Genomic DNA, 111,856 nt, shown 5'->3' with positions numbered 1-111,856 from the left:
AGCTCGCCCACGGGCTGTTCGGAGGGCCGCAACAGCACCGCCGAGGCGCGGGCGGCGATCGTGCCGTTCTGCATGACGTTCACATCGGCGACCCGGATGCGGTTGCCGTCGCGCACCCGCACGGTGGGCAGCACGGTGTGTTCGAAGCGGGCGGCGCTGAACATGTCCACCGTCAGGCGCACCGGGGTGAATCCGTCGGTGGCGTGTTCGAGTTCGAGCTGCCGGGCCATGAGCCCGCACAGCGCGGGGCCGACGATCTGCGCGGCGCTCCACTGACTGGCCGCGAACCGGGTCGGCTCGAAGCCGTCGCCCACCACATCGAAATACGCCGGGACGTCCACCACGGGTCCACCTGTCCTGTCCAGTACAGCTGATCGAATCACTGCTCCCAGACCTAACACACAGCTAGAACCCGTTTCAATACAAAGACCCGGCGCCGGCCGGTGGCATTTCCCACAGCGCGGACCAAACCGTCCGGAAGGTCCGGTGATTAGCGCTCGACGGGCCCGGGTAACCACATGCCATCGGCCCTGAGGTCCGGGGCGGAGAAGAGGTCAGTGATGATGCAGCCCGCACCCCTCGGCACTTCCCGCAGGCTGAATCGCACCGCGCAGGCCGGACACGGCGCCGCGCGGGCCGGACACCGATTCATCGAATCCGATCGCGGCGCCCGCACTTCCCCGGCGGTGCCCCTTGCCGAAGTGCGGACGCTGCCCGGCCTGGCCCTCACCGCCCTGGCCCTCATCGCCGCGGCGCTCACGGCGACCGCCGCGGGCCACGGCTGGTCCGACGGAGCGCTCGTGGGCGCGGTGGCGGCCGTGGTGTTCCTCGGGGCGGGAATCGTCCTGCTGGTGACCGAACACGGCAGGGCGGTCCGGCCGGAGCCCGGCGACGAGTAAGAAGGGGCGCCGGCGTCCCGCTTCAACCTCCGGAACCGGCTCGGGACAAACAATTTTCGAGCCGGGAAACATCTTCGCATCGATGTGCAATCCCATTGGCGGGGACCAGAATCCCTCCAGTTCATCGGCGTGCCGGATGTCGATCTCGAATCACCGGCGAAAAAGTCTGATCTGACCAGTATTTTCGTTCAGAAATACTCCTGACCGCACCATCCGGGCACTCCCGGCGGGCTCGCAGCGCAAACTCTTGGCATCCCGGAATCGTTGCCGGACCTGCGAATTCGAGGTTGCAGATGTACTTGCATCTGCGCGGAGCACGGTCATAGACTCGGGGTGTAAGGCACCGTAGGGGATAACCAGGGAGCCGAACGGTAAATCACCGGCGATTCCGCGCCACAGGTTTGCCGACGGCTTGGCATCAGGGGCGTTCTAATGAACCAGCCAATCAACCTCAGCCGACTCGGGTTCGCCGAAAGGAATCAGCCGGCGCACACCTATTCACGCGAGACGGCGACCGCATTCGTAATCGGGCAGGTCGAATCCACCGGAGCGGCCACTCGGTACGATTTCGATATCGACCGAATAGTCACCACCGCACACGCGATGGTGAACGACTGGGATCTGCATTCCTTGCAGCGCGACGCGTTCTGGCGCATCGCGTCCAGTTTCATCAGGCAGTGATCTGAACTGCACTGCACGGCCTGACCGGGGCCCCGCGAGGGGCCCCGCCAGCATGTGTACACCCGGTACACCCTCGGGCATACGCGCACCACGAAGCGGCGCCGACGCCGTTGCCGCGTCGTACGCTCACCCGCTATTCCACTATCTACCCCGGCCTCGCAGCGCCGCGGGATACCTCGATCCGCGTGCCGGCCGGCCGTTTTCGCGCACCACAACAGGCCCGTTCACAGAACGGGCCCATCAGACTCAGAGCGAGTCGGCGATCTCCCGCAGGAATTCGCGCGAACGCTCCGGCGGCTCGGCCTGCACACTCAGCTGGTCCATGACCTGCCGGTAGAGCTCGAGATCCTCCCGGCGATCCAGGTACAGCGCGCTCGTCAGCTGCTCCAGGTACACGATGTCGGGCAGTTCGGACTCGGCGAAGCGCAGCATGGTGAACGAACTGCCCGCCGCCGCATGGCCGCCCGCCGCGTACGGCAGGACCTGAATCGTCACGTTGGGCAGCAACGAGATCTCGTGGAGATACTCGAGCTGCCCACGCATGACAGTGGGGCCGCCCACCGGACGCCGCAGCACCGACTCGTCCAATACCGCCCAGAACGTCGGCGCGCCTTCGCGCGTCAGCAGTTCCTGGCGGTGCCTGCGCAGCGATACGCGTCGCTCGCCGTCCTCGTCGTGCCCGAGAGCGACGACGGAGCGCGCGTAATCGGCGGTCTGCAGCAGGCCCGGAATGAGCTGGCCTTCGTACGTCCGAATGGACTTGGCGGCATGTTCCAGACCCAGGTAGGTCTCGAACCAGGACGGCAGCAAATCGCTGTAGCGGTGCCACCAGCCCGGCTGGTTCGCCTTGCGTACGAGATCCAAGAACTGTTCGAGTTCACCGGGATCGCTGACGCCGTAGAGGCTCAGCAGATCCCGGATGTCCCGCTCCTTGAATCCGGTTCGCCCGAGTTCCAGGCGACTTATCTTGGCGTGGGAGCCGCGGATGTGTTCACCGGCGGCCTCCCGGGTGATCTTGTTCTCTTCCCTCAGTTTCCGTAGCTGCCCGCCCACCGCAATACGGAGTGCGGTCGGGCCGCGTTCGGCGACAGCGGAATTCACCCGACCGTGGGGAACGGGTTCAGCGATCATGAGGTCCACTCCGATGCTCGGGATTGCCGGCAGTGGACACAACAGCAGCGTCGCGAACCACCGCGCCGATTGCCAATGCTACCGCTCAGAACGCCAGATCGTCGAACTCTCCGCTCTTGGCGCCCAGGATGAAGCATTCGATCTCGGGGCGGGTGTAGACGAGCACCGAACCGTGGGGGTCCCGCGAGTTGCGCATGGCCACTCCACCGTCCGACAGCTGCGCCAGCTCCACGCAGTTACCGCTCGGATTACTGAAAGTGCTCTTGCGCCAAGACAGTTCCGCCGGGTCGAACGGGGCTGCGGATGTATCGGTCATCTCAGACTCCTATGCCGGTACCGCCCGTAGGCGGTGGTCCAGTAAGTGCAAATGTTCGAGCAAATGTTCTTACAGTTGCAACCGCAAGACGAACGATAGCACGCAGGTAGCCCCGCATCGATGGCTCTGCGCAGGCTGATCCTTTGCAACACAACAGCATTGATCTTGGTGTCGGTTTTGCCGCTGCGAAGTTGCGAAGATTTTCCGGCGTTACATACCGGTCGGTACCGTAACTCACCTTCCGCGCGGATAGCGCCAACCCTCAGGTCAACACTTGGCGAATCTTGTACTGTCACTGGGCATATCCCCCAGCGAACGTGCTGAGCACACCTGTCGAGGAGCCGCCATGTCCGACGTACAACATCCGGCTATCCGCACCGATGTCCCGCACTCCGCGCGGATCTGGAACTACTGGCTGGGTGGTAAGGACAACTACGAGATCGATCGCACGGTCGGGGACGCGAGCCTGGCCATCGACCCCGACATCCGCACCATGGCGATGGAATCGCGGCAGTTCCTGATTCGCGCCGTGCGTACGCTCGCGGGCGAACTGGGGGTGCGCCAGTTCCTCGACATCGGCAGCGGACTGCCGGTTACCCGGAACACCCACGAGATCGCGCAGGAGATGAATCCGCGGTCAAGGGTGGTCTACGTGGACAACGATCCGCTCGTGCTCGCGCACGGCCGGGCACTGCTCAGCAGCGGGGCCGAGGGCGCTATCACCTTCTCGGAGCACGATTTCCACGAACCTGACCAAATTGTCGCGGATGCCCGAAAAGTCCTGGATTTCGACGAGCCGATCGCCGTGATGTTCATGGGGGTGCTCGGTCACGCCCGCGGCGCGGGCGACCTCGAGCGCATCGTCGGAGCCCTCATGGCGCAGCTGCCGGCCGGCAGCTACCTCGCGCTGTGGGACGGCACCACCGACAGCGACGCGTACGTGAAGCTGTGGCAGGAATACGGCAAGTCCGGTGGCGTGCCGTACATCCCGAGACCCAAGGAACAGTTGCTGGCCGCGTTCGAGGGGCTGCGTCTGCTCGCGCCCGGCTTCGTCCCGATCTCCCGGTGGGGCATCGAACCGGCCGCGGTGGAGTTCGCTCCGGACATATCGGCCTACGGGGGCCTGGCGCGTAAACCCTGACGCCACAACAACACCGAATGGGACGGAAGACTCTCGACACGTCGTGTCGAACGTGCAGATGCACTTGCATCTGCACGATTCACGCCCCTACACTCGGTTAACCAATTCCACCCTCGGCCAGAGGCATCCCATGACACAGATGCTCGCCCCCAGCACCGAACTCTCCGGTGACGATTGCGACGTAGAACCGCGCGGCCTCAGTTATCGCCGGGCCCGCACCATATTGCACGCGCACGATCAGCACTTCGCCTGTCGGCAGTATCTAGCCGCCATCGCGTATCTCTCCGCGGACAACGACGTCGACTGAAACCCGGTCCCCGCGCGGGGGTTCGGCGCGCTCGCCCCGGTGAGCGTACACACCCCCGCGAGTCCGGTTTCGTGCGCCCCTGCGGTGCAGCGGCTCCCGTTCCACCCTTGCGTTCTCGCCTTGCAAGACACAGCATTAGGCGGGTACTCCGGATAGGGAACTGCCGTCACGTGGAAGAGCGCCGAGATGATTCTGACTGCCGCCCACGATTTGCTGGCCACTGGAGCGTCATTGGCCCAAGTCTTCGATCCGACCCCGGAAACCCCGCCGGCCGCCGACAAGCTGCTGCGCCTGGTCCGCTACTTCACCTGGTTCGTCCTGCTCTCGGGCACGATCGCCATCATCTACGCCGGCGGCCGCTTCGCCTGGGAGAAATGGAGCGGCGGCGCGCTGCAGTCACCCAAGCAGATCGCGGGGGCGCTTGTGGGCGGCGTGATCGCCACCAGTGCGGGCACCATCATGAATGCCGTTATCGGGCAATAGCGCCGCGCGTGCGGCCCGGCCGATCCCCCGGCCGGGCCCTCGACCACGAGTGGTGGCGCGTCGGCGTCGTCGTCTCAGACAAGCCCGGCGAACCGGGCCGTACCCGGATCAGGCCGTGGCGGCGTGCGCGGGCTCGGCGCCGATGCCGGTGACGCCCGCACCCGCGGAATCCGCGGATTCGTCCAGGGCACCGACCATTTCCTCGAATCGGGCCACCACCTTCTGGTGGTACAGCCCGAACAGGTCCTCGAACAGCGCGAGCTGCGCCTCGCTCGGTCCGCCCTCGGATTCCCAGACGGCGATGAGCGCGCGCCACACCAGCACGTGCAGGTCCGGGGAGACCGCGAAATAGGCCCGAACCGCCTCGGGCACCTCGAGAATCATCTCGCCGATGGAGTTGAGCACCGCGCGCTGCATGTTGTGCCCGAGCGCGGTGAGCAACCGCCGCAGCAGCCCGAGCTCGATGCGCAGCATCCGGTACGGGTCCGGATCGGCGCCGCGCGCAAGGGTTTCCAGCTCGTCGACCTCGGCCTTGAAGACCGCCGGATCGATGGCCCGATCACTGCCGGTGTAGGCGAGCAGCGCCTCCAGGGCGATGCCGCGCTCCTCCTCGACGATGTTGCCGAACATCTCGGCGGCGATCTCGGGGTTCGGCATCGAGAGCCGGAACAACCGCCGGTACACGTCCACGCCGCCCTCGGCGCGCACGTCCCGGATGACGAAACCCTTACCGCGATGGGCGTCCACGAATCCGTACGATTCCAGTCGCCCCAGAATCAATTGCGCCGTCGCACGATTCAGATCGAACTCGTCGGCGACCTGCCGAACGGACGGCATCAGACCACCGGGGGCGTACTCTCCCGCTGCGACCCGCCGCGCCAGTTCGTCGGCGACGTCAGCGACGACCGTCCGGTCTCCCATCGTGTCACCTCTCCAGAGCTCAGTACACGTCCCAGACAGTGTAGGTGTTTATTCGGACAACTGCACAAGTCTGGGAATTCACGTGATCTATTCGGCGAGCAACTGTGCGATGGTCACAAATTCATAGCCCCGCGCGCGCAGTTCCGCGGCGATCGGGCCGATGGCCGCGCGCGAGGCAGCGCCGGATTCGTACATGCCGTGCAGCAGGATGATCGAGCCCGGGCGCACCTGGGACACGGTCTCGGACACGATGTCCGCGGTGGTGGGGTGCTTCCCGGAATCGGGTTCCACGTCCCACATGACGGTGGTCCGGTCGTGATCCGAGAGATAGCGCGGTAGCCCGATGAGCTTCTTGCCGTAGGGCGGGCGGACCGTGACGACGCCGGGGTAGCCGGTCTTCGCGATCTCGGCGTCGGTGCGCTCGATCTCCTCGCGCACGGTATCGGCGCCGACCAGGATCATGCGGCGGTGGGTGTAGGTGTGATTGCCGATCTCGTGGCCCGCCCGGGCGATGGCCGCGCCCTGGCCGGGGTTGGCCGCCAGATCCCGGCCGACGAGATAGAAGGTCGCCGGAATTCCGGCGTCGGCAAGGGCCTTCAGGATCTCGGGCGTGTACTCGGTGGGACCGTCGTCCAGGGTCAGCGCGACCACCTTGCGCTCGGTGTCCACGCGCGGGACGATCCGGCCGGCGAGCTGGAAGCCGCGTGAGTTCATCAGCACGTACAGCCCGGCGGCCACCACCAGCGCCACGACCGCGGTCAGGGCCGCGCCGATCAGCAGCCTGCGTTTCGTCATCGCTACCCGTCCAGCTCCGCGTCCACCCGCGCCAGGTTCGCGCCCCAGCGGTCCGACCACTTCCACAGCGCCTCGAGCGCCAGCCCGAGTTCGATTCCCGCGGTGGTCAATTCATACGACTTGTCCGGCTTCTTGGCTACCACACCGGCTTCCTGCAGGCGCTGCATGCGCACCGAGAGCATGCTCGACGAGCAATTTCCCATGCGCCGGCGCAACGCGAGGAAGCCGAGCGGGCCCGGTTCGAGTTCCCAGATCACGCGCAACATCCACCGCTGACCGAGCAGGTCCATGGCGGCGAGTACGGGGCCGTCCGCGGACTCGGCGCGGCTGTTGGACGAGGCGGGGTGGCTTGCGCTTCTCATTTCGAACCACCATATTGGTTCTAAATCAGAAGCAATCATCGGGGCCGGAGGTCAGTGCGTGGAATCGACGGGGAATGCGGCGGGCGTGCCGGGCGGGCGACGGATCGTGCTGGTCACGGGCGCGTCGCGGGGAATCGGCGCGGAGACCGCCCGGGTGCTGGCGGCGCGCGGCGATCACGTGGTCGTCAACTACCGCGAGAAGCGCAAGCGCGCGGAGACCCTCGTGGCGGAGTTGCGCGCGGCGGGCGGCAGCGCGTCGGTGGCGGGCGCGGACATCACCGACCCGGACAGTGCCCGCGCGCTCATCGACAATGTGGTGGCGGAGTTCGGCCGGTTGGACGTGCTGGTGCTCAACGCCTCCGGCGGCCTCGAACGCGAGGCCGCGCCCGGCTACGCCATGCTGCTGAACCGGGACGCGCAGGCCCGCCTGGCCACCCTCGCGCTGGCGCACCTGCCCGCGGGCGGCCACCTGGTGTTCGTCACCAGTCATCAGGCCCACTTCTCCCCCACCCGTCCCGTCCCGGCGGGGTACGAGCCGATCGCGGCGAGCAAACGCGCGGGCGAGGACGCCCTGCGCGCGATGGTCCCCGAATTCGAGCGGCGCGCAGTGGGTTTCACCGTCGTCTCCGGCGACATGATCGACGGCACGATCATCGTCCGCCTGCTGGAACGCCGCGATCCCGAGGCCGTGACCGCCCGCCGCGACCACGGCGCCCTGCCTACCGTCGAGGAGTTCGCGACCGCCGTCGCCGACGCGACCGTGGCGACCGGCCCGGCGGGCCACACCCACTACGTGGGCGGTGCGGACTTCCACCACGCGGCGGTGTGAACGCACGCCGGGGTCCCTCAACACAGGACGCACCGGCGCAGATCCGAGGTTCGACTTCACACATGCGGGGCGTTTCCCCTCGCCGCGGGACGTTGGACCGTTAGGAGCTCCAGCCGCTGAGCGGGCGTGAGAGCGGGCATTCGTGCTGGTCGGCGGGGAAACGGGTTGGCCGCGAGCGGGTGGGCGTGCGAGCATCTCGGGATGCCGCACTGGGTCGAGGTTCTGCCTGCTTTCATGCTCGCCTGTCTGATGCTGGCCGCGCTGCCGGGGCCGGCGACCGCGCTGTTCCTGCAGCGGTCGGTGCGGGACGGGCGCAAGGCGGGGCTCGCGGCGGTCGTGGGCAACGAGATCGGCATGTTCGGCTGGACCCTCGCCGGGGGGCTCGGGTTGTCGGCGCTGCTGGTGGCCAACCGGATCATGAACCAGGCGGTGCACATCCTGGGCGCGGTGGTGCTGATCTGGCTCGGCGTGCAGGCCTGGCGCGGCGCCCGGGGTAGGGGCGACGGGGACGATGTCTTCGGTGCGGCGCTGACCGCGGCACTGCCCGGCGGGCGCACGCCCGGGGCGGCCTTCCGGGCCTCGTTGATCTCGATCGCCGCCAACCCGAAGGCGGCGGTGTTCGGCCTGACGATCCTGCCGCAGTTCCTCCCCGACGAGGGCCCGGTGCTGCCGACGGTGATCATCCTGGCGGTGATCCAGCTGGTCATCGACACCTCATGGTGCGTGGGCGTGGTGCTGGCCGCCGACCGCGCCGGAAACTGGCTGCGCCGCACCGGCATTCGCCAGCGGGTGGAACGCACCCTGGCCGCGGTGCTCGTCGGCCTCGGCATCGGTCTCGCCGCGGAGGCCCGCTGACCGAACCGCGCCGGTTCGCACGGATCGCCGCAGGCCCGGTCACATCAGAGGGAACTCGGCGACCGCGTCGGGCGGTGCACCAGGCCAAGCACGGTCTCATCGCCGCGGAGGCCGGTCGTGCTTGCAGAGCCGACCTGTCCCTTCGCTATCCGCGGCACGATCCCGCGCACAGTTGCCCAGGGGCGTGGCTTTCGGCACGATCCCGACCGCGTGGTCGACCACGCGCGCCCGGCGGGCCGGGATCCGCCGCGTCATCCGGCGGGTCGCTCCGGTACGTGCTGCTCGGTCGGCGCGCGAGAATCCGAACCGGTCCCGACCGTGACCGGGCGGCCGTGCGACGGCGTGCCCGCACCGTCCGGCCGGGGCTATGTTTGGGAGGGGGTGCGCTGGCAACTACCTGGCGAGGAGGTGTGGGGCGTGGTCAACGACGTGGAGAAGAAGTGGAACGACCCGGGGGCGCTGCGCAGGGCCGGCCGGTACGTGCTCGGGGTGCTGATCGTCGCGGCGGTGTCGGCCGCGATCGTGCTGGTGTGGGCGGCGGCGCGGAACCAGTGTCTCGACGCCGACACGATGCTGTGTGACACGACCTCGCGGGTCATCGTGGGACTGTTGCCGGGCGGGGTGTTGCTGGCCGGGGGCGTCGGGGCTTTCGTGATCACCATCCGGGAGTGGGCGGCGGGGCGGACCTGGCCCATCTGGCAGGGGGCCGGGTGGTTCCTGTTCGTCCTGATGACCGCTTACCTGACCATCGCGGGATCGGCGCGCTGAGCGGCCGCTCATCTCGGGCAGCGGACCGGATCGTCCGCCGAGGCGTCGTGGTGGTCGAACGGGGTGCCGCGGATTCCGGCGCGGGCGGCCAGGAAGCGGGCGAGGCGAATATTGCGCTGCCAGAACGGGTCGTACCCGGCGGTGCGGCGGCCGGCGCGGGCGCGAGCACCGGGGAGCCGGTCGTCGAGGGCGCGCAGGCGAACCGCCGTGGTCGCGGCGGTGGCGGTCAGGGCCGACCAGGGCCGGACCGGTACATCGCGTAACGGCGTGTCCGCCAGCAGGGTTCGCACCAGCGGTTCGCTGCTGTAGAAGGCGAAGGCCCCGAGCACCGGCGCGGTGCTCAGGCGGCGCAGGCGCGCGGCGGGGGTGGTACCGGCCAGGCGCCGAGTAGCCGCGCCCGCCATCCTCGCGGTCCAGTCCGGCGCGACACCGGCCGTCGCGACCATGTAGTCCACCATCTCCATTCCCTCGGCGGCCGAGCGCGGGATCAGCTCCTCCGCGACGCCGAACACGTAGGCGATGTACGCCCAGTAGTGCATGACGTCGTCGAGTTCTCCTGTCGTGCAGCGGCGTCCGTGCACGTGATCGAAGCAGATCGGGGTGAGCCCGAAGGTGACGGCCGCACCCATCGTGGTGGCGTTCGAGATGGGGCTCCCGTGCCCGGCGAAATGCGCGTCGCCCCACCGGCGCCGGAGCATGGCGCGGACCTGCGCGTGCATGAGGCGCACCCGGACGGTGTCGTGCAGGATCGGATTCCGGCGTTCGAGCGCGCCCGGCGCGGTGACGCTGCCGAACCAGACGGCGGATTCGAGATTGCGCCGGTAGGTGTCGTTCACGAACCGACCGGTGGCCCCGACGGCCGAGGCGACCTCCGCGCCGACGAAGGTGCCCATGAAATCCTGCACGCCCATGGCCATCTTCCCGGCGGTGGAGACGTTGATCCAGCGCCGGCGCCCGCGTTCCCAGCGATCGGGGTCGAACCACGCGGGTGGGTCGTCCAGCCGGGCGATCACGCGCACCAGTTCCGGCGCCGGGTCGTCGACGCTGTCGATCCCGTGTGCCAGGGCCTGATCGAGCTGCCGTCGGCCGGCGGCGGTACCCACGCGGCGGAATGCGGCGACCAGCGCGTCCATCGGTTCGTCGCCCTGCCACAGGTGATCGGCCATGAGCCGGGTGCGCGGGGTGTCGGCGGGTTCGAGCCGGACATCGAGCCACGGCGACAGCATTGCCCGGCGCGGTGCGAACCACAGGTCGGACGGCACGGCCCGGGGCGGCGCAGGCCGCAGGGGCAGACCCGGCCGGTAGTAGTAGTCGTAGGGATGCGCTCCGGTCACGGGCGGGGAGTCGCTGTGCGGCACCATCGTTCAGAATCCTGTCAGCTGACGGAATGCGGTGATCGCGTCGCCGCCCGGGGCGTGGACGGGACAGTAATGCTTGGGATCGTCCCGGTTCTCCGGTGCGGGCCAGAGCATTTCCGGCGCCTGCGGCGGGCCCAGGGTGGCGGGGCGTTTCCCGGCGACGCGGCGGCGCGCGGCCCGGATCCGCGGGAAGGAGTAGTTCACCGCGTCCGGAGTCACGCGGTGCAGGGCGGACAGGAGCCGGCACAGCCGATCGAAGACCCACTGATCGCGGGCGGTCCAGCCGAATCCCATGGTCCGGCGGATCGCCGGATCGCACAGGCCGATGGTCACGAACCGCACCAGGCGCGCACCCGGCGGACGAATCACACGCTCCCACAGCGGATCCGGCAGGTGCCGCAGCACCGGGAACGGCGGCACCGGCGCGGCGCCGATGAGGTCGAACACGTCCCGCGCGGCCCGGGTCGGTTCCAGGGTGTCCCGGCACATGTCCCGCCAATAGCGCTGGAACTCCGGCCAACTCGGCGGCACCACCCGCATGCTCATGCCGTAGTGCTCGTACCACCGGTAATGCTCACGCCAGAGTTGTTCGCGCTGTGCGCCACTGAGCCCGCCCATGAAGAGCTCGGCGGTGCGCAGGGTCTGCACGAAGAACACCGCGTGCGCCCAGTAGAAGGTCGTGGGATCGAGCGCGTGATACCTGCGGCCCCGGGCGTCCACGCCCCTGATGGCGCGGTGGTACCCGACGATCTCCCGCGCGGTCTCGCGCGCCCGCGGACCGTCGAACACCACCCCGACGATCGGGTACGCCGAGCGCAGCACCCGCTGATACGGTTCGCTCGCGATCTCGGAGTGGAACTCCACGCCCGCGCCCAGCCCGGGATGCATGTTCTGCACCATGCCCATGAAGAACCCGGTCGGGGCGTAATAGAGCGATCCGAAGATCTTCCAGGTCAACGATTCCGGGCCGAGGGCGATCGGTTCTCGCTCGCTGTCCGCGGCGGCATATGTCACCATGGCCACAGGCTGACACGAATATTTACTCGCGTTCAATTCGCGTTCCGAACCGCGACGGAAAAGACATGCCACCGAGACGACAGCTTCCGAAAACCCCTGCCGGCCAGCGCAGATCGCCGCGACAGGACCGCTCCCGGGCCATGGTCGCGCGCATCGTCGACGCCGCCGAGCGGGTGCTCATCGCCCACGGATACGACGGGGCCTCGACCAATCGCATCGCCGAGACCGCGGGCATCAGCCCGGGTTCGCTGTATCAGTACTTCCCGAACAAGGACGCGGTGGTCGCCGCGGTCATCGAGCGGTACACCGGCGCGGTCGCCGATCGGGTCCGGGCGCGGGTCATGGCGAATCTGACCGGCAGGCCGGAGATCGCTGTGCCGGAGACCATTTCCGAACTGCTCGACGCGCTCGGCACCGATCGCGAACTGCTGCGCGCGGTGGTCGAGCAGACCCCGCGCCTGTCCGGGGGCGCGAGGGTGCTCGCGTTCGAACAGCAGATCGGCGAACTCGCCCGCCTCGCCCTGACCATGCGGTCACGCGCCATCCCCCGGTCCGTCGACTTCGACGCCACCGCCTGGATGCTCGTGCGCACGGTGGAGCACCTCACCATCCGGTACATCCTCGACGCCCCGCCCATCCCCCGCGAGCGCTTCCTGGCCGACATCACCCGCCTGATACTCAACTACTTCCACGAGCCGCCGGGCGCGGATCGACCGCGAGCCGGACGCGAGTAGCCCGGGGCGCCCGGCGGATTCGTGATGTGGCCGGGCCGTGTCACCGCCCGGCCGGCACGGGATCGGGCAGCGCCAGCAGCAGGTCCACCGCGCGGGCCGCGCTCTGGGCCGCGCTCTCCATGGTCGCGGACCAGTCGGTGCGGGTCCAGTCGCCCGCCAGCACCAGGGTGGGCACCGAGGTGCGCTGCGCGGGCCGCAGGCCGTCGGTTCCCACCACCTGCGAGAACGTGGCGCGGGGCATCGGAACCACCTGCGCGTGCAGGACTTTCGCGTCCGCGGCGGCCGGGTAGTAGCGGCGCAGCAGCGCCATCTGCTCGTCCACCACCTCGTGGCTGGGTTTGTGGATCTGCGCGTAGGCCCCGCTCGTGGTCAGGCAGTACAGCCAGCCGTTCGCGGTGTCCCGGCCGTGCATGCGCTGGCGGTCGAAGACCTGATCGACGACCTCCGCGCCACCGATGAGCGCCTCCATCGCACCCTCGGTGCCCAGCGGCCGGTCCAGGTACAGGTTGGTGCTCACGATCGGGGTGAAGCCCAATTTGTCGGCGGCGGCGTAGATCTCGTCGTGCTCGGGCAGCTCGTCCAGCAGTCCCCCGAGGGTGGAGTTGGGCACCGCGCAGACGACGGCGTCGGCGGGCACGGTCTCGCCGTCGTCCAGGAGCACACCGGTCACGGCGCCGTCGCGCACCAGGATGCGCCGGGCCACCGCCCGGTAGCGCACCTGTACCCCGGTGCGTTCGAAGAGCCGTTGGGCGCCGGTGACGAACAGGGTGTCCAGGTCGGTGGTCGGATAGCCGATGCTGACCGCCCGCCGATGCTTGACGCCCAGGCGAATTCCGGTCGCGAGCACATCGGCGAAGACCTTGGCCGATTCCTGCCGGACGGGTTCGGCGGCGATGCCCAGGGCCAGCCAATCCCAGAGGGCCTCGCGGGCGGTCGCGGGCATGCCGACCCGCCGGAACCACTGGTCGGTGGTGAGTTCGGCGAGATCGGCGGGCTGGTTCAGGCACTGCCAGCCCAGGCGCGCGGTGGCGATCGCGGCGCGGGCCCGATCGGCGGCCGAGGCGTCGGGGTGTGCGCCCAGCAGCGAGCGCAGCGCGTGAAATCCCTTGGTGCCCATCATCGTGGCGCGCCCGCCGGGCCAGCGCAGGACGCCCTTGTGCGGGAACGCCACGTAGTCGCGGGTGCCGACGCTGTTCAGGTAGCGGAACAGGTGGTCGTATCCGCTGGCGATGACGTGCTGGCCGTTGTCCGGAACATCGTGCAGCTGAGCGACTTCCAGCGCGTGGGTGCGCCCGCCCAGCCTCCCCCGCCGCTCCAGCAGCGTCACCTGTTTGCCGGCCTCGGCCAGCCAGACGGCGGAGGCCAGGCCCGCGAGCCCGCCCCCGATCACCACGTACCGTCGCTGATCGTTCATGTGCGCTCCCGGAGGCAGAACCTACCAGGGCAACGTAGCCCCGCGACCGCGCGGCCGTCCGAGAATTCGGCGAAACATACTGGGTCGCGCGGAATCCCGGGTCGCGCGGGAAGACAACGGCGGCGGCCACCCGTCCGGGTGACCGCCGCCGCGCACGGACCGGCCTAGGTCTCGGCGTGCCGGCGCGCGAGGAGTGGATACGCCGCGCACACCAGCGCGCCCCACACCGCGCCGACGATGATCGCGGTGCGGCCGGCCTCGGTGAAGAACAGCAGCACCACCACCAGGACCAGGAACCCCAGTGCCAGCGCGGTGGTGACCGGCGCGCCCGGCAGGCGGTAGTCGCTCGCGGGCAGCAGCCCCCGCCGCACCCGGGCGCGGTACAGGAAGTGGCAGATCAGGATCATGCCCCAGACGAAGATGATGCCGATCGTGGACACCGAGGTGATGTACGCGAACGCCTTGTCCGGCGAGAAGTAGTTCACCCCGACGCCGATCACCATGACCGCCGCCGACAGCGCGATGCCCGCCGCGGGCACCGACCGCGAGCTGAGCGTGCCGAGCCGGGCCGGGGCCTCCTCGCGCTGGGCGAGGCTGCGCAGCATGCGCCCGGTGGAGTAGATGCCGGAGTTGCAGGACGAGAGCGCCGCGGTGAGCAGTACGAAGTTGATGATGGCGGCCGCGCCGGGAATGCCGATCTGCTCGAACACCTCCACGAAGGGACTGCGCCCGGAATGGAAGGTTCGCCAGCTCGAGACCGACATGATGACGATGAGCGCGCCGATGTAGAACAGGCCGATGCGGAACGGCAGGGTGTTGATGGCCTTGCGCAGGGTGCGCTTGGGGTCGCGGGCCTCGCCGGCGGTGACGCCGACCAGCTCCACGCCCACGTAGGCGAACAGCACGATCTGCAGCACCAGCAGCGCCTGGCCGAAGCCGTTCGGGAACACGCCGCCGTCGTTCCACAGGTTGGTGACCGTCGGGTTGCTCGCGTTCCCGAAGTGGAACACCAGCACGCCGATGCCGATGAGAATCATGGCCACGATGGCGGTGACCTTGATGGTCGAGAACCAGAACTCGCCCTCGCCGAACAGGCGCACCGAGACCAGATTCGCCAGGAACATGATGCCCAGGACCACGAGCGCGGTCACCCACTGCGGAATGTCGAACCAGTACTGCACGTACTTGCCGGCCACGGTGATCTCGGCCATGCAGGTCGCGACCCAGACCGCCCAGTAGGTCCACCCGGTGGCGTAGCCGGCGAAGCGGCCGAGGAACTCGTTGGCGTATTCGGCGAAGCTGCCCGCGACCGGGCGATAGGTCAGCAGTTCCCCGAGAGCCCGCATGATCACGAAGATGGCCAGGCCGGCCGCCAGATAGGCGAGGATGAGCGCCGGTCCCGCCTGTTCGATCGCTCCGCCCGCACCGTAGAACAGGCCGGTGCCGATGGCGCCGCCGATCGCGATCATCTGGATGGTGCGGGGCGAGAGGCCGCGCGCATACCCCTCGTCGGTGGTGGCCGAGCCGGGCTCGGCCGCCGGTCTTTCCGTGCTGTTCGAGGCTGTCAAGAACGTTCCTTCCACACGTGCGTGCGGCCGCACCGAGCCTCGCCGTCGTGCGCGCGGGACGCCGGGGACCGCGCCGAGCTTGCCGACGGGTTGCCGAGCTCGGTCCAAGGCGTGTCAGATTACCGGAGGCGACCGGCGCGTCCAGACCAGAGTTACCGGTCGGTATCCACCTCGACCAGCTCCAGGCCGGTGACCACCTCGGTCTCGATCCGGATGACGTGATCGGTCGGCATATTGACCCACGGATCGAGCAGGGTCACATAGCGCCGCACCTGTTCTCGGTCGGTGACCACCCGGGCCACACCGGTGACGATGACGCTCCAGCCGCTGCGGGTCTGCTCGTCGAAGTCGTCCGCCTCGTAGGCGACCACCTGCCCGTCACCCTGCAGCAGACCCGCGCCCAGGTGCGCGCGCACCAGGATGGCATCGAGCTCGACAATGTGGTTCACGGGCCGAATGATCGGAACACCGCGGCGGGAGAAGCATATTCGGCCGTATTGCGCACCGGCCAAGCGTTTCAGTGAATCGGCAGCCGAGAGCTCGCGCAGCTTTCGTTCACCATCGCCGACCATCCCTCCGATTGTGGTCGAAACTTCCGATTTATGCCAATTATGTTGCGACAACGCACGGTTCGGACTGCAATACTCAGCGCACCGGAGGCACGTCGACCTGGGCCGGAACCTTGTCGGTGCGCAGGCCCTTCCAGCTCGGCATGCGCAGTCGCCCGCCCCGGAATTCGCGGTACTGCACGTCCCCCACCAGGATCGTCTCGACCCAGTGCCAGCCGCCGGCCGCCGCCTCGGGCGGCGACTGCTCGAAAGGGCTTGCCGGGGCCGCGATCTGATCGAGCGTGTCGCGAATGGCGCGCCGCGCCGCCTGGGTGAAACCGGTGCCGACATTGCCGAGGAAGACCAATCGCCCGTTCTCGTCGTGCGCGCCGAGCACCAGCGAGCCGAAGGTCGATTGCATCGCGCCGGTGCCCGGCGTCCAGCCCGCGACCACCACTTCGGTGTTGTTCCGCAGGGGCGTTTTGATCCAGGCGGGCGAGCGCCGCCCCGGAAGATAGACGGAATCGACGCGTTTGGAGACGATTCCTTCCAGCCGATGCTCTTCCGCGGCGTAAAGCAACTTCCTGGCGTCCATGCCGACCCAGTGCGGCGGCGCGGAGAGCGGGGCGGGCAGTTCCAGTTCGGCGAGCCGCGCCCGGCGGTCCAGATAGGTCTCGCCCGTGGTGTCCAGATCGCCGATCGTCAGGACGTCGAAGACGAAGAAGCGCACGGGCACCTCGGCCAGCAGCTGCTCGCCGGGACGCTCCACATGCATGCGCCGCTGCAGCAGGCCGAAGGACGGCGCGCCGTCGCGTTCGGGGGCGACGATCTCACCGTCCAGCACGAGGGTTCCGTTGCCCGGCACGGCTTTCAACGCCGCCACCACCTCGGGATACGACGATCCCACCGCGTTGCCCGCCCGGCTGTAGAGCGCGCACTCACCGTCCCGGCGCACCGCGATGATGCGGACCCCGTCCCATTTCATCTCCACCGCCCAGTCCGGGCCGTTCGGCGGACGACCGGCGGTCGCCAGCATGGGCGCGGGAACGTGCGCGAGCGGCCAGACCACGGCGGCCGCTACCCGCGCCGGCAATCGGACATGGTGAACATGCCCGGGAGTTTGCCTCCGGATCGCGGGCGGCTCGCGGCGGCTCGCCGGGGCCGGTCCCGGTTGTTACCCCGGGGCCGACGGACCCCCTACTTGGCGGAGATGCCCTGCCTGCGCAGCACGTCCAGGACCTCGCCGTAGCTGAGCGAGGACGTGACGTCCAGGGTCTCGGACGCGGCGTCGGTGCTGACCGCGGTCACCGAGTCCATGCCGCGCAGGGCCTGCTCGGCGAGATTGGCTTCGCTGGCGAAATGCGGCAATTCGAACCTGTAGCCCATGACGGCCACCCTTTCGACGGGTTCCACTGACACCCCCGCAGTAGCCGGATCGGCGCGAGTCAAACGTGTGACGGCGACGACCGCCGCTTCTCCCCTGCGCCACAGCCGTTCTCGCCGCGTCCGTCTAGGGTCGAGCCATGATCGCGATTCCGGCGGCTTTCGACCGGCTCACCGTGGAGCGGGAGGGCGCGACCGGTCGCGCGTGGATCGCGACGCTGCCGGGCCTGCTCGACGAACTGCTGGACCGCTGGTCGTGCACCCCGGTGGGAGCGCCCCTGCACGGTCACGTCGGGGTCATCGTCCCGGTGCGGCACCCGGACCTGCCACCGGCGGTCCTGAAGGTCTCGTTCCCCCATCCGGGCAACGTCAACGAACCCGATGCCTTCCAGGTCTGGGACGGGCGCGGGGCCGCGCGGCTGTTCCGCCGGGACGACGACCGTTTCGCCATGCTGCTCGAGCGGGCGAGTTCGCGGACACTGGCCACCGTCACCGATCACGAACGGGCACTGCGGATTCAGGGCGCGCTCACGCGCCGGCTGGCGGTTCCGGCGCCGCCCGGGCTGCCGGCCCTGGCCGACGCGGCACTGCGCTGGGAGCGCGAGATGATGTCGAACGCGGCGGCTTTCGGCCATCCGCTGCCGGACGCGGTCTACGCTCCGGCGCTGGCCACGCTGCGCGAGCTCGGCCCGGACCAGCCCGCGACGCTGGTGCACGGCGATCTGCACGACGCCAACATCCTCGCCTCCGACCGCGAACCCTGGCTGGTCGTGGATCCCAAGGGACACACGGGCGACCCGGCCATCGACGCGCTCAACGTGATTCGCAGTCCGCGATACCTGGAGTTGCTGCACAGCGCGGAGCTGCGGTCGCGGGTGCGGCGGCTGCTGCACATCTATTGCGACGCGGCCGAACTCGACTTCGACCGCACGCGGCGGTGGACGCAGGCCGGGGCGGTTCGTGAGGCGCTGTGGGGCAGGGCGCACGGCGATCCCGACTGGCTGGTCGAGGCCACGGACAGGCTGGCGGAGGCGCTGACCTGATCGCCGTGGTCGGTGCGCACATGCCCGTTGAACGGCCGCGCGAACACCGATCGACACAGCGCACGCATGGCGGTCGATACGGCGAGTGGACGCCGGTCGACTCAGCGCGACCGGGGGCGGCGTAGAACGCCGATATGCACTGAACATCAACGGCATTCGTGGTCTGTCGCGGGGTGTCGAGGGCGGTGCCGACGGGGGCCGTCGACCGGCCCGTGGCGCGGCCGCTGCCGCGGGCTGTCATTGTGTTGGGCAACGACATGAGGATGGGCGCGCCGACACGCGTCCCGGTGAGGAACACGACATGAGCTTCGCGGACAAGTACGGACCCTGCGCGCTGGTGGTGGGCGCGGCCATCGGATTGGGGGCCGAGTTCAGCCGCCAACTCGCCGCGCAGGGCTTGGATTTGATCCTGGTGTCGCTCGAGGACGACGAACTCGCCGCGCTGGCCAAGGAACTCGAAGCCGCGCACGGGATTCGGGCGCAGACCGTCGCGGGCGACATCACGGCGCCGGAGACCCTCGACCGGATCGAGCTGTGCGCGGCAGGCGCCGAAATCGGGCTGGTCGTGTACAACGCGGGGCTGTCGATCTGCGGAGAATGGCTCGATACGCCGCTGGAGAGTCATCTGAAGGTGCTGGACGTCAACGTCACCGGCATGTACCGGGTCGTGCACCGCTACGCCGCGCCGATGCTCGAGCGCGGCCGCGGCGGCGTCATCCTGCTCAGCTCGATGTCCGGGTTGCTCGGCACCCCGATGTACGCGTCCTACGCGAGCACCAAGGCCCTCACCCTGCACCTGGCCGAAACCCTGTGGGAGGAATGGCGATCCAAGGGCGTGGACATCACCGCCGTCATCCCCGGCGCGACCGAGACCCCGGGGTATCGCAAGGACAACCCCCGCGACAACCGCTCCACCCCCGATGTCATGCCGGTGGGTCCGGTGGTGGCCGCGGGCCTGAACGCGCTCGGCCGGCGTCCGTCGGTGATTCCGGGACGGCTCAACAAATTCAGCGGCACGCTGCTGACCAGGCTGCTCCCCCGACGGACCGCCATCGCCATCATGGGACGCTCCATGCGCTCGACCTACGGCGGCCGGTGACCCGGCGGAACTCACGCCCGGGAATCCGTTCGCGGCCGATCTATCCGGGCGGCGAACGGATTCCGCGATCGCGATCGGCTAGACGACCTTCGCGTCGATGAGCAGGGTCCAGATCTCGGCCTGATCCACCACCCGCACACCGAGTTTCTCGGCCTTGGTGAGTTTGCTTTCGCCGACGCCCGCGCCGGTGATCAGCATGTCGGTGTTGGCCGAGACCGACGACGCGGCGGTGGCGCCGGCCTTCTCGCACAGGCGCTGGAAGGTCGGGCGGGCCACCTTCTCCCCCGAGCGGGGATCGGCCAGCGCGCCGGTGATGACGACCGTCTTACCCGCCAGCGGGGCGCCCGCGGCCACGACCGGGGGCAGGTCCTCGGCGCGAACGTCCAGGGAGACACCGTATTCGCGCAGGCGCTCGAGCTCCGGGCGCAGCCGGGCCAGGTGCGAGGTCAGCGAGGCGGCCACCTTGGCGCCGATGTCCTCGACCTCGACCAGGCGCTCCTCGCCCGCGTCGGCGACCTCCTCCAGCGAACCGAAGCCCGCGCGGGCCAGGCGGGCCGCGGTGCCCTCCGAGGCCATGGGAATCGACAGGCCGATCAGGGCGCGGCGCAGGCCGACCTGCCGGCTGGCGTCGATCGAGTCGATCATGCGCTGCGCGGAAACCTCACCGACGCGGTCGAATTCGAGGAGCTGGTCCTTGGTGAGGGTGTAGAAGTCCGAGGGGTTCTCCAGGATGCCGGCTTCGGCGAGCCGCTCGATCCACACCTGCCCGATGGCGTCGATGTCCGCCGCCGCGCGCGAGGCCCAGTGGATGAGCCTGCGCACCGACTGGGCGGGGCAGGAGGCGTTGGTGCAGAACAGTTCCCGGCTGTTGCCCTGTTCGGTGACCGGCTGCGCGCAGGACGGGCAGACGATCGGGGCGAGGATGTCGATCTCCTCGCCGGTGCGCTTGGCGGCGTCGAGAACGCCCGCCACGAACGGGATCACGTCGCCCGCGCGGCGCACCAGGACCGTGTCGCCGACCTTGATGTCGCGGGCGCGGATCACCTCCTGGTTGGCCAGGGTGGCCTTGGTGACGGTGGTGCCGCCCACGAAGACCGGCTCGAGCCAGGCCACGGGGACGATCTTGCCGGTCTTGCCGACGTCCCAGATGACCTCGCGCAGCAGGGTGGTCTTCTCCTCGGCGGCGAACTTGAACGCCAGGGCCCCGCGCGGGGAGTTGGAGCGGGTTCCGGCCGCCGCGTAGGCATCTCGATCCGCCAGCCGCAGCACCGCGCCGTCGAGGTCGTAGTCCAGGTCGTTGCGATCGGTTTCGATGACGCCGATCGCGGCCTGCGCCTGCTCGGCGTCGTCGCAGTGCCGCATCCGCGCACCCGCGATGCCGAGGGTGCGCAGGCCCTCCTCCAGATCGACGGCGGTGTCCTCGTCGGTGTCGAGGTCGAAGCCGAAGAACTGCAGGCGCCGCTCGGCGACCGTGGCCGGGTCCTTGGCGCGCAGCGTGCCCGCCGCGGCGTTGCGCGGGTTGATCAGCGGCTTGTCCGGGTGCGCGGTGTTGTAGGCGAGGAAGGTCGAGCGCAGCATGACCGCCTCACCGCGCACCTCCACCCGACCCGGGGTGTCGATGCGGTCGGGCACGCCGTCGACCAGCGCGCGCACCAGCGGGGTCACGTCGTCGCCGGTGGTGCCGTCGCCGCGGGTCGCCGCGTACTGCAGTCGCCCCTCCTCGTAGACCAGCGCCAGCGACAGGCCGTCCAGCTTGGGCATGACGACGACCGACTGGCCCGGGAAGCGGTCCAGGAACGCCGCGACCTGCTCGGGCTTGGTGGCCTTCTCCAGCGAGAGCATGGGCCGCGAATGCCGGATCGGGGCGTGCAGCACCCCGGGCGCGCCGACCTGCTCCAGCGGGTTCGGGTCGGGCGCGAGTTCAGGGTTGGCCTCGATCAGCGCGCGCAGCTCGTCCTCGACGGCGTCGTACTCGGCGTCCGCGACCAGCGGCGCGCCCTGATAGTAGGCCTCGCGCAGCTCCACGATGCGGTGCGCGAGCTCTCGGATGTTTTCCCCAATGTCCACGCACGGGACGCTACCCATAAGCACTGACAGGCGGGTGAACCGACCGGTATCGATGGGCGCGAATCACCGGCCCGTCCGGTCGGACTGCTGCGCTCGACGGTGCGTCCCCGGCGTGTCTCGGGCTGCGGTCGTGAGTTGGCGGTCAAACGACACGCGGGTGGTCGAATCTCGAGACAATCGGGTATGGCGAGCGACATGACCACCGCCACCCTGGGTGCGAGAGTGCGCTTATCCCGGCTGACAGGCGATCTCGGTATCGCCGAACTGAGCGCGCTGGGCGGTTGGCCCGAGGATTGGCTGCGTGCCGTCGAGCAGGATCGGATCACGCCGGACAGGTACGCCGTACTGGACAGACTGGCCAACCTGCTGCGTGTCGACGCCGCGTGGTTACTGGGGCAGCCGTATCAGGCAGGCGAATACGGCCGGTCCGAGGAACACCGGGCGGTCCCCGCGCTGCGGGCCGCGCTGCGCGGAACCAGTCTCATCCTGGCCGGGTATCCGGCGATCCGGGCGCCATCGCATGCACCGGACCCGCAGGCGCTGCGGGTCGAGATCGAGAACGTGGTCCGCAGGCGTCAGGCAGCGCGCTTACCCGAAGTGATGCTCGTGCTGCCCGCGCTGGTCGAGAAGGTGAACGGCTGCCTGCTCGACGCGGCGGACACGGGCGAGATCGCCGGCGCGTACCGGCTCTTGGTCAAGCTGAGCCAGGTCGCGCGCATGGCACTGAACAAGCTGGGATACCACGATTTGGCGTGGACGGTCGTCGACAACGCAGCCATCGCCGCCGGCCGTTCCGGGGACGCGGTGCTGCCCGCCTGCGCGGCGTGGGAACGATGCGGGGTGCTGCTGCACACCGGATCCGCGGCCCAGGTCATCGAGGTGGCCGCAGCCGCGATGGACGACATCGCCTGCCGCCCCGGCACTCCCGAGCCGCAGACCCTCTCGCTCTACGGTGCACTCGCCCTTCGATGTGCGGTCGCGGCGGCTCGGCGCGACGACTCCCGCTCGGCGTGGCGGTATCTCAGCGAGGCCGAAAACACTGCGGATCGAATCGGTGCTGATCGCAACGACTTTCAGACGGTCTTCGGGCACGGCAATGTGTCCATTCACGCGACGGAGATCGCGGTCGAACTGGAGCTGCCCGAGTGCGCCCTGCGCTATCACGCCAGAGTCGATGCGAGATCGGTGCCGAGCCGTGAACGCCGCACCCGGCACGGTATCGACGTCGCCCGGGCCCACGCGCAACTCGGCGATGACGTGACCGCGACCCGTGTGCTGCGCGCGGCGGCGAACCTCGCGCCGCACTACGTGTACGGCCATCCGCTGGCTCGCGGATTGGTCACGAACCTGCTCCGGCGGGCGCGGCCTGGTGCCGTCGACGCGGGACTGCGCGACCTCGGGCCGGCCATGGGGCTGGGTGGGTGAGGTCAGCTCGCTGATCGCCGGGCACCGTCGAAAAGTGCCGTGACGGAGACGAATACCATCACCGCCGTGCTCCAGTCGCTCAGTATTCCGGCGAGCGTGCCGAATCCGGCGCTCACCGCCAGTACGAACAGCGGGTAGACGATCGATTCCGGGGATGACGGAGGGGTCTGGTTCTCCCCGGAGGGAGTGGGCTGGGTGCTCATCTGCTCATTCCAAGATCGGTATTCGAGTTCTTCCGATTCGAAGAATGACCAATCTCGGTGTCGCACATCGTCAGATACTTGACGGTTTCGCCTGAAAATGGCGAACCGTCAAGTATCTGACGGTTTTACGACACCGGAGAAATACACTGAAAACGTGGCCCCGAGCACCCCCGCCGCGGTGACGATCGGCTCTCGGATACGACGATCACGGCGGACCAAGAAGATGAGTCAGGCTACTCTGGCCGGCCTGGTCGAGCGCTCCGAATCGTGGATGCGAGGCGTGGAGGCCGGTCGGATCAATCTGGACAAGTACTCGGTGATCGATCGCCTCGCGGACGTACTCGACGTCGATGTCACGTGGCTGCTAGGCCAGCCCTTCGGGATAAGTCAGGATCCGGGCCACCAGGCCGTCCCGGCACTGCGGATGGCATTGCGGCGCACCGGACTCGGCCTGTCCGGGCATCCGGGCCTGCGCACGGTGACGCCGATGCCGCTGCTGACCGACCTGCGTGCCGACGTGGATCGGATCACGCGACGCAGGCAGGCCGCCAACCTCTTCGAGGTCATGCGCGAGCTGCCCGGACTGGCCGAGTCCCTGAACACAGCCGCGTTCACCGTGTCCGGGACCGAGCGTGAGATGGTCGACGGACTGATCATCGAGACCTCGCACGTGGCCCGCACTGTTCTGAATCAACTCGGCTTCCACGATCTGGCGTGGACCGCGGTCGAGAACGCTACCGTCGCCGCCGCACGTCTCGGGGATCCGTTGCTGCGCGCGTGCTCGGCCTGGGAGCGCTGCGGGGTGCTGCTGCACACCGACGCCCCGGACGAGGTATTCCCGATCGCCGAAGCGGCACTGACGGACATGGAGGCGCTGATGGGAGCGCCCACGCCGCGAGCCCTCTCGCTGTGGGGTGCGCTGCACCTGCGGTGCGCTGTCGCCTCGGCGCGCCGGCACGACGCCGCATCGGCGTGGGCCCACCTCTCCGAAGCGGAAGCCGCGGCTGCACGAATCGGCGTGGACCGTAACGACTTTCAGACCGTGTTCGGCCCCACCAACTGCCACATCCACGCGGCGGAGATAGCGGTCGCACTTGATCAGCCCGATATCGCCCTCGAACGGCACTCGGCCATCAACCTTGCGCTCCTGCGGTCGAAGGAACGGCATACGCGGCACCGCATCGAGATCGCGCGCGCCTGCGGGCGGATGCGCCACGACAGCGCCGCAGTCGACCAGCTCAACCGGGCGATCCGGCTGGCTCCGCAGTACGTCTACAACCACCCGTCGGTCCGGGATCTGATCGACGAGCTGGGGCATCGCGCCCAGCCCAGCGCGGTCGACGCTGGGCTGGGCGCGATTCAGCGGGCACTGCGACGAGCGTGACGAAATGGCGCGCTACGCGGTGGTCTCCGCGAAGATCGGGACAGCGGGCGCACCGTAATCAGAGTCGGCGCACCGCTCGTCCTGGTCGGAGAAGGCGCGATGGTTGGCTTCGACGTAAGCGGTCACCTGGTCGAGTTGACGATTGTGCGCGTCGGTCAGCGGATCGACGATCAGGGCCCGCATGCCGACCTGCCTCGCGACGCCGTCGCGGTTTTCGCGGTCGCCGACCATCAAGGTCTCGGCGGCACTGGTTCCGAGCCGCTCCAGCATTTTTGTGAAGATCGCCGGATCGGGTTTCTGGATTCCGACGTCGTACGACAGGACGAAGGCTTGTTCATCGATCTTGTTGAACGGGTGTTCGCTAAAGAACCCTTTGATGTCGAAATGAATATTGCTCAGCACGCCGATCTGGCAGCCACTGTCGATCAATGTCTCGATAGTTTCGGCCGCATCGACGGCAAAGGTGTTGAACCTCGGATCCGAGTCGACATCCCAGAGCGCCTTGGCGAGATCGTCATCCAGCCCCGCGTCGCGGAACACACCGAAATAAGTTTGGTGGTGCCGATCTTTGCTGGTATTGCCGTTTGGATCCTGAAGCCGGCTAAGCAATTCTGGGGTGTGGATCTTGCCGAGCACGTCGTCGATGGCGACTTCTTCTATTCTCGCGTTCTTACCCCTACCGTCCAGTTTCCTCAGCGCCTCTCGCACCCATCCCCGCGAGTCGAGCTCTGTGACAAGTGTTCCGCGCCAATCGAAGACGACCGCGGTGATCCGGACCGTCGGAGAAGACGGCGGATCCGACATGAAATTTGGATTCGACATAGACCGACATCAGATCAAAAACTAAAGCAGGACACAAGAATAGGACGAAAGACACGCGGAGCGTACGTCAGTGGCGAGCACGCGATCATCCGATTCAGCACCCGCAGCGAACCGGCCGCAAGTTTCCCAAAAACCCTAATCCGCTAAGTAGCCGACAATCCTGGCAGCCAGCCCTAGGGGACGTCGTATACCCATCGACTTCCGGGAAAGGCGTATCGACGCCCCACCCGGGCACCAGCCCGCAGAATTCCTACGCCCGCAGCGGCGGGTGCGGGCGGCGGCGCGCCGCGAACAACGCTCCGATACCCAGGTTTGATGCCTCGAGCAGCGGGAATTGCAGCACCATGTTCACCATCATCGGGCTCATCGCCCTCCTCGGCGCGGTGGCCATCGGAGTCGCCGGCATCCAGGCCAACAGCGGCGAAAACCATATGCTTCCCAATGGTTTCACCGTATTCGACCACGCGTACGGCGGCTCGGCGGGGCTGCTGTTCGCCTACGGCATCCTCATCGGCGCCGTGGGCACCTGCGGGCTCATCATGATGCTCGCGGGGCTGTGGACCACCTCGCGGCGCGGCGCCGTCGCCCGCCGAGAGCTGAGACAGTCACGTCGCGAAATGGCCGCGGCGCGAACCGAACTCAGCAAGCCCGTACCGCCTGCGACGCCGAAACCCGCGGCCAAGCCCGCGCCGGCCGCACCCGCTCAGGAACCGACCTGGTCGTTCAACAAGTTCCTGAACCGCACCCAGAGCTCCAAACCGGTGGGCTCCGGCACGGCGGATTCGCTCTCGAAATAGGAAATGATCATGGTTATTTTAGGTCTTGTCCTGCTCATCGCCGGTTGGCTGCTCGGCTTCTCGCTGCTGACCACCATCGGCATCATTCTGCTGATCGCGGGCGTCGTCCTGTGGGCGCTCGGCTCGGCCGGGCGACCGGTCGGCGGGCGGCGCTGGTATTACTGACGTTCGGCTGTGACAGAGCGCCGCGGGGCCCATCCGCTAGCGTCGCACCCATGACGGTGACGGTGCTTGTTCCGGATGATTACGGCCTCGCGGCGCTCTCGCGCGTGGACGGGGTGCACGCGCTGCGGTTCACACCCGGCGAGCCGCTGCCCGAGGGCGCCGAGAAGACCGAGGTTCTGGTTCCCGGATTCCTGGTGGGTCCCGAGGCCGCGGCCATCGTGCACGCGCTGCCCGGACTGCGCCTGGTGCAGCTGCTCACCGCGGGCGCGGAATCCTGGGTCGGGAAAGTGCCGGAGGGCGTGCGCATCTCGATCGCGCGCGGCGCGCACGGGGCCAGCACCGCCGAATGGGTCATGACCGGACTGCTCACCGTGTACCGCGAGTTCACCGGCTTCGCGGCGGCGCAGCGCGAGCATCGCTGGACCCAGCACCAGACCGACACCCTGCACGGCAAACGCGTCCTGATCGTCGGCGCGGGCAATCTCGCAGAGGAGCTCGGGCGCATGCTCGCCCCGTTCGGCGCCACGGTCACGCTGGTTGGCACGACGGCGCGCGAGGGGGTGCACGGGGTCGACGAATTGCCTTCGCTGCTGGGCGATTTCGACGCCTTGGTGCTCATGGTTCCGGTGACGAGCCGGACGATCGGTCTGGTGGACGCGGCCTTCCTGTCCCGCATGGCCGACGGGGCGATCCTGGTGAACGCCGCGCGCGGCCCGGTGGTCCGCACCGACGATCTGCTCGCCGAGCTCCGGACCGGCCGCCTGCGCGCGATTCTCGACGTCACCGACCCCGAGCCCCTGCCCCCGGACCATCCGCTCTGGGACGCCCCGGGCCTGCTGCTCACCCCGCACGTGGGCGGCAGCAGCCGCGGCAGCCGGGAACGCGGCTGGGCGATCGCCACCGAGGAGATCGCGCGCTACGTGGCGGGCGAGGAACCCCGCAACCTGGTCCGCGGCGAGTACTGATCCCGCCAACCGTCCCTCACAAGGTCCCCAGCTCAACCCACAAGCCGCGTTCCCCACCCCCACTGCGCCGCCGAAAGCACCTCACCCACCGATACCCTCCTAGGGTATATAGTCGGAATCATGTCCGCTGATCATGCTTCGTCCGGTTCCGGCGCAGACCCGACCCCCACGGGCCACGAGCACGAGCGACACCCGGCCCACCCCGCCACCGACATGACCGCTGCCGCAGACCATTTCGGCCACGGCGCGGCGCCCGGCAACGGCGGACACACCGGTCCCGGCACTCACACCGAATCCGCCGAGCACGCCGCTCGCGGCTGGCACGACGGCCACCGCGACTCGGCCGGGCACGGCGACGACGAGCGCGAGAGTCGGGACTCGAACCACGACGGACATGACGCAGCCGTGCACGACGGTCCCGAGGGGCATGACGGCCAGAGCGATTCAACCGCGCACGGCGGCCACGACGGGCACGGCGAACATGCCGGGCACGACGCCCACTCCGGGCACGACGCCCACTCCGGGCACGACGCCCACTCCGGGCACGGCGGGCACTCCGGGCACGGGGACCACGTGGGCATGTTCCGGCGCCTGTTCTGGATCATGCTCGTGATCGCCATCCCGACCGTGGCGGCGGACATGATGTTCGCGGACCTGGTGGGGTACGACGTGCCGTCGGCGCTGCGGTGGGTCTCACCGGCGCTGGGCACGCTCATGTACATCTGGGGCGGGCGGCCGTTCCTGACCGGGGCGGTCAGCGAGATAAGGGCGCGGCAGCCGGGCATGATGCTGCTCATCGCGCTGGCCATCACGGTGGCGTTCGTCGCGTCCTGGGGCTCCACGCTCGGGGTGCTGTCGCACGAACTGGATTTCTGGTGGGAACTGGCGCTGCTCATCGTGATCATGCTGCTCGGGCACTGGATCGAGATGCGATCGCTCGGGCAGGCCTCCAACGCGCTGGAGTCCCTCGCCGCACTGCTGCCCGACGAGGCCGAGCGGGTCGGGGACGACGGGTCCGTCACCACGGTCACGCTGGATTCGCTGCGGACCGGCGACCTGGTCGTGGTGCGGCCGGGCGGCCGGGTCCCCGCGGACGGAACAGTGGAATCCGGCACCGCCGACGTCGACGAATCCATGGTGACCGGTGAATCGCGCCCGGTGCGGCGCACGGCCGGAGATCCGGTGATCGCCGGCACCGTCACCACCGATTCCGCACTGCGCGTACGTATTTCGGCGGTCGGCGCGGACACCGCGCTGGCCGGCATCCAGCGCCTGGTCGCCGAGGCGCAGAACTCGACCTCGCGCGCGCAGGTGCTCGCCGATCGCGCGGCGGGCTGGCTGTTCTGGTTCGCCTCGGGCGCGGCGGTGCTGACCGCGATCGTGTGGACCCTGCTCGGCGAGCCGGATTCGGCGGTGACGCGCACCATCACCGTGCTGGTCATCGCCTGCCCGCACGCGCTCGGCCTGGCCATTCCGCTGGTGGTGTCGATCGCCACCGAACGCGCGGCCAAGGCGGGCATCCTCATCACCGATCGCCGGGCGCTCGAGGCCATGCGGACCGTGGACGCGGTGCTGTTCGACAAGACCGGCACCCTGACCCGCGGCGAACCGGCCGTGGCGGGGGTGGCCGCCACGACGGCGGCGACGAGTGCGAACGAGGTCGTCGCCCTGGCCGCGGCCGCGGAATCGGACAGCGAGCATCCCCTCGGCCGCGCCATCGTGCAGGCCGCCGCCGACCGCGGGCTCACCGTGCCCGTGGCCGGAGACTTCGCCGCCCGCAACGGAATCGGGGTCACCGCGACCGTGGGCGGCGCGACGGTGAGCGTGGGCGGACCCGGCATGCTGGCCGAGCACGGCCTCGATCCCGCGCCCGAAGCGGCCGCGTGGGCCGACGAGGGTTCGACGGTGCTGCACGTGCTGCGCGACGGCGTGGTGGTCGGCGCACTGGCCCTGGCCGACGAGATCCGGCCCGAATCCGAGCGCGCGGTCGCCGATCTGCACGCCCGGGGCATTCACGTCGCCATGATCACCGGTGACGCCGAGCCGGTGGCCCGCACGGTGGCCGCCCGGCTCGGCATCGACGAGGTGTTCGCCGGCGTGCTGCCGCAGGACAAGGGCGCGAAGGTCCAGGCGCTGCAGGACGCGGGCCACCGGGTGGCCATGGTGGGCGACGGCGTCAACGACGCCCCGGCGCTCGCCCGCGCCGATGTCGGCATCGCCATCGGGGCCGGCACCGACGTCGCCATCGCCTCGGCGGGGGTCGTGCTCGCCAGCGACGACCCGCGGTCGGTGGTCTCGGTCATCACCCTCTCGAAAGCGACCTACCGCAAGATGATTCAGAATCTGGTCTGGGCGGCGGGGTACAACATCATCGCGGTCCCGCTGGCCGCGGGCGTGCTGGCGCCCTGGGGCATCACGTTGCCCATGGAGGTCGGCGCCCTGCTCATGTCGGCGTCCACGGTCGTCGTCGCGGTCAACGCGCAATTGCTGCGCCGCCTGGATCTGCGCCCGGCGCCGCTCGAGTAACCGGTCAGAGCGTGTCCTTGCCGATCGGCCGGTTCAGCTCCCGCCATTCGCGCTCCCAGCGCGCGTTGCGCCGTGACTCCAGCACCGTGCTCGCGATCCACACCGAAGCAGCTGCCGCGCACCAGGTCTCGACCAGCAGCGCGAGGCCGGTGCCGATCCCCTCGGCCGCCGCCGCACCCGCGCGGGTGGGCGCGGTGGCGGGTTTGCCGTCGCGATCGATCCACAGCGGCACCTGCTCGCCGACCTGAGCGAGGGTGTCGACCTCGACCTTCGCGGTCTGCTCGGTGCCCGCGAAGGTCCAGCGCACCCGTGCCTCGTAGCGATCGTGGTACGCCCCGTAGCGATCCGAGGTCCCGAGCCGCACCGCCTGTTCGGTCACCTGCGCTTCGACCCGGGACTTGCCCGCGTCCTGGGCCGCGATCCGCGCCGCCGCTCCCGTGTAACCGGCGGTGCCCGCGGCGCCCGCCACGGGCACCGCGACCACCACCGCGATCGCCGCGAAGAATCGCAGCACGATCTCGAATCGATCCGAACCTCGCATGAGCGGACTGGGATTCCAGGGCAGCATCCGCCACCACCGAATCGACCAGGACGGCGTCTCCGACACCCGGCCCACCTCCTCCCGGTGCCACACCACCGACTACCCGATAGCAATACCCACTTCGATACCCCGCAAAAAGTGGTTTGTGCAGGGAAAACGCAACGACACGCTTATGTGACACGCCGAAGCGACCGAAACGTGCCGATTCCGTTCCCGCTCCGCGCACTTCGCCGCCCCCCGGACTCGAATCCGCAGCGCGGGTATCGGATTCGGGTCCCGGGCGCCCGCGCCGGATCGGCCGCCCGGTTCCTCCGGTACGAAGTCCCCCGCCGAACGCCCCCCGCACGGGCCGCCCTCGGACTAGCCGTTGACCACACCCGAACGGATGCTGAAAGTTAGCCGGGTAAGGTCGGGGTTACCCGCACGTTCGACCCGGATCAGCCGTTCATCGACGAGGGAGGCTCGGATGGATCTCGCCGCCGACAATCCGCATCAGCTGGCATCGGCCCCCGTCGTGGTCGGGGTCGACGGGTCGCCCGCCGCCGCGGACGCGGTGCGCTGGGCCACCGACATCGCGGCGCGGCGGGGGCGTGAGCTGCTCGTCGTGACCGGAACCAACCTGGACGTGACCCGGGCGCTGCTGGGCTCGTACTCGCAGCTGCAACCCGACGTCACCGAGTCCATCCACCAGTACGGCGACGAGAAGGTCTCCGCCGCAGCCGAACTCGTGCGAGAGCTGGAGCCGGGCGCGGTCGTGCGCACCGAGGTGAGCAGCGCGCACCCGGCCTCGCTGCTGATCGAACTCTCCGCGAGCGCGCATCTGGTCGTGATCGGCGGCCCGGTCGATCGCACCGGCGCGGGCCGGCTGGGGTCGATCCTGCTGGCGGTCGTGAGCAAGAGCGACGGCGCGGTGGTCGTCGTGCGCGGCGCCGAGCGCCGCTGGAGCGACGGGCCGGTGGTCGTGGGTGTGGACGGCAGCGCCACCAGCGACGTGGCCACGGCCGTGGCCTTCGAGGAGGCGTCCCTGCGCGGCGTTCCCCTGGTGGCGGTCCACGCCTGGCAGGAGCCCTTCTACGAGAGCTACGCCCGGCTCCTGCAACCGCCGGCGGATCCCGAGGATGTGCTGCGCGCCGAGGAAGAGGTCCTGGGCGAGCGCCTGGCCGGGTGGCAGGAGCGATTCCCGGATGTGAACGTGCGGCGACAGGTGGTGCGGGGCGATGCCCGGGAACTGCTCGCCGAGATGTCCGAAACCGCGCAGTTGCTGGTCGTGGGCAGCCGCGGTCGCGGCGCGATCGTCGGCGGGCTGCTCGGCTCCACCAGCAACACCCTCGTGCAGCGCTCGCACTGCCCGGTCATGGTGGTGCACGAAGCACGGAACCGCGGGTGACCACCGCACCGGCCGAGGGCCAGACCGTACCCGATCGGCACACGGTCGAGGCGGCCCTGACACTGGCGTCCCGCGCGCCGTCGGTGCACAACTCGCAACCGTGGCGCTGGGAGTGGCAGGGCGGGGTGCTGCACCTGTTCAGCGATCGCACCCGCCAACTCCCCCTGGCGGATCCGCGCGGCCGGCAGATGATCATCAGCTGCGGGGCGATGCTCCAGCACGCCCGCACCGCCTTCCTCACGCTGGGCTGGGGCACCGAGATCACCCTGCTGCCCGAGCGCGACCGGCCGGATCACCTGGCGGCGTTGCGCTTTCGCGCGGGCCCGGAACTGCCCGACGCGGTGCGGATCCGGGCCGAGGCCATCACCGCGCGGTACTCCGAGCGCCGCCCCATGCACGCGCCGCGCGAGTGGGCCGAGGTCCCGGACGAACTCGCGCACCTGGCGGTGCGGTTCGAGATCCTGCTGGACGTCCTGGACGAGCGGGCACGTGCCGAATTGACCCGGGTGTCCGGGCAAACGGCCGCGCTGCAGCGGTATGACATGCCGTACCAGGCCGAATTGCGCTGGTGGGCAGGCCATTCCGGCCAGTCGACCGGGATTCCGGAGCGCGCGCTCAACCCGCACGCCGCCGCCGCGCTGGTCCCGATCGCCCGCGACTTCCCCCAGCCGGAGGGCGCCGCCACACCGCAGGACCGCACCCCCGACGCCGCCGCCCTACTCGTGCTGAGCTCCCCCGCCGACACCCCCGACGACTGGATCCGCACCGGCGGCGCGCTGTCCATCGTGCTGCTCGAGTGCGCGGCCGCCGGGATCGCCACCTGCACACTGACCCACATCACCGAGTTGGCCCAGGCCCGCAACCTCATCGCCGGTCTGCTCCCCGATCACACCGTGCCGCAGTTGATCATTCGTGCGGGCACGGCCCCGGACGACGGCCCGCGCACGGCGACCCCGCGCCTGCCGGTCTCGGATTTCCTCGTCGTGCGCTAGCGCCGGGACGGACACCGGTACCCATCTCGCCGCGGCGTCGCCATACGCGCGCTCCCGCCCCTGTGCCGTCGGTTCCACTCGGTTCGGGGAGAACACGCGGCCCACGGGATTCCGGATCCGGCCGGCTGTTTCATCGGCGAGTTCACCTACATGATTGTTGTAGCCCGGCTTGAAAGTCGCCGGTAGTCGCCCCTTTTAAATTTCGACGACCGTAAATGGTGATCGGCATCGGCCGCGAAACTACCTTTGCAGTCGCGGCACACGGTGGGCGCTTTCGCGACGCGACCCCGGTATCGCCGCTCCACAATCGTCCGTGTCGGGGGCCGAGCGCGCTCGGCCCCGGAGGGGAGTTCGCATGTCCAGCACCGGCGACGTGATCATCACCGCCGCGGCCCTGCGCGATCAGCTCGGGTCCGATCGTCCCGTGGTCCTGCTCGAGGTGCGGCGCGAGCCCGCCGACGACATCGCGGGCCGCATTCCTGGCGCGCGGCCGGTGGCTCTGAGCACCGATCTGGTCGCACCGCCGTCCGAGGGTTCGGGCGCTTTCCCGCTGCCGGACCCGACGCGGTTCCAGGATGCGTTGCGCCGCTGGGGAATCGACGCCGGCACCCTCGTGGTGGTCTACAGTCCCGAGGCCCCGGCACTGGCCGCGCGCGCCTGGTGGACCCTGCGCTGGGCCGGTGTCCCCGAGGTGCGCTACCTCGACGGCGGCCTCCTGGCCTGGACCGCGCTCGGCGGCGAACTGAGCGATGAGTTGCCGGAGGTGACACCCGGTTCGTTCACCGTGGTCCCCGGCTCGCTGCCGGTGCTCGACGCCGACCGGGCCGCCCGCCTGGCGCGATCGGGCGTACTGCTCGACGCCCGCGATCTCGCGGGCTACGCCGGAGATCCTGCGGGCGGCCATATTCCGGGCGCGGTGCATCTGCCGGGTGCGGACAACATCGACGCGAACGGCCTGCTGCGCGGCGCCGACGAGTTGATCGCGGCCTACACCCGGGTGGGGCTGGGCCGGACCGAGGGGTGGGGCGCGTACTGCGGCGGCGGCACCGGGGCCTCCCTCGACGTGCTGGCGCTGGCGACCATCGGCGTCACCGCCGCTCTGTATCCCGGTTCGTTCTCGGAGTGGATCACCGACCCCGCCCGCCCGGTGGTGGCGGGCACCCAGCCGGGCTGATCTGTACCACCCCACCGCAATACACCCGCGGAGGTCGATGCCCCATGTCCGAACGCACGCTGCATCTCAACGTCAATGTCACCGGGGCCGGTATCCACCCGGCGGCCTGGCGCACACCCGGGACCGATCCCCGGGCGTTCTTCGATCCCGCGCACTACGCGAGGATCGCCCGCATCGCCGAGGACGGGCTGTTCGACACCGTCTTCATGGCGGACAATTCCTACCTGCACCCGGAGGGATATCCCAACTCCGGGCTCGATCCGATCGTGACCCTGGCCGCCATGGCCGCCGCGACGTCGTGCATCGGCCTGATCGGCTCGTATTCGACCACGTTCCACCAGCCGTACGCCATCGCGCGGGCCTTCGCGTCCCTGGATCACCTCTCCGGCGGGCGGGTGGGCTGGAACGTGGTCACCAGCCGCAACCGGCCCGAAGGACACAACTACGGCTTCGCCGAACTGCCCGATCGCGCCGCGCGATACGAGCGTGCCGTCGAGACGGTGGAGGTCGTCACCGCGCTGTGGGACAGCTGGGCGCCGGGTGCGCTGGTGCTGGACACCGCGGCCGGGATCGCCGTCGATCGCGATCTGATCAAGCCGATCGACCATGCCGGACGGCATCATTCGGTGGCCGGGCCGCTGCAGCTGCCACCGTCCCCGCAGGGCCGCCCGCTACTGACCCAGGCCGGCGGCTCCGCGGGCGGTCAGGATCTGGCCGCCCGCTTCGCCGACGCGGTGTTCGTTTCCGCGCTGTTCATCGAGCCGGCTCGGGAGTACGCCACGCGGCTGCGGGCGGCCGCCGCGAAATACGGTCGCGCGCCCGGCAGTATCGCGGTCATGCCCGGCATCAATCCCGTGGTCGGCTCGACCGAGGCCGAGGCGCGGCGCCGGATCGCCGCGCACGACGAGATCACCGGGTGGACGGGCGATCCGATCGAACGGTTCGCTCGCTGGGCGAGCGTCGACCCGCGGGCCCTGGACCCGGACCGGCCCTTCCCGCTGGAGCTGCTGACAGCGACCGGAGACACCTACAGCTCGGTGGGTTTCGACACGTCGATCCGGCTCTACCTGGAACGCAATCGGCATCGAACCGTGCGCGAACTGGCCGCCGAGCCGAGGCAGGGCCACCGCACTGTCGTGGGCGGCCCGGAGCAGATCGCCGACGATCTCGAACACTGGTTCCGCACCGGGGCGGCCGACGGCTTCGTCATCCAATTCGACACACTACCGGGCGGTTTGGAGCTGTTCGTCGAGCATGTGATCCCATTGCTGCAGCGCAAGGGCATCTTTCGCCGCGAGTACGCGGAGCAGACCCTGCGCGAGCGCTTCGGAGTGCCGCACCCGCGCGCCTGACCCCCACGGGCCCGACCGGACCGGACAGCGCGCCGCTGAGCTCGAACTTCGGCGGCCGGTCCGGGCCGGGGCGTGAGTTTGTGCCGGGACCACTCGGCGTTATGTTTGTAGACGCCGAAGTGTTGGAACCGTAGTACAGGTGGGCGGATCGTTGGCGAGTCTCACACCGGGATCGGTGCTGGCGGGCTACACGATCGTGCGCGCGCTCGGCACCGGCGGCATGGGAACGGTGTACCTCGCCCGGCATCCGCGGCTGCCGAAACATGTCGCGCTCAAGGTGCTCGCGCCGGCGCTGGGGATGGACCCCTCCTTCCGGGTGCGGTTCGAGCGCGAAGCGCACCTGGCCGCCCAGCTCGACCACCCGAACGTCGTGTCGGTGCACGACTGCGGGAACGCGGACGGGCTCATGTGGCTGGCGATGCAGTTCGTCGACGGCTCCAACGCCGCGATGCTGTTGAGCGAGCGGGGAAACGGGCTCGAGCCCGCGCAGGCGCTGGACATCCTCACCCAGGCCGCGCGCGGACTCGACGCGGCGCATCGGCACGGCATTCTGCATCGCGACATCAAACCCGCGAACCTGATGGTGACCCCCGGGTGGGACGGCTCGCCCGATTCCGAGCGGGTCCTGGTGAGCGACTTCGGAATCGCGCGCACCCTGGACAGCGCGACGGTCCTCACCCAGACGGGGAGCTTCCTGGGGACGCTGGCCTACGCGGCCCCGGAGTTGATCGAGGGCGTGGAGGTCGATCATCGGGCGGACATCTATTCGCTGGGCTGCACCCTGCACGCCATGCTCACCGGTTCGGTGGCGTTCCCCCGGTCCAATCCGATGGCGATCATGCACGCCCACATGGCCGCCGCGCCCCCGCGCCCGAGTGAGACGCACCCGCACCTGCCGCCCGCGATCGACGCGGTGATCGCGACCGCCATGGCGAAGGATCCCGCGGATCGCTACCCGAGCTGCCGGGCACTGGCCGAGGCGGCGGCGTCCGCGCTGGCCACCGCGCATCTGGCCGTCACCGTCACCTCCCCGACGCCGTCGCCCGCGCCCACGACACCGACCCGGCCGGGGCCGCCCACGCCGCCGGAACCCGCGATGCCGGCCGCCGCCGGGCGCGCCCGCCGCGGGCTCGTGCTCAGCGCCGCCGTCTCGGCGGTGGTCGCGGTGGTCGTCGCGGCGGCCGTGCTCGCGATCCGTTCGGACGACACCGGCGGGTCACCGGGGCCGCAGTCGGCGATCTCCTCGACCGTCCCCGGCGCCTCCGGACCGGCCGCACCCGGCGCATCCCTCAGCGGCCGCTGGACCGGCACCGTCTCGGGAGATCAGTCCGGATTCGACGTGATAGCGGACATCTCGGACGGGCCGCCGCTGCGCGCGCTGGTGAACTATCCGCAGCTCAACTGCCGGGGCGTGTGGACCGAGACCGGGTACGCCGACGGCACGACACGGAAGCTGACCGAGTCGATCGATCAGGGCACCTGCGTGCAGTCCTCGATCACCCTCACCCCGAAGGACGATGGGACACTGGACTTCACGTCCACGTACTTCGCGGCGTCGAAGAATCGCAACCTCACCATCTACGCGACCCTGCGCCGCTGAGGGGGCGCGGCGCGCGGCCAACTCAACCCACCGGCACGTCGAGAATCGGGCGTTCGACGTAGGCGCCCGGCCCGTCGAAGTGCCACCACTCCCCCGGATACACGGCCAGCCCGCCCGCGAGCATCGCCGCGCGCAGCAGGGCGCGATCGGCCTGCGCCGCGGGGTCGACACCGGCGGTCGCGAACGCCTGTGCGGCGGGCGAGAACTCGTCGAAATCGGTGCCCATGTCCGCCAGACACCGGTCGCCCGAACGCCGTTCGGGCGGGCACGACCCGCCGTTCCGCGCGAACGTCACATCGACCGAGCGCCCCGCCTCGTGGCTGCGCGCGAAATCGCCCGGACGCGCCACCCAGCCCGGATCCGGCACCGCCTCGAACATGCGCACCTGCGTCTCGTGCGGCCGATAGCAGTCCCAGAAGACCAGCACCGCGTCCGCGTCGCGCAACCGCGCCGCGGCGGTCACCAGGCCCGGCCCCATCGACTCGTGCACCAGGCAGCGGGCGGAGGGTGGGTACAGCGCGACGCCGACGAAGTTGTCCGGCGTCGCGTACCGCAGGTCGAGGACGGCGTCGGGCACCACCGTCCGGACGTCGACGAACCCGGCCGCGCGGGCCTGCTCGGACACCGGCGGCACCGCCGGAACCGCTGTGGCGGTCGCGGATTCGCCCGTCGTGCGTTCGGCGGATGCTTCCGGCGCGTGCTGTCCGGGCGCCTCCGGGGCACAGCCGACGCCCAGGCCGAGCACCGTGAGTACCAGCAGCCACCGCCGCAGACCAGCCATGGCTGCAGGCTATCAATCGCCCGGAGGGCCGAGCCGCCCACTGCGGCCCCGCGCGTTCGCCCGCACCGCCGTCACCGGACACGCCGGTCGCGCACTTCGCCGTGGCCGGCGAACCCGCACGGTATACTGACGGCACGCGGATGATTGTGCGAGACGAACCCCGTTGCGGCGCAACCACAATGCGTCACGGGTGGAATTCCGGTCGGAGCCCAGCCGCAGAGCACCCTACGCCGAAGGTATCGGTGAAATCTGCTGCGAGCAGGGCGAAATCGCGCCCGCGAGGCGGCCTGCGCTCAGGCCGGGATGGCTGTCTGCGACGGGATCCGTTTCCGCACATGGCAGAACAGGAGTTGCCCATGCGGGAAACGGTCCAGCGAGATGTCGTGCGGGTTGTGTGGAACGAGTCGGCCAACCGGCCCCGGACCGGACATCGGGTCCGGATCGGTCGATCCAGTACGCGGCGCCAATCGATTTCGCGGATCGCGCACCCCGCGGGCCAGATCCCGGGCACCGTGCCGCTGCCGGGGCTCGAACCGCCGGGCTCCGCGCACAATCCCACCGTCCGCCATGTCCGGATGGGTCTGGGGTGGGGCCGGTCCGGCCCGAACGGCGGAACGCGTTCCGATGCGGCCGATCTCGACGCCGCGGCGCTGGTCTTCGCCGGTCGCACGCTGCTCGATGCGGTCTACTTCGATCGGCTCATCTCCGGCGACAACGCGATTCGCCATCACGGGAGCGCCCTGCGGAGCACGGGCGCCGGCGAGTGCGAGGTCATCACGGCCGATCTCTCGCGCGTGCATCCGGCAGCGACCGCGATCGTCTTCGCGGTCACCTCCTATCACCGGCACACCTTCGACACGGTTCCCAACGCCTACTGCCGCATCATGGACGGGATCAGCCGCGCCGAACTCAGCTTCCTCGATCTGACCACCACCCCGGCGACCGGCATGCTGGTGGCGGCGGTGCTGCGCACATCCGCGGGGTGGCGACTGCGCCCGATCGGGCATCCGGTCACCGCGACGCATCCGCTCGAGACGCTTCCGGCGCTGACGAAGCACCTGAGCTGACGGGAAGGCTCACCCGGCGCCACTGAGGTGCGAATCCCGGTCGCGCACCGGCGCGTCCGGCTCGGCGTCCGCCACCACCGGGCGCGGCTCGAGCCCCCGCTCCGCCGCGCTCGGTTCGACCCGCACCGGGCTCGAATCCGCCGTCGCGGCACTCGGTTCGAGCTCGGCCACATCCGGCGCGTCCCGGGGCGGCAGCACGGGGTCGTCCTCGGGTGAGCCGCCCTGTTCCCGCCGGCGGGCGCGCGCCAGGTCGGCGTCGAATTGCGCACCGAGTAGAACCGCGAGATTGGTGATCCACAACCAGATCAGAAATACCACCGCGCCGGCCAGCGAACCGTAGACCTTGTTATAGGTACCGAAATTCGCGGCATAGAAAGCGAATCCGGCCGACGCCACGATCCAGAGGAATACCGCGAGCACGCTTCCCGGTGTGAGCCAGCGGAATCCGAGCTGGCGCGCATTGGGCGCGATCCAATACAGCGTCGCCAGCGCGAAACTCACCAGCAGCGCGAGCACCGGCCATTTGGCGATATTCCAGATGGTGATACCCGCCGTGCCGAATCCCAGCCACCGGCCGAGTTTGTCGGCGATCGACCCGCTCGCGACGACCCCGAGTCCGCACAGGGCGACGAGCACCATCATGATCGCGGTGAGGCCCAGTTGCAGCGGCACCGTCTTCCAGATCGGGCGGCCCTCCTCGGTGCCGTAGATGGCGTTCACCGCGCGGATGAAGGCGCCGATGTAGCCCGAGGCGGTCCACATGGCGGTGACCAGGCCCGCGATGGCCAGCGGCCCGGCCAGGGAGCTCGAACCGTCGAGTTCGCGCAGCGCGTCCACCAGCAGCGCCGTACCGCTGCCCGGGCCGATCTCGCGGACGGTCTCGATCAGCGATCCGGTCGCGTTCGGGCCCAGCATGCTGAGCAGCGCGGAGAGCACGAGAATGCCGGGGAAGATCGACAGCACACTGTAATAGGTAAGTGTCGCAGCCGAATCGGTGAGTTTGTCCTTCAGCAGTTGCGCGGCGGTACGCCGCAGCACCCACAACCACGATTCGCCGCGCATATCCGTGGGCGCGGCCGGATGATCTTCGGCGACCGCTACCGAGTCCTGCATACCGAACCTCCCGCTCGAGGCTCGAATACCCGGCCCGCACCGGCACAAACGGGCGACCCCGGTCACGCGCGCGGATACATACAGCATCGGCATCCGAACCGCGAGTCCGACATTCAACTTCACCAAAATAATCCATCCTGTGCGGGCGTGTTAAAACCAGCCGACTCACACCCGGTTGTATCGTCGAAACATGACAGCAAAGAAACCAATCGGCCTACTGTTTGGCGCGCTGGTATCGGTTGCCGTTCTCATCCTCCCGCCCGCCAACGCCCTCGCCTCCGGTGACGTCCCACCCCCCGCCGGACCCGGAAAGGGAGCCATCGGCCCGGAACGTCCGGTCCCGGCCCCGGAGAAGATTTTGCCCGCCGCGCCCCCGGGCGGCGGCTGGTGCCCCGCCTTCCTCTCCGGACCGTCCCTCTGAATCGCCCCTAACACACATAATCCGGCGTCAGGGCCGACTCGAACCCGGCCCTGACCCAACCCTTGTTTGCGCTGTAATTGCGTGAAGTATTGTGCGGCACTACGGATCCGGATGTGGCGTGGCAGCGCCCGCCCGGAGACGAAGCCCGCGTCCGGGCCGTGTGTGCATCCGGCCGGACCATCGCGCCCGCAAGGGCGTATCTCGCACGTGCGCCCGCTCCCCCGGCGTGACCGCGATCGGTGACGTTCTCCCCTCACGCGGGATAGGTGTGTATCTCGGTGGCCTTGACCGCGGCCCAGAGCGGACGGCCCGGATGCAGGTCGAGTTCGGCCACGGCGGCCGGTGTGATGTCGGCCAGCACCGGCGGTGTCCCGCCGAGCCGCACCCGGGTGATGTTGGCGTGCTGTTCCAGGCCCGCGACGGTGACGGGCCAGCAGTTGCGCGGGCTCCCGGTCGGTCGGGTGGGGTACAGGCCGACCGCGGCGGGCGCGAAGGCCACGAAGACGGGACCGGACCCGGGATCGGCCGCGGTGAAGCGGGCGCCGGTGGGCAGGGTGACGGTGTTTCCCTCGGCCTCGCCCCGGAACAGGTTGAGGCCCACCAGGTTCGCCACGTAGTCGGTGCGGGGACGGCGCGCGACCTCGGTGGGCGGACCCTGCTGGACCACGCGGCCGTGCTCGAGGATGACGAGCCGGTCGGCCAGCACCATGGCGTCCAGCGGATCGTGGGTGACCACGACGGTGTGACCGCCGTACTCCCGCAGGTGCCGGGACAGGTCCGAGCGGACCTGCAGCCGGGTGCCCGCGTCCAGGGCGGCCAGCGGCTCGTCGAGCAGCAGCAGCCGGGGATCGGTGGCCAGGGCGCGGGCCAGGGCCACGCGCTGCGCCTGACCGCCGGACAGCGCCCGGGGCCGGGCGGCGGCCTGCGCACCCAGGCCGACCCGCTCCAGCCAGTCCGCGGCCGTGCGGCGCGCCTCGACGCGGCGCACGCCCCGTGCGCGCAGCCCGAACGCGACGTTCTCCAGGGCCGAAAGATGCTGGAACAGCAGATAATCCTGGAAGACGACGCCGACGCGGCGGCGATCGGCGGGCACGAAGACCCCCGGCGGGGCGTCCCAGACCTCGTCGTCGACGGTGATCTCGCCCGCCGACAGCGGGAGCAGTCCGGCCAGCGCGCGCAACGCCGTGGTCTTGCCCGCGCCGTTGGGGCCGAGGAGCGCGACCACCTCGCCGGGTTCGGCGGTCAGATCGAGGTCGAGGTCGAAGTTCTCGCGCTCGACCCGCATTCGAGCGTGCAGGGTCATACCGGTCCTCGAATCCAGCGCTCGCGCAACGAGACCAGTACGCCCACCGAGACGAACAGCAGCACCAGGCTCAGCACGATCGCCGCGTCCGGATCGGTCTCCAGGGCGAGGTAGACCGCCAGCGGCATGGTCGTGGTGGTGCCGGGGAAGTTTCCGGCGAAGGTGATGGTGGCGCCGAACTCACCGAGCGCGCGGGCCCAGCACAACACCCCGCCCGCGATCACGCCGGGCAGCACCGACGGCAGGGTGACCCGGCGGAAGGTGTACCAGGGCGAGGCGCCCAGGGTCGCGGCCGCCTCCTCGACGCGTGAATCCGCCGCCCGCAGCGCGCCTTCCACCGAGATGATCAGGAAGGGCATGGCCACGAAGGCCTCGGCGACGATCACCCCGGGCGTGGTGAAGGGCAGCGCCACCCCGAACCAGTCGTACAGGTACTGCCCGATCAGGCCCCGCCGCCCGAACACCAGCAGCAGCGCGACACCGCCCACCACCGGCGGCAGCACGAGGGGCACCGTGACCAGCGCGCGGATGAGCCCGCTGCCCGGTACCCGGGCGCGGGCGAGCAGCCACGCCAGCGGGATGCCGAGTACGAGGCAGATCACCGTCGCCGCGCTGGCGCAGATCAGCGAGAGCCGCAGGGCCTGGCCGACTTCCGAGCTGAACAACCGTTCGGGCAGCGTCGCCCACGGCGCGCGCACCAGCAGACCGAGCAGCGGCACGGCCAGGAACATCAGCGCCAGCAGGGCGGGCAGCACCAGGACGACAGGTCGTCGTCCCGCGGCCGCCCGCCTGCGAGTGGCGGAACGGGTCACCGCGAACCCGTCGCGATGTCACACGCTCGCGTCCCGGTCTGCGCACGAATCACGGCGTATCGAATCCCGCGTCCGCGAAGACCTTCTTGGCCTGGTCGGACTTGACGAAGTCGACGAACGCGGCGGCCGCGGCGGCATTGGGGGCCTTGGCCAGCGCGGCGATCGGGTAGGTGTTGACCGCCTTGGCCGACTCGGGGAAGTCGATGCCCTCGACCTTGTTCCCGGCGGCCTGCACATCCGTGCGGTACACCAGCGCCGCGTCGACCTCGTCGAGGGTGACCTTGGTGAGCACCGCCTTCACGTCCTGCTCGCGGGTATCGGGCTGCGGGGTGATGCCGGCGATCTCGAAGACCTTCTTGGCGGCGGCGCCGCACGGCACCTGCTCGGCGCACAGCGCGATGCGCGGTTCGGCCTTCCCGAAGTCGGCCAGACCGGTGATCTTGCCCGGATTGCCGTCCGGCACCGCGATTTCCAGGCGGTTGCTCACGAACGTGGCGGGCTGCCCGGTGACCTCACCGGCGTCGACGACCTGCTGCATGTTCGCGGGCGCGGCGGAGGCGAAGACATCGGCGGGCGCGCCCTGCTTGATCTGCTCGGCGAGCGCGGAGCTGGCGGCGAAGCTGTAGACGACCTTCGTGCCCGGATGCGCGGCCTCGAACTGCTTGCCCAGCTCGGTGAACGTGCCGGTCAGCGACGCGGCCGCGAACACCGTGACGGTGCCGGACACCTGATCCGAGCTCTGCTCGGAGCTGTCCGAGCCACATCCGGCGACGGCCGCGGTGACCGCGAGCACGGCGGCGACGGCGCCGAGTGTGCGAAATGCCTTCATCCTCATCAACTTTCTGGTATTTCGACCACGACATGGGTCGATTTGATCGAGGCCACGGCGATGCTGCCGACCTCGAGACCGAGTTCATCGACCGATTCCCGGCTCACCAGCGAGACCAGCCGGAAGGGTCCGGCCTGCATCTCCACCTGCGCCATGACGGTGTCCTTGACGATGCGGGTCACGATGCCGCGCATGCGATTTCGCGCCGACGCCGCGACGGTCGCGCCCAGCGCGGTCGCCTCGGCGTTCGTGGCGCGCAGCACCTCGGCCAGGTCCGCGCCGCGCACGCCCTTGCGGCCGTTCTCCAGCTTCACCTCGGGCAGCCGGCCCTGGTCGATCCAGCGCCGCACGGTGTCATCGCTGACCCCGAGCAGTGCCGCAGCCTCACTGATCCGCAAATTCGTCACAGGAGGAATGATATTGCCGCGTGTGCGGCTCGCAAATCCAACTCATCGCGGAATCGGCACGATTTCCACGAGCGCGCCGCGTCCGGTCCCGGCCGGGAGCAGGGCCAGGGCCTGGGCGCCGAGCAGATCGGCCAGGTGCGGGGTGCGCACCGCGCCGTGCGTGCGCCACACGCCGCCGTCGACCTGTCGCGCGGGCACGACGCGGGTCGGGCCGTCCGCGGGGGCGGCCGCGTCCGCTATCCGGCCCCACAGCGGCGGATCCGGGCGCCGTCCGGTGAGCACGTTCGCCAGCACCCTCCCGGTCACCAGCAGGGTGGTCACCGCGGCGAGCGGGTTGCCGGGCAGGGCCAGCAGGGTGCGGCCGTCGGGTAGGCGGGCCACGATCTGGGATCCGCCGGGCCGCACGCGCACCCCGTCGATCAGGATTCGCGCGCCGAGGTCGGCGAGCACCGCGCGCAACCGGTCCGCCGCGCCGCGCCCGGTGCCGCCGACCGAGACGACCAGTTCGGCATCGGTGTCGAGCGCGAACCAGGCGCGTAGGAGTTCCCGGTCGTCCGGCACCGGCCAGACCCGCCGGCACTCGATGTCGCAGCCGCGCAGATAGTGCGGCAGCACCGCGCCCAGCGCGTCGCGCACCTGCCCGGGCGCCAGCGCGCCGGCGGCGCGGATTTCGTCGCCGGTGATGAGCACGTCGGCGCGCAGCGGACCCCGGACCGCCGCGATCGGCGCCTCGGCGCTCAGTGCGACCGATATCAGCGCGGCGTCGACCCGGGCGCCCGCGGGCGCGAGTTCGGCTCCGGCGGACCAGTATTCGCCCCGGGTGCGGAGGTCGTTGCGGCGCGGGGCGTCCGGCAGCGCGAGCAGCGACCAGCGGCGCCCGGTGCGTTCGATGTGCACGTGCTCGCGGCGCAGCACCGCGGTTGTCCCGCCGGGCACCGGCGCGCCGTTCGAGATCCGGATGGCCTCACCCTCGGCGAGCGTGGCAGCCGCGGGCGGCCCGGCCACCTGGTTGCCCAGCAGCAGAGACCAGCGGGGCCCGCCGCCGCCGACGGCGAAGCCGTCCATCGCGGCGGTGTCGGCCGCGGGCGACTGGGCCCCGGTGACGAACGGTTCGGCCAGGGTCGCGCCGAGCGCGTCGACCACCGGCGCCGAGCGCGCGGGAATCGGTTCGAGCACATCGCGCAGGCGGGAATCGAGGTCCCGGACCGCCACCCCGCCGTCCAGCACTTCCAGGGATCGACTCCGCACCCCCGCACCCGCCCTTCCGCAGCGGCCGTTTCCACGACGAAACCGGCTCCGGGGTCAGATCCTCATCTGCGGAGATTTCGAGTCATTTTCTACGCAGTTGCATGTTCATTGCTGGTTACTCACCCGGGCGAGCGGCCGGCTGTGCGGCGGATTCCCCGGCCGCGCTCAGCTGGTCGAGCAGATCGTCGAGGCTGTCGAATTCGATGGCGTCGTCATCGTCCCGGGGATCGACCACGAGGTCCTGCAGCGCGAACTCCGCATCGAGCTGCACTCGAATCCAGCTGTCGGGGAACTGTTTCGGGGCCGCGAAGGACAGCAGGAAGGCATCGTGGAAGACGACGGTGGAGCGCAGCGTCAGATCCGCGCGCAGGTCGGTCTCCTCCTCGACGGGCTGATCGCCGACGGCCTCCTCGATCTCGAGCGCGATCTCGTCGCACAGGCGCGCCCACTGACCCGCCGGCAGGCCGACCAGCCGTTCGATACCGGACAGCAGCGCCTCGGCGTCCAGGTCGTCGCGATCATCGAGTTCGGGATCGACGTTGACGGTGACCACCAGCCCCAGGGCGGGCACCCGCGCGGTGCCGAAGATGATCCCGGCGCCCGATTCCGGCGCGGTCAGCAGTCCACGGCGCGAGATCTCCTCGCCCAGCCGATCGATCGGGTCCATCGAGTCTCGCCTCTCCCGTGGTGACAGTGGCCCCACCGTACCGAGACCGGCCCGGAACGTGCACCTGGCGACCGCGCACCCAGGCTCCGGGATCCTCGCGTCGACCGGGTCGGGCGGCGATGACATCGGCGCGGTCGCCGAGATCCCGGCACGCGGGTGCGATCGGACCCTGCGGCCGCGACATCGAGCGCAGGGCGGCGATGATCCAGCAAACCGCAAACACGGTTACATTCGACCGATACACCCTCATACGCGGACAAATGGGCGCACGATCCCCGCGAACTCGCCTACCCTGGTGACATGGACGCGCCCGAGCTGCCCACCGAACTGGTCGAGCTGATCGGCCGGTTCGACCTCGCCTTCCTGGTGAGCATCGGCGAGACCGGACCGCACACCACGCCGCTGGAACCGGCGCTGACCGGGGGCCGGTTCCGAATCCTCGCGCCGGGTCCGGCGACCTGCCGCAATATCGCCGCCAATCCGGCCGTGACGCTGCTGTGGCCGCCGCCGCGCCCGGACACCCACGCGCTCATCGTCGACGGGCACGCGGTGCTGGAAGACGGTGCGCTCGAGGTGTTCCCGAGTCGCGCCGTCCTGCACCACGTCTACAGTCCGGGCGCCGCGGAGCAGCGCTGTTCGGGCTGCCGCCGCTTCAACCTCGCACCGCCACATCGACTGAGCGAGGCAGCGCACCGGATCGGCTGAACCGCAGCAGCTTTCGGTAATGCTCCGGATCCGCTCGCGAAGTCCGGACACGCTCGATCGAGCCGCGCGCGACGCGATCGGAATCACGCACGACCCGGCAGATCCCCCGTATCCCTCAGATCGGGCGATCGCCGAGGATGGCGGCGCGTTCCATGACGCGGCGGTTCGGGAAGTAGTCGTTCACCGCGTAGTGCTGGGTGGCGCGGTTGTCCCAGAAGGCGATCGAGCCCGCGGCCCAATGGAATCGGACCTGGTACTCGGGAATCCGGGCCTGCTGGAACAGCTGCCGCAGCAGATCTTCGCCGTCGGCGGGGTCGAGGCCGACGATGTGGGTGGTGAAGACCGCGTTCACGAACAGGGTCTTGCGCCCGGTCCGAGGGTGCGTGCGAACCACCGGATGGGCGACCGGCGGGAACTCGGCCTGCCGGCGCGCGAGGTCCTCCGGCGACAGGAACTGCCCGAACGGCAGGGTGAAGTCGTGGATCGCCTCGAGACCGTCGATCCGCGCCTGCAGCTCGGCGGGCAGATTGTCGTACGCGGCGGCCATATCCGCGAACAGCGTGTCGCCCCCGGCCTGCGGCACCTCGAGCGCGCGCAGCACCGAACCGAGCGCGGGTCGCTCACGCCAGGTGACATCGGTGTGCCAGGCATTCTCGACGCCCGGGTTCTCCGCGTCCTTGGCGAATCGCACGATCTCGGGCACCTCGCCCTGCGGCAGGAAGGGGTGCACCTCGAGTTCGCCCCACAGCCGCGCGAAGTCGCGATGCTGGGTACCGGTGAGGTGCTGGTCGCGGAAGAACAGGACCTTCCATTCCAGCAGCGCGCGATCGAGTTCGGCGAACAACTCCGGGCCGATGGGCTCGCGCAGATCGATACCGGAGATCTCGGCGCCGATCAGCGCGGTCTGCGGCACGAGGGTGAACAGTTCGTAGGGCGCGCTCTCCGCGCCGCCGGGCAGGCGATGCAGGGTGCGCGGTCCGGCGGCCAGCGAACGGCCGGTCAGCATGTCGCCCAGGGTGGCGTAGGCAGCGGTCATGACGATCCTTGTTTCGTTGGGACACTGGGGCCTGGCGGCGCCCACGGGGCGGTGAGAATGGCGGTGGCGGCGTCGGCGAGCACCTCGAGACCGAGCCCGGCCAGATGATCCGGCGGATCCGGTTCCTGCAACCGGCGTTCGCGATCGGCGAGCGCGGTGACCACGAGCATGGCGACCAGGCGCATGCGCTCGCCGAAGACCGCGGCGGGCACCGCGTCCAACCGGCGCGCCAGCCCGTCGACCACGAGCCGGACGCTCTCGGCCTCGGGGCCGCGCAGGGTGTTGCCGACCGCCTCGAACGGTGGGCGCCACAGGGTTTCGGCGATGAATCGCAGATACCAGCTCGGCTCACCGTCGAGTTCGGGTGCGTGCAGGGTCGCCGCCAGCGGGTCGATCAGCGCGCGCACCAGTTCGGCGACCGAGCCCGTGTCACCGAGCTCGGCCAGCCGGGCCAGCCGCTGCGCGTTCACCGTGGTCATCCGCCACACGTAGACGGCCTCGACCAGCGCCTGTTTGCTGCCGTAGTGGTAGGCCACCGCCGAGGTGTTGCGCTGTCCGGCCGCGACGGCGATCTGCCGCAGCGACACCGACTCGATGCCGAACTCGGCGAACAACCGCTCCGCCGCGGCCAGGATCTGTTCCTTCGCCGCCATGTACGCAATTTAACGCACGTGCGTTAAACACGATCGGGATTAACTCGAGCCGATCCTTATTCGACGCGGGACCCCCTTCGCCCCTACTCCTCCCGGTCCGAGCCCGAGCGCCGGAAGGCGCGACCGACGGTGCGCCACAACGAGCCTCGCCGCGTGGGTTCCGGATCCGCGACCGCGCGCCGCGGCTCCGGCGGCTGCGCGTCGCGCCGGACGAACGCCGGCCGGATGTGCGGATCCGGTGCGTCGTAATACCGGTGGAAGGTGGGCGTGAGGCTGGCCGAGAGCGGCGGATTGATCCAGCTCCAGTCCGTCGGGCAGCTGCGCCCCGCCGCCTCCTCCCGATTGACGTGATCGAGGAACTGCCGCGCCACGGTGTGATGATCGACCAGATGCACGCGAGATCGCTTGTAGCTGTGCAGAATCGCGCGACTGAGCTCGATCAGCGCCCGGTCCCGCCACAGCGTGCGATCGCTGCTCAGGTCCAGGCCCATCCGGTCGGCGATGGTGGGCAGCATGTCGTAGCGGTCGGTGTCGCCGAGGTTGCGCCCGATCTCGGAGGAGACGTACCAGCCGTTGAACGGCGCGCAGGTGTAGCTGAGCCCGCCGATCTCCAGATCCATGTTCGAGACCGCCGGTACCGCATGCCATTTCAGGTCGAGATCGCCGAACCAGGCGAAATCCGGATGCCGCAGCGGCACCTCCAGCACCAGATCCGGCGGGACGTCGAAGCACCGCGTCGTGCCGTCGGGTTCCTGGATCAGCAGGGGCAGCACGTCGAAGCGCCCGCCCGCGCCGTGCCAGCCGTGCTCGCGGGCGAGGTCGGTCAGCTCCACATTGGCCGGATCGCCGAGAATATCTCCGCCCGTTCGGTATCCGGCATATCGAATGAGCTGGGAATTCACGATTCGGAACCCGCGCCCCTGCGCGTCCGCGGGTGGCGCGACGGTAATGATCGAACGCACCGCTCCCCTATTGGTGGCCAGGCGCAGATGCTCCCAGCAGGCCTCGGCGATCTCGGCGGCGGTGGTGGCCGTGCGCGCGTCGCGCAATTCCAGCGCCCGCCAGTGTTTGCGGCCGACGCATCGATCATGATTGCGCCACGCCAATTTCGTCCCCACGCTCAATTCTTCGAGCGTGTGGCGATAGGTGCCCGTTTTGCGCAGTCGCCGGACCACGGTGGCGCCGCGGCCGGGTGGCAGATGCGCCAATTCGGGCAGCGCGAAGTACTCCTCGCATTCGGCCACGCGGTCCGGAATCGAGACCGAGCGGTGTGCCAGCATCGGGTGCGCCGACGAGTTGCGGTGCGGACAAACGAGATCGGCCGCGGCGACGAGCTCGGGCTGCGCAGCCACGGTGTTGATCGACATTGAACCGGTGCCTCCATGGGTTGTGCCGGTGATCACCGGGTTCGCCCGGCAATCCGCTTCACATCCCCCCTCCCGCGAACCAATATCGCACGATCACGCCTGAGATTTGCCCGGAATGACCAAGAAGAACCGGAGTTACGGTCGGCAAATCACCAGCGACACAGCCGATGTGTCGTCGGCGATACAGAAAAGATCAACTGCATCCTCGAGACCCCGGTGTCGCACAGACACGGGAAAGCCCAGCGTGTCCTGTTCAACACTCCGCGTATGTGACTCGAGTTCTGCGTGGCGAAACTCGGCGCGCCGCGCCCGGAATGGGGCGCTCGGTGTGATCGGATGTGCCGCGACCTGTTCGTGCGTTGTCACCGTGGGGAGCGTTGAAGATGAATATCGCTGATGTTGTCGCCGAGCGTGTACACGAGACGCGAGCGGTGTTGGCGAATTTGAGCGGCTACTACGAAGCGCTGGTCGATCTGGAAGCCGACGTCGAACCGAACGCGGAATTGCGCTACGAATGTGCACGATTCCTCTCGGTCGCCCGGAAGCTCGACGACGCTCGCACGTACCGGAGACTGGCCGCGCAGGCCGATCCGGTCGGACCGGTCATGAGTTTGGTGCGCGAACTGCTGTCCGAGTGCGGTGCGAGCATCGATCCCCCGGCGATCGGGGCCGCGCTGGAGATCAACGGCTGGGAGCCGCCCGCCGGGCTGCCGGACCGGCTGGAACTGATCGAGGCGGCGTGCGCGCGCCTGGCCGAGCAGCCGAACAGCCCGGTACGCCGCACGCACACCGGCGAATACGTCTACAACCGCGTGGGCACGCCACTGCCCGAGCGCCCGGCGGAACGGGTGAAGGTGTCGGTGTCGGTCTAGCCGGTTCCGCTCAGTCGGCGGTGTTCGACTGCCGCCGAAGCCGATCGGCCAGCCACAGCAGTACCCCGTAGCCGAAGGCCGCGTCCGCGTTGGACACCAGCGCGGACGACGGGAAGATGATGGGGTGCCGCAGGCCCGCCTCGGCCAGCTCGCGTATCCGGGCCAGCACCTCGGCCGGGGTGCCCACGACGAGCCAGTCGCGCAGTACCTCGTCCGGCACCTCGGCGATGGCGTCCTGGATCTCGGTGCGGGTGAGCCGGTGCGGCATCAGGTCGATCAGGCCCCGATAGTCCTCTCCGAACGGGTGTTTCGCGCCGTACCGCGACCACACCGCGGGCGGCGCGAACAACCCGAGGTAGCGCACGGCGGGTGCGGCCAGCACGCGGCGCACCCCCGCCGGCGTGCGCGCGGTGACGACGCTGATCAACTGGGACGGCACGATCGCGTCGGGATCACGCCCCGCGGCCCGGGCGGCCGCCCGCACCACGTTCCAGCGCCGCTCGTATTCGTCCGGGGCCGCGGTCTCCCAGGGATACCAGCCGTCGGCGTAGCGACCGGTCAGCTCCAGCATGCGCGGACCGTGCGCGCCGATCCAGATCTGCGGCATGCGCCCCGGCGGCGCCGTCAAATCCATTGGCGCGCTGTCGAGCCGGTAGTACTTGCCCGCGAAGTCGATGGGCTCGGTCGCGCTCAGCGCGGTGCGCAGCAGCCCCAGCGCCTCCTCCAGCCGATCGACGGGCCGGTTCCAGGTGAATCCGTACGGATCGAGGTTCTCGTGCTCGCCGGAGCCGATACCCAGAATGGGCGGGGCCTTGGTCATGTGCGCGAGGGTCAGGAAGGTCTGGGCGAGCAGCACCGGATGCCTGCGGTGCGGGTCGGTGACGCCGACGCCCAACTGCACCCGCCCCGCGCTCGGGGCGAGATGCGCCAGCAGCGGCGCGAAATCGAACTGCTCGTCCGGGCTGGCCGCGCCCTTGGCCTGCGCGGTGAAGTCCGCGTCCCAGATCGCGCGGGGGAACACGCCGATCAGATGATCCGGCGCCAGAATCGAATCCAGCCGGCCGAGCCGGGCCATACGGGTGACGAAGCGGGCAGCGGCCAGGGGCGGATTGACCCCCACCATGGTGCCCACCGAGAACGACGTGGAGTTACGTGAGTCCGGCACGGTGGTCTCCTCCCGGCCGATCAACCCGGATCGGTCCAGCACCGATTATCCCGACGGGCCCCGGTCACGTCCGGTGAACGCGAGCATTGCCCGCGCCGAGCCCCTCGGGATACGCGGTGGCCGAAAACTCCGGCCGGTCAATCCATCCCGTGCCCCACGGGTGAATCGGGTCCGTCGGGATGCATCACTTCATCCCACCACGACGCCAGCGGACTCGGTTCGGGCCAGCAGACGTCTTCACGCCCACTCGCATTCTGGCCTTGATTGTTCGTCGGACGAGGAATCTTCGTTTTCCCGCTCACGCTGAGACAACTCCTGCGTTTATGCCCGCCGGACTCGCTGGGCGGGCGGTATGGGCAACTAAGCATTGCCCGATTTGTCGCGGTTGAAACAATTTTCGGCGCCACGGTGGATTCCGTGACCTGACCGATAGGCTATCACCGCACGTCCACCGTGTATCTGGCCGCGAGCGCCCGGAGTCGCTACTCTGCGGCGGTGAACACCGCAGAGTTCGTCGAGCGCGGCACCTCGATCATGGATCGGCTGACCACCACGCAGACCCCGCCGCCCTGGCAACTGGTGATCGGAACCGGCGTGCTCGCCCTGGTCCTGGTGGCGTTCCGCCCGAGCTGGCGGCTGCTGCGCAACGTGGTGACCCTCGCGCACGAGGCGGGGCACGCGTTCACCGCGCTGCTCACCGGGCGCCGGCTCGACAGTATCCGGTTGCATTCGGACACTTCCGGTCTCACCGTCTCGAGCGGGAAGCCGTACGGGTTCGGGATGATCCTGACCTCGGCCGCCGGCTATCCGGCCCCGGCGCTGGTCGGCCTGGCCTACGCCGGACTGCTCGGTGCCCATCGCATCACCCTCATGCTGTGGCTGACGATCGCGCTGCTGGTGGTGCTGCTGATCAAGGTGCGCAACGTGTTCGGCGTCCTCACCGTGCTGGTGATCGGCGGCATTCTGTTCGTGGTCTCCTGGTTCGGCACCGATCTGGCGCAGGCCGCGCTGGCCTACCTGGCCGCCTGGTTCCTGCTGCTGGCGGCCGTGCGGCCGGTGCTCGAGCTGCAGCGCAATCGCAAGCACGAGCCCAATTCCGACGCCGACCAATTGGCGCGCCTGACCCGTGTTCCCGGCATCATCTGGGTACTGCTGTTCGGCGCGATCGCGGTGTGTTCGCTGATCCTGGGCGCCCGGCTGCTGCTCGCCGACGCGCGCGGGGTGTGTGTGCCGCCGCTCACGCACAGCACCTGCGCGGCGTCAACCGCTCGGTGAGCATTCTCCCACCCGCGATCGGGAACCGTACGAGTGCAAGAATTCTCGAGAACGACGGCTAACATTCGCGGTGCACCGTCCGGGTGATCGCCGAACGCGGATCGCCGGGCGTTCGATCGTGATCGCAGGAGGGTTTGGGATGGACAGACCGGCGTGGGCCCCGGAGGGCGTGGACATGGCGCAGGCGAGCCCGGCTCGCATGTACGACGCGCTGCTCGGCGGCTCCCATAATTTCGAGATCGACCGCCGCGCAGCGGAAATGGGCAAGCAGCTGGTTCCGGATCTGCCCCGCGTCGCGCTCAGCAATCGCGCCTTCCTGCGCCGCGCCGTGCGCTATCTGATGGACCAGGGCGTGCGCCAGTTCCTCGACATCGGTTCCGGCATCCCGACCGCGGGCAACGTGCACGAGGTGGCCCAGCAGATCGATCCGTCCTGCCGCGTGCTGTACGCCGACATCGATCCGGTGGCGGTCGCGCACGCGCGGGCCATTCTCGACGGCAACGACCGGGCCATGGCGATCGAGGCCGACCTGCGCAAGCCCGCCGACGTGCTGGCCGCGGCGCGCGCGAGCGGACTCATCGACTTCGAGCAGCCGGTGGGCGTGCTGCTGATCGCGGTGCTGCACCTGCTCGGCGACGACGATCACCCGGCCGAGGTGGTAGCCGCCCTGCACGCCGCGGTTCCGGCGGGCAGCCACGTGGCCATCTCGCATCTGACCTCGGCCACCCGCCCGGAGGACGCGGCCAAGCTGGGCGCCGACGCGGCGGGACAGAAGGTCGGTATTCATTTCCGGTCCCGCGAGGCGATCACCGAATTGTTCGGCCCGTGGACTCCGGTGGAACCGGGTGTGGTGGAGTTGCCGGAGTGGCGGCCCGAATCCGAGCGTGACCTACACGAAACCCCGGGCCGCTCACTCGGTTTGGCGGGCGTCGGCCGCAAGGACTGAGCGCGGGTACGACTTCGGGCAAGGGGGTTTCCGGTGGGAGCACACGAGCTGGCGGTGCGCTGGGCGGGTGCGCTGGACGGCGCGGTCGCGCCGACGCTCACCCGGGCGCAGGTGGAAGACCTGCTCGACCCCTACGCCGCCGGCCTGATCGAGGCCGTGCGCGGCACCGGCGATCCGAAGGTCGCCCAGCGCGCGGCCGCGGCCCTGGTGGCCGCGAACTACCGCGATCCGCTCGCGGTGCAGCGCTCGGTGCTGGTGCTGTGCGGGGATCTGGTCGACCACGCGTGCGCGAATCCGCGCTGCCCCGACATCGATTCGGTGCGCGAACGCGCCATCGAGGCGGCGGCGGGCTTCGCCGCGGAGTTCAGCGCGGGCCTGCGCACCGCGGCGCTGGCCGAACAGGAGGCCACCATCACCGCGGCGTTCACCGCCGCCCGGGAGGCCGAGGCGCGCAGGCAGCTGTCCGAGGCGCGCTTCCAGGCCATCTTCGCGGGCGCCTCGGTGGGCATCGGCACCATCGACATCGACACCGGCCGCGTCCTGGACGTGAACAACGCCATGGCCGAAACCCTGGGCGTACCCGCGGAATCCATGCCCGGGCGCTCGGTCGCGGACATCCTGGGCCCGGCCAACATCGGCGCGGCCTTCGAGCGCTTCCAGCAGCTGCTGACCGGGGAGGTCGACAGTTTCCGCATGGAAACCGTGCACAACCGCGCGGACGGCGCGACGTGCGTGGTGGACCTGTCGATGTCGGTGGTGCGCGACAGCGCGGGCGCGCCGCGCTTTCTGGTCGGGGTCACCGTCGATGTCACCGAGCGCAAGCAGCTCGCCGACCAGCTCTGGTACGACGCGCACCACGATTCGCTGACCGGCCTGCCCAATCGGCTGCTGTTCTTCGACCGGCTGACCGCGGCCGACGGGCAGGTCGGGGTCTGCTATCTGGATCTGGACGGGTTCAAGGAGATCAACGACCGGCGCGGGCACACCGCCGGGGACCGGGTGCTGTGCGATGTCGCCGAACGGCTGCGCGCGGCGTTGCCCGGCAACGCGGTCGCCGCCCGGCTCGGCGGGGACGAGTTCATCGTGCTGGTCGAAGAGTGCACGGGCCGTGCCGAATTGGCGGACGTCTCCGCACGCATCCTGGCGGCGCTGCGGGATCCGTTCGACGTGGCGGGGCTGTCGGTGACGGTGGGCGCGAGCATCGGCACCGCCCTGGTGGACACCCACTCCACCGCCATCGACGAACTCATGCACGCCGTGGATACCGCCATGTACCGGGACAAGGCGACCCGGCAGGGGCGGTAGCACCTCAGATCACGTACGGCACCAGGGCCTTGCGCTCGGCCGGGTAGTCGGCGAACTTCTCGCGGTACCAGGCGTGGGTGGCGAACGCACGCGGGACGAGATTGCCGAAGGTGATGAGGAAGATGATCACGCCGGGCAGCGCCCAGGTGAGAATGGCGAAGCCCGCCCACGCCAGCAGTTCACCGAGATAGGTGGGGCTGGTGACGAACTTGAAGCCCAGGCCGTAGGGCACCTTGTACTCGGTGGCGCCGGGGTTGTTCTTGTCGCGCAGGTTGCGCACGATGCTCTCTGAGCTCACCAGCAGCGCGAATCCGCCCAGATAGATGATCAATCCGATGATGAAGCGCGGGTCGGTCAGCCACTCGCTGCCGTACTGCCCCAGGTAGTCGTGGCTGAACAGCGCGCCGTTGAGGTAGCCGTGCAGCGAGGTCACCAGCATGCCCATGGCGAGCACCGAGACGTTGAAACTGCTGGTCTTGCCGGGCACCTGGCGAATGGAGAGGGGGAAGAACCAGCCGCGATTGCCGTAGTGCAGAATCCAGATGGCCGCCAGCACCAGGGCAGTCGGCTCGAAACGGTTCGGACCGCTGAGGTACGCCACCGCGAAGACCACCGTCGCCGGAATCTCCATCAACCACCACCCGAGTTTCGGGTTCAGGTTGAAACCGAGGCTCGTGGTGGCGAAGCGGCCGTACGGGCTCTGCGCGAACAGTCCGCCCACCAGCACGAACACGGTGAAGCCGATCGCGATGGTGAGGACGGTGTCGTAAACGGTGTTGCCGGTATACCAATTCATTCGTGGTCCTTCGTCGAAAAACTAGAACACGTTCTATCACGGTGGCCGCTGTTCCGATACCCGTAGCCGGCGGGTGGCCCCGGAGCGCCCGGTAGGTTGGCGGGGACCCGCAGGGAGGCGTAGATGGGTGCAGAGGGATGGGATGTACTTCTGAAATGGATGCCGTTCTTCCTGGAGGAGGATGACGAGGAGACCGAGGGCGGCGGGCTGGAGTGGAATCCCCGCTTCATCCAGGTCCGCGACGAGACCACCGGGCGGCACGTGCATTTCGCGCAGCAGGGGTCCGACATCGAGGTCGTGATCGCGGTGCCGGTGGACACCGCCGACGCCGAACACCTGCTGGCGACCGTGCGCGCCCAGCCCGACGGACTGTGGGCGCCGTGCCCGCTGGCCCTGGAATCGGATGCGACAGCACCGGATCCGCACCAGCGCGCGGTACAGCGGGTGCGCCGCGAACCGCGCCTGGCGCGGGAGTGGAGTACGGGCTGGCGGCGCGGGGCGAGCCTGGATCAGCGCCGGCGGACCGCCGATTCGGTGGTCACGGTGCTGCGCGAGGGCCTGGACATGGAGCCCGGCGGCCTGCGATTCGCCGCCTGGAGCCTCGACTCACCGGACACCGTCGGCGATTACGGGCTCGTGGCCGATCGCCCCAGCGAGCGGGGCGCGCCCGCGCTGTGCACCGACTGGGACGATTTCGAGGCCAGGCTGTCCTGGGCGCTGACCACCCTGCCGTGGGACGGGGTCATCAACGTCAGCACCCCGCATCCGGGTCCGGATCCGTGCTTCGTGCAGTTCCTGCACGGCCGCCAGCTGTTCAACGAGGCCAGCGGCTGGGATGTGGCGGGGCTGGGCGCCGACGAATTCGACAGGCGCATGCGGGATCTGGGCTGGAGTTTCGCCCCGCACAGCGTGCCGGGCGGCGCGGCCCTCATCTGGGAGGGCCCGGCCGCGCGGACCGGGTACAACCCGAGCCTGCGCGGCGCGCCGCTGCGCACGGTGACCACCTTCCAGGAGGTGTTCGCGGTGCGCCATCCGCAGGACCTGGTGTTCCGGGCATTCCGCAACGGGCGCCGGCGGGACCCCGAACTCCGTTATCTGGACGTGGAATTGGGGGTGCCACGCGACGTGCGCTGAGGCGGCCGGATTCTCACAGCCGTTGCAGGCGGATGGGCAGCCCGTCAGCGGGTTTGGGACCGGTTCCGGCCACCAGGGGTACCCGATAGTCGGCGGGGACGCTCCAGCGGTAGTTCAGCAGCATCTGATGCAGCACCGCCTTGACCGTCATCCCGCCGAAGTACCGGCCGATGCACTTGTGCGCGCCCCCGCCGAACGGCGGCCAGGCGAAGCGATGCGATTTGTCCTCGGCCCGAGCGGGATCGAACCGCTCGGGATCGAAGACGTCCGGGTCCTTCCAGTACTCCTCGGAGCGCATCATCACGTAGGGCCCGATCATGACCAGGGTGCCGCGCGGGATGTAGTAGCCCTGGATGTCGGTGTCGGCGATGGCTTCTCGCACCTGCTGCCCCACCGGCGCGTACATGCGCAGCGCCTCCCGGAAGGCCAGTTCCATGGCGGGCAGGCGATCCAGGTCGCCGTATTCGAGCGCCGGTTTGCCCAGCGCCAGCGATTCCGCGCGCAGACGCTCCTGCCATTCGGGATTGCGCGCGAGTTCGTACACCAGCATCGCGATGGCGATGGTGCTGGTGTCGTGCGCGGCCATCATCGTGAAGATCATGTGATCGACGATGTCGGCGTCGGTGAAGGATTCGCCGTCCTCGGTGACCGCGTGGCAGAGCACGCTGAACAGATCCTCGCCGTCCCCGGCGCGCTTGACCGGCAGCTCGCGGCGGAAGTACTCCTCGAGCACCCGCCGTCCGCGCAGGCCGCGGTGCCAGACCCCGCCGGGCACGTTGGTGCGGATGACGGCGGTGCCGCCGACCACCGCGTCCTCGAAGGCCCGGATCAGCCGGCTGCCCTCGGCGCCGAGCTCGGCCCCGGCGAAAACCACCGTGGCCTGTTCCAGCAGCAATTGCTTGACCCGGTCGTACAGCGGGAAATCCGGTGCCGGACGCCAGCTCTCGACGCCGCGGGTGATGCGCGGGGTGCTCAGGTCCAGATAGCCGATGAGGCGGGGCCTGGTGAAGGCCTGCTGCAGGATCCGGCGGTGGTAGCGGTGATCGTCGAAGTCGCGCAGCAGCAGCCCGCCCCGGAAGAAGGGGCCGATGAGGAACTCCCAGCCGCGCTGGGCCGAGAAGGCGTGTTTGCGATCGAGCAGGAACTCCTCCACGCCCGCCGGGCTGTGCAGCCCGACGATCGGGCGGCCGAACGCGCCCATCCAGTGCACCGGTCCGTAGCGGCGCATGGTCTTGCGGGAGTAGCCGAGCGGATCGGCGAGCTGGCTCAGTACGTGGCCGACGCCCGGCGGACCGAAGTCACCCATGATCGGAGCGAGTCCACTGCCCGGCGGCGGGTCCGCCAGGGCGCGCGTGCGGGCCGGGTACCGCTGCAAAACCCCGGCGACATGACACTGAATTCGGTGATTCAGCACGGCTTTTCGAGGCGCCATGGATGCACGGTATCGGAAACATTTGTTTCCGTAAACGGTCGTTTCCCGACTTGTGTGCGAAGCTTGCGGAGTGACGCGCGCTTTCCAGGGGACCTACCGCGGAACCAGCACCGATGAGCGCCGCGAGCAGCGCAGGCGGCGGCTACTCGACGCCGCGCTGGAAATCGTGGGGACGCAAGGGCTTTCGGCGCTGACCGTGCGCGGGCTGTGCGAACAGGCCAAGGTCGGGCCGCGCTTCTTCTACGAATCCTTCCCGGATCTGGACACCCTGGCCGGCGCCCTGCTGTTCGAAGTGCAGCAGGAGGCCCTCGACAGGGCCATTGACACCATGCACGCGACGCCCGGATCACCCGAGGACAAGATCCGCGCCGGGGTGGCCACCCTCATCATCGCCGTCACCGACGATCCGCGCCGGGCCAACATCGCCTTCGCGCAGGCGCACGGCAGCGAACGGCTGACCCGGCTGCGCTTCGAGGGCATGCGCCGGGTGGCCACCGCCATCATGGGGCAGGCGCGGGTCATCCTCGACATCCCCGAGGGCGAGGACACCGCGCTCATCGCGCTCACCCAGCTCATCACCGGCGGCGCGGCCGAACTGATCCTGGTGTGGCTGGACGGCGGGCTGAAGGTCGAGCGGCCGGTGCTGATCCAGATCGTCGCGGACTACGTGGTGACGGTGGTCGATCAGCTGCCCGCCATGGTGGACAAACTGCGCTAGCGCCCCGCGGCGACGATCTCCTCCACCACGATCCTGGCGGTCTCCGCGCAGGCGGTGGTGCCGCCGTGCGCGTACTCCTTCACCGCGTCGCCCACGTTCCAGAGATTGGGGATCGGGGTGGTGTGCGGCAGATCGTAGCCGGGCACCGTGCGCTGCGGCGGCCAGTCGTCGCGGCTGACCGTGATCGACAGGATGCGGGCCGCGTCGAATCCGGGCAGCTGCCGGCGCAGGTCCTGCAGGACCAGCGCGGTCTCGGCGTCGGCGTCGAAGTCGCCGATGGACGGTTTGGGCACGCCGGTGCCGACGTACAGGTGCCAGCCGTCGGGCGCCAGCTCGGGGCAGGTGACGGTGAGGTCGGCGACGTAGCACAGCCGCCGGGTGCCCGCGAAGCTCAGCAGCCCGGGCGCGTCCACCAGGGCCTCGCGGCTCGCGAAGTTCACCGTGATCATCGCGGCGGGCAGGTCGCCCTGCAGGACGGTGCCGATGTAGCCGGCCGGAAAGCGTTCCGGGCCAACCAGATCGAGGGTCGCGGCGGGACCGATGTCGCTGACCGCCACCCCGCAGGTCACCTCCACCGGTTGCCCCGCGCGCACGATGGTGGCCCCGGTGACGCGGCCGTCGGCGACCTCGACGCGGCGCACCTCGCTGTCCAGCCAGATCTCGCCGCCGTTGCGTTCCACCACCTCGGCCAGCGCGGTCCAGAGCCCCAGGGTGCCCTCGGGGCAGAAACCGAAGCGCCGGAACACCGATTCGGTGGCGAAGTAGGTGAGAAAGACGCGGGCGGGCAGCTCCTCGGCCGCGACCGCGAAGGCCGAACCGCACAGCGTGCGGAAGATCCCCTGCACCACGTCGTTCCTGGTGTGCCTGCGCACCCACTCCGCGGTGGACAGTTCCCGCTCGGGCAGCCCGCCCGCCGGCGGGGGCGAAGCGTCCCGCAGCAGCGCCGCGCCCTGGCGGATCAGCTGCGCGAACAGCAGGGCCCAGCCGCCGGTGGTGATGTCTACCGTGCGCTCGCCGATGCGGTACAGCAGCGGCGGATCCGCCGGGCGCACTTCGAATTTCGCGCCGACATCGGCGAAGGTCTGTTCGGTGACACCGCCCAGTTCGACCGCGATGGCGCCGGTATTGACCTTGAATCCATCGATGTCAACGGTCGAGGCCCGGCCGCCGAGCCGATCCAGGCGTTCGGCGACCAAGGTTCTGTAGCCCAGGTGCGAGAGCCGGGCGGCGACGCACAGACCGCCCGCCCCGGCACCGACAACCAGTGCGTCCCAATCATTCCCGCTCATGGCGAGCTCCTGACAACATGCCCGGCCCACGGGTTCGCCGCGGGGCCGCGCGTCGGCCGTATCGGTGATGCGACTCCAATTCTCCCGCACCGCATCGATACTCGGGCCGTGTGCGACGAAGCCCGGATCGGCGACACCGATCGCCCGGGCCGCGCCGGACCCCGCCGACGGCGCGGCGCACCCCCGCCCCGCGGCCGCCGGGCGAAGGCCGGACCCGCCCTGATTCGCACTCATAGTCCAGGACGCGGTCGTGTGTGCCGCGCCACGCTCGTCATAGAACTGGACAGTCGATACGTTGGGGGTGTGACGCCGCACCTGCATCAGCTCTACCCCGAACTCGCGGACACGCTGCCGCACATCGCGCTGGGATCCGGGCCGACCCCCGTCCGGCAACTGTCCGCGATCGACTCCTGCGGCGCGGATCTGTGGGTCAAGGACGACGGGGAGTTCGGCAACGGCGGCTGGGGCGGCAACAAGGTCCGCAAACTCGAATGGCTCCTGCCCGAGGCGCGGCGGCGCGGGCGCGACACGATCGTCACCGTGGGCGCGCTCGGCACGAACTGGGGCCTCGCGACGGCGCTGTACGGCCGGGAGTACGGGCTGAAAACCGTTCTCGCGCTGATAGATCAGCCGGTGGACGAGCATGTGCGGGCCCAGCTGGACCGGCTGCGCGCCTCGGGGGCGGAACTGCATTTCACCCGGAGCAAGGCGCGCACCATCGCGAGCGCGCCGTTCCTGCTCGCCCGCAATTTCACCGGGTGGCGCCCGCCCTACTTCCTGCCCGCGGGCGGCTCCTCGCCCGTGGGCGCGCTCGGCTACGTCGAGGCGGCGCTCGAGCTCGCGGCGCAGATTCGGGACGGGGAGCTGCCCGAGCCGACGCATATCGTGGCCGCGGTCGGGTCCGGCGGTACGGTCGCCGGGCTCGCGCTCGGGTTGCGCCTGGCGGGTTTGCCGACCCGGGTGGTCGGCGTGGTCGTCAACGACTCGCTGCGACTGGATCAGGGCACGCTGGGCAGGCTGGCCGAGAAGTCGGCGCGGTTGCTGCGCGATCGGGGCGCACGACTGCCCGCCGATGTCTCCTGCACCGGCGCCATGGAGATCGTCACCGAGTGGCTCGGCCCGGGATACGGGGAGGTGACCCCGGAAGCCGCTACCGCACAGACACTGTCGGCGACGCTGGAGCAGCTGACGCTGGAACCGGTGTACACCGCCAAAGCCATGGCGGCCGTGCTGGACATGAACGCGCACGGGCACTTCGGCACGGGGCCGGTGGTGTACCTCAATACGAACGGGCCGCGCTGAGCCGATCGGGTCAGGGGCGCAGCTCGAGCCGGCGGACCATGGCCACCAGGGCGGCCCGCTGGTTCTCCGGCCGGTCCACGTCCGAGCCCAGGATCATTCGAACCACCTGCGGGGCGGCGAACCACCACGCGGCCAGGGCCGCGACCGCGTAGAGCAGGTACCCCGCGGGCACGTCGTCGGGGAGGGTGCCCGCGCGCTGGGCGGCGGCCAGCGCCCGGACCTTCTCGGCGTAGTGCGAGGCGCGCGCGGATTCGGCGGGGAGCGCACCGGCGTGTGACTGCAGGCCCTCCCAGTAGAGCAGGCGCAGGAACTGCGGGTGGGTGTGGTGGAAGTCGAAGACGTGGCCCGCGTACTCGGCCAGGTCACCGGCGGCGTCGGGGTGCAGCGGGCTGGCCGCCGCGAGTTGGGCGAGCTGATCGGTGAGCACGGCGTCGAACAGGCCCTGTTTGTCGCCGAAGTACTGGTAGATGCGCTCCTTGTTGATCCCGGCGCGGGTGGCGATGGCCGCGACGCGCGCGCCGTCCGGGCCGCGTTCGGCGAACTCGTGCACGGCGGCCTCGAGCAGCAGTCGTCTGGTCCTGTCGGTATCCCACGCCATGCGCCCATCCAACCATTTCCAACCGTGCGGTTGTAATTCGGCCCGCCGCTGTGGCAAACTCCAACCGCACGGTTGCAGTTTCAGTCGAGGAGGTGGCATCGTGCCCGAATTGCGTTCACGGACGGTCACGCACGGTCGGAATATGGCGGGGGCCCGCGCGCTCATGCGGGCTAGCGGGGTGCCGTCGGCGGATATCGGCCGCAAGCCGGTCATCGCGGTCGCCAACAGCTTCACCGAATTCGTGCCCGGGCACACGCACCTGCAGCCCGTCGGCCGGATCGTCTCCGAGGCCGTGCGCGCGGCCGGCGGTATCGCGCGCGAGTTCAACACCATCGCGGTCGACGACGGAATCGCCATGGGGCACAGCGGAATGCTGTATTCGCTGCCCTCGCGCGATCTCATCGCCGATTCGATCGAGTACATGGTGAACGCGCACTGCGCGGACGCGCTGGTGTGTATCTCCAACTGCGACAAGATCACTCCCGGCATGCTGATGGCGGCCCTGCGCCTGAACATCCCGACGGTGTTCGTCTCCGGCGGTCCGATGGAGGGCGGCACCGCGGTGCTCGTCGACGGCACCGTGCGCGGGCGGCTGGATCTGGTGGACACCATGGCCGCGGCCGTGTCCCCCGAGGTCTCCGACGCCGACATGGCGCTGATCGAGGAGAACGCCTGTCCCACCTGCGGTTCCTGCGCGGGCATGTTCACCGCGAACTCGATGAACTGCCTCACCGAGGCGCTCGGCCTGGCGCTGCCGGGCAACGGAACCGTGCTGGCCACCCACACCGCCCGCCGGGCGCTCTACGAGGCGGCCGGGCACACCGTGGTGGAGCTGACCAGGCGCTACTACGAGCAGGACGACGAGCGGGTGCTGCCGCGTAACATCGCCTCGCACAGGGCATTCGACAACGCGATGACGCTGGATCTGGCCATGGGCGGTTCGACCAACACGGTGCTGCACCTGCTGGCCGCCGCGCAGGAGGCGGGGCTGGACTACACGCTCACCGATATCGAGAAGATGTCGCCGCAGGTGCCGTGCCTGTGCAAGGTCGCGCCCAACGGGCACTACCTGATGGAGGACGTGCATCGCGCCGGCGGGATCCCGGCGCTGCTGGGCGAACTGGATCGCGGCGGGCTGCTGCACCGCGATGTCCATGCGGTGCACGCGGATTCGCTGCCGGAGTGGCTGCGCGACTGGGACGTGCGGGGCGGCTCCCCGACCGCCGCGGCCACCGAGCTGTTCCACGCCGCGCCCGGCGGAAAGCGTTCGGCCACCGCGTTCTCCCAGTCCGAGCGCTGGCACGACCTCGATACCGACGCGGCCGCGGGCTGCATTCGCGATCGCGCGCACGCCTACTCCCGCGACGGCGGCCTGGCGGTGCTGCGCGGCAACCTCGCCCCCGACGGCGCGATCCTGAAGTCCGCCGGCGTCGCCGACCACATGCACACCTTCACCGGGCCGGCCCTGGTCGTGGAATCCCAGGAAGCGGCGGTCGAGGCCATCCTCACCGGCCGCGTGCACCCCGGTGACGTCCTGGTCATCCGCTACGAGGGACCGCGCGGTGGTCCCGGCATGCAGGAAATGCTGTACCCCACCACGTATCTCAAGGCCCGCGGCCTGTCCGGCACCTGCGCCCTGGTCACCGACGGCCGGTTCTCCGGCGGCTCCTCGGGTCTGTCGGTCGGCCACATCTCCCCCGAGGCCGCCTCCGGTGGACCCCTCGCCCTGGTCCGCGACGGCGACTCGATCACGATCGACATCCCGACCCGTTCGCTGACCGTCCACGTCGAGGACAGCGAACTCGATTCCCGCCGAACCGCGCTGGAGTCGGCCACGGGCTACCGGCCCCGCGATCGCGACCGGGAGGTGTCCCTGGCGCTGCGCACCTACGCGCTGCTGACCACCTCCGCGGACAAGGGCGCGGTGCGGGACGCGACGAAACTGCCGGGCTGAGCGGGTTCCCGCGGCACGCTTCGGCGACATCCGCTGTGCGCCCGCGGCACCGGCTCGGCCGATCGGGTGACCGGCGCCCCCACCGGAATGGTCGTCGCACATCCGTCCGCACAGGTGTCGCGGCCATCGGCGCGGAGACCTACTCTCTACGGATGGTGAGACCGACGAGAGTGAGCCGCCGCCGGGCACTGGTGCTGGGGGCGGCCGGGGCGGCGGCGACCGTCGCGGCGGGCGCGGCCCACGCGGATCCGGCGGCGGCCGATCGCCGCTACCCCGGCTACGACGCCGAGGACCGGGCAAAGCCGTTCGCGCACTTCATGTCCGAACGCACCGCACCGGCACAGTCCGCGGTGACGGCGGCATACGAGTCCGGACCCGTTGCGGCCGAGCTGATTCCGGACCTCGCGGCGCTACCCGCCGATCTCGCTCCCGGCGGCTACTCCGCCGTCGAGACGGGCTACGGCCACACCGGCGCGGGTGCGGTGTGGGTGGCGGTCCGCACCGAGATGCCGAGGGTCACCGCCGCCATGTGGGATTGGTGGTTCGGCTGGCATTCCACCGATTCGGCCCGCTACAAGCTCTGGCATCCCGACGCGCACATGTACTCCGAGATCGCCACCGACACTCGCGGCCGGACGCTGCCGGACCGGGCGCGGTACGTCGGCAACATCTCGTACGTCGACGAGTACATCGGTTCCAAGCTGCAGCAGCTCGCCATCGCCTTCCACGATCCGGCGGCCCGCGGCTTCACCGTGCCCGAGGACCACACCGTGATCTGCGCCCGGGTGGGCAGCAGCGTGCTCCCCGTCGATCTGGGCTGGCTCGCCCACCAGGTCCGCCCGATTCCCGGCGGCAGCGAGATGCGCAGCCGCTTCTACCTGAAGGAGTACGGAATCCACGCTCCCGCACCGGAACACACCGTGCGCGCGATCCAGCGCGGGGCCGCCGCGGATCCGGCGGACCTGTTCCCGGATCTGACCATGGCCCGGGACCTGCTGCTGCACTGCGGCCAGGAGATGAACCACCTGGCAGGGTTCCTGCCCGAACTCTACGAGCGGTTCCGCGACACGCCCTGACGGTTCGTCATCGCGCGAACCGCACCACCGTGCGCTGGGTACCGAGGTCGACGACCCCGTCCGGGGTGGCGGCCGTCAGCTCCATCACGTCGCCCTCGCGCAGGAACTTCGGGTTGGCGGCCTGGCGCCGGAAGAAGCTCTTCCACTTGAGGTGCGCGGGCAACAGCGCGCCGAGCAGTTCGATCGGCTTGGGCGGGGCCACCAGCGCGGTTCCCGCGGGTGTCCCGGTCAGCAGCACGTCGCCGGGGTCCAGGGGCTGAAATCTGTTGAGCTCGCGCAGGGCTCGCAGCGGCGGGTAGATGATGTCACCGCGCACCGTGGCGTCCTGCCGGACGACGCCGTTGACGCGCAGGGTCAGGCGCAGGTCCTCGAAGCGCGCCGGCTCGCCGGCGTCGAGCAGCACCAGCCGCGGGCCGAGCGGGGTGAAGGTGGGATAGGACTTTCCCTCGTAGAACTGGGTTTTGGGAAGCTGTATGTCGCGGGCGGAGATGTCGTTGGCGAGGACGAGACCGGCGACGTAGGTACCGAGATCGCCGTCGCGCAGCTCGGTACCTACCGGAAGGGCAGCGCCCATGACCAGGCCGATCTCGATCTCGTAGTCCAGGAGCGTGACGTGTGCGGGGCGCACGACCTCGGCACGGGGACCGGCGATGGAGTGCGAGGACTTGCGGAAGAACGTCAGCGGCACCCGGGCCGGGTCCATTCCGGAATCACGTACGTGTGACACGTAATTGGTCATCTGCGCGACCACCCGGCAGGGCGCGGTCACCGGTGAGAGCAGCGCGAGATCGGCCGTGCGCACACCCGCCGCGGGGTCGGCCCGGTGGGCGGCATCGACGGCGGCGCGGTCGGCGAGCAGTTCGGCCGTGGTGGTCGCGGTGGTGTCGACGGGATACGCCGTCTCCCCGTCGGGAGCGCAGACCCACCAGCCGTCGGCGGTGCGGAGTACGGAAGTCGTCATGTGGAAGCCACTTTCAGCAGACCGCGCAGGCGGTGGAGATCGAATTCGTTGTGGGTGTCACGCAGTGCGGGCACGATCGAGAACAGTTCGCGCACGGCGGCGCGGCTCGGGCGCAGCCCGAGGAAGTCCGGGGTGGCGGGATCGCCCCACTGGTTGAGTCCGGAGGCGGTCATGGGCGCCCAGCCCGGGTCGAGGGTGTGGTCGAACAGATCGCCGTCGGTGAAGTGCTCTACCAGCAAGCCGTCGGGATCACGCCAGTAGTCGAAGATCTGGCTGCCCTGAATGTGCCGCCCGATCCCCCACGACCGGTCGTGCCCGCGCCGGCGCAGGTACTCCCCGCCCGCGGCCAGGGCGTCCAGATCGGCGACCTGAAATGCCGAGTGCACGTAGCGATTCGCCGGGCCCAGCGTCAGCGCGAGGGTGTGATGATCGGCGGGCTCGGGACCGCGATCACAGCGGATGAAGCTCATGACGGGGCCGCGGGCTCGCTGACCGGGATAGAACAGGAAGTCGCTGACGATCAGGCCGAGGTGCTCGAGATACCAGTCGAGTGTGCGGCGGTAGCGGGTGGTCTGGACGACGACATGACCGAGTCGTTCCACGCGCGCGGGTTCGACGGGCGGTCGCTGTGTGGCGTTCACGCGGGTGAGCGCACCCGCCATGTTGTAGTCGTGCCGGCCCTGACGCGGCTGTGCCGGGTACTCGACGGTGTCACCGACCAGCCGGACACGCAGGCCGCCGGGGTCGGTCAGGGTCACCGACCGGCCGCCGAGGACCTCGGGGAGTTCGGTGACGGTCGTTCCGGTCCACGCGGCCAGCCGGCGCAGGTCCGCGGTGTCGGCCGCGCGAAAAGCCATGCCGCGGAACGCCGATCGGCCTCCGCGCCGGACGATCACGCACGGCGGGCCCGCGAGGGCGCCGCGCAGATGCAGCTCGACGGCCGTATGCAGGGTGGGGGTGAAGCCGAAGTCGGCGGCGAACGCGGCGGTCCGGGCGAGATCGGGTTTCTCGAACTCCAGCCACGCGAGATCGGCCGCCTTGATGACCGGGTCACGGTGCCGCCCCGGGTGTTCGCCGGGCAGTGCGCCCTGTTCGGCGTGCAGCCCGCGGTGGGCGCTGGCCCCGGTATCGGGTGGGTGCGTCATGAAACTCCTTGTTTCCGAGCGTTTCCCGGGGCACGGGCTCAGATGATGGGGGTGATGTGCTCGTCGATACCCAGCAGCGCCTTGCCGTAGGTCTCCAGGGACACCTGCGGGAGAACTACGGCGTGGCGGGCGGCGACGTTCGAATCACGCCAGATGCGCTGCAGGCTATTGACTTCGGCGAAACTGCCGGCGCCGTTGGCGTCGAGCAGGGTGTTGAGCGCCGCGTTGACGGCGCGCAGCGCGACGGCGGCGTCACCGCGAATCCGGGCGCGGGCCGCGACATCGGGGTAGACGCCCAGATCGGCGTAGTGCGCCACATCGTCGGCGGCGCGGTAGACGTGCAGGTGCGCGGTGTCGATCGCGAGCGCCGCCTCGGCGACGAGCAGCTGGAAGGCCACCGAATCGCGGTTGCGCGCGAAGGTCGTATAGGCCGGGGCCTTGGTCGCGCCCTTGGTCAGCACCAGGTTCAGGGCCGCGCGGGCCAGGCCGAGCTGCGGGCCGACGAGCACCATGACCAGCATCGGGCCCAGCGCGCTGCGATAGAACGAGTCGTCCGGGTGATCGGAGAGATAGTCGCCGTCGATCGCCGGGAGCATCGACATGTAGCGGTGTTCGGGGACGAAAATGTCTTCCGCGACAATGGTATTGCTGCCCGAGGCACGCATGCCGGCCACGTACCAGGTGTCCTCGACGCGGAAGTCCGCGCGCGGGATGGTGATCATGCCCTGATCGAGAACGCCGTCGTTCTCGTCGAGCAGCAACACCCCGCCCGCCGTCCAGTCGGCGTGCAGGCTGGCCGACGAGTAGGCCCACGACCCGCTCACCCGATAGCCGCCCGGCACCCGGCGGGCGCTCCCACCGGGCGCGAGGACACCGGCCAGGATCGCATCGGGTCCCGAGGCCCACACCTCCTGCTGGGCCGCAGGGGTGTGCAGGCTCGTCGCCCAGGCGTTGACGTTGGACAGCGATGTCACCCACGCCGCGCCGCCGTCGGCCTCGGCGACGGCGGCCGAGATGTCCAGCATGTCGCGCAGGCTGGTCTGCAATCCGCCGAAGGCCGCGGGGACGGCGATGCGGAAGACGCCGGCGTCCCTGAGCGCGTCGATGGTTTCCGGCGAGACCCGGCGGGCCGCCTCGGATTCGGCGGCATTGCGCTCGATGAGCGGGGCCAGGTCGCGGACTCTCGCCAGGACCGCGGCGGCATCGGTCGGCGTAGCGGTGGTTGTCATCGCAATTCCTTCGTACGGATTCGGCTCGCGACGGGAGTCGTTCGGACCGTCCGGCCGGGTGACCCTCGCGATAGCGACGAAGGTAGTGATTGGCTGACTTCATGTCAATGACTTAGAATCAGTTGAGATCGGCGCAGGCGGGCAGCATGATCGGACAGCGACACAACACTTCGAAGGGTGCGAATTTGCCGAGCGAGAAGAGAGCGACCGTGCGCGCCGCACAGGCGGCCGAGACCAGACGCCGGCTGACCGACGTCGCCATCGGCATGTTCTCCGCGACCCACTACGACGAGGTCGCGGTCGCCGACATCGCCAAGGCGGCCGGGGTCGCGCACGGGCTGCTGTTCCATCACTTCGGGAACAAGCGCGGCATCTACCTGGCCGCCATGCACGAGGCCGCGACGCAGCTCAATGCCGCGTTCATCGTCGATCCGACCCTCACACCGGACGCGCAGCTGCGGCAGGCGTTCGCCGCGCACCTGCGATATCTCTCGGCCAATCGCGGGCTGGCGCTGCGGCTCGTACTGGGCGGCCGGGGCGCGGATCCCGAAGCCTGGGAGGTGTTCGAGCGGGCGCGTATGGAGGCGCTCTTCGGCGTCGCGAGCGTGCTCGGCCTGGATCGCACGAATCCGGCGCTGTTGATGACGGGCCGGGCCGCCATCGCCGCCATCGACTCGGCGACGGCCTACTGGCTGGAGAACGGCGAGCCGTTCCCCGTCGAGACGATGGTCGAAAGTCTCATGTCCATGGCGGTTTTCGCGCTCGACGGCGCGAAGGCGCTCGACCCGGCGCTGGACGTCGCCGACGCGATCGGCACCCTGCGCGGCACGGTCGCGACGTCGGGTTCCTGATCGGCCGGGCGGCATCCCCACCGCCCGGCCGATCGTTCACCCTCGGGGGCTAGGCGTCCGACGGTGCGGTCGCGGGCTTCGAACCGGGCTTCTTCACCGCGCCTTTCATCGCGAGACCCTTGGGTGCGACCGGCGGCTCGACCGTGGCCGGAGTCGCCGGCGCCGCAGCGGTTTCCGCCCTGGCACCCGGGGCCTTCGCGGCACCCTTCATCGCCAGGCCCTTGCCGGGGGTCTTCGCCGGACCCTTCATGGCCAGACCCTTGACGGGGTCGGCCGGAGGCGACGACACGTCGGGAGCCGTTGCCGCGGTATCCGTTCGGGCAGCGACCTTGGCACCCGGAGCCTTCGCGGGGCCCTTCATGGCCAGGCCCTTACCGCCCGGGGCCTTCAGACCGCCCTTCATACCCAGACCCTTCGCCGGGGCCGGGGCAGGAGGCTTCGGCGCATCGGGCGTGGGGTGCGCGGCGGGCTCGGGCTCCACGACCGGTTCGGGCTTCGAAACCGGTTCGGGTTCTTCGACCTTCGGGACCTGGATGACCTTCAGGTTCTCGGTCATCACGGCCGCGTCGATCCGGTCGATCGACTGCAGCATCAACTGCGCGACATCGACGACCTCGACACCCTGACCGACCTCGCCACCATCCTTACGCGCGGTGACACCATCGGTCAGCATCACCCGGCAGAACGGGCAACCGGTCGCGATCATCGACGGCTCGTTACCACCGTTCAACGCATCCAGAGCCTCGTCGACACGGTCGACGTTGATGCGCTTGCCGAGCTGCTCTTCCATCCACATCCGCGCACCACCGGCGCCACAGCACATCGAACGCTCACCATGGCGCGGCATCTCCAACAGCTTCGAACCCGACGCCTCCATCAACTCACGCGGGGCGTCGTAGATCTTGTTGTGCCGGCCCAGATAGCACGGGTCGTGGTAGGTGACGTTCTGCGCGACCGGGGACACCGGGATCAGTTTCTTGGCCCGCACCAGACGATTCAGCAACTGCGTGTGATGCACCACCTCGTAGGTGCCACCCACCTGCGGGTACTCGTTGTTCAACGCGTTGAAGCAATGCGCGCAGGTCACGACGATCTTCTTCTTCGCCTGCTCCACACCCTCGAACAACGAGTTCAACACCTCGATGTTCTGCATCGCCAACTGCTGGAACAAGAACTCGTTACCCGCACGACGCGCCGAGTCGCCGGTGCAGGTCTCCTCCTGACCCAACACCATGAACTTCACACCCGCCGTGGCCAGCAACTCGGCCACGGCCTTGGTGGTCTTCTTCGCCCGATCCTCGTACGCGCCCGCGCAACCCACCCAGAACAGGTACTCGTACCCGTCGAAGCTGTCGGCGTCCTTGCCGTAGACCGGGATCTCGAAATCGACCTCGTTGATCCAGTTCAACCGGTCCTTGGCGTTCTGACCCCACGGGTTGCCCTTGTTCTCCAGGTTCTTGAACAACCCCGCGAGCTCGGACGGGAACTCCGACTCGATCAGCACCTGATACCGGCGCATGTCGATGATGTGATCGACGTGCTCGATATCGACCGGGCACTGCTCCACACACGCACCACACGTCGTGCACGACCACAACACCTCGGGATCGATGATGCCGTTGACATCCTCGTGCCCGACCAGCGGACGCTCCGCCTCCGCCCGCGCCTCGGCGGACAACGTGTCCGTGTCCCCGCCCGCGAGCAGATACGGCGCCTTGGCATACGCGTGATCGCGCAACGACATGATCAAAAGCTTGGGCGACAACGGCTTTCCGGTGTTCCACGCCGGGCACTGGCTCTGGCACCGGCCGCACTCGGTGCAGGTGGTGAAGTCCAGCAACCCCTTCCAGGTGAAGTCCTCGATCTTCCCGGCCCCGAACGCGTCGGTGTCGGGGTCGGCGGTCTCCATGTCCAGCACCCTGCCGCCGGAGATCATGGGCTTGGCCGCGCCGAGCGCGACACCACCGTCGGCCTCCCGCTTGAAATAGATGTTCACGAACGCCGAGAGCCGGTGCCAGGCCACGCCCCAGGTGAGCTTGCGGCCGATCAGGTACAGGAACGCCGCTCCGGCAAGCATTTTCACGAAGGCGGCCGCGGAGATGAACAGCGGGCTCGCGGGCAGCACCTTCGCGACTTGCATGGTGAACAGATCACTGGCCGCGTGCCCGCCGCCGTAGGTCGCGATCTTGCCGCCCTTCACCAGCAGATCGCTGATCCCGTGCACGACCACGATCGTCTCGATGGCATAGGCCGCGACGAAATTCGACCCGCCGAACCGCGAGAGCCGCTCGGGCCGGCGCGGATGATTGCGCTGCCGGATCACGATGAGCACGACGATCCCGAGGATGGTCGTCACCGCGAGTATCTCCGCGAGCAGGTGATACCAGCGGCTGTCCCCGACCAGCGGCCAGTGGAACTCCGGATCGAAAGTCTGCCCGTAGGACTCGAAATAGAACACCATGCCGAGCAGGAACCCGACCATCACCAGCCAGTGCGCCCACCCGACCGTGCGGAACCTGTTCATTCGCGTGTGCGCGACGACCTCGATCGCGAGCGTCCGCAGCCGGGGCACGATCGGCCGCAGCCGCGAGAAGTCCGGCTGCCCCGCCCGCATGATGCGGACCATGCGCCCCAGCCCGAGCGCGAGCGAACCCCAGCTGAGCGCGGTGATGATCGCCCCGACAATGCCCAACGTGATCGTCGCCGAACTCACGATGCCAACCCCCGGTTTCGAGCACGACCGGCGGGCAACAGAATATGTTACCCGTCAGTAACTTTCGTATCTGTCGCCAAGTTATCACCGATTCCGCCGGCGCGGAAGCCCCGCCGGACCGTGGCCGGAAACACGTTGGCAACCGCCAGTTCCACTGCGAGAGTGCGTACTTGGCGGTTGCCGGGAGTGTGCGGTGCGGTCAGTCGGCCGCGGCGGCCACGACGAAACTCGCCGTGGTGGTCGTGCTGCCGCCGATGTTGAGGGTGGCGATGGTGCTCGCGCCCGGGATCTGATGCGGGCCGGCCTGGCCGGTCACCTGCCTCGTGGCGTCCAGGAGCATGCGAATGCCGGTGGCGCCCACGGGATGACCGATGCCGATGAGTCCGCCGCCGGGATTGACCGGGGTCGCGCCGTCGAGGGTGATGGCCCCGGAATCGACCGCCTTCCAGCTTTCCCCGGGCGCGGTCAGCCCCAGGTGGTCGATGGCCACATACTCGGACATGGTGAAACAGTCGTGGACCTCGAAGCCGTCCACCGCCGCGATGTCGGGGAGGCCCGCGCGCCCGAGGGCGTCCAGGACCGCCCGCCGGACGTGGGGGAAGACGTAGGGGTCGCCGGCCGCGGCGGCCAGCTTCTGATCGAGGGGCAGTCCGACGGTGCGATGACCCCACCCGGTGATGACCGCGCGGGGCCGGGCGCGAAACTCGGCGCGCGCGTTCAGGAATCGGTCGGAGACCAGGATCAGCGCGGCGCCGCCGTCGGTCATCTGACTGCAGTCCTGACGGCGCAGGACGCCCGCGACCGGCGGGTTGGCGGTGTCGTCGGCGGTGAAACTCTCGGGGGTGTAGGTCCAGTCACGGGTTTGGGCCAGGGGGTTGGCCCGGGCAGCGGCGATGTTCAGTTCGGCGATCGCGCGCAGGTAACCGGCGTCCAGGCCGTAGCGGCGGTCGTACTCGTCGGCGATCGCGGCGAACATGCTGGGCCACACCAGATCCGTGTCGACGGCCTCGTGTCCGGCCCAGGCCGCCGCACCCATGTGACGGGCCGCGGTGTCCCCCGGAACGGTCTTCTCCAGCTCCGCCCCGAGCACCAGGGCGCAGTCGTAGCGGCCGGACTCCAGATCGGACATGGCGGCCAGCACCGCCATGCTGCCCGAGGCGCAGGCGGCCTCGTGCCGGGTGGCCGGCGTCCCCCAGAACTCCGGCCAGACGGTGGCGGGCATGCCGCCGAGGTGGCCCTGACCGGTGAAGAGTTGCCCGAAGGCGTTGCCCACGTGGATGACCCCGATATCGGCCGGGTCGATCCGGGTGGCCTCCAGGGTGTGTTCGAGAACGGTGCTGACGAGGGCGTCGAAACCCAGACCGGCGCGCTGCCAGTTGACCGCGAAATCGGTCTGGGCGCCGCCGAGGATGTGCACGGACACGTGGTGCTCCTGAATAATGTTGTGCGAGATCAGAGTTGGGCGCGCAGGTCACGGCGCAGCAGTTTGCCGACCGGATTGCGCGGCAGTGACTCGACGACCTCGAGTCGTTCGGGGAGTTTGAAGGAGGCGACCTCGAGCGCGCGCAGATGCGCGACCAGGCTCTCCAGCGTCGGTGTGGTTCCCGGACTGGGAACCACGAAGGCACAGCACTTCTCGCCGAGCACCTCGTCCGGATAGCCGACGATCGCGATATCGGCGACGGCCGGATGGTCGGCGAGCAGGCCCTCGATTTCGGCGGGCGCGATGTTCATGCCGCCGCGAATGATGATCTCCTTCACCCGATCCACGAAACGCAGGTAGCGCCCGCCGTCGCCGCACAGTTCGAAGACATCCCCGCTGCACAGGTAGCCCTCGTCGTCGAACGGTTCCGCACTCGCGGTACCCGGTAGATACCCCGCGAAAACGGCCGGGCCGCGCATCCGCAGCTCCCCGCGCCCGCCGATCTCGGTGACCCGCGCGCCGGTGGTGACGTCGACCAGCTTGACCGCCGTGCTCGCGGCCAGCCGGGTGGACCAGCGCACGCCGGGCGCGGCGTAGTGCGGCAGATGCTGGGCGCGCACGGTGGGATCCGGGATGTCGGCGGGCGCACCGAGCAGGCTCACGCCCTCGTTCGAGCCGAAGAAGTTGAGCACGTGGATGTTCAGCTGTTCCTGCCAGCCGCGCACCACCGGGGGCGGGAGCGGTGCACCACCGGAACCGACGGTGCGCAGCGAGGACAGATCCGCCCGGGCGCGCAGCTCGTCGTTCCGCAGGAGCATGGTCAGCAGCGCGGGCGGCATGCTGGTGTGGGTCACGCGGTGTTCGGCGATCTGCCGGAAGAACACGGGCAGGTCGAGCGGATGATGCTGCACCAGGTGCCCGCCCGCGAGCAGCCACGGCAGGAACGCGGCGGCGAATCCCGCCATGTTCACCATGGGAAAGGGGTTGAGCACCACCGAATCCGGGGTGATGCCCAGCCCGTCCTGGACACCGCGCGCCACCGCCAGCCAGTCGCCGTGACAGCGCGGGATGCCCTTGGGCGCGGCTTCGGTGCCGCTGGTCCAGCAGATGGTGACGCGGTCGTTGACGGTCGGCTGCAGCCCGGATTCGTAGTCGCGCGCGCGATCCCGGGCATCGGGCGCGGCGGGGTCACCGACCGCGATCGCCGCTTCGGGCACCCCGGGTCCGAAGACGAAGACGGTGCGGTCCGGTCCGGCGACCGCGAGGGCCTCGGCGCCCAGGTCGCGCCCGGCGAGCGCGCCGGAGGTCACCAGGGCGTCCGCGTCGGTGGCGGTGAGGATTCCGGTGATCTCGTGCCGCCGGTAGGAAGCGGGCATGGGTGTCGCGACCGCGCCCAGCCGCCACAGCGCCAGATACGTGGCGGTCAGCGCGATCGTGTTGGGCAGCAGGACCGCCACCGTATCGCCCTGGCGCACACCGCCGGCGAAGAGCACCGCGGCGATATCGACGACGTGATCGTCCAACGCTCGCCAGGTCAGGGTGCGCGGGGCCGCGCCGGTGAGGTCGGCCAGATTCGCCGGGTCGGTGACGGCCGGGTCCCCGGGCGTCTCGGCGACCCGGCGGCGGAACACCTCCGGGATGGTCTCGGGCTCCCACCAGCCCCGGTCAAGATAGTCGCGCACCGTGTCCTCGGGGTGACAGGTGAGCACCGGATGCCGGGTGCGGCCCGCGCGACGGGCGGCGGAAGTCGGTGCGGAGGTGGGTGATTCAGCCATGAGATCCCCTGACGGGTCGTACCGGGTGGAGTTGGATCGGGTCGTGCGGTTCAGGTCGTGCGCTGCAGCACGATCGCCGAACCCAGGCCGAGCGCGGCCGGAATGGTGACCAGCGCGAATTCCCCGTCGCACCGGCGCAAGGTGTCCAGCGCCTGGGCGATGAGGATGCCGCCGGTCGCGCCGAGCGGATGCCCGACCGCGAGCGCGCCGCCGGAGGGGTTGACCCGCTCGGGATCCAGGCCCAGCGCACGGATCAGCAGCAGCGGTGTGACGGCGAAGGATTCGTTGACCTCGATCACGTCGAGATCCGCGGCCGTGATCCCGGCGCGGCTCAGTGCCAGCCGGGAGGCGCTCACTGTCGCGGTCAGCAACGGTGAGCGTTCGGCGGTCTGGGCGGTACCGGCGATGCGCGCCCGTGGTGTGCGGCCCAGGATCGCGGCGGCCGCGTGACCGCCGAGCAGGATCGCCGAGGCCCCGTCCGCCAATTGCGGTGCGGTGGCCAGGGTGTGCAGTCCGGCGGCGGGACGCGGTGCGCCCGGCAGCCGCCGTGCGACCCGCTCCCAGGAGTCGTCCGCACCGAACAGCGTGGGCAGGGCGGCGAAGGTCTCGAGCGCGGCGTCCGCCCGCGCGCCCTCGTCGGCGTCGAGCAGTACGGAACTGCCCTTGCGCGCGGGGATCACCGAGTCCGAAACCACTGCGGCAGCGGCCTTTCGATGCGACTCGACGGCGAACGCGTCCAGCTCCGCCCGGGTGATGCCGTGTGCGGCGGCGGTCAGATCCGCCGAGACCCCGATGGTGACGAAGCCGGTGCGTTCCCCCAGGTCGTTGTCGAGCGCGATGGCGGGCCGATCCGAGAGCATCGGGGTCCGCGACATGGATTCCACGCCACCGGCCACGACGATCTCCGCGTAGCCCGCCGCGACCCGCGCCGCTCCGCTCTCCACCGCGTCGAGCCCGGAGCAGCACAGCCGCGAAACCACCGCGCCGGGAACGCCGTCCGGCCACCCCGCCCACAGCGCGGCCGCGCGCGCGATGTCGGCGCCCTGTTCCCCCACCGGCGTGCCGACCCCGGCGATGATGTCCCGCACCGCATCCGGCGGGCACGACCGGTTCGCCAGTGCCCGCAGCAGTTGCCCGAACAGTTCCCAGGCGGGCAACTCACCGAGCGTCCCACCGGATTTCCGCACGCGCCCGCGCGGGAGTCGCACCGCGTCGTAGACGAACGCCTCACCCACGGTCGAACCCCGCGATCGTCTCCAGCGTCCGGTGGCCGGCCGGGTCCTCGGCGGAGGTCACCGGCACGATGACCACCTCGTCGGCCCCGGCGGCCCGGTAGTCCTTGAGGCGGGCCCGGACCTCGTCCGGGCTCCCCAGCATGCCGACCGCGGCGGGCAGCGCGTCCGGTACCGCCGCGAGCACGTCGCGCGGATGCGCACCGCCGCGGGCGAGCGCCACGACGTCGCCGAAACCGGCCTCCGCGAACATCTCCCCGTATCCCGGGGCCCGCAGGTACCCGACCACCCCGCGCCGCAACGTCTCACGCATCGCGTCGGTGGGGTTCACGCCCGCTGTCACCCATACCGCGATCGGCGGCGCGGGACGACCTGCCGCGGCGGCGAATTCCCGCACCGCGGCCACGCACCGGGCCACCTGGGCGGGTGTCACCAGATTCAGGACCACCCGATCGGCCACCCGCGCCGCGACGGACAACGCACGCTCCCCGAACGCCGCCACGACCACTTCCCCTCGTAACGAGGGGGATCCGCCACCCGGATCCGCGCCACCGGACTCCCCTGATGCCGCGGCCGGCCCATTGCCACCGGGCGGGATCGAATCGGTCCGGGCCGGCATGGACACCGCCGGAAGGAGTTCCGCGTTCTCAGGGCGCGATGTCGGCGCGCCGTCCACCTCTTCGACGTCGCGAGTCGCGGGTCGCGGTGCGGGTAGCCGCAGATGGAAGCCGTGCACTCGTTCCCGGGCGCCCTCGAAATGGACCTTGTCCCCGGCGAGCAGGTCCCGGACGACGTGGGCGGATTCCTCGAGATGTGCTGCGGTGGCGGTCCTTTCGCGGCCGTGCCAGGCGGTGACCACGGTCGGACTCGAGGTGCCCAGGGCAACGCCGACCGGGCGGCCGGTGAGGGCGGCCACAGACGCCACCCCCATGGCGATCGACGCGGGGGTGCGGACGGCGACCGCGAAGGGGCCCAGGCACAGGGGGATTCGGCCCGGGGTGCGGCCGATGGCGGTGGCCAGGGCGATCGCGTCGAAGGTCGCCATCTCACCGATCCAGAGGCGGTCGTAGCCGAGGGCGTCGGCGGCGTCGGCCACCAGCAGGGCGTCGAGGGGGTCGCGGTCCTGCCACAGGGGCAGACTCACGCTGAGGTCGGGGAAGGTCACGGCGCGCGTCCCGGTCACGACAGCGGCTGGGCGGCAGCGCGCATGCGGTCCCCGGCCACCCAGGTGGCGTGGAAGCCGAGGGGGACGCGGGTGGGCAGGCCGAGCCGGCAGACGGGGCCCGCGGCGAGATCGGCGGCATCGTAGATCCAGACCTCGGACAGGCCGGTGTGGTTGTTGTGGGCGAACATGGTCAGCCAGGCGTCGTCCTCGGCGGTGCCGCCGGGGCGCGGGACCACGGTCAGCTCGCTGCCGAGGAAGCCGTCGCCGAAGGGGGCGGTCTCCTTCGCGCCCGTGACGATGTCGTACTTGATGATCGCGTCGAAGATCATGGTCCGATCCACCGACAGGCGCATCTGGTACGAATACCGGCCCGCCCGGCCGGTGCGCCCCTGATCGATGGCCGGGAATTCGGTGTTCACGTCGTCGAGGGCCGTCTCGGTGGTGACGCCGGTGCGCAGATTGAAGCGGTAGCGGTAGAGCTTGGCCTCGGGGCGCAGATAGGCCAGCAGCTGCGCCAGCGGATGCGCGCGATCGGAGACCGGGCTCGGCTCGGTGACCCGGCAGACCACGAGCACGATCTCCTCGCCCTCCTCCCAGGAGTTCACCGTGTGATAGATGTACCCGGGCGCGGCCTCGAACCATTTCGCCTGCGCCCCATCGCCGTAACGCGGGAGCACCGCGAAGCGGCTGGGCAGGTTCCGATCGAAGAAGATCTTGAAACGGCCGGCCGCCGCGGCCCGCGGATCGTTGTACAGCGGCAGATCCATGAGGATCGAGTAGTTCTCGGTGATGGCCATGTCGTGCGGCAGCCGCGGCCCCGGCAGTTCCACACCGGTGAAGTGGGTGACCGTCCCGGTGGGGTCGGCCACGCCGTAGCGCAGGTACGGCGCGTTGATGCCGTAGTCGAAGAACAGCAGCTCGTCGGTGCGCTCGTCGACCTTCGCGTGGGCCGAAACCTCCCCGCGCAGTGTGCCGTTGAAGGTGTCCGCGCCCCGGGTCGCGAGGCTGACCGGGTCCAGCGCGTAGGGCTGCCCCGCCCGGTACCACAGGGCGAGCAGATTGCCGTGGTGGTACAGCACATCGGTATTGGCGGAATTGCGCTCGCGGCGATCACCGGCCGGATTGTTGTCCCAGGGCTCGATCACCCCGCGCCACAGCGCCGTTCCCGCCGCGCGCTCGGCCTCGAACTCGGCGGTGCGGATGTAGCGATTGCGGTAGGTCGCCCGTCCGCCCTCGAAGTGCACCGCGTGCAGCATGCCGTCCCCGTCGAACCAGTGGTACCGGCCCATGGGCGCGAACTGCGGATTGGGCCCGTTGCGCACGTAGACCCCGTCCAGGTCCGCGGGCAGCTCCCCGGCCAGCACCGGCAGGCCGACGGCGGTGATCTCGTCCGCCTGCGGTGCGTACGGCCCCTCCAGGTACGGATTGGTCAGGGCCTCCGCGGCGGGAGCGATGAGTTCTTCGTTGAGCGGCATGAGCAACGCCTCCGGTGGCCGGGCCACGCGGACCCGGCGAAGTTCACTACAGTTAATGAAGTGATACGCGTCTCATGCCGGACTGTCAAGGGTGCTCGAAGCGCACATCGGTGCGCGCCAGTTCCGCCTCGCACCCCCGGCAGCGCAGCGCGGGCCGCAGCGCCGAACCGCATTCGCGGTGGTCGATGCGCAATCCGGGCTCGGGCGCGCCCGGATGCGCGCGCCGGGCCCAGGCCAGCAGAAACGCGAACACCCCGAACAACGCCCGCCCGCGCGGCGTCAACCGGTATTCCCGCCCGGCGGTCTCGGGCCGGTGCAGGATCCCGGCCTCGACCAGCCGGGTCAGCCGTTCGGTGAGGGTGGTCGGCGACATGTTCAGGGCCGCCCGGAATTCGGAGAAGCGCCGCACGCCCGCCAGCGCGAGCCCGGTCACCGAGGCGCTCCACCGATCGCCGATGGCCTCCATGATCTCGTCGAATCGCGCGTCGCCGCCGGCCGGCGCGGCCGCGCGTGCGGAGCGGCGGCGACCGGAGGTGATGTGCCACAGCGCATCCCGATCCAGCGCCACGTCGGTGTCGTGCGCGGTGACGGTGCGCCCGCAGTCCCGGCACAGGAGCACCGGCGGCCCGCGATGCCCGCAGTCCTCGTGCACGAACTCCGGCAGCAGCGCCCATTCGGCGGTCCATTCGCGCTGCCAGGACCAGACGCAGACCAGGATCTCCCACACGCCCAGGCCCAGGTCGGTGAGCCGATACTCCGCACCCTCGCGTGCCAGCACCCCGGCATCCACGAGCGCGCCCAGCCGCGCGGTCAGCACCGCGGGCGGCGCGCCCGTGCGCTCGCTCCACTGCGAGAACCGCCGGGCGCGCTCGACGAAGGCCAGGCGCAGGATGGTCAGCGTCAGGCGGTCGCCGAGCAGATCGAAGGTCGCGGCCACGGAGTTCGTCACGCCGCTCACCGTAGGGCGCGGCGCGGCCGAACCGGTTCCCGGACTCGCGTCCCGCGTAGGTTGCACTTCAATAACTGTACTTCAATCGAGAAGGCCGGGGTCGGCCCCCGGGATGGCGCCCGGCCCCGGCCGGATCGATGCCGCGCTACTTACCCAGCGAAGCCAGCTCCCGATCGACGGCCTCGTTGTGCTCGGCCGCCTCCTGCTCCGCCTTGGCCGGGCTCCAGTGCCCGGACATGAAGAAGATGAACGGAATGAACCCGACCTGCGCGAGCAGGCAGATCCACCACCAGGTCGTCCACTGATCGGCCGAATCCTTTTGCGCCTGCTGCACTTCGTCGGCGTGCTCGGCCAGGAAGTCCCGGTCCGCGGCCGGAATCGCCGCCACCGCCGCCAATTCCTTACTGGCCGCGGTCAATTGCGGACCTACCTGGGACACCACCGCCAGATCCGACACCGGAACCTGCTGCGCGGCCGCCAATCTCGCCGCCGCCTGATCCGCGGGCAGGTTCAGCTTCTGCATGATCTGCCCGACGGCCGTCGCCGCGGACGCCTGATCGGCGGGATTCATCAGGAGTTTGGTGAGTACCGCCGGATCCACGGCCTGCAACGCCGCCAATTCCTGCGGGTACTTGGCGTTCACGCTCAGCGCGGTCCCGATATCGGCCTCCGCCGCGCCGGTCAGTCTGGTCAGCGCCGCGGTCTGGGCGTCGATATCGTTAGGATTCCGGCCCAGCGCCTCCATGTTCTCCGCGCCCGCCTTCTGAATCGTGGCGATCTCGGTGTGGTACTTGGCGGCGATGACCTGCAGTTCGGGACCGTAGTTCACCAGCGTGCCCGCCGCGGTCACCACGATGAGCAGCCCGAAGAGCACGAACGTGACCACGGTGCGCAGAATGCCGCCCCAGACCGCGAGCCCGACCGCGGTGGCCGCCGGATTTCGTTTCTCCACGGTCTCGGTGAAACTCGCCATCCAGGTGGAATAGGCGATACCGCTGCCCACCGCGATGAGACTGAGCACGATGGCGAAGGTGTAGTAATCGGTGCCCGGCCGGTCGGTGTAGCTCAGGAATACGTAGACACCGATAATGCTCATGACCGCTCCGAAGAGCATGAACGGTTTGCGAACCTTCAGATGGTCGGACACGATGCCGGTGATGACCAGGCCGATCGCATTCGAGATCCAATACCAGTTACCCAGCGCGTTGGCCTGTTTCGTGGTGAACCCGAAGTTGGTCGCCAAATACACCGGCAGGAACGACACGATGGTGTAGAAGAACGCGAGGAAAATGGCGATGCCGAAGGCCGAGCCGACAATGTCGAAACGCATCATCTGTTTCCACTGATCGCGTTCGAGCGCACTCACATTCAATCCGCGCGCCCGGGCCTCGATGAGCGCCTTGTCCCGCATGGACACCATGATCTGATCGCGCAGCGCGGGACTGAGTTCACGCAGCCCGATGACGCCGAGCACCGAGATGGCGAGGCAGATGGCGCCGCAGAGCCGGTAGTGGAACTGCCAGTCCGGGTGCTCGTCCAGTGTGAGGGTGGACAGCTCGGTGGTCACCAGCGCGCCGAGCACCGGGCCCAGCGTCCAGAAGCCCATGGCCGAGGCCCGCCCGAGCTGCGGGGAGAAGTCGCGCACCAGTGCCGGCGTGGCGACCAGGACCGCGCCCTCGACGATGCTGATGAGGCAGTAGACCGCGAGGTACGCCTCTTTCGTGGTGCACAGTGGTACCGCGAAAAGCGTTAGGGCCGAACAGATCACGGTGCCGTAGGCGACCATGTTGGCCCGGCCCCAGCGGTCCAGGATGCCGGCCGCCACCGAGGCGGCCGCGCCCACGGCCGCACCCGCGATGAAGATGCCGACGAAGTAGCGGAAGGTCAGGTTGTAGTAGGCGATGAGCTCGTTGCCGATCGCACCCACCACGAACAACTGGTAGTACAGGGCGATCGAGACGATCACGACCAGGAACAGATACCAGGAGCGCGCGGGCGTCTCCGGGTAGTGCGGGAGTTTGCGTTGCCAGAGGCCGGTCAGCAGCGTCGGTGGCTGCAACTCCGGGGCGGTGGTCGAGGTGGAACTCATGTCGAGATGCCTTTCTCTCCACGGCATTTCGCGTGACCGTAAGCCACTTTTTCTGCAGCACGAGCAGCCGGGTTAGAACAGGTTACCGTTCCATGGTGATCCGCATCACAGATCCGGTAAATATGAACTGGACAGTCGAGCAGAACCCCGGACCGTGGCGCGCACGCGAAAACCGCCATGCCGAAAATCGGACATGGCGGCTATTGCGTTGCGTGGTAGAGCTATTGCTCCGCGTCGCGGAAGTAGAGAATGTTGGACCCGTGCGCGGTGAGCGGACCGGCCTCTGCCGCCTGGCGGATTCCACTGGCCGGCAGCTGGGTCAGTTTGGCGAACATGGAGGTATTGCCGAATGCCGAACGCACCTGCGTTTCCGAGGCGTAATCCGCGCCGTACTCGGCCAGCATCTTGAAATCCAAAGGCGCGAGCGGCTTTTCCAGCGGAATCTGCCCCACCGGCAGGCCCAGCGCCGCGTACTGCACCGCCGAACCGCCCTCGTACCAGCACAGCTCGTAGGACATGCGCTCGGTGGTGGTCACGCTGACCACCGGCCATTCCTTCGAAAGCCGCAGCGCCAGTGGGTGTCTGCCCACCGGTGCGACCTCCCAGTTCAGGCTCTTGACCGAGACCCAGTGCTCGGAGACCTTCTCGATCAGGACCACGTCCTCGCCGAGGCGCTCGGTCGCGTTGGTCTCGGGTTGGCGCGTGGCCCAGTGCTTCTCGTCGACGCCCAGGTACGCTGTGCTCGGCACCGACTGCGCGCCCTCGGCGGCGTAGGCCGCCAGCACCGCGGCGCGCACCAGGGTGACGCCGTTGCGCGAGGAGCAGCGCACGGTCAGCGCGCCGAAACTGGTGCTGATCTCCACCGGCTTGGACGGCTGTTCGGGCATGGCGCCGGCCGCCAGCGGCTTGAGGCCGACCAGCGCGAGCTGCCAGTTGATCTCCTCGATCGTCGCGAGGTCGCCTGCGCTCTGGTACAGGATCTGCTGCTGGGTCAGGTATCCGGCGCGCTCGAGGGTCTGGCATTCGAGTTTGCGCAGCGCGGTGACCGTCTTGCTGGTGAGCCCGATCTCCTCGATCTTGATCTCGCGCAGCCGCTGGGTCATGGCCGGGGAGGTCACCGCCGCGTAGCGCTCGCGGTACATGGCCACGGCCTGCTTGCGCTGACGGCCGACCATGAGCGTGCGCAACAGCGTGTTCAGGCTGGCCAGGTAGCGGCCCGCCTGTTCGGGTTCGGCGGCGAAGAGCGCGGCGCGAATACGCACGGCGTCCTCGCCCGCGGCGACGGCGGCGTGCGGATCGAGCCGGCACAGCCACACCCCGCATTTGGCCAGCGCGTCGGCGCACACGGCAGCGGCGTGCGGGTACTGGTGCGCCACCTGCCGGTAGGCGTTGCACGCGTTGCGAATGGTGGGGATGGCCAGCTCGCGGTGCCCGATGGTGCGCGCGGCCTCCTCGAACAGGCGCAGCGCCTCCTGCACCTCGTTGGCGAAGATGGCGTTCACGTGCCCGGCGGTGAGCCAGCGCAGGCGCAGCAGCACCGCCTCCTGCGCGGGCTCGAGCGCGGTGGCCGACCGATCACGTTCGTCCGGATCACGTCGGGTGGCGATGAGGGCGCGGGCGAGTTCACACAACGAGGTGGCCAGTGCCAACTCCGCCGCCGCCGAACGGTCCCGGGCCGCCCCTCTGTCGGCAGCCACCTGGCGCTCGATGGCGCTGAGATCCATTGCGACCTTCAAACTCCCACAACCACCTTGCTCGCCCGGCCACCTGCACGACCGGCCCTCGTTTGCGCCGAGTCTGCCACACATTCCGGTACGAGGTCACCCCTCCGGAGGTATGCCCGGAATGCGGAACCCCGGCCACGGCGCGGCGATCACGACGCGGGCCGGGTGTAGCGGAGTTGCCCCGGCTTGGCGGCGGCCTGGGCGGCGTGTCCCGAGAGGTGCCGGGGCACACCCACTTCCCACCACGCACCGGCGTCGGTCCAGGTGGACGGCAGGGTTTGCACCACGACCACCGCGGGCCGCCGCTCGGTGACCGCGGCGGCCCGGGCACGGGCGTACGCGGTGCGGAACTCGCTCGCGTCATCGGCGGTGAAGACCGCGCAGCCCAGGGCGCGCGCGTGCGCGGCGAAGTCCACGCGCGGCGGCCGGTCGTGCTCGGTGCGGCAGTCGGCGTAGAAGTTGTTGAACGCCGCCGCGCCCTGCCCCTCCTGCAGTCGCGCGATCACCCCGTAACCGTCGTTGTCGCAGACCACCGCGACGAAGGGGTGCCCGGCGAAGGCGGCGGAGAACAGTTCGGAATTGAGCATCAGGTACGAGCCGTCGCCGAGCAGGGTGGTGACCAGGCCGCGGGTGGGCCCCGCGGATTCGTCGCCGACCACCATGGCCGCGCCCCAGGCCCCGGCGAGTTCGTAGCCCATGCAGGAGAAGCCGTACTCCACGTCCATGGCCGGCTCGCCGCCGCCGGCGCGCCACCCACCGACGAGTTCGCCGGGCAGTCCGCCCGAGGCGGTCATGACGTAGTCGCGGGGGCCGCTGAGGTCGTTGACGATGCCGACGACGCGGGCGTAGCTCGGCGCTCCCCGCGCGGGGGCGCGCAGCGTGTCGATGTGGGTGTCCCATTCCGCGCGCACGACCGCGGCGCGGGCGGTCCAGTCCGGCGCCGCGCGCCAGTCCCCCAGCGCCGGGCCGAGTTCGGCCAGGGTTTCGGCGGCATCGCCCACGACCGCGAGCGCGCCGTGCTTGACCGCGTCGAAACGCGCGGTGTTGATGTGCACCAGGCGCATTCGCGGGTCGAACAGGGTCCAGGAGGCGGTGGTGAAGTCCTGCAGGCGGGTGCCGACCGCCAGCACCACGTCGGCCGCGGCGGCCAGGAAGTTCGCCGACGCCGAGCCCGTGATGCCCAGCGGTCCGGCGTAGAGCGGGTGATCGTGCGGGACCAGGGTGCGCCCGGCGGTGGTCTCGGTGACCGGAATGCCATGGCGCCGTGCGAGTTCCAGCGCTCGCGCGCCCGCACCGGAGTAGCGCACGCCGCCGCCGAGGATCAGCAGCGGGCGTTCGGCGGTGGCCAGCGCCGCCGCCGCGGCGGCGAGTTCGCGGCGGTCCGGGCGCGGGCGCGGCACGCGATGCACGACCGGGACGAACAGCTCATCCGGAAAGTCGTACTCCCGCACCTGAACATCCTGCGGCAGCGCCAGGGTGACCGGCCCGGCCTCGGCCGGATCGGTGAGTACCCGGGCCACCTGCGGCAGGGTCGCGATGAGCTGTTCCGGGCGGACGATGCGGTCGAAATAGCGGCTCACCGGCCGAAAGGCGTCGTTCACCGTGGCGGTCGGGTCACCGAAATGCTCGACCTGCTGCAGCACCGGATCGGGGGCGCGGCTGACGAAGGTGTCCCCCGGCAGCAACAGCAGCGGCAGCCGATTGGCGTGTGCCACACCGGCGGCGGTCACCATGTTGAGCGCGCCGGGTCCGATGGAGGAGGTCGCGATGCCGACCTGGCGCCGGTGCGCGGCCTTGGCCAGGCCGACCGCGGCCAGGGCCATCCCCTGTTCGGTGTGCCCGCGCCAGACCGGCAGGACGTCGCGCTGTTCCTCGAGGGCGGTGCCCAGGCCCAGCACGTTGCCGTGGCCGAAGATGGCGAAAACCGCGGGGAAGAGCGGAACTTCGATGCCGTCGAGGGTTTCCGAGCGCTGGGCGATCAGCCAGGCCACCAGTGCTCGCGCGGTCGTGAGTCTCATCCGAGCCGTCCTTCGTGCGAGGTCAGCGGGCAGCGCGGATCCGGGAGTTCGCTCTCCCAGTGCGCGCGGACCCAGGCGTGGGCCGGGTCGTCGCAGAAGGCCAGGGAGCGTTCGGGACCGGGTCCGGCGAGCACGTTGAGGTAGTACATCGGGTAGCCGGGGGCAGCCACGCACGGACCGTGGTAGCCGCGCGGGACCAGGAAGACATCACCGTCCCGGACCGCGACGTTCGCGTCTATCTCGCCGTCGGCCGTATAGGTGCGGTGCAGCCCGAACCCGCTGTCGGCCGGCCGGATTCCGTCCGGCCCGGCGATCCGGAAGTAGTAGATCTCCTCGTTCACGACCTCGTGCGCGCTCGCCTCGTCGTGCTTGTGCGGCGGGTAGGAGGACCAGTTGCCGTCCGGGGTGAGCAGTTCACAGGCACTGAGTTTGTCGGCGTGGTCCCAGACGCCGGGGACGCCGAAGTTGACGACCTGCCGGGTGGCGCGGCCCGCGCCGCGCACCTCGACCGGGACCTGGTCGGCCGGACCGTATTTCGGGTCGAGACGGCGGGTGCACCGGGCCATGGGCAGCGCCACCTCGACCCCGTGCGCGGCGGAGAGTTCGACCTCGGCGTCGCGGGGCACATAGGCGAAGTCGGTGACGCGGCTGAACACCGTGTCCCGCCCGGTCAGTTCGAAGTCGTGGCCGTCGACCCGCACGACGCAGCCGCCCGCGAGCGGGAGGACGAAGGCTTCGAAGTCGCCGGTGTGCACGAGGCGCGTCTCCCCCGGCGCCAGCCGCAGCACCCGCAGGCCGGTGTAGGTCCAGCCCGCGTCCGCGGGCGTGAGCACCACCGGATCGGCGGCGTCGGCGAGAGTTCCGCGCGGGCGATGCAGGGCGGTCACGAGGCGGCGCCGTCGGACGGGCCGGTCGCGAGCCGAAGTGCCTGCGCGCCGGCCGAATCGGCGAGCACCCCCGCCGCGGCGGCCACCGCACCGGCCACATCGCCGTCCGGCGGATACAGCAGACCGCGCCCGACCACCAGACCGCGCACCACCTCGTGGCTCAGCGCCTTGCCCCAGGCGGCGAGATCACCGGTGGGATCGCCCGAGGGTGCGCCGCCCAGCACGAGCACGGGCAGCGTGGTGGCGTCCAGCGCCGAGATGTCCTGCGGCGCGGGGATTTTCAGCCAGGTGTAGGCGGAGGTGACGCCGAGTCCCGAGGCCACGGTGATGGCGCGCTGCAGGGCGGCCGCGTCCCGGTGCATGACCAGCGCGCCGGAGGCGTCGCGGCGGTACGGCAGCGGTTCGACCATGGCCATGAGCCCGTGCTCGGCCAGTTCGGAGACCGCGCGGGCACAGGCGTGCAGGGTGGGCGCCGTGCTCGGGTCCGAATCGACCATGCGCAGCAGCATCTTTCCGCCGTCGAGGCCGAACTCGACGAGGGACGCGGCGTCGTAGCCGGTGAAGCGGTCGTCGATCTCCCAGTCCGCGCCCGCCAGTCCGCCCCGGTTCATGGAACCGATGACGATCTTGTCGTGGACCGCGTCCAGCAGCAGGAGCTCCTCGACGATGTCCGGCGAACCGAGCACCCCGTCCACCGCCGGATTGTCGAGCGCGATGAGCAGGCGTTCGAGCAGGGTCCGGCGATCGGCCATGGCGGTGCTGTCCGCGCCGACGCCGAGCGCGCCGCGGGCGGGATGGTCGGCGGCGACCAGGAACAGGGTCCCGGTGCCGGACAGCAGATTCGAGCGCCGGCGCCGGTCGGCGTAGGCGCGCCGCACGGCCTCGGGCTCGGTGGCGCGCACCCGCAGCAGGTGCTGCCAGCGCTCATCGGTCAGGTGCACAGCAGCTCCTCGATCTCGGCGGCCGTCGGCATGGCGTCGGCGCAGGCCAGCCGGGCGGCCACCAGCGCCCCGGCGGCGTTGGCGTAGGTGGCGATCCGCCGCGGATCCCACCCGGCGAGCAGGCCGTGCGCGAGCGCACCGCCGAAGGCGTCCCCCGCGCCCAGCCCGCACACCACCTCGACCCGGCAGGGCGGCACCCGCAGCCGTTCGCCGGGGGTGGCGATCAGGACGCCGTCCGCGCCGCATTTGATGACCGCCAGGCCGATCCCCCGGTCCAGCAGCCGGTCCGCGGCCGCGTCCGGATCATCGACGCCGACCGCCACCCGCGCCTCGGTTCTGTTGCCCACCACCACGTTCACGTGCTCGAGCAGGGCTCCGATCTCCGACCGGGCGGTGCTCTCGTCCGGCCAGAACATGGGGCGGTAGTCCAGATCCAGGACGGTGTGCCCGCGCCGGGCCCGGCGTTCCAGGATCGCGTGCTGGGTCGTGCGGGCCGGTTCGGCGCTGACGCCGGTGCCGGTGACCCACAGCAGCGGAACGGAATCCACCAGATCCCACGGAACCTCGTCCGGGGTCAGGGTGAGATCCGGGGCGATGGGCGCGCGATAGAACAGCAGCGGCGGATCGGCGGGCGGGTTCAGTTCGCAGAACACCACCGGGGTCGCCAGATCCGGGGCGGTGGCGACGTGGCTCGCGTCGACCCCGAAGTCCCGCAGCGCCGTTCGCACGAAATCGCCGAAGCCGTCCGGGCCCACCTTGGTGAGCACGGCCGCGCGCCGGCCGAGCCGGGCCGCCGCGACCGCCACGTTGGTGGCCGTGCCGCCTAGGAATTTGGCGAAGGTGCGGACCTGTGCCAGCGGCACCCCGCTCTGCTCGGGATACAGATCGACCCCGACCCGGCCGACGGTCAGCACGTCCGGGCCGGTCACGGCGTATCCGCCCGGCGCAGTTCGTGTTCCAGCGCTTCGAGTTCCGCGCCACCGGCCATCTGTCGGGTCAGTTCGGCGAGATCGATCTCGGATTTCTCGTAGCTCCCGAGCACGCCGCCGCGCCGCAGCAGCAGGAATCGGTCGCCGACCGGGTACGCGTGGTGCGGGTTGTGGGTGATGAGCACGACGCCCAGGCCGCGATCGCGGGCCTGCACCACGTAGCGCAGCACCACCCCGGCCTGTTTGACCCCGAGCGCGGCGGTGGGCTCGTCGAGGATGAGGACCTTGGCGCCGTAGTGCACGGCCCGGGCGATGGCCACGCACTGGCGCTGGCCGCCGGACAGGGTGCCGACCGGCTGTGCCAGGTCGCGAATCTCGATTCCCATGTCCGTCAGGGCATGCCGCGTGATGTCGCGGGCCGTGCCGCGATCGAGCAGTTCGAGCGGGCCGAAACGTTTCACCGGTTCGGAACCGAGCACGAAGTTGCGCCACACGCTCATGAGCGGCACCACCGCCAGATCCTGGTAGACCGTGGCGATACCCAGGTCCAGCGCGGCGCGGGGCGAGGCCAACCGGGTCGGCACGCCGTCGATCCGGAGTTCGCCCCGATCGTGCCGGTGCACCCCGGACAGGATCTTGATGAGGGTGGATTTGCCCGCGCCGTTGTCACCGAGCACGCAGGTGACCTCGCCCGCGTCGACCACCATGGACACGTCGTGCAGCGCCACCACGCCGCCGTAACTCTTTCCTATGCCGACGGTTTCGATGAGATGCCCGGTCATCGGCGTACCCTTTCGGCGCGCTTGCGGAACTCGTTGTTGACCAGCACCGCCGCCAGCAGCAGGACGCCGAGGAAGAGCATGAACCAGTCGCTGTTCCACCCCGCGTACACGATGCCCTGGCGGGCCATGCCGAAGGTGAGCGCGCCCAGCGCCGCCCCGACCACCGAACCGAAGCCGCCGGTGAGCAGGCAGCCGCCGATCACCGCGGCGATGATGTACTGGAACTCCAGGCCCACACCCTGATTGGCCTGCACGCTGGAATAGCGCAGCAGGTTGCACGCGCCCACCACCCAGCCCGCGAAGGCCGTGGTCATGAACAGGATGATCTTCGTGCGCGCCGCGGGCACGCCGACCGCGCGAGCGCTGGGCAGCGAACCGCCGACCGCGAAGATCCAGTTGCCGAACCTGGTGCGCAGCAGGACGAGTGCGGCCAGCGCGGTGAGCACGAGCCACCACACCACCGAGGCCTGAATGCTGGTGTCCCCGATCGTGGTGGTGGCCGCGAACACCCATCCCGCCGACTCGTAGCCGCTCGAGCTCCTGATCCCCGAGACCTGCACCGCGCCGGTAACCGCCCGCGTCACACCGAGATTCAGGCCCTGCAGCGCCAGGAAGGTGCCCAGGGTGACGATGAAGCTCGGCAGGCCGGTGCGCATCACCACCCAGCCGTTCACGGCTCCGACCGCCAGCGCGAAGAGCAGCGAAGCCAGCAGGGCCGCCCACACGTTCCATCCGGCGTGCACCGCCAGCATCGCCGTGATCAGGGCCGTGGACGCGGTCATGACGCCGGCGGAGAGGTCGAATTCGCCGCCGATCATGAGCAGCGCCACCGCCACGGCCATGATGCCCAGGGTCGAGGCGTCGTCGAGCCAGGTGGGAACACCGGCGGCACTGAGGAATTTGTCGGTGACGATCGAGAAGAACACGAAGACCGCGAGCGCGCCCAGCAGGGCGCCGAGTTCGGGGCGCGCGATCAGTCGGCGCACGAGCGAGGCGCGCACGCTCTCCGTCGCGGCGGGCTCGGAAGTCGTTGTCGCGGTGCTCATGTCATTCCTCCCGCTCACCGGGTGGCCTGGGCGACGAGCCCGGCGACGACGTCCACGGTGCTCTCGTCCACGAAGGCCGGGCCCGTCTGCACCGGCCTGCCGCCCCCGACGGTGTTGAGATTGGAGCGGTAGAGCTTCAGCATCACCACCGGCAGGTAGCCCTGTTCGTACTGCTGCTGATCCACCGCGAACAGCAGGGCGCCGGCCTGAATCGCCGCCACCACATCGTCATTGAGGTCGAAGGTGGCCACCACCGCGCCCGAGCGCGACTCCCGGACCGCGTCCACCGCGCGGGCGGCGATCTGCGAGTTCAGGGTCAGGACCGCGTCGATGGCGGAATCGGCTTCGAGCGCGCCCTTTATACGGGACTGCACGTCGGTCGGATTGCCGATGTCGACCTGCAGCGTGACCGCGGCCCCGAAACCCTGGGTCGCGCCCGCACACCGATCGTTGGCGCCGATATTGCCCGCCTCGTGAATCACGCACAGCAGCTTGCGTTTTCCGGCGTCGGCCAGGCGCTTGCCCGCCGCCTCGCCGGCGAGCTTCTCGCTCTGCCCGACGTGACCGATGGCGCCGTACTCCGCGCTCACCGACTCCCCGGAATTGATGGTCACCACCGGGATGCCCGCGGCGACCGCGCGGCCGACCGCGGTGCGCAGCGCGTCCGGATTGGCGAGCGAAACCACCAGCCCGTCCACTCCCCGGGCGACGGCGTTGTCGATGAGCTTGGCCTGCTGGCCCGGATCGCCCGCGGAGTTGTACTCCACGCGCACGCCGAGGTCGGCGCCCGCGGCCTCGGCGCCGTTCTTGACCACGTTCCAGAAGGCGTCGCCGGGACTGCCGTGGGTGATCACGGCGACCGAGTTCAACTGCCCGACGGCCTCGGGCGCGCGGGCCGGGCCCGCCTGATCGGCGCTGGGCCCGGCGCAGGCGGCCAGCAGGGCGGCGGCCGCGAGCCAGGGCGACAGCCGGCCGAACCGCGAGCGGGTCGATCGAGACCTCATAGTCGTCACCTGTCCACTAAATCCGGGAGGCGGCGAGATCCGAGCCTATTTCGACCAGGTGTCGCAGACTTCGTCCGGCATCGTCGGTCGGGAGGGCCGCGGAGGCGCCGGGCGCGAGAACGGTGTCCTGTTCGATGACGTACCAGCCGCGGTAGCCGCCGGCGTGCACCGCGCGCACCAGGGCGGCGATGTCGATATCGCCGTCGCCGAGCGGGACGTACAGGCCCGCGCGGACCGCGGCGCTGTAGTCGGTCAGGCCGGAGCGGACCTGCTCGGCCAGGCTGCGCCGCACGTCCTTGAGGTGGATGTGGCCGATCCGCCCGGGGTGCCGGCGGGCCAGGTCGACCGGGTCGGCGCCGCCGATGGTGAGGTGCCCGGTATCGAGGCACAGGTCGAGGTCGGTGTCGGCGATCAACCGCGCGACCTCGGCGGCGGTTTCGACGTGGGTGCCGATGTGCGGGTGCACGGTCGTGCGCAGGCCGTGGCCGGCGGCGATGCCGGCCACGGCCTCGGCGGTATCGACGAGCGTGCGCCACTGCTGATCGGTGAGCGGGGTGCGGGCGTCGTAGCCGTCGTCCCCGGTGGCGGCGGCCAGCACGAGCACCTCCGCGCCGGCGGCGGCGAAGAGCGCGGCGGTGGTGCGCGCGGTGGCGAGGGCCGCGCCGGTATCGCGATGCAGCGGCAGGGCCAGGAAGCCGCCGACGGGGGTGATGCCGTGCGCGGCGAGGGTGGTGCGCAGGGTGTGCGGATCGGCGGGGAGGTAGCCGGGCGGGCCGAATTCGGTGGCGGTGATCCCGAGTCCGGCCATGGCCGTCAGCACGGTGGCGGGGTCCAGGACGTGTCCCCAGCCGGGGACCTCGCACACTCCCCAGGAGATGGGGGCGGCGGCGATGCGCAGTGGATGGAGCGTTTCGGTCATCGGCGTACCCCAGACCTGTCGTAGCCATCGGATGGGCGCTCCCGCTGTTGGAGCGCTCCAACAATGTAACTCCGATCACAGGGGTGTCAAGGGGGCGGGCCGCGCCGAAAAGTGGTATGCCAGCTGATGAATTCAGCAACTTGTGCGTCGCCGGACCCGCGCGCTGCGGCCGGTCCCGCCGAATTAGAGCGCTCTATTGCCGGTGCCGTCACCGGGAGGTAGCGTGTGGCAGCATGACGCGACCGACCATGGAGGACGTGGCCGCCCGGGCCGGGGTCTCCCGGGCGCTGGTGTCGCTGGTCATGCGCGATTCGCCGAAGGTCAGCGAACATCGCCGGCGCGCGGTGCGGCAGGCGGCGGCCGAGCTCGGGTACGAGCCGCATTTCCTGGCCCGCCAATTGGCCAGTCGCACATCGAATCTGGTCGGCGTGGTGGTGTCGGATCTGCGCAACGCGTTCTTCGCCGACGTCGTCGAGGGGATGGACGAGGCGGCGCAGGAGGCCGGCCTCGAGTTGATACTCAACACCGGGCGCCGCAGCGCGGATCGGGAGCGCACGGCGCTGACGGGACTACTGCAGTTCCAGCCCGGCGGGATCATCCTGCTGTCCCCGGTCCTGCCCGCGGCCTCGATACGGGAAGCGGCGCAACGCTGCCCGCTGGTGCTCGTCTCGCGCGGATCCACCATTCCCGAGGTGGACACCGTCAACGACGACGGTGAGTCGGGCGCGGCCCTGGCGGTGGATCACCTTGCGGCACTGGGCCATCGGCGGATCGTGCACCTGGACGGCGGCGCCGCGTTCGCCGCCGGCCCGCGGCGCCGGGGCTACAACGCCGCCATGGCGCGGCACGGACTCGAGCCGGTGGTGATCGGCAGCGAGCACACCGACGAGGCCGGAGCGGCCGCGGTGCGCGCGCTGCTGGCCACCTTCTCCCCCGGCGGATTTCCCACCGCACTGGTGTGCGGCAACGACTTCAACGCCGTCGGGGCCATGTCCGCGCTCGCGGAGGCGGGTCTGCGGGTGCCCGAGGACGTCTCGGTCATCGGCTACGACAACACCTCCTTCGCCGCACTGCGCAGTATCGCGCTGACCACCATCGACCAGCCGCGGGTCCGCATCGGGCGGCTCGCGGTGAACGCGCTGACCGAGCGGCTGCGCGCGGGCCGCACCGAACCGGCGCGCCTGCGCCTGGAACCCACCCTGGTCGTCCGCTCGACGACGGCCGCACCCCGGGATTAACCGATCGATGCCGAAGGAGCTCCCATGCCCCCCATCCGAATTGGTCTCGCGGGCACCGGTCGCATCGGTGCGGTGCACGCCGAGACGCTGACCACCCTGCCGGGCGTGGACACGGTCATCGTCGCCGACGCGGACGCCGGCCGCGCCCGCAGCACCGCCGACAAACTCGACGTGGACTTCGCCGCCGATATCGAGGCGCTGCTGAACGCGAATCTCACCGGTCTGGTCATCACCACCGCCACCGATTCGCACCCGGAACTGATCACCGCCGCGGTGGATCGCGGGATACCCGTCTTCTGCGAAAAGCCCATCGCCGCGGACATTCTCGGCACGCTCGCGGTCATCGACCGGGTCGCCGATTCCCCCGTCCCGGTCCAGATCGGATTCCAGCGCCGTTTCGACGCGGGCTATCGCGCCGCCCGCGCGGCGGTCGCCTCCGGCGATCTGGGCTGGGTGCACACCCTGCGCGCCACCACCCTGGACCCGGCCCCGCCGCCCGCGGACTACATTCCGCGCTCCGGCGGCGTGTTCCGGGACTGCGGCGTCCACGATTTCGACATCATCCGCTGGGTGACCGGCCGCGAGGTCACCGAGGTCTACGCCACCGGCGCCAATCGCGGCGACCAATTCTTCACCGCCGCAGACGATGTCGACACCGCCGCGGTCATCCTGCGCCTGGACGACGGCGCCCTGGCCACGGTCTCGCTCACCCGCTACAACGGCGCGGGCTACGACGTGCGCCTGGAAGTGCTCGGCTCGCAAGGCAATGCGATCGTCGGGCTGGACGAACGCTCACCCCTGCACTCGGTCGAACCCGACTACCCGCCCTCCCCCTTGCCCGCCTATCCGGGCTTCCTCGACCGCTTCCATCCCGCCTACACCGAGGAACTGGCCACCTTCGTCGGCGTGGCCACCGGCCGGCTGGACAACCCCTGCCCGCCCACCGAGGCCCTGGAAGCCTTCTATATCGCCGAAGCCTGCGAACTCTCGCGCCACACCGGCCGGCCCGTCCCCCTCGCCCGGGTTCGCCGCTGATTGCGGCTCGGCGTCCGCGCATCCGACTGAACCGCTGATGTTTCAATCGTGATGAGTCGCGAACGGCGGCCGGGCGGGGTGCACAGCATGATGGGGTCATGGCCGAGCAGGTGAGTGCATGCGCAAGTTGTTGATCATGATCGTGCTGTTGGCGATCGGGCTGGGGATCGCGGACCGGGTGTCGGTGTCGATGGCGCAGAACGAGATCGGGCGCAAGATCGAGACCGAGTACACCCTGGCCGCGCGGCCCGATGTCGAGATCACGGGGTTCCCGTTCCTGACGCAGGCCGCCGACGGCCGGTATCAGGAGGTCGACATCCGGGTGGGTGACTGGACCGAGCGCGACGTCACCGTGCACGACCTCTCGGTGCGGTTGAGCGACGTGTCCGCGCCGCTGCTGGATCTGATCTCCAATCAGACCTCGAGCTTCGTGGCCGGGACCGCGACGGCGCGGGCGATCGTGGACTACGACAGCGTGCGACGGTACGCGCCCGAAGGGGTGGAGACGATCTCCTACTCCCCGGAGGGTTTACGGGTCACCGGCATCTTCTCGGTGGAGGGCATTCCGGTGCCCGCGACCGTGTTCGTGACGGTCACGCCGATCCCCGACGGCATCGAGATCACACCGGTCTCGGTGCAGCCCGCGGCAGGCGGGCCCGCGATTCCTCTGGCTCTGATCTCCGCCCCGCTCACGTTCACGGTTCCGCTGGAGGAACTGCCCTTCGGCGCCCGGCTCACGGCGATCGAGCCACGCCCCGACGGCCTGCACCTGACCGCCGAGGCCCGCGAGATCCGTTTCGCCGCGCTGTAGTCACCGGGTCAGCCGAGCAGCAGCCCGACGGCCAGGGTCGTCATCACCAGGGCGATCACGCTGTCCAGGATCCGCCAGGCGCGCGGCTTCGCGAACAGCGGTGCGAGCAGCCGGGCCCCGAAGCCCAGCGACAGGAACCAGATGACGCTGGCGGTGATCGCGCCCGCGGCCAGGAACCAGCGGTCGGGGGTCGCGTAGGTGCTGGCGAAGGAACCGAGCAGGACCATGGTGTCCAGGTACGCGTGCGGGTTAAGCCAGGTGACCGCGAGACAGGTCGCGATCGCCGCGCCCAGGGCGATGGGCGCGCCGCCGGGCGTGGTGAGGGTGGTCGCGGTGCACGCGCGCCGGGCCGCGAGCAGGGCGTAGCCGAGCAGGAAGGCCGCGCCCGCGTACTTGGCGATGGTCAGCAACTGGGGCACCGCGTTGACCACCGTGCCGAACCCCGCGACGCCGATGGTCATGAGAGCGACATCGGAGAGCGCGCAGATGGCCACCACCGGCAGGACGTGCTCGCGCCGGATCCCCTGGCGCAGCACGAACGCGTTTTGCGCGCCGATCGCCACGATGAGGGAGAGTCCGAAGCCGAGTCCTGAAAGGCCCGCCAGGGCCGCCGATGATGCGTTCACTCGTTCGAAGCTAGGCGCGCGTCCAGCACCAGTCCAGCTAATTGTTCTGAACGTTGATTAGAGTTCCTTAATATGGATCTCCAGCTCGATCAGCTGCGCGCCCTGGACGCGGTCATCAGCGAGGGCACGTTCGAGGCCGCCGCGCGCCGGCTCACCGTCACCCCCTCGGCCGTCAGCCAGCGCATCAAGGCGCTCGAGGACGCGGCCGGGCGCATCCTGGTGCAGCGCACGAAACCGGTGCGGCCCACCGAATCCGGGCTCGCCGTGCTGCGCCTGGCCAAACAGGTGCAGCTGCTCACCAGCGACACCGCCCGCGAACTCGGCGACGACATGCAGCCCGCCGCCAAACCGGTCAACATCCCCATCGCGGTCAACGCCGATTCGCTGCAGAGCTGGGTCATGGCCGCGCTCGGCGCGGCCGCGCACGGGGTGACTTTCGAAATCCACCGCGAGGACGAGGAGCACACCACCCGGCTGCTGCGCGACGGCACCGTCATGGCCGCGATCACCTCCACCGCCGCGCCCGTGCAGGGCTGCACGGTGCGCCGCCTGGGCGCGATGCGGTACCGGCCCCTGGCGAGCCCTGCGTTCGCCCGCACCTGGTTTCCGGACGGCGCGACCGCGGCGGCCTTCCAGTCCGCGCCCGTGGTGCTGGTCGACCGCAAGGACGATCTGCAGTTCCGGCTGGTGCGGCGCTACACCCGGCGGCCGCTGGACACGCCCCGGCACTACATCCCCTCCTCCGCCGCGTTCGCCGACGCCGTCCGGCTGGGCCTGGGCTGGGGCATGATCCCCGATCTCCAGCTGCGCCCCGGCGACGATCTCGTTCCGATCGACCCGGCCGTGCACATCGACGTCCCGCTGTACTGGCAGCAATGGCGACTGGACTCCCCCGCGCTGGGTATGGTCGCTACCACCATCGCCGAGGCCGCGGCCGCGGCTCTGCTCTGAAATCCCCACCGCGTCTATCCCCACCGCGTCCCCCACCAGCAAACCGAGCGTCCCCGTCTCCGCAAACCCGGCGCACCGACCGGTCTCCGGTCGCCCACCGCCCGGTGCGGGTGCGATAGTCGTTGGGATTGTTCTCGAATCGAGGAAGGCCCTACGTGTCCCAAGTTGTGCGCGGCGTGATCGCACGCTCGAAGAACGCCCCCGTCGAGGTCACCGAGATCGTCATCCCCGATCCCGGTCCCGGCGAAGCCGTGGTCAAGGTCCAGGCCTGCGGCGTGTGCCACACCGACCTGCACTACCGCCAGGGCGGCATCAACGACGAGTTCCCCTTCCTGCTCGGGCACGAGGCCGCCGGCATCGTGGAATCGGTCGGCGAGGGCGTGACCGATGTGGAGCCCGGCGATTTCGTCATCCTGAACTGGCGGGCCGTGTGCGGTACCTGTCGCGCGTGCCGTAAGGGCAAGCCGTGGTACTGCTTCTCGACTTTCAATGCGACACAGCCCATGACGCTGACCGACGGCACCCCGCTGACCCCGGCGCTGGGCATCGGCGCGTTCGCCGAGAAGACCCTCGTGCACGCCGGGCAGTGCACCAAGGTCGATCCGACCGCCTCGCCGGTGGCGGCGGGCCTGCTGGGCTGCGGCGTGATGGCCGGGCTCGGCGCGGCCATCAACACCGGAAACGTCTCGCGCGGTGACAGTGTCGCGGTGATCGGCTGCGGCGGCGTGGGCAATGCCGCCGTCGCGGGCGCCAAGCTGGCCGGCGCCACCACCGTCATCGCCGTCGACATCGACGAGCGGAAGCTGGAGTGGGCCACCGGCTTCGGAGCCACGCACACCGTGAACGCGTCCAAGGACGATGCGGTGGAGCGGATTCAGGAGCTGACCGGCGGGTTCGGCGCGGATGTGGTGATCGACGCGGTCGGCCGCCCGGAGACCTGGAAGCAGGCCTTCTACGGCCGCGACCTGGCGGGCACCGTGGTGCTCGTCGGCGTCCCGACCCCGGACATGAAGCTCGAGATGCCGCTCATCGACTTCTTCTCGCGCGGCGGCGCGCTGAAGTCCTCCTGGTACGGCGACTGCCTGCCCTCGCGCGACTTCCCGTACCTGATCGAGCTCTACAAGCAGGGCCGCTTCGATCTGGACGCCTTTGTCACCGAGACCATTTCGCTCGACGACGTCGAAGCCTCCTTCACCAAGATGCATCACGGTGAGGTACTGCGCTCGGTGGTGGTGCTGTAGTGGCGCACATCGACCACACGACCACCTCAGGCACCTTCAGCCTGGACGGGGAGACCTTCGACGTCGAGAACAACGTCTGGGTGGTCGGAGACGATCTCGAATGCGTCGTCATCGACGCCCCGCACGACGTCGACGCCATTCTGGACGTGATCGGCACGCGCACGGTGAAGGCCATTCTGGCCACGCACGCGCACGACGACCACATTCGGGTCGCACCCGAGTTGTCGAAGGCGACGGGCGCGCCGGTCCTGCTGCACCCGGACGATCTGGTGGTGTGGCGGCTCACCCACCCGGAGATCGATCCCGACGGTGAGCTGGCGGACGGACAGATCATCGCGGTGGGCGGCACGGCGCTGCAGGTGCTGCACACGCCGGGCCACGCCCCGGGCGCGGTCTGCTTCCACTCCCCCGATCTGGGGGCGGTGTTCACCGGCGACACCCTGTTCCAGGGCGGGCCGGGCGCGACCGGCCGCTCCTACTCGGACTACGGGGTCATCGTCGGCTCGATCGCCGAGCGGCTGTTGACCCTGCCCCCGGAAACGCTGGTGCACACCGGCCACGGCGGCTCCACCACCATCGGCGCGGAGGCCCCGCAGTTGGACGAGTGGCGCCGGCTGGTGAAGTAGGTTCCGCCGGAACGTGACTCAGCGGCAGCCGGTCAGGGTCGCCTCGGTCAGTTCGGAGATCACATCGGAGAGCTCGCCGCGCGCCCGGAACGCGGCGAGCTGACGATGGGCGCCGTTGCCGCGCTCGAGCAACGCGGTGACGGTGTCGGTGACGAAGCTCAGATCGCCCAGGTCCTCGAGGGCGGGTTCGACGAGCTCGACCAGATCCGCGAGCAGATCGCGAACCGGAACCGCCCGGCCGTCAACGGGATTGATGGCCGGGCCGTCCATGCCCTCGTGCGCGGCCTTCCAATAGGCCCCGCGCAGCGTGTCCTCCGCGATGACCGGCCGGTCGGGTAGCCGGCAGGACATCATGACCGCGGCGCGCACCAGCGTGGCCAGCAGCGCGGTCTCCTCCACGGTGGCCGGGACGTCGCTGACCCGTACCTCGACGGTCGGGAACGTGATCGACGGCCGCACATCCCAATACACCATCTTCTCGTCCAGGATGATCCCGAGCGAGAGCATGGTCCGCACCGCGACGTCGAACTCGCGCACGGTACCGAAATGCGGCGGCGGCCCGGCGCTGGGCCAGCGCCGCCACAGGATGTTTCGCCAACTGGCGTAACCGGTTTCGTCACCGCGATAGATGGCGGAGTTGGCGGTCAGCGCCAGCAACAGGGGTAGCCACGGGCGCAGGAAGTTGCTCGCGCGCAAGGCCACCTCGCGATCCGGCACCGCGACGTGCACGTGCGCGCCGCACAGGCCCTGTTCCTGCGCCAGCCTGCCGAAGCGGGCGGCGATGCGGTGGTAGCGCGGGGTGCAGGTGATGGTCAGCGGCTCGTCGGGCACGGTCGGCGGTACCGCGACCGCGAGCAGTACCGCGTCGTTCTTCTCCGCCGCGGCCGAGGCTCCCCGTCGCAGTTCGCGCAGTTCCCGCAACAGGTCGCGGGTACTGGTGTGGATCCGGGTGCTGGTCTCGACCTGGCACCGCATGATTTCCAATTGCAGATCGAGGCCGAAATCCGCTGCGGTACGGACGACTTCGACATTTCTGCCGATGGGCGCACCGGTGCGCGGATCCACGAGGAGAAACTCCTCTTCGACGCCGATCGTCGGCGGGGCTTCCACCTCTCCTGTGTACCTCATGCACCCCCTTTCAAACACCTGCCGGAGCGGTCTCTCCGCTGCTCAGGGGCCTGAACCCGGAAAGCGCGTCGGGCCCGGCGATCTCGGCCGAACATCGGGCAACCGATGTGCCCCGCGGCACAGACTCTGGACCGGTGTGGCCCGGTTCACTGAAAGTGCCGGTAGCGCAAGCACTTTGTGCCGAGACGGTCACGACTTCTTTACACCGGGGCACAGCGCCGAAATCTGCGCCCCGCACCCTGGTGAACATGAGGCAAACCGAAGTACATGCGCTGGCATGCGAAGTGTGCGGTCGCCTGCCCCACCCCCGCCGCACCCGGCTCACCCTGGCCAAGCTGAGCGTGGTCTTCCCGCTCGAACTCGTCCTGCACGCCCTCGTCTTCCACTTCGAACTGCCCTACATCGCCACGGTGGCGGTATTGACCGTCAGCATGACCATCCTGGTCATCTGGGTGGTCGAGCCCGGGGCCATGCGCTACCTGGCCCGCTGGCTGCACGGGCCGGAGCTGCGGCACCGCCATCACCTCGACAGCGCCGAGCTGCTGTGGCGCATCCGGGTGCGCCTGGACAACACCCCGGGCCGGCTCGAACTGCTCACCAAACAGCTGGCCGCCCGGCACGCCAACATCCTCACCGTTCACGTCCATCACCTCGAGGACGGCGTCCTGGACGAACTGGTGGTCTCCACGCCCGCCGACGTGGATCCACCCCGCCTGGCCGGGGCCATCGACCGTTCCGGCGGTACGACCGTCGGCATCTGGCCCGCCTCGGCGCTGGCCCTGGTGGACGGGCAGACCCGGGCGCTCGGGCTGGCCGCGCGCATCGCCCACGATCCCGGCGAACTGCCGCTGGCCATCGCGGAACTGCTGGGCGCGCAGTATCTTCCGGTCGCACCGCCGGATGAGGATCCCCAACGCGCAACGGCCGGAACGCTTCTGGAGATCACACCCGCCGACAACGGCGCGGCGATGACGTTCGTCCGCGCGGAGGACCCCTTCACCCCGGCCGAGATCGCCCGCGCGCACCGGCTGACCGATCTGGCCGAGCTCTCGACACGCCAGCGCTGAAACCCCGGCGGCGCGCGGGAATCCATCTCATCATCCGGGAATCCGCCCGTCCCGGCCGACGATACGGACCAGCCAGTCTCACTTTCTGGCAGACTGCTCACAGCGCATCAGGCAACGCGCGAGGGGTTGGTCCAATGAGTGTTCGGCGCACGGGTGCACGACGGGGGAACGGGGACCCGAGCGGTAATCCGCCCACCCGCACGGCCGTTCGCTCCGCCAAACTGGCCGCGCTTCCGCTCGCGTTCGCCGGGCGCCGGGCCGCGGGCGCGGGCAGGAAGGCGCTGGGTCGCTCGCGCGCCGAGGTGGATCGCGAGATTCGCGTGCGCACCGCCCAGCACTTCTTCGAGGTGCTCGGGGAACTCAAGGGTTTCGCCGCCAAGATCGGGCAGGTCCTCGCGGTCTACGAGTTGGCGTTGCCGCCGGAGCTGGCCGAGCCGTATCGCCTCGCCCTGAGCCGGCTGCACGACGCGACCCCGGCCATGTTGCCGGGCACGGTGCACGCGGTGCTCGCCGAATCCCTCGGGCCGGACTGGCGGGCGCGGTTCCGCCAATTCGACGACCGCAGAGCGGCTTCGGCGACCATCGGCCAGGTGCACCGGGCGATCTGGCACGACGGTCGCGCCGTGGCCGTGAAGGTCATGTACCCGGGCGCGCGCGAGGCGGTGCACAGCGATCTGGACCAGCTGCGGCGCATGTCCGCCCTGCTCGCGGTGTTCGTGCCCAACGCCGACATTCGCGCCATGACCGAGCGGCTGGCCGAATGCATCCGCGCCGAACTGGATTTCGCGCACGAGGCGGAGAATCAGCGCGCGTTCGCGCACGCCTTCGCCGCGGATCCGGACTTCCGGGTGGCGCGCGTGGTGGCCCAGCGCGGGGACGTCATCGTCAGTGAATGGCTGGACGGCATCCCGGTGACCCGGCTGATCGAGGCGGGCGCGCAGGCCGAACGCGACCGCGTCGGCATGCTCGCGATTCGCTTCGTGCTGTCCTCGGCCGAGCGCACCGGCCTGCTGTACGGCGATCCGCATCCGGGCAACTTCCGGGTGCAGCCGGACGGCAGACTGGGCGTGGTCGATTTCGGCGCGTGCACGCCGTGGCCGCCACCGCAGTTCGGGCCCATGGTGTTCGAGATCGGCGACGCCCTGCTCAACGCCGGTCCCGAGGAGTTGAGCGCCGCGATCCGCCGACACGGGTTCGCGCGCCGGGACACCGTTTTCGACGCGTCGGCGCTCGGCGCGCAACTACACGCCTACGCCGAACTACTGCTGCGCGACACCACCCGAGTCGACCGCGAATGGCTCCGGGCCCGCGTCCTGGTGGCCCTGAATCCCCGCCTGGACAACGTGAACCGCCAACTGGACCTACCCACCCGCTACGTCCCCTACAGCCGCGCACTGACGACCCTGTTCGGCCTGGTGAGTCAACTGGGCACGACCGGCCCCATCCGCGACGAGGTGCTGCGCTGGTCCCCCGAGCTCACCGAGGTCATGTCCCGCCACCGCGAACGGACCGGTGCCCCGACCGACCTCGCCGCGATCCGTTTGCGGCGCACGATGTCCGGTGATTCGCGCAGGCGGGCGTAACCCGAAAACCCGGACGCCTGCCGGTGGCGGCGACCACCCGGTTCCGGCGCCGCGTGGTGCGCAGGTGGGCCTGCCCACACGCACACACGCTACTGCCGAGCTGCGAGCGACACGATTTATCTTGCACTATCGGCTCTTCCGTGCCGGTTTCCGCCAAATCTACTGCGATAGTGCACGATAATTCGCCCCCGAGGGGTGCTACTCCGCACTGAAATGGCGACTACAGCTCCCAGGTGACCAGCAGATTTCCAGTTGGATCGGACCGCCACACTCCCGGAATGACGTCTTGGAACGTGCCAGGGCCGCCACGCTTGGTTGATCCCCATCGGGTGCCCTCGGTGGTTCCCGAGCCGATGCCCATCTAGTAGACGTGGCCGAAGGCCGGTCCGAGTCGGTGGTCGATGAACAGGACAGTATTTGTTGATGGCGCTGGTCGCGCGGACTCGGCCGGCACGATCGCCGGTCAGGCGCCCGCGGCGAACTCGGGTTCGGAACGCGCCCGGCGCGGTTCCACACCGAGTTCGGCCCGCGCGTTCGCCCGCGTTCCGCGCGCCCGGTACTCCTGCGGCGGCACTCCCTGCCAGCGCCGGAAGGCCCGGATGAACGAGGCCGCCTCGGCGTACCCCAGGCGCGCGGCGACCTGCTCGGTGGTCATGTCGGTGTGATCGAGCAGCTGTTCGGACAGCAGCTGGCGCACCTCGTCCAGTAGCGCCCGGAAGGACGTGCCCTCCTCGTTGAGCCGGCGCGAGAGCGTGCGCGAACTCATGAACAGTTCGGTGGCGACCGCGGCCTGATCGGGTACCTCGCCCGGGTCGCGGACCAGCAGATCGCGCACCGCGCCCGCGACCCCGCCCCGGGCCTGGCGGCGCTCGAGCAGTGCCCGGCACAGGTTCTCGCAGGTGCTGCGCGCCCATTCGGTGGCCTGCGGCAGCGGTGCGTCGAGATACGCACTGTCGAACACGATCTCGTCGACGTCCGCGCCGAAGACCGGCGGCACGCCGAACACGGCGAGGTACCGGCCGACATCGGCGGGCGCGGATCGGCGGAAGGCGATGCGGCGGGCGGGCACGTTCGTGGCGAAGAGCTCGCGGCCGATCATCTGCATCCCGGTCATCGCGCGCTCGGCCAGGAAGGGCCGCACATCCTCGGGCACGCCCTGGTCGTCGAGCACCAGCCTGGCCTCGCCGCCGGACTCGGAGAAGACCAGCCGCCCGAAGGCGAAGGTGTGCCCGACGTAGCGCACCGCCACCCCCACGGCCTCGCGCGGCGTGCGGCTGCTGAGCAGGGCCAGACCCCACGACCCCGAGAGCGACATGGCATTGCGGCTGCCGGCCGCCACCCCGAGCCCGGCTTCGCCGCCGCAGCGCCCGAGCAGATTTCGCAGCACGGTGAGCTCGTCGCGAGCGGTGATCTCACGCTCGGGATCCCGCACCGCCTCGAGCGACAGACTCGTCCCGGCCAGCACCGCGGCCGCGGGCACACCGCGCTCCTGCGCGAGCTGCGTCATGACGAGCACACCGGAGGTTCCGCGCAATAGATCCCAGTCGAACATCTACCTGTAGTCCCCATCGACTCACACCGACACCTGCCCGGAGCGTCGGCGAAGTCCCTCGAGTCACCGCGGCCGGTGTGGCCCAACTTACACAAAAGGTGTTTCATGCTGTCACATGAACCCCCACTTTGACTCAGACAGTTGTCCAGTTCGCCGGGTTCATCCGCTTCGACCGGTAAGATGACGAGAGGCCCGGCGCACGTGGGCGTTACGGCGGCGAATGCCGAGTCCCGCTCGGCGGCAATCGGTTCGATGGCACACCGAGCACTTACGCATTCACTGCAATTCGGGCATTCAGTGCAATGTTGACATGTATGCCATTGCGGCGAAATCAGCCACCCGCACCCCCGTAGCGACACGCAACGACACTGCGCGACACGCCAATTCGTCACGTAACAGCGGGCCCGCGAGCGCGATGGATTTCGCATCCGGTTCGGCTGGATCGGTGATTACGTGAGGGACCCGCCTGATGAGTTCACCTGTTCTCCTACTCGTGCCCGTTCTCGTCGTGCCGGCATTCGGGGTGGGCATATGGCTCGGAATCCGCTCGACCCTCGCCGAACCGCCGCCCGCGCCCCGCCGCCCGCACAGCACGCCCGCGTGCCGGACGATCCCGGAGCGCGCCCGGCCGCACCGGCCCGCGCGGCCACACGGCTCCTGGTGGCATCCGACCCGAGCCCGCTAGCGTGGGCGCCATGAGCGCGAACAACAGCCGCACCGTCGTGGTCACCGGAGCGTCATCGGGAATCGGCAGGGCGACCGCCGCGGCCTTCGCCGCCGCGGGCTACCGGGTGATCGGAACCGGGCGGACGCCGGACAAGATCGCCGACGCCGATCGGGTTCCGGGGGTGGACTACCGCGCGCTGGATCTGACCGACGCGGCGTCCATCGCACACTTCACCGCCGAGCTCGGCGCGGTGGACATCCTGGTCAACAATGCCGGGGAGAGTCAGGCCGGGCCGCTGGCCGAACTTCCGGGCGACGCGATCGAACGACTCTTCCAGCTCAATGTGTTCGGTGCGGTCACCCTCACCCAGGCCCTGCTGCCGGGCATGCGCGAACGCGGCTACGGCCGGGTGATCATGGTCGGCTCGATGCTCGGCAGTTTCCCCATGCCGTACCGCTCGTCGTATGTCGCGACCAAGGCGGCGCTGCGCGGATTCGCGACGTCGGCGCGGTTCGAGGAGTCGCCGTTCGGGGTGTGGATCACCACCGTCGAGCCGGGCCAGATCGACACCGGTCTGCGTGAGCGGCGCACCAAATACCTCGACGAGGGTTCCCCGCACACCGCCGATTTCACCCGTTTCATGGCCAAGCTCGACGAGAAGCAGGCGTCGGGCATCGCGCCCGACAAGGTCGCGGCCACCATCGTCGAGGCCGCGCGGGCGGACAGGCCGCATCAGCTCTACGCCGTCGGCAGCAACGCCCCGCTCATGTTCGCGGTGCGGCGGGTGCTGCCGCGCGGGATCATGGAACGCCTCATCGCGGGCGCGCACGGCCTGAAGCGCTGACCCGCGCGGCCCGGCCGTCCCCGGCGATGGCGCCGTGCCCCGGGTGAAAACCCTTGCGGCGGCCTCAGATACGGCCCGTGTCATGGGCCCACATGGCGACCTCGACCCGGTTCCGGGCGCCGAGTTTGCGCATGAGGCCGGCGAGGTGGGCCTTGACGGTGCTCTGGGTGATGTGGAGTTCACGGGCGATCTCGTTGTTGGTGCGGCCCCGGGCAACCGGAACGAGGACCTCCTCCTCGCGGGCGGTGAGCGGTTCCAGCGGCTGCCGCGGCGGTGACGTCCGCGCCCGGGCGAACGCCGCGAGCAGCCGGACGGTCACGCTGGGTGCGATCAGCGCGTCCCCGTCTGCGGCGGCGTGGATGGCCTGGGTCAGCAGGGCGGGTCCGGCGTCCTTGAGCAGGAACCCGCGGGCGCCGGCCGCGAGCGCGCCGTACACGTACTCGTCGAGGTCGAAGGTGGTGATGACCACGATCGGCAGCGGGTCGGCGACATCGGGACCGGCGAGGATCCGGGTGGCTTCGATGCCGTCCAGCAACGGCATTCGAATGTCGAACAGACCGACGTCGGGCCGCAACTCGAGCGCCAGGCGGACGGCCTCCCGCCCGTCGGCGGCCGCGCCCACCACTTCGATGTCGGGCTGGGCGTCGAGCAGCATGGTCAGCCCGGTGCGCACGATCGGCTGATCGTCGGCGACGAGAACCCGGATACTCATCGCGTCGTCCCGGTCCGGGGCAGGACGGCCTCCACCCGCCAGCCCCGCTCGGCGGCGGGGCCCGCGTTGAAGGTGCCGCCGAGCAGTGCGGCGCGTTCCCGCATGCCCACCAGGCCGTAGCCCGCCGGGGCGCGGCCGCCGGCGGCGGCGGAACCGTCGTCGGCGACGGTCAGTCGCACCCGGTCGGCGTCGCCCGTGACTGCGACCGTGACCCGGGTCGCGTGCCGGGCGTGCCGCCGGGCGTTGGTGATCGACTCCTGCGCCAGGCGGTAGATCGCGGCCCCGACCGCCGGGCCGAGGTCGTCGAGCTCACCGGACAGCGTCACCTCGACGCGGGGACGCGTCCGGCCGTCGGTGGCGAGTTGCTCGACCTGCGCCACCCCGGGCTGCGGCGCGAACTCGGTGTCCTGTTGGGCGCGAAGCACACCGACGATGGCACGCAGCTCGGTCAGGGTGCGGGTGGCCGCGTCCTCGATGACGGCCAGGGCCTCGACCGCGCGCTCGGGATGGGCGGCCGCGACCGCTCGTCCGGCCTGGGCCTGGATGGCGATGCCCGACACGTGGTGGGCGACGGTGTCGTGGAGTTCGCGGGCGAGCTGTTCGCGTTCGCGGGCCTTGGCCCGGTCGATGTCGCGGACCCGGATCGCCGCGCGGTAGCGGATCGCGGCGCCGAGCGCGGCGGCGAACAGGAAGAACGCGAATCCCGCGACCGTCTCCCACGGGCTCATGGGGTCGGCGACGTAGGTGACGCACAGCCAGAGCAGGACGAGGCCGAGCCCGCCCGCCGCGCCCCGGCCCGAGTCCCACCGGACCAGCGCGTAGACCAGGATCAGCGTGGCGGAGACGCTGTTCGGCAGGATGCCGGGCGCGTCGGTGAGGATCCGGACGATGTCGACGATCGTCAGCGTGCCGAACGCGATCGCGACCGTGGCCATCGGGCGGGTGCGGCGCCACGGCAGCGGGCCGAGGATCGCGAGCACGGCGATCAGCACCAGCGGGAGCGGCGCCAGATCCCGGCGCAGCGCCATCTCCACCGCGGACCAGCCGGCGAAAACCGCGACCAGGATCCAATCCCGCGGCCCCGGCCTCGGGGCGTTCGCGGGACGGGGTTCGGCCCACATCGAGCGGAGGACGTCGATCGTCACCCGATGAGCCTAGGCCGCCCGCGCGCCGGGCGTATCAGCCGAAAGTACAGGTGTCGGGCTGTGCCGAAGGTCAGGTCGAATCGAGCTCCGGGGCCGATGTGCCGGGCGGGCGAGCTCGGTGAAGGTGGACGTACCCACCCGATCGAGCCGAGGAGCATCGCGATGAGTACACGCCGACCAGACACCGGGAATCCACCGCCCCAGGAGCTGCGCCTGCCCGTGCGGGCCGCCCTCGCCGCGGCGTGGACGAGCCTCATGTTCCTCTACATCTACGTCGACTATCTCGCCCTGTACAAGCCCGGCTTCGTCGACGACATCCTGGCCGGCACCGTCCACGAGTTCGACACCGGCCCAACCTTTGTCGCCCTGTCGCTGACGCTCATGGCGATCCCGGCCCTCATGATCCTGCTCTCGGTGACGCTGCCCGCCCGGGCCGCCCGCACCCTCAATCTCGTCGTCGCGGTGCTCTATATCCCCGTCACGGTGTACAACGCGGCGGGCGAGCCGTGGTCCTACGCCTACTTCTACGGCGTCTCCATCGGAATCGAGGTGCTGCTCCTGGCCTTCATCCTGCGCTCGGCCTGGACCTGGCCACGCGTCGCCGACGCGCCCGCCGCGCCGAAGGCGGAGGCCGGTGAGCCGGTCCGCCGCTAGGTGAGTTCGAGGTCGCGCCCGATGATTTCGCGCATGATCTCCGACGTGCCGCCGTACACCCGGGTGACCCGGGCGTCGGCGGCCGCGCGCGCGATCGGGTACTCGCGCATGTAGCCGTTGCCGCCGAACAGCTGCTGGCAGCGATCGATACAGCGGAACTCCATTTCCGAGGCCCACAGTTTCGCCTTGGCGGCGTCGGCGGGGGTGAGCCGCCCGGCATTGAGTTCGAGCACGCACTTGTCGATGAACGCCTCGGCGACCGCGACCTCGGTCGCCACATCGGCGAGGGTGAACTTCGTGTTCTGGAACCCGCCGATCGGCTGCCCGAAAGCCGTACGGCCGCCGACGTAGTCGATGGTCAGGCGCAGGCAGGTGCGGGCCCGGGCCAGGCAGGCGACGGCGATCTGCATGCGTTCCTGGGGCAGGTTGCGCATGAGGTATTCGAAGCCGCGCCCGGCCTCGCCGAGCATATTCGCCTTGGGCACAACCACATCGGTGAAGTGCAGCTCGGCCGTGTCCTGGGAGCGCAGACCGAGTTTGTCGAGATTGCGGCCGCGGTCGAAACCCGCCATGCCGCGTTCGAGCACCAGCAGCGTGAGCCCGCGATGCCGGTCGGGCGAGGTGCGCACCGCGGTGATGACCAGATCGCCGTTGATGCCGTTGGTGATGAAGGTCTTGGCGCCGTTCACCAGAAAGTGGTCACCCCGATCGGCGGCGGCGGTGCGAATGCCCGCCACATCGGATCCCGCCGCGGGCTCGGTCATGGCGATGGCGCCGATGAGCGTGCCCGCGACGAAGCCGGGCAGCCAGCGTTCGCGCTGCTCGGGTGTGGTGAGTCCGGCCAGGTAGGGCGTGCAGATGTCGTTGTGCAGCGCGACATTGAGGCCGACCCCCGCGCAATCGCCCGCCATGAACTCCTCGATGAGGATCTGGTTGAACCGGAAGTCGTTCGTGCCGAGGCCGCCGTATTCGAGCGGCGCCGCGAACCCGAGCAGCCCGAGTTCGCCCGCGCGCGCGAAGATTTCGCGCGGCACGATGCCCGCGTCCTCCCAGGCGAGGTAGTGCGGCGCGAGCTGTTTGCGCACGAATCCGCGCGCCAGTTCGGCGAAGGCCAGGTGATCGTCGTCATAGTGCCCGCGTTCCATGTCCTCCATCCTCGGGGGCGTCGCCGCTGCTCCGCCAGACAATCGCGGCCACACGTACGATGGCGGAGGGGGAGATCACCGAGATCCGTTGCGGCAGAAGTGTTGCGCTCGCGGTTGCAGACCCGATGATCTTGGTGAACAATCGGCGATCATTCTGGACCGCCCGGGGCGGGCACAGCTTAACTGTGGGAGCGAGATGGCGGCTCGAATGAGCTTTTGTTTTCTGGTGGAAGAGCAGTACCGCCGGGACGGAATGCCGCGCAGCGTGATTCGGCAGTTGCAAGCGTGGGGCCACCGGGTGGACGTCATTCGCCCCGGCGGTGAGCTGCTCGAACTCGACGATCTGCTCGACCGCGGCGATCACGACGCCTGGGTGCTCAAGACCGTGTCCGGCGGACCCGGCCTCGGCCTGCTCGAGGCCGCCGCGGCCGCCGGGCAGACGACGGTGAACGACGCCCGCTCCATTCGCGGCGTCCGCGACAAGGTGCACGCGGCCGCGCTCGCGGCCCGCACCGGGTTGCCGGTACCGCGCGCCTGGGCGGCTGCCCGGCCGCTGGATCTCGCCCGGATACCCACGGCCCATTACCCTTTGGTGGTCAAACCGGCCGACGGCAGTTCCGGTCGCGGCGTCCGCCTGATCGAGCGGCCCGAGCAGCTCACCGAACTCGGCCCGGACGAGGGCATGCTCATCGCCCAGCCCTACGTCCCGAATTCCGGGGTGGACCTGAAGGTGTACTGCGTCAACGGCCGGATGTACGGCACCGAGCGCACCTCACCGCTGGCCGGGTCCCCCGGGCTGCCCGATCGGCCGGTCGCCCTGGACGCCGAGGTCACCTCCATCGCGATCCGGGTCGGGGAGGTGTTCGGCCTGGACCTGTACGGGCTGGACATCGTGTACGGGCCGGACGGCCCGATGGTGGTGGATATCAACGACTTTCCCAGTTTCCGCGAGGTGCCCGACGCGGTCGCCGGGGTGGCCCGCGCGATCATCGACCTCTCGCGCGCCGGGTCGCGCCTGCGCCTGATCACCACGCCCGACCCGGTCGAACCGCTGGCGGTGGGCACGCACGCATGAGAGTCGGCCTGATCACCGCCACGCCCGAGCACCCGCTGCTGTCGGCCACCGCCGCGTTGCTCCGGGCGCGCGGGCACGGCGTGGACCACCTGCCGCCGACCGCGCTCCCGCCCGCCGACCCGGCCGATGTCTATCTGCTCAAGGCCCGCACGCCCGCGGCGATCGCGCTGGCCCGCACCCTCGAACTGCGCGGGGTCACCGTGCTCAACTCCGCGGCGGCCACCGAATTCTGCCAGGACCGTACGCATATGGCGCTGCGCGCGGATCAGGCGCACCTGCCGTTCGCGGGCACCGTCGCGCTGTCCGCGCTGTCGCGTTTCGACGGCCATCTCGACACGCCCCTGGTCATCAAGAGCAGGCACAGTCGCCGCGGCGATCTGGTGACCCGGGTGCGCACACCGGAGGAACTGCGCGCGTTGCTGCCCCGCTGGGCCGACGAGCCGGTGGTGATCCAGGATTTCGTGCCCGGCTCCGGCTGGGATCACAAGCTGTGGGTGGTCGGCGATCGGGTCTTCGCCGCCCTGCGCCCCTCCGAATTCGACTCCGGCGCGGGCCGGGCCGACATTCCGCGGCCGGATACGCACCCCTGGGCCGAGTTGGCGCGCGGCGTCGGCGCGGTCTTCGACCTGGAGGTCTACGGGGTGGACGTGCTGGAGGTGAACGGGGCGCCGCTGATCATCGACATCAACGCCTTCCCGGGTATGCGCTCGGTCGCCGGGCCACCGGAGGCCCTGGCGGATCTCGTCGAATCACGCTCGCCCTGAACGGAATTCGACAGCGGTCCGAGCTGTCGGGTGCGATAGAGCGGCGGCAGATAGCGCTCAGGCCGCGCGCCGGCCAGCAGCGAACGCAACCGCGCCCCGCTGACCGGATCCATGGCGTAGGCGAGTTCGGCCACCCGGCGCAGGGTCAGGAAATCGACTCCGGCGCGGGCCGCCCGATCCGTGTACTGGTCGACGGTGCGCAGCGCGTCGTCGTGCGCGTAATAGGCGGCGCTGGTTGATACTTCGGCCAGGCGCTGACGTTCGTAGTCGATCTCGGAACTGCCGCGATGGATACGGATGACCTTCTCCACCGCGGCCAGATCCGCGGTGCCGATCAGCTGCGCGGCCAGGGTCGCGGCCAGCACCCGGTCGGCGTCGAACTCGTAGGCGATGGTCGCCGCGTCGGTCAGCA

General features: G+C 69.9%; 105 protein-coding genes and 1 pseudogene (2 of these 106 only partly in view). 46 read left to right on the top strand and 60 right to left on the bottom strand.

What is annotated here, in order from left to right:
- Positions 1 to 344 carry the 5' portion of a thioesterase family protein gene (locus tag ACWIGI_RS01660; protein WP_454200394.1) on the bottom strand. 490 nt of this gene lie to the left of the window's left edge, so 344 of the gene's 834 nt are visible here — the first part of the coding sequence; it begins with the start codon at positions 342 to 344; its stop codon lies off the left edge, out of view.
- Between the two features lie 219 nt (positions 345 to 563).
- Between ACWIGI_RS01660 and ACWIGI_RS01655 the strand changes: the two genes are divergently transcribed.
- On the top strand, positions 564 to 899 hold the full coding sequence (locus ACWIGI_RS01655; RefSeq protein WP_454200393.1) for a hypothetical protein: 336 nt from the start codon (positions 564 to 566) through the stop codon (positions 897 to 899).
- A 432-nt stretch (positions 900 to 1,331) separates the two neighbouring features.
- Entirely contained in the window at positions 1,332 to 1,580 is a 249-nt protein-coding gene (locus ACWIGI_RS01650) for a hypothetical protein (protein WP_454200392.1), read from the top strand.
- Positions 1,581 to 1,826: 246 nt separating this feature from the next.
- On the opposite strand, the gene ACWIGI_RS01645 is transcribed toward ACWIGI_RS01650, so the two are convergent.
- Positions 1,827 to 2,711, bottom strand: coding sequence for a helix-turn-helix domain-containing protein (locus ACWIGI_RS01645; RefSeq protein ID WP_454200391.1), 885 nt, complete (start codon positions 2,709 to 2,711; stop codon positions 1,827 to 1,829).
- 85 nt (positions 2,712 to 2,796) lie between these two features.
- On the bottom strand, positions 2,797 to 3,027 hold the full coding sequence (locus ACWIGI_RS01640; protein WP_454200390.1) for a DUF397 domain-containing protein: 231 nt from the start codon (positions 3,025 to 3,027) through the stop codon (positions 2,797 to 2,799).
- 346 nt (positions 3,028 to 3,373) lie between these two features.
- Here ACWIGI_RS01640 and ACWIGI_RS01635 point away from each other — a divergent pair, with 346 nt between their 5' ends.
- The 3 genes from ACWIGI_RS01635 (at position 3,374) to ACWIGI_RS01625 (ending at position 4,958) form a co-directional block, all read left to right on the top strand.
- Positions 3,374 to 4,168: an SAM-dependent methyltransferase gene (locus ACWIGI_RS01635; RefSeq protein ID WP_454200389.1), complete on the top strand. Its 795-nt coding sequence runs from the start codon at positions 3,374 to 3,376 to the stop codon at positions 4,166 to 4,168.
- Between the two features lie 130 nt (positions 4,169 to 4,298).
- Positions 4,299 to 4,475, top strand: a complete 177-nt coding sequence (locus tag ACWIGI_RS01630) for a hypothetical protein (RefSeq protein WP_454200388.1) — start codon at positions 4,299 to 4,301, stop codon at positions 4,473 to 4,475.
- A 186-nt stretch (positions 4,476 to 4,661) separates the two neighbouring features.
- A complete protein-coding gene (locus ACWIGI_RS01625) occupies positions 4,662 to 4,958 on the top strand; it encodes a hypothetical protein (RefSeq protein ID WP_354989620.1) in 297 nt (98 codons plus the stop codon).
- Between the two features lie 108 nt (positions 4,959 to 5,066).
- Here the strand turns inward: ACWIGI_RS01625 and ACWIGI_RS01620 are convergent, their stop codons facing one another.
- The 3 genes from ACWIGI_RS01620 to ACWIGI_RS01610 form a co-directional block, all read right to left on the bottom strand.
- Positions 5,067 to 5,879, bottom strand: a complete 813-nt coding sequence (locus tag ACWIGI_RS01620; protein ID WP_454200387.1) for a GntR family transcriptional regulator — start codon at positions 5,877 to 5,879, stop codon at positions 5,067 to 5,069.
- A gap of 87 nt (positions 5,880 to 5,966) precedes the next feature.
- A complete protein-coding gene (locus ACWIGI_RS01615) occupies positions 5,967 to 6,674 on the bottom strand; it encodes a polysaccharide deacetylase family protein (RefSeq protein ID WP_454200386.1) in 708 nt (235 codons plus the stop codon).
- 2 nt (positions 6,675 to 6,676) lie between these two features.
- Positions 6,677 to 7,036: a winged helix-turn-helix transcriptional regulator gene (locus tag ACWIGI_RS01610; protein WP_454200385.1), complete on the bottom strand. Its 360-nt coding sequence runs from the start codon at positions 7,034 to 7,036 to the stop codon at positions 6,677 to 6,679.
- Between the two features lie 58 nt (positions 7,037 to 7,094).
- Here ACWIGI_RS01610 and ACWIGI_RS01605 point away from each other — a divergent pair, with 58 nt between their 5' ends.
- The 3 genes from ACWIGI_RS01605 (at position 7,095) to ACWIGI_RS01595 (ending at position 9,488) form a co-directional block, all read left to right on the top strand.
- Positions 7,095 to 7,865, top strand: coding sequence for an SDR family oxidoreductase (locus ACWIGI_RS01605; protein WP_454200384.1), 771 nt, complete (start codon positions 7,095 to 7,097; stop codon positions 7,863 to 7,865).
- A 201-nt stretch (positions 7,866 to 8,066) separates the two neighbouring features.
- On the top strand, positions 8,067 to 8,720 hold the full coding sequence (locus ACWIGI_RS01600) for a LysE family translocator (protein ID WP_454200383.1): 654 nt from the start codon (positions 8,067 to 8,069) through the stop codon (positions 8,718 to 8,720).
- 318 nt (positions 8,721 to 9,038) lie between these two features.
- On the top strand, positions 9,039 to 9,488 hold the full coding sequence (locus ACWIGI_RS01595) for a hypothetical protein (RefSeq protein ID WP_454200382.1): 450 nt from the start codon (positions 9,039 to 9,041) through the stop codon (positions 9,486 to 9,488).
- Positions 9,489 to 9,496: 8 nt separating this feature from the next.
- Here ACWIGI_RS01595 and ACWIGI_RS01590 read toward each other — a convergent pair whose 3' ends face one another.
- Entirely contained in the window at positions 9,497 to 10,849 is a 1,353-nt protein-coding gene (locus tag ACWIGI_RS01590; protein WP_454200381.1) for an oxygenase MpaB family protein, read from the bottom strand.
- Between the two features lie 3 nt (positions 10,850 to 10,852).
- On the bottom strand, positions 10,853 to 11,863 hold the full coding sequence (locus ACWIGI_RS01585; protein WP_454200380.1) for an oxygenase MpaB family protein: 1,011 nt from the start codon (positions 11,861 to 11,863) through the stop codon (positions 10,853 to 10,855).
- A gap of 140 nt (positions 11,864 to 12,003) precedes the next feature.
- Between ACWIGI_RS01585 and ACWIGI_RS01580 the strand changes: the two genes are divergently transcribed.
- On the top strand, positions 12,004 to 12,597 hold the full coding sequence (locus tag ACWIGI_RS01580) for a TetR/AcrR family transcriptional regulator (RefSeq protein ID WP_454200379.1): 594 nt from the start codon (positions 12,004 to 12,006) through the stop codon (positions 12,595 to 12,597).
- Positions 12,598 to 12,637: 40 nt separating this feature from the next.
- Here ACWIGI_RS01580 and hpnE read toward each other — a convergent pair whose 3' ends face one another.
- From hpnE to ACWIGI_RS01555, 5 genes are all read right to left on the bottom strand, one after another.
- On the bottom strand, positions 12,638 to 14,011 hold the full coding sequence (hpnE, locus tag ACWIGI_RS01575; RefSeq protein WP_454200378.1) for a hydroxysqualene dehydroxylase HpnE: 1,374 nt from the start codon (positions 14,009 to 14,011) through the stop codon (positions 12,638 to 12,640).
- 164 nt (positions 14,012 to 14,175) lie between these two features.
- The gene (locus tag ACWIGI_RS01570; RefSeq protein WP_454200377.1) at positions 14,176 to 15,579 is read right to left on the bottom strand and encodes an amino acid permease; all 1,404 of its coding nucleotides are present in this window, start codon (positions 15,577 to 15,579) and stop codon (positions 14,176 to 14,178) included.
- A 152-nt stretch (positions 15,580 to 15,731) separates the two neighbouring features.
- Positions 15,732 to 16,151 (bottom strand): pyridoxamine 5'-phosphate oxidase family protein, encoded by a 420-nt coding sequence (locus ACWIGI_RS01565; protein WP_454200376.1) that lies wholly within the window; start codon positions 16,149 to 16,151, stop codon positions 15,732 to 15,734.
- Between the two features lie 73 nt (positions 16,152 to 16,224).
- Positions 16,225 to 17,220: a non-homologous end-joining DNA ligase gene (ligD, locus tag ACWIGI_RS01560; RefSeq protein ID WP_454200375.1), complete on the bottom strand. Its 996-nt coding sequence runs from the start codon at positions 17,218 to 17,220 to the stop codon at positions 16,225 to 16,227.
- 104 nt (positions 17,221 to 17,324) lie between these two features.
- The gene (locus ACWIGI_RS01555) at positions 17,325 to 17,513 is read right to left on the bottom strand and encodes a hypothetical protein (RefSeq protein ID WP_454200374.1); all 189 of its coding nucleotides are present in this window, start codon (positions 17,511 to 17,513) and stop codon (positions 17,325 to 17,327) included.
- Between the two features lie 137 nt (positions 17,514 to 17,650).
- Between ACWIGI_RS01555 and ACWIGI_RS01550 the strand changes: the two genes are divergently transcribed.
- Positions 17,651 to 18,553, top strand: a complete 903-nt coding sequence (locus tag ACWIGI_RS01550) for an aminoglycoside phosphotransferase family protein (protein WP_454200373.1) — start codon at positions 17,651 to 17,653, stop codon at positions 18,551 to 18,553.
- 301 nt (positions 18,554 to 18,854) lie between these two features.
- Positions 18,855 to 19,652 (top strand): SDR family NAD(P)-dependent oxidoreductase, encoded by a 798-nt coding sequence (locus tag ACWIGI_RS01545; RefSeq protein ID WP_454200372.1) that lies wholly within the window; start codon positions 18,855 to 18,857, stop codon positions 19,650 to 19,652.
- A 78-nt stretch (positions 19,653 to 19,730) separates the two neighbouring features.
- On the opposite strand, the gene ligA is transcribed toward ACWIGI_RS01545, so the two are convergent.
- Positions 19,731 to 21,719, bottom strand: a complete 1,989-nt coding sequence (ligA, locus tag ACWIGI_RS01540) for an NAD-dependent DNA ligase LigA (protein ID WP_454200371.1) — start codon at positions 21,717 to 21,719, stop codon at positions 19,731 to 19,733.
- Between the two features lie 195 nt (positions 21,720 to 21,914).
- Here ligA and ACWIGI_RS01535 point away from each other — a divergent pair, with 195 nt between their 5' ends.
- Positions 21,915 to 23,144 (top strand): helix-turn-helix domain-containing protein, encoded by a 1,230-nt coding sequence (locus ACWIGI_RS01535; protein ID WP_454200370.1) that lies wholly within the window; start codon positions 21,915 to 21,917, stop codon positions 23,142 to 23,144.
- 2 nt (positions 23,145 to 23,146) lie between these two features.
- Here the strand turns inward: ACWIGI_RS01535 and ACWIGI_RS01530 are convergent, their stop codons facing one another.
- Entirely contained in the window at positions 23,147 to 23,347 is a 201-nt protein-coding gene (locus ACWIGI_RS01530) for a hypothetical protein (RefSeq protein WP_454200369.1), read from the bottom strand.
- Between the two features lie 97 nt (positions 23,348 to 23,444).
- Between ACWIGI_RS01530 and ACWIGI_RS01525 the strand changes: the two genes are divergently transcribed.
- Positions 23,445 to 24,731, top strand: coding sequence for a helix-turn-helix domain-containing protein (locus ACWIGI_RS01525; RefSeq protein WP_454200368.1), 1,287 nt, complete (start codon positions 23,445 to 23,447; stop codon positions 24,729 to 24,731).
- A gap of 12 nt (positions 24,732 to 24,743) precedes the next feature.
- Here ACWIGI_RS01525 and ACWIGI_RS01520 read toward each other — a convergent pair whose 3' ends face one another.
- Complete coding sequence (locus tag ACWIGI_RS01520) at positions 24,744 to 25,553, bottom strand: HAD family hydrolase (RefSeq protein WP_454200367.1); 810 nt, start codon at positions 25,551 to 25,553, stop codon at positions 24,744 to 24,746.
- Between the two features lie 344 nt (positions 25,554 to 25,897).
- Here ACWIGI_RS01520 and ACWIGI_RS01515 point away from each other — a divergent pair, with 344 nt between their 5' ends.
- From ACWIGI_RS01515 to ACWIGI_RS01500, 4 genes are all read left to right on the top strand, one after another.
- Positions 25,898 to 26,350, top strand: a complete 453-nt coding sequence (locus ACWIGI_RS01515) for a hypothetical protein (protein ID WP_454200366.1) — start codon at positions 25,898 to 25,900, stop codon at positions 26,348 to 26,350.
- Between the two features lie 9 nt (positions 26,351 to 26,359).
- Complete coding sequence (locus tag ACWIGI_RS01510) at positions 26,360 to 26,515, top strand: hypothetical protein (RefSeq protein ID WP_454200365.1); 156 nt, start codon at positions 26,360 to 26,362, stop codon at positions 26,513 to 26,515.
- Positions 26,516 to 26,565: 50 nt separating this feature from the next.
- A complete protein-coding gene (locus ACWIGI_RS01505) occupies positions 26,566 to 27,480 on the top strand; it encodes a 2-hydroxyacid dehydrogenase (RefSeq protein WP_454200364.1) in 915 nt (304 codons plus the stop codon).
- Positions 27,481 to 28,083: 603 nt separating this feature from the next.
- Positions 28,084 to 30,006, top strand: a complete 1,923-nt coding sequence (locus tag ACWIGI_RS01500; RefSeq protein ID WP_454200593.1) for a heavy metal translocating P-type ATPase — start codon at positions 28,084 to 28,086, stop codon at positions 30,004 to 30,006.
- Positions 30,007 to 30,010: 4 nt separating this feature from the next.
- Here the strand turns inward: ACWIGI_RS01500 and ACWIGI_RS01495 are convergent, their stop codons facing one another.
- Entirely contained in the window at positions 30,011 to 30,613 is a 603-nt protein-coding gene (locus ACWIGI_RS01495; RefSeq protein WP_454200363.1) for an Rv1733c family protein, read from the bottom strand.
- 400 nt (positions 30,614 to 31,013) lie between these two features.
- On the opposite strand from ACWIGI_RS01495, the gene ACWIGI_RS01490 reads away from it, so the two are divergent.
- From ACWIGI_RS01490 to ACWIGI_RS01470, 5 genes are all read left to right on the top strand, one after another.
- Positions 31,014 to 31,934, top strand: a complete 921-nt coding sequence (locus ACWIGI_RS01490) for a universal stress protein (protein WP_454200362.1) — start codon at positions 31,014 to 31,016, stop codon at positions 31,932 to 31,934.
- A complete protein-coding gene (locus ACWIGI_RS01485) occupies positions 31,931 to 32,926 on the top strand; it encodes an Acg family FMN-binding oxidoreductase (protein ID WP_454200361.1) in 996 nt (331 codons plus the stop codon). Before ACWIGI_RS01490 ends, ACWIGI_RS01485 begins: the two co-directional genes overlap by 4 nt.
- Positions 32,927 to 33,281: 355 nt before the next feature.
- Entirely contained in the window at positions 33,282 to 34,100 is an 819-nt protein-coding gene (locus tag ACWIGI_RS01480; protein ID WP_454200360.1) for a sulfurtransferase, read from the top strand.
- A 44-nt stretch (positions 34,101 to 34,144) separates the two neighbouring features.
- Positions 34,145 to 35,452, top strand: coding sequence for an NtaA/DmoA family FMN-dependent monooxygenase (locus tag ACWIGI_RS01475; protein ID WP_454200359.1), 1,308 nt, complete (start codon positions 34,145 to 34,147; stop codon positions 35,450 to 35,452).
- A gap of 139 nt (positions 35,453 to 35,591) precedes the next feature.
- Entirely contained in the window at positions 35,592 to 37,052 is a 1,461-nt protein-coding gene (locus ACWIGI_RS01470; RefSeq protein ID WP_454200358.1) for a serine/threonine-protein kinase, read from the top strand.
- Positions 37,053 to 37,074: 22 nt separating this feature from the next.
- Here the strand turns inward: ACWIGI_RS01470 and ACWIGI_RS01465 are convergent, their stop codons facing one another.
- Positions 37,075 to 37,833, bottom strand: a complete 759-nt coding sequence (locus tag ACWIGI_RS01465) for a M15 family metallopeptidase (protein ID WP_454200357.1) — start codon at positions 37,831 to 37,833, stop codon at positions 37,075 to 37,077.
- 356 nt (positions 37,834 to 38,189) lie between these two features.
- Here ACWIGI_RS01465 and ACWIGI_RS01460 point away from each other — a divergent pair, with 356 nt between their 5' ends.
- Positions 38,190 to 38,900 (top strand): TerD family protein, encoded by a 711-nt coding sequence (locus ACWIGI_RS01460; RefSeq protein ID WP_454200356.1) that lies wholly within the window; start codon positions 38,190 to 38,192, stop codon positions 38,898 to 38,900.
- Positions 38,901 to 38,909: 9 nt separating this feature from the next.
- Here ACWIGI_RS01460 and ACWIGI_RS01455 read toward each other — a convergent pair whose 3' ends face one another.
- The 7 genes from ACWIGI_RS01455 to ACWIGI_RS01425 all read right to left on the bottom strand — a co-directional run bounded on the left by ACWIGI_RS01455 (position 38,910) and on the right by ACWIGI_RS01425 (position 45,700).
- Positions 38,910 to 40,013 (bottom strand): YihY/virulence factor BrkB family protein, encoded by a 1,104-nt coding sequence (locus ACWIGI_RS01455; protein WP_454200355.1) that lies wholly within the window; start codon positions 40,011 to 40,013, stop codon positions 38,910 to 38,912.
- A gap of 674 nt (positions 40,014 to 40,687) precedes the next feature.
- A complete protein-coding gene (locus ACWIGI_RS01450; RefSeq protein WP_454200354.1) occupies positions 40,688 to 41,737 on the bottom strand; it encodes an ABC transporter ATP-binding protein in 1,050 nt (349 codons plus the stop codon).
- Positions 41,734 to 42,468, bottom strand: a complete 735-nt coding sequence (gene modB, locus ACWIGI_RS01445; protein ID WP_454200592.1) for a molybdate ABC transporter permease subunit — start codon at positions 42,466 to 42,468, stop codon at positions 41,734 to 41,736. The genes ACWIGI_RS01450 and modB overlap by 4 nt, the downstream gene beginning before the upstream one ends.
- A gap of 130 nt (positions 42,469 to 42,598) precedes the next feature.
- The gene (modA, locus tag ACWIGI_RS01440; RefSeq protein WP_454200353.1) at positions 42,599 to 43,378 is read right to left on the bottom strand and encodes a molybdate ABC transporter substrate-binding protein; all 780 of its coding nucleotides are present in this window, start codon (positions 43,376 to 43,378) and stop codon (positions 42,599 to 42,601) included.
- Between the two features lie 5 nt (positions 43,379 to 43,383).
- Positions 43,384 to 43,785 carry a TOBE domain-containing protein gene (locus tag ACWIGI_RS01435; protein WP_454200352.1) on the bottom strand — a complete coding sequence of 134 codons (402 nt, stop codon included), beginning with the start codon at positions 43,783 to 43,785 and terminating at the stop codon, positions 43,384 to 43,386.
- Positions 43,786 to 43,827: 42 nt separating this feature from the next.
- Positions 43,828 to 45,033, bottom strand: coding sequence for a molybdopterin-binding protein (locus tag ACWIGI_RS01430; RefSeq protein WP_454200351.1), 1,206 nt, complete (start codon positions 45,031 to 45,033; stop codon positions 43,828 to 43,830).
- Positions 45,034 to 45,148: 115 nt separating this feature from the next.
- Positions 45,149 to 45,700, bottom strand: a complete 552-nt coding sequence (locus ACWIGI_RS01425; RefSeq protein ID WP_454200350.1) for a cytochrome C5 — start codon at positions 45,698 to 45,700, stop codon at positions 45,149 to 45,151.
- Between the two features lie 300 nt (positions 45,701 to 46,000).
- Between ACWIGI_RS01425 and ACWIGI_RS01420 the strand changes: the two genes are divergently transcribed.
- Positions 46,001 to 46,405, top strand: a complete 405-nt coding sequence (locus ACWIGI_RS01420) for a pyridoxamine 5'-phosphate oxidase family protein (RefSeq protein ID WP_454200349.1) — start codon at positions 46,001 to 46,003, stop codon at positions 46,403 to 46,405.
- A gap of 115 nt (positions 46,406 to 46,520) precedes the next feature.
- Here ACWIGI_RS01420 and ACWIGI_RS01415 read toward each other — a convergent pair whose 3' ends face one another.
- The 3 genes from ACWIGI_RS01415 to ACWIGI_RS01405 all read right to left on the bottom strand — a co-directional run bounded on the left by ACWIGI_RS01415 (position 46,521) and on the right by ACWIGI_RS01405 (position 49,374).
- Complete coding sequence (locus tag ACWIGI_RS01415; protein ID WP_454200348.1) at positions 46,521 to 47,441, bottom strand: TauD/TfdA dioxygenase family protein; 921 nt, start codon at positions 47,439 to 47,441, stop codon at positions 46,521 to 46,523.
- The gene (locus ACWIGI_RS01410; protein ID WP_454200347.1) at positions 47,438 to 48,094 is read right to left on the bottom strand and encodes a TetR/AcrR family transcriptional regulator; all 657 of its coding nucleotides are present in this window, start codon (positions 48,092 to 48,094) and stop codon (positions 47,438 to 47,440) included. The genes ACWIGI_RS01415 and ACWIGI_RS01410 overlap by 4 nt, the downstream gene beginning before the upstream one ends.
- An 83-nt stretch (positions 48,095 to 48,177) precedes the next feature.
- Positions 48,178 to 49,374, bottom strand: coding sequence for a nitric oxide synthase oxygenase (locus ACWIGI_RS01405; RefSeq protein ID WP_454200591.1), 1,197 nt, complete (start codon positions 49,372 to 49,374; stop codon positions 48,178 to 48,180).
- A gap of 470 nt (positions 49,375 to 49,844) precedes the next feature.
- Between ACWIGI_RS01405 and ACWIGI_RS01400 the strand changes: the two genes are divergently transcribed.
- Positions 49,845 to 50,333 (top strand): hypothetical protein, encoded by a 489-nt coding sequence (locus ACWIGI_RS01400; protein ID WP_454200346.1) that lies wholly within the window; start codon positions 49,845 to 49,847, stop codon positions 50,331 to 50,333.
- 10 nt (positions 50,334 to 50,343) lie between these two features.
- Here ACWIGI_RS01400 and ACWIGI_RS01395 read toward each other — a convergent pair whose 3' ends face one another.
- Entirely contained in the window at positions 50,344 to 51,540 is a 1,197-nt protein-coding gene (locus ACWIGI_RS01395; protein WP_454200345.1) for an LLM class flavin-dependent oxidoreductase, read from the bottom strand.
- A 453-nt stretch (positions 51,541 to 51,993) separates the two neighbouring features.
- Between ACWIGI_RS01395 and ACWIGI_RS01390 the strand changes: the two genes are divergently transcribed.
- The 3 genes from ACWIGI_RS01390 to ACWIGI_RS01380 all read left to right on the top strand — a co-directional run bounded on the left by ACWIGI_RS01390 (position 51,994) and on the right by ACWIGI_RS01380 (position 55,024).
- The gene (locus ACWIGI_RS01390) at positions 51,994 to 52,773 is read left to right on the top strand and encodes a M50 family metallopeptidase (protein WP_454200344.1); all 780 of its coding nucleotides are present in this window, start codon (positions 51,994 to 51,996) and stop codon (positions 52,771 to 52,773) included.
- A gap of 139 nt (positions 52,774 to 52,912) precedes the next feature.
- Positions 52,913 to 53,719 (top strand): SAM-dependent methyltransferase, encoded by an 807-nt coding sequence (locus ACWIGI_RS01385; RefSeq protein ID WP_454200343.1) that lies wholly within the window; start codon positions 52,913 to 52,915, stop codon positions 53,717 to 53,719.
- 33 nt (positions 53,720 to 53,752) lie between these two features.
- Positions 53,753 to 55,024 carry a diguanylate cyclase domain-containing protein gene (locus ACWIGI_RS01380; protein WP_454200342.1) on the top strand — a complete coding sequence of 424 codons (1,272 nt, stop codon included), beginning with the start codon at positions 53,753 to 53,755 and terminating at the stop codon, positions 55,022 to 55,024.
- A gap of 4 nt (positions 55,025 to 55,028) precedes the next feature.
- Here ACWIGI_RS01380 and ACWIGI_RS01375 read toward each other — a convergent pair whose 3' ends face one another.
- Positions 55,029 to 55,820 carry a 3-oxo-5-alpha-steroid 4-dehydrogenase gene (locus ACWIGI_RS01375; protein ID WP_454200341.1) on the bottom strand — a complete coding sequence of 264 codons (792 nt, stop codon included), beginning with the start codon at positions 55,818 to 55,820 and terminating at the stop codon, positions 55,029 to 55,031.
- 123 nt (positions 55,821 to 55,943) lie between these two features.
- Between ACWIGI_RS01375 and ACWIGI_RS01370 the strand changes: the two genes are divergently transcribed.
- A complete protein-coding gene (locus ACWIGI_RS01370) occupies positions 55,944 to 56,954 on the top strand; it encodes a TY-Chap domain-containing protein (protein ID WP_454200340.1) in 1,011 nt (336 codons plus the stop codon).
- A gap of 13 nt (positions 56,955 to 56,967) precedes the next feature.
- Here the strand turns inward: ACWIGI_RS01370 and ACWIGI_RS01365 are convergent, their stop codons facing one another.
- The gene (locus tag ACWIGI_RS01365) at positions 56,968 to 58,386 is read right to left on the bottom strand and encodes a cytochrome P450 (protein ID WP_454200339.1); all 1,419 of its coding nucleotides are present in this window, start codon (positions 58,384 to 58,386) and stop codon (positions 56,968 to 56,970) included.
- Positions 58,387 to 58,456: 70 nt separating this feature from the next.
- On the opposite strand from ACWIGI_RS01365, the gene ACWIGI_RS01360 reads away from it, so the two are divergent.
- On the top strand, positions 58,457 to 59,104 hold the full coding sequence (locus tag ACWIGI_RS01360; protein WP_454200338.1) for a TetR/AcrR family transcriptional regulator: 648 nt from the start codon (positions 58,457 to 58,459) through the stop codon (positions 59,102 to 59,104).
- On the opposite strand, the gene ACWIGI_RS01355 is transcribed toward ACWIGI_RS01360, so the two are convergent.
- Positions 59,101 to 60,393, bottom strand: a complete 1,293-nt coding sequence (locus tag ACWIGI_RS01355) for a phytoene desaturase family protein (protein ID WP_454200337.1) — start codon at positions 60,391 to 60,393, stop codon at positions 59,101 to 59,103. The genes ACWIGI_RS01360 and ACWIGI_RS01355 overlap by 4 nt on opposite strands.
- A gap of 303 nt (positions 60,394 to 60,696) precedes the next feature.
- Here ACWIGI_RS01355 and ACWIGI_RS01350 point away from each other — a divergent pair, with 303 nt between their 5' ends.
- Positions 60,697 to 61,695 (top strand): 1-aminocyclopropane-1-carboxylate deaminase/D-cysteine desulfhydrase, encoded by a 999-nt coding sequence (locus ACWIGI_RS01350; RefSeq protein WP_454200336.1) that lies wholly within the window; start codon positions 60,697 to 60,699, stop codon positions 61,693 to 61,695.
- A 10-nt stretch (positions 61,696 to 61,705) separates the two neighbouring features.
- Here the strand turns inward: ACWIGI_RS01350 and ACWIGI_RS01345 are convergent, their stop codons facing one another.
- Positions 61,706 to 62,293 carry a TetR family transcriptional regulator gene (locus ACWIGI_RS01345; RefSeq protein ID WP_454200335.1) on the bottom strand — a complete coding sequence of 196 codons (588 nt, stop codon included), beginning with the start codon at positions 62,291 to 62,293 and terminating at the stop codon, positions 61,706 to 61,708.
- A 100-nt stretch (positions 62,294 to 62,393) separates the two neighbouring features.
- Here ACWIGI_RS01345 and ilvD point away from each other — a divergent pair, with 100 nt between their 5' ends.
- A complete protein-coding gene (gene ilvD / locus ACWIGI_RS01340; protein ID WP_454200334.1) occupies positions 62,394 to 64,247 on the top strand; it encodes a dihydroxy-acid dehydratase in 1,854 nt (617 codons plus the stop codon).
- 152 nt (positions 64,248 to 64,399) lie between these two features.
- The gene (locus ACWIGI_RS01335) at positions 64,400 to 65,323 is read left to right on the top strand and encodes a DAPG hydrolase family protein (protein WP_454200333.1); all 924 of its coding nucleotides are present in this window, start codon (positions 64,400 to 64,402) and stop codon (positions 65,321 to 65,323) included.
- A gap of 7 nt (positions 65,324 to 65,330) precedes the next feature.
- Here the strand turns inward: ACWIGI_RS01335 and ACWIGI_RS01330 are convergent, their stop codons facing one another.
- From ACWIGI_RS01330 to ACWIGI_RS01320, 3 genes are read right to left on the bottom strand one after another with little or no spacing between them, the layout of a single operon-like run.
- The gene (locus ACWIGI_RS01330; RefSeq protein ID WP_454200332.1) at positions 65,331 to 66,284 is read right to left on the bottom strand and encodes a fumarylacetoacetate hydrolase family protein; all 954 of its coding nucleotides are present in this window, start codon (positions 66,282 to 66,284) and stop codon (positions 65,331 to 65,333) included.
- On the bottom strand, positions 66,281 to 67,429 hold the full coding sequence (locus tag ACWIGI_RS01325) for a VOC family protein (protein ID WP_454200331.1): 1,149 nt from the start codon (positions 67,427 to 67,429) through the stop codon (positions 66,281 to 66,283). The genes ACWIGI_RS01330 and ACWIGI_RS01325 overlap by 4 nt, the downstream gene beginning before the upstream one ends.
- A gap of 38 nt (positions 67,430 to 67,467) precedes the next feature.
- Positions 67,468 to 68,658 carry an acyl-CoA dehydrogenase family protein gene (locus tag ACWIGI_RS01320; protein WP_454200330.1) on the bottom strand — a complete coding sequence of 397 codons (1,191 nt, stop codon included), beginning with the start codon at positions 68,656 to 68,658 and terminating at the stop codon, positions 67,468 to 67,470.
- 209 nt (positions 68,659 to 68,867) lie between these two features.
- On the opposite strand from ACWIGI_RS01320, the gene ACWIGI_RS01315 reads away from it, so the two are divergent.
- Entirely contained in the window at positions 68,868 to 69,509 is a 642-nt protein-coding gene (locus ACWIGI_RS01315; protein WP_454200329.1) for a TetR/AcrR family transcriptional regulator, read from the top strand.
- 49 nt (positions 69,510 to 69,558) lie between these two features.
- Here ACWIGI_RS01315 and ACWIGI_RS01310 read toward each other — a convergent pair whose 3' ends face one another.
- The 17 genes from ACWIGI_RS01310 to ACWIGI_RS01230 form a co-directional block, all read right to left on the bottom strand.
- Positions 69,559 to 72,222 carry a (Fe-S)-binding protein gene (locus ACWIGI_RS01310; RefSeq protein WP_454200328.1) on the bottom strand — a complete coding sequence of 888 codons (2,664 nt, stop codon included), beginning with the start codon at positions 72,220 to 72,222 and terminating at the stop codon, positions 69,559 to 69,561.
- Positions 72,223 to 72,421: 199 nt separating this feature from the next.
- A complete protein-coding gene (locus tag ACWIGI_RS01305; RefSeq protein ID WP_454200590.1) occupies positions 72,422 to 73,639 on the bottom strand; it encodes an acetyl-CoA acetyltransferase in 1,218 nt (405 codons plus the stop codon).
- A 35-nt stretch (positions 73,640 to 73,674) separates the two neighbouring features.
- Positions 73,675 to 75,420 (bottom strand): class I adenylate-forming enzyme family protein, encoded by a 1,746-nt coding sequence (locus tag ACWIGI_RS01300; protein ID WP_454200327.1) that lies wholly within the window; start codon positions 75,418 to 75,420, stop codon positions 73,675 to 73,677.
- Positions 75,421 to 75,470: 50 nt separating this feature from the next.
- The gene (locus ACWIGI_RS01295) at positions 75,471 to 76,655 is read right to left on the bottom strand and encodes an acetyl-CoA C-acyltransferase (protein ID WP_454200326.1); all 1,185 of its coding nucleotides are present in this window, start codon (positions 76,653 to 76,655) and stop codon (positions 75,471 to 75,473) included.
- Positions 76,648 to 77,817: an LLM class flavin-dependent oxidoreductase gene (locus tag ACWIGI_RS01290; RefSeq protein WP_454200325.1), complete on the bottom strand. Its 1,170-nt coding sequence runs from the start codon at positions 77,815 to 77,817 to the stop codon at positions 76,648 to 76,650. Before ACWIGI_RS01290 ends, ACWIGI_RS01295 begins: the two co-directional genes overlap by 8 nt.
- Before the next feature lie 14 nt (positions 77,818 to 77,831).
- Positions 77,832 to 79,292, bottom strand: a complete 1,461-nt coding sequence (locus ACWIGI_RS01285; RefSeq protein ID WP_454200324.1) for a carotenoid oxygenase family protein — start codon at positions 79,290 to 79,292, stop codon at positions 77,832 to 77,834.
- An 85-nt stretch (positions 79,293 to 79,377) separates the two neighbouring features.
- Complete coding sequence (locus ACWIGI_RS01280; RefSeq protein WP_454200323.1) at positions 79,378 to 80,241, bottom strand: winged helix-turn-helix transcriptional regulator; 864 nt, start codon at positions 80,239 to 80,241, stop codon at positions 79,378 to 79,380.
- 145 nt (positions 80,242 to 80,386) lie between these two features.
- The gene (locus tag ACWIGI_RS01275) at positions 80,387 to 82,330 is read right to left on the bottom strand and encodes an MFS transporter (protein WP_454200322.1); all 1,944 of its coding nucleotides are present in this window, start codon (positions 82,328 to 82,330) and stop codon (positions 80,387 to 80,389) included.
- Between the two features lie 221 nt (positions 82,331 to 82,551).
- Positions 82,552 to 84,066 carry a hypothetical protein gene (locus ACWIGI_RS01270; protein ID WP_454200321.1) on the bottom strand — a complete coding sequence of 505 codons (1,515 nt, stop codon included), beginning with the start codon at positions 84,064 to 84,066 and terminating at the stop codon, positions 82,552 to 82,554.
- A gap of 137 nt (positions 84,067 to 84,203) precedes the next feature.
- Entirely contained in the window at positions 84,204 to 86,072 is a 1,869-nt protein-coding gene (gene iolD, locus ACWIGI_RS01265; protein WP_454200320.1) for a 3D-(3,5/4)-trihydroxycyclohexane-1,2-dione acylhydrolase (decyclizing), read from the bottom strand.
- Complete coding sequence (gene iolB, locus ACWIGI_RS01260) at positions 86,069 to 86,959, bottom strand: 5-deoxy-glucuronate isomerase (protein ID WP_454200319.1); 891 nt, start codon at positions 86,957 to 86,959, stop codon at positions 86,069 to 86,071. The genes iolD and iolB overlap by 4 nt, the downstream gene beginning before the upstream one ends.
- Positions 86,956 to 87,900 carry a Cgl0159 family (beta/alpha)8-fold protein gene (locus tag ACWIGI_RS01255; RefSeq protein ID WP_454200318.1) on the bottom strand — a complete coding sequence of 315 codons (945 nt, stop codon included), beginning with the start codon at positions 87,898 to 87,900 and terminating at the stop codon, positions 86,956 to 86,958. Before ACWIGI_RS01255 ends, iolB begins: the two co-directional genes overlap by 4 nt.
- Entirely contained in the window at positions 87,891 to 88,829 is a 939-nt protein-coding gene (gene iolC, locus ACWIGI_RS01250; protein WP_454200317.1) for a 5-dehydro-2-deoxygluconokinase, read from the bottom strand. The genes ACWIGI_RS01255 and iolC overlap by 10 nt, the downstream gene beginning before the upstream one ends.
- A complete protein-coding gene (locus tag ACWIGI_RS01245) occupies positions 88,826 to 89,611 on the bottom strand; it encodes an ATP-binding cassette domain-containing protein (RefSeq protein WP_454200316.1) in 786 nt (261 codons plus the stop codon). Before ACWIGI_RS01245 ends, iolC begins: the two co-directional genes overlap by 4 nt.
- A complete protein-coding gene (locus ACWIGI_RS01240) occupies positions 89,608 to 90,657 on the bottom strand; it encodes an ABC transporter permease (RefSeq protein ID WP_454200315.1) in 1,050 nt (349 codons plus the stop codon). The genes ACWIGI_RS01245 and ACWIGI_RS01240 overlap by 4 nt, the downstream gene beginning before the upstream one ends.
- Positions 90,658 to 90,671: 14 nt before the next feature.
- Positions 90,672 to 91,661, bottom strand: coding sequence for a sugar ABC transporter substrate-binding protein (locus ACWIGI_RS01235; RefSeq protein WP_454200314.1), 990 nt, complete (start codon positions 91,659 to 91,661; stop codon positions 90,672 to 90,674).
- Between the two features lie 16 nt (positions 91,662 to 91,677).
- Entirely contained in the window at positions 91,678 to 92,580 is a 903-nt protein-coding gene (locus tag ACWIGI_RS01230) for a TIM barrel protein (RefSeq protein WP_454200313.1), read from the bottom strand.
- 233 nt (positions 92,581 to 92,813) lie between these two features.
- Between ACWIGI_RS01230 and ACWIGI_RS01225 the strand changes: the two genes are divergently transcribed.
- From ACWIGI_RS01225 to ACWIGI_RS01215, 3 genes are all read left to right on the top strand, one after another.
- Complete coding sequence (locus ACWIGI_RS01225) at positions 92,814 to 93,818, top strand: LacI family DNA-binding transcriptional regulator (RefSeq protein ID WP_454200312.1); 1,005 nt, start codon at positions 92,814 to 92,816, stop codon at positions 93,816 to 93,818.
- Between the two features lie 24 nt (positions 93,819 to 93,842).
- On the top strand, positions 93,843 to 94,853 hold the full coding sequence (locus ACWIGI_RS01220; RefSeq protein WP_454200311.1) for a Gfo/Idh/MocA family protein: 1,011 nt from the start codon (positions 93,843 to 93,845) through the stop codon (positions 94,851 to 94,853).
- 118 nt (positions 94,854 to 94,971) lie between these two features.
- Entirely contained in the window at positions 94,972 to 95,664 is a 693-nt protein-coding gene (locus ACWIGI_RS01215) for an LmeA family phospholipid-binding protein (RefSeq protein ID WP_454200310.1), read from the top strand.
- Between the two features lie 8 nt (positions 95,665 to 95,672).
- Here ACWIGI_RS01215 and ACWIGI_RS01210 read toward each other — a convergent pair whose 3' ends face one another.
- Complete coding sequence (locus ACWIGI_RS01210) at positions 95,673 to 96,290, bottom strand: LysE/ArgO family amino acid transporter (RefSeq protein WP_454200309.1); 618 nt, start codon at positions 96,288 to 96,290, stop codon at positions 95,673 to 95,675.
- 72 nt (positions 96,291 to 96,362) lie between these two features.
- On the opposite strand from ACWIGI_RS01210, the gene ACWIGI_RS01205 reads away from it, so the two are divergent.
- The 3 genes from ACWIGI_RS01205 (at position 96,363) to ACWIGI_RS01195 (ending at position 99,108) form a co-directional block, all read left to right on the top strand.
- Positions 96,363 to 97,241, top strand: a complete 879-nt coding sequence (locus ACWIGI_RS01205; RefSeq protein WP_454200308.1) for a LysR family transcriptional regulator ArgP — start codon at positions 96,363 to 96,365, stop codon at positions 97,239 to 97,241.
- Positions 97,242 to 97,396: 155 nt separating this feature from the next.
- Positions 97,397 to 98,482 carry an S-(hydroxymethyl)mycothiol dehydrogenase gene (locus tag ACWIGI_RS01200; protein WP_454200307.1) on the top strand — a complete coding sequence of 362 codons (1,086 nt, stop codon included), beginning with the start codon at positions 97,397 to 97,399 and terminating at the stop codon, positions 98,480 to 98,482.
- Positions 98,482 to 99,108: an MBL fold metallo-hydrolase gene (locus tag ACWIGI_RS01195; protein WP_454200306.1), complete on the top strand. Its 627-nt coding sequence runs from the start codon at positions 98,482 to 98,484 to the stop codon at positions 99,106 to 99,108. The genes ACWIGI_RS01200 and ACWIGI_RS01195 overlap by 1 nt, the downstream gene beginning before the upstream one ends.
- Before the next feature lie 18 nt (positions 99,109 to 99,126).
- On the opposite strand, the gene ACWIGI_RS01190 is transcribed toward ACWIGI_RS01195, so the two are convergent.
- Entirely contained in the window at positions 99,127 to 100,218 is a 1,092-nt protein-coding gene (locus ACWIGI_RS01190) for a carboxylate-amine ligase (protein ID WP_454200589.1), read from the bottom strand.
- Between the two features lie 266 nt (positions 100,219 to 100,484).
- Between ACWIGI_RS01190 and ACWIGI_RS01185 the strand changes: the two genes are divergently transcribed.
- Positions 100,485 to 101,303 (top strand): amino acid-binding protein, encoded by an 819-nt coding sequence (locus ACWIGI_RS01185; RefSeq protein ID WP_454200305.1) that lies wholly within the window; start codon positions 100,485 to 100,487, stop codon positions 101,301 to 101,303.
- A 134-nt stretch (positions 101,304 to 101,437) separates the two neighbouring features.
- Positions 101,438 to 102,886, top strand: a complete 1,449-nt coding sequence (locus ACWIGI_RS01180) for an ABC1 kinase family protein (RefSeq protein WP_454200304.1) — start codon at positions 101,438 to 101,440, stop codon at positions 102,884 to 102,886.
- A 463-nt stretch (positions 102,887 to 103,349) separates the two neighbouring features.
- On the opposite strand, the gene ACWIGI_RS01175 is transcribed toward ACWIGI_RS01180, so the two are convergent.
- Positions 103,350 to 104,438 carry an AraC family transcriptional regulator gene (locus ACWIGI_RS01175; RefSeq protein WP_454200303.1) on the bottom strand — a complete coding sequence of 363 codons (1,089 nt, stop codon included), beginning with the start codon at positions 104,436 to 104,438 and terminating at the stop codon, positions 103,350 to 103,352.
- A 695-nt stretch (positions 104,439 to 105,133) separates the two neighbouring features.
- Between ACWIGI_RS01175 and ACWIGI_RS01170 the strand changes: the two genes are divergently transcribed.
- Positions 105,134 to 105,949, top strand: coding sequence for an SDR family oxidoreductase (locus ACWIGI_RS01170; protein ID WP_454200302.1), 816 nt, complete (start codon positions 105,134 to 105,136; stop codon positions 105,947 to 105,949).
- A 64-nt stretch (positions 105,950 to 106,013) separates the two neighbouring features.
- Here ACWIGI_RS01170 and ACWIGI_RS01165 read toward each other — a convergent pair whose 3' ends face one another.
- Positions 106,014 to 106,661 (bottom strand): response regulator, encoded by a 648-nt coding sequence (locus ACWIGI_RS01165; RefSeq protein WP_454200301.1) that lies wholly within the window; start codon positions 106,659 to 106,661, stop codon positions 106,014 to 106,016.
- Positions 106,658 to 107,806 carry a sensor histidine kinase gene (locus ACWIGI_RS01160; protein ID WP_454200300.1) on the bottom strand — a complete coding sequence of 383 codons (1,149 nt, stop codon included), beginning with the start codon at positions 107,804 to 107,806 and terminating at the stop codon, positions 106,658 to 106,660. Before ACWIGI_RS01160 ends, ACWIGI_RS01165 begins: the two co-directional genes overlap by 4 nt.
- Before the next feature lie 162 nt (positions 107,807 to 107,968).
- Between ACWIGI_RS01160 and ACWIGI_RS01155 the strand changes: the two genes are divergently transcribed.
- Positions 107,969 to 108,460, top strand: coding sequence for a DUF6326 family protein (locus tag ACWIGI_RS01155; RefSeq protein ID WP_454200299.1), 492 nt, complete (start codon positions 107,969 to 107,971; stop codon positions 108,458 to 108,460).
- On the opposite strand, the gene ACWIGI_RS01150 is transcribed toward ACWIGI_RS01155, so the two are convergent.
- Positions 108,457 to 109,605: an acyl-CoA dehydrogenase family protein gene (locus ACWIGI_RS01150; RefSeq protein WP_454200298.1), complete on the bottom strand. Its 1,149-nt coding sequence runs from the start codon at positions 109,603 to 109,605 to the stop codon at positions 108,457 to 108,459. The two genes, ACWIGI_RS01155 and ACWIGI_RS01150, sit on opposite strands and share 4 nt — an antisense overlap.
- A gap of 208 nt (positions 109,606 to 109,813) precedes the next feature.
- On the opposite strand from ACWIGI_RS01150, the gene ACWIGI_RS01145 reads away from it, so the two are divergent.
- Both ACWIGI_RS01145 and ACWIGI_RS01140 read left to right on the top strand, forming a co-directional pair.
- Positions 109,814 to 110,680, top strand: coding sequence for an ATP-grasp domain-containing protein (locus ACWIGI_RS01145; RefSeq protein ID WP_454200297.1), 867 nt, complete (start codon positions 109,814 to 109,816; stop codon positions 110,678 to 110,680).
- On the top strand, positions 110,677 to 111,444 hold the full coding sequence (locus ACWIGI_RS01140) for an ATP-grasp domain-containing protein (RefSeq protein ID WP_454200296.1): 768 nt from the start codon (positions 110,677 to 110,679) through the stop codon (positions 111,442 to 111,444). The genes ACWIGI_RS01145 and ACWIGI_RS01140 overlap by 4 nt, the downstream gene beginning before the upstream one ends.
- Positions 111,445 to 111,710: 266 nt before the next feature.
- Here the strand turns inward: ACWIGI_RS01140 and ACWIGI_RS01135 are convergent.
- Positions 111,711 to 111,856, bottom strand: a pseudogene (locus ACWIGI_RS01135) (DUF1152 domain-containing protein); its annotated part runs 703 nt beyond the window's last position; the annotation flags it as partial.

It is taken from the genome of Nocardia sp. NPDC055321, from assembly GCF_053645575.1.
The sequence above is the reverse complement of the archived record's forward strand: the minus strand, read 5'-3'. Positions and strand labels throughout refer to the sequence as shown.

Excerpts from the sequence above, each read along its gene's own strand:
- ACWIGI_RS01655 (WP_454200393.1), top strand. The coding sequence starts at position 564 with ATGCAGCCCGCACCCCTCGGCACTTCCCGCAGGCTGAATCGCACCGCG.
- ACWIGI_RS01650 (WP_454200392.1), top strand. The coding sequence starts at position 1,332 with ATGAACCAGCCAATCAACCTCAGCCGACTCGGGTTCGCCGAAAGGAAT.
- ACWIGI_RS01645 (WP_454200391.1), bottom strand. The coding sequence starts at position 2,711 with ATGATCGCTGAACCCGTTCCCCACGGTCGGGTGAATTCCGCTGTCGCC.
- ACWIGI_RS01640 (WP_454200390.1), bottom strand. The coding sequence starts at position 3,027 with ATGACCGATACATCCGCAGCCCCGTTCGACCCGGCGGAACTGTCTTGG.
- ACWIGI_RS01635 (WP_454200389.1), top strand. The coding sequence starts at position 3,374 with ATGTCCGACGTACAACATCCGGCTATCCGCACCGATGTCCCGCACTCC.
- ACWIGI_RS01630 (WP_454200388.1), top strand. The coding sequence starts at position 4,299 with ATGACACAGATGCTCGCCCCCAGCACCGAACTCTCCGGTGACGATTGC.
- ACWIGI_RS01625 (WP_354989620.1), top strand. The coding sequence starts at position 4,662 with ATGATTCTGACTGCCGCCCACGATTTGCTGGCCACTGGAGCGTCATTG.
- ACWIGI_RS01620 (WP_454200387.1), bottom strand. The coding sequence starts at position 5,879 with ATGGGAGACCGGACGGTCGTCGCTGACGTCGCCGACGAACTGGCGCGG.
- ACWIGI_RS01615 (WP_454200386.1), bottom strand. The coding sequence starts at position 6,674 with ATGACGAAACGCAGGCTGCTGATCGGCGCGGCCCTGACCGCGGTCGTG.
- ACWIGI_RS01610 (WP_454200385.1), bottom strand. The coding sequence starts at position 7,036 with ATGAGAAGCGCAAGCCACCCCGCCTCGTCCAACAGCCGCGCCGAGTCC.
- ACWIGI_RS01600 (WP_454200383.1), top strand. The coding sequence starts at position 8,067 with ATGCCGCACTGGGTCGAGGTTCTGCCTGCTTTCATGCTCGCCTGTCTG.
- ACWIGI_RS01590 (WP_454200381.1), bottom strand. The coding sequence starts at position 10,849 with ATGGTGCCGCACAGCGACTCCCCGCCCGTGACCGGAGCGCATCCCTAC.
- ACWIGI_RS01585 (WP_454200380.1), bottom strand. The coding sequence starts at position 11,863 with ATGGTGACATATGCCGCCGCGGACAGCGAGCGAGAACCGATCGCCCTC.
- ACWIGI_RS01580 (WP_454200379.1), top strand. The coding sequence starts at position 12,004 with ATGGTCGCGCGCATCGTCGACGCCGCCGAGCGGGTGCTCATCGCCCAC.
- hpnE (WP_454200378.1), bottom strand. The coding sequence starts at position 14,011 with ATGAACGATCAGCGACGGTACGTGGTGATCGGGGGCGGGCTCGCGGGC.
- ACWIGI_RS01565 (WP_454200376.1), bottom strand. The coding sequence starts at position 16,151 with ATGGTCGGCGATGGTGAACGAAAGCTGCGCGAGCTCTCGGCTGCCGAT.
- ACWIGI_RS01555 (WP_454200374.1), bottom strand. The coding sequence starts at position 17,513 with ATGGGCTACAGGTTCGAATTGCCGCATTTCGCCAGCGAAGCCAATCTC.
- ACWIGI_RS01550 (WP_454200373.1), top strand. The coding sequence starts at position 17,651 with ATGATCGCGATTCCGGCGGCTTTCGACCGGCTCACCGTGGAGCGGGAG.
- ACWIGI_RS01545 (WP_454200372.1), top strand. The coding sequence starts at position 18,855 with ATGAGCTTCGCGGACAAGTACGGACCCTGCGCGCTGGTGGTGGGCGCG.
- ACWIGI_RS01535 (WP_454200370.1), top strand. The coding sequence starts at position 21,915 with ATGACCACCGCCACCCTGGGTGCGAGAGTGCGCTTATCCCGGCTGACA.
- ACWIGI_RS01530 (WP_454200369.1), bottom strand. The coding sequence starts at position 23,347 with ATGAGCACCCAGCCCACTCCCTCCGGGGAGAACCAGACCCCTCCGTCA.
- ACWIGI_RS01525 (WP_454200368.1), top strand. The coding sequence starts at position 23,445 with ATGGCGAACCGTCAAGTATCTGACGGTTTTACGACACCGGAGAAATAC.
- ACWIGI_RS01520 (WP_454200367.1), bottom strand. The coding sequence starts at position 25,553 with ATGTCGAATCCAAATTTCATGTCGGATCCGCCGTCTTCTCCGACGGTC.
- ACWIGI_RS01515 (WP_454200366.1), top strand. The coding sequence starts at position 25,898 with ATGTTCACCATCATCGGGCTCATCGCCCTCCTCGGCGCGGTGGCCATC.
- ACWIGI_RS01510 (WP_454200365.1), top strand. The coding sequence starts at position 26,360 with ATGGTTATTTTAGGTCTTGTCCTGCTCATCGCCGGTTGGCTGCTCGGC.
- ACWIGI_RS01505 (WP_454200364.1), top strand. The coding sequence starts at position 26,566 with ATGACGGTGACGGTGCTTGTTCCGGATGATTACGGCCTCGCGGCGCTC.
- ACWIGI_RS01500 (WP_454200593.1), top strand. The coding sequence starts at position 28,084 with ATGCTCGTGATCGCCATCCCGACCGTGGCGGCGGACATGATGTTCGCG.
- ACWIGI_RS01490 (WP_454200362.1), top strand. The coding sequence starts at position 31,014 with ATGGATCTCGCCGCCGACAATCCGCATCAGCTGGCATCGGCCCCCGTC.
- ACWIGI_RS01480 (WP_454200360.1), top strand. The coding sequence starts at position 33,282 with ATGTCCAGCACCGGCGACGTGATCATCACCGCCGCGGCCCTGCGCGAT.
- ACWIGI_RS01475 (WP_454200359.1), top strand. The coding sequence starts at position 34,145 with ATGTCCGAACGCACGCTGCATCTCAACGTCAATGTCACCGGGGCCGGT.
- ACWIGI_RS01465 (WP_454200357.1), bottom strand. The coding sequence starts at position 37,833 with ATGGCTGGTCTGCGGCGGTGGCTGCTGGTACTCACGGTGCTCGGCCTG.
- ACWIGI_RS01460 (WP_454200356.1), top strand. The coding sequence starts at position 38,190 with ATGCGGGAAACGGTCCAGCGAGATGTCGTGCGGGTTGTGTGGAACGAG.
- ACWIGI_RS01455 (WP_454200355.1), bottom strand. The coding sequence starts at position 40,013 with ATGCAGGACTCGGTAGCGGTCGCCGAAGATCATCCGGCCGCGCCCACG.
- ACWIGI_RS01450 (WP_454200354.1), bottom strand. The coding sequence starts at position 41,737 with ATGACCCTGCACGCTCGAATGCGGGTCGAGCGCGAGAACTTCGACCTC.
- modB (WP_454200592.1), bottom strand. The coding sequence starts at position 42,468 with ATGTTCCTGGCCGTGCCGCTGCTCGGTCTGCTGGTGCGCGCGCCGTGG.
- modA (WP_454200353.1), bottom strand. The coding sequence starts at position 43,378 with ATGAAGGCATTTCGCACACTCGGCGCCGTCGCCGCCGTGCTCGCGGTC.
- ACWIGI_RS01425 (WP_454200350.1), bottom strand. The coding sequence starts at position 45,700 with ATGGACCCGATCGATCGGCTGGGCGAGGAGATCTCGCGCCGTGGACTG.
- ACWIGI_RS01420 (WP_454200349.1), top strand. The coding sequence starts at position 46,001 with ATGGACGCGCCCGAGCTGCCCACCGAACTGGTCGAGCTGATCGGCCGG.
- ACWIGI_RS01415 (WP_454200348.1), bottom strand. The coding sequence starts at position 47,441 with ATGACCGCTGCCTACGCCACCCTGGGCGACATGCTGACCGGCCGTTCG.
- ACWIGI_RS01410 (WP_454200347.1), bottom strand. The coding sequence starts at position 48,094 with ATGGCGGCGAAGGAACAGATCCTGGCCGCGGCGGAGCGGTTGTTCGCC.
- ACWIGI_RS01405 (WP_454200591.1), bottom strand. The coding sequence starts at position 49,374 with ATGCTGGCACACCGCTCGGTCTCGATTCCGGACCGCGTGGCCGAATGC.
- ACWIGI_RS01400 (WP_454200346.1), top strand. The coding sequence starts at position 49,845 with ATGAATATCGCTGATGTTGTCGCCGAGCGTGTACACGAGACGCGAGCG.
- ACWIGI_RS01385 (WP_454200343.1), top strand. The coding sequence starts at position 52,913 with ATGGACAGACCGGCGTGGGCCCCGGAGGGCGTGGACATGGCGCAGGCG.
- ACWIGI_RS01375 (WP_454200341.1), bottom strand. The coding sequence starts at position 55,820 with ATGAATTGGTATACCGGCAACACCGTTTACGACACCGTCCTCACCATC.
- ACWIGI_RS01370 (WP_454200340.1), top strand. The coding sequence starts at position 55,944 with ATGGGTGCAGAGGGATGGGATGTACTTCTGAAATGGATGCCGTTCTTC.
- ACWIGI_RS01365 (WP_454200339.1), bottom strand. The coding sequence starts at position 58,386 with ATGGCGCCTCGAAAAGCCGTGCTGAATCACCGAATTCAGTGTCATGTC.
- ACWIGI_RS01355 (WP_454200337.1), bottom strand. The coding sequence starts at position 60,393 with ATGAGCGGGAATGATTGGGACGCACTGGTTGTCGGTGCCGGGGCGGGC.
- ACWIGI_RS01345 (WP_454200335.1), bottom strand. The coding sequence starts at position 62,293 with ATGGCGTGGGATACCGACAGGACCAGACGACTGCTGCTCGAGGCCGCC.
- ACWIGI_RS01335 (WP_454200333.1), top strand. The coding sequence starts at position 64,400 with ATGGTGAGACCGACGAGAGTGAGCCGCCGCCGGGCACTGGTGCTGGGG.
- ACWIGI_RS01330 (WP_454200332.1), bottom strand. The coding sequence starts at position 66,284 with ATGACGACTTCCGTACTCCGCACCGCCGACGGCTGGTGGGTCTGCGCT.
- ACWIGI_RS01325 (WP_454200331.1), bottom strand. The coding sequence starts at position 67,429 with ATGACGCACCCACCCGATACCGGGGCCAGCGCCCACCGCGGGCTGCAC.
- ACWIGI_RS01320 (WP_454200330.1), bottom strand. The coding sequence starts at position 68,658 with ATGACAACCACCGCTACGCCGACCGATGCCGCCGCGGTCCTGGCGAGA.
- ACWIGI_RS01300 (WP_454200327.1), bottom strand. The coding sequence starts at position 75,420 with ATGGCTGAATCACCCACCTCCGCACCGACTTCCGCCGCCCGTCGCGCG.
- ACWIGI_RS01285 (WP_454200324.1), bottom strand. The coding sequence starts at position 79,292 with ATGCCGCTCAACGAAGAACTCATCGCTCCCGCCGCGGAGGCCCTGACC.
- ACWIGI_RS01275 (WP_454200322.1), bottom strand. The coding sequence starts at position 82,330 with ATGAGTTCCACCTCGACCACCGCCCCGGAGTTGCAGCCACCGACGCTG.
- iolD (WP_454200320.1), bottom strand. The coding sequence starts at position 86,072 with ATGAGACTCACGACCGCGCGAGCACTGGTGGCCTGGCTGATCGCCCAG.
- ACWIGI_RS01245 (WP_454200316.1), bottom strand. The coding sequence starts at position 89,611 with ATGACCGGGCATCTCATCGAAACCGTCGGCATAGGAAAGAGTTACGGC.
- ACWIGI_RS01240 (WP_454200315.1), bottom strand. The coding sequence starts at position 90,657 with ATGAGCACCGCGACAACGACTTCCGAGCCCGCCGCGACGGAGAGCGTG.
- ACWIGI_RS01235 (WP_454200314.1), bottom strand. The coding sequence starts at position 91,661 with ATGAGGTCTCGATCGACCCGCTCGCGGTTCGGCCGGCTGTCGCCCTGG.
- ACWIGI_RS01230 (WP_454200313.1), bottom strand. The coding sequence starts at position 92,580 with ATGACCGAAACGCTCCATCCACTGCGCATCGCCGCCGCCCCCATCTCC.
- ACWIGI_RS01225 (WP_454200312.1), top strand. The coding sequence starts at position 92,814 with ATGACGCGACCGACCATGGAGGACGTGGCCGCCCGGGCCGGGGTCTCC.
- ACWIGI_RS01220 (WP_454200311.1), top strand. The coding sequence starts at position 93,843 with ATGCCCCCCATCCGAATTGGTCTCGCGGGCACCGGTCGCATCGGTGCG.
- ACWIGI_RS01215 (WP_454200310.1), top strand. The coding sequence starts at position 94,972 with ATGCGCAAGTTGTTGATCATGATCGTGCTGTTGGCGATCGGGCTGGGG.
- ACWIGI_RS01205 (WP_454200308.1), top strand. The coding sequence starts at position 96,363 with ATGGATCTCCAGCTCGATCAGCTGCGCGCCCTGGACGCGGTCATCAGC.
- ACWIGI_RS01185 (WP_454200305.1), top strand. The coding sequence starts at position 100,485 with ATGAGGCAAACCGAAGTACATGCGCTGGCATGCGAAGTGTGCGGTCGC.
- ACWIGI_RS01180 (WP_454200304.1), top strand. The coding sequence starts at position 101,438 with ATGAGTGTTCGGCGCACGGGTGCACGACGGGGGAACGGGGACCCGAGC.
- ACWIGI_RS01175 (WP_454200303.1), bottom strand. The coding sequence starts at position 104,438 with ATGTTCGACTGGGATCTATTGCGCGGAACCTCCGGTGTGCTCGTCATG.
- ACWIGI_RS01170 (WP_454200302.1), top strand. The coding sequence starts at position 105,134 with ATGAGCGCGAACAACAGCCGCACCGTCGTGGTCACCGGAGCGTCATCG.
- ACWIGI_RS01165 (WP_454200301.1), bottom strand. The coding sequence starts at position 106,661 with ATGAGTATCCGGGTTCTCGTCGCCGACGATCAGCCGATCGTGCGCACC.
- ACWIGI_RS01155 (WP_454200299.1), top strand. The coding sequence starts at position 107,969 with ATGAGTACACGCCGACCAGACACCGGGAATCCACCGCCCCAGGAGCTG.
- ACWIGI_RS01150 (WP_454200298.1), bottom strand. The coding sequence starts at position 109,605 with ATGGAACGCGGGCACTATGACGACGATCACCTGGCCTTCGCCGAACTG.
- ACWIGI_RS01145 (WP_454200297.1), top strand. The coding sequence starts at position 109,814 with ATGAGCTTTTGTTTTCTGGTGGAAGAGCAGTACCGCCGGGACGGAATG.
- ACWIGI_RS01140 (WP_454200296.1), top strand. The coding sequence starts at position 110,677 with ATGAGAGTCGGCCTGATCACCGCCACGCCCGAGCACCCGCTGCTGTCG.